This is a genomic window from Xanthomonas nasturtii, from assembly GCF_023337365.3.
Lineage (GTDB): Bacteria > Pseudomonadota > Gammaproteobacteria > Xanthomonadales > Xanthomonadaceae > Xanthomonas > Xanthomonas nasturtii.
The window spans coordinates 4,707,501-4,822,843 of record NZ_CP142084.2; the positions used below are offsets into that span (position 1 = coordinate 4,707,501).

93 protein-coding genes, 1 other RNA gene and 6 pseudogenes (2 of these 100 cut by a window edge) are annotated in these 115,343 nt (G+C 64.3%); 49 read left to right on the forward strand and 51 right to left on the reverse strand.

Annotation, left to right across the window (positions count from 1 at the left end):
* A protein-coding gene (locus M3O59_RS20615) for a benzoate/H(+) symporter BenE family transporter (protein WP_116907018.1) crosses the window boundary here: on the forward strand, nt 1-105 show its final stretch. 1,077 nt of this gene lie to the left of the window's left edge; only the last 105 of its 1,182 coding nucleotides appear in the window; its start codon lies off the left edge, out of view; it ends in the stop codon at nt 103-105.
* A 120-nt stretch (nt 106-225) separates the two neighbouring features.
* Here the strand turns inward: M3O59_RS20615 and bphP are convergent, their stop codons facing one another.
* The 6 genes from bphP to M3O59_RS20645 form a co-directional block, all read right to left on the reverse strand.
* Entirely contained in the window at nt 226-2,127 is a 1,902-nt protein-coding gene (bphP, locus tag M3O59_RS20620) for a bacteriophytochrome BphP (protein WP_116907017.1), read from the reverse strand.
* Entirely contained in the window at nt 2,124-2,717 is a 594-nt protein-coding gene (locus M3O59_RS20625) for a biliverdin-producing heme oxygenase (protein ID WP_064631568.1), read from the reverse strand. Before M3O59_RS20625 ends, bphP begins: the two co-directional genes overlap by 4 nt.
* Before the next feature lie 99 nt (nt 2,718-2,816).
* Nucleotides 2,817-4,082, reverse strand: a complete 1,266-nt coding sequence (locus M3O59_RS20630) for a TCR/Tet family MFS transporter (RefSeq protein ID WP_116906758.1) — start codon at nt 4,080-4,082, stop codon at nt 2,817-2,819.
* Nucleotides 4,083-5,025: 943 nt separating this feature from the next.
* Complete coding sequence (locus M3O59_RS20635; protein ID WP_116906759.1) at nt 5,026-7,188, reverse strand: lytic murein transglycosylase; 2,163 nt, start codon at nt 7,186-7,188, stop codon at nt 5,026-5,028.
* 181 nt (nt 7,189-7,369) lie between these two features.
* On the reverse strand, nt 7,370-7,576 hold the full coding sequence (locus tag M3O59_RS20640; protein ID WP_116906760.1) for a hypothetical protein: 207 nt from the start codon (nt 7,574-7,576) through the stop codon (nt 7,370-7,372).
* A gap of 219 nt (nt 7,577-7,795) precedes the next feature.
* A complete protein-coding gene (locus tag M3O59_RS20645; protein ID WP_064631560.1) occupies nt 7,796-8,185 on the reverse strand; it encodes a YchJ family metal-binding protein in 390 nt (129 codons plus the stop codon).
* A 313-nt stretch (nt 8,186-8,498) separates the two neighbouring features.
* Here M3O59_RS20645 and M3O59_RS20650 point away from each other — a divergent pair, with 313 nt between their 5' ends.
* On the forward strand, nt 8,499-9,278 hold the full coding sequence (locus M3O59_RS20650; protein ID WP_116906761.1) for a sulfite exporter TauE/SafE family protein: 780 nt from the start codon (nt 8,499-8,501) through the stop codon (nt 9,276-9,278).
* Nucleotides 9,279-9,297: 19 nt separating this feature from the next.
* Here the strand turns inward: M3O59_RS20650 and M3O59_RS20655 are convergent, their stop codons facing one another.
* From M3O59_RS20655 to folE, 5 genes are all read right to left on the reverse strand, one after another.
* A complete protein-coding gene (locus tag M3O59_RS20655; protein WP_249047134.1) occupies nt 9,298-10,491 on the reverse strand; it encodes a Wadjet anti-phage system protein JetD domain-containing protein in 1,194 nt (397 codons plus the stop codon).
* A gap of 4 nt (nt 10,492-10,495) precedes the next feature.
* Nucleotides 10,496-13,888, reverse strand: a complete 3,393-nt coding sequence (locus M3O59_RS20660; RefSeq protein ID WP_373419020.1) for an ATP-binding protein — start codon at nt 13,886-13,888, stop codon at nt 10,496-10,498.
* A gap of 64 nt (nt 13,889-13,952) precedes the next feature.
* On the reverse strand, nt 13,953-14,675 hold the full coding sequence (locus M3O59_RS20665) for a DUF4194 domain-containing protein (RefSeq protein WP_116906764.1): 723 nt from the start codon (nt 14,673-14,675) through the stop codon (nt 13,953-13,955).
* The gene (locus tag M3O59_RS20670; protein ID WP_116906765.1) at nt 14,662-16,131 is read right to left on the reverse strand and encodes a DUF3375 domain-containing protein; all 1,470 of its coding nucleotides are present in this window, start codon (nt 16,129-16,131) and stop codon (nt 14,662-14,664) included. The genes M3O59_RS20665 and M3O59_RS20670 overlap by 14 nt, the downstream gene beginning before the upstream one ends.
* A gap of 171 nt (nt 16,132-16,302) precedes the next feature.
* A complete protein-coding gene (gene folE, locus M3O59_RS20675) occupies nt 16,303-16,905 on the reverse strand; it encodes a GTP cyclohydrolase I FolE (RefSeq protein WP_064631548.1) in 603 nt (200 codons plus the stop codon).
* A gap of 130 nt (nt 16,906-17,035) precedes the next feature.
* On the opposite strand from folE, the gene M3O59_RS20680 reads away from it, so the two are divergent.
* The 6 genes from M3O59_RS20680 (at nt 17,036) to M3O59_RS20705 (ending at nt 23,381) form a co-directional block, all read left to right on the forward strand.
* Complete coding sequence (locus M3O59_RS20680; protein WP_116906766.1) at nt 17,036-17,491, forward strand: MarR family winged helix-turn-helix transcriptional regulator; 456 nt, start codon at nt 17,036-17,038, stop codon at nt 17,489-17,491.
* Nucleotides 17,492-17,591: 100 nt separating this feature from the next.
* Nucleotides 17,592-17,810 (forward strand): DUF1656 domain-containing protein, encoded by a 219-nt coding sequence (locus tag M3O59_RS20685; protein ID WP_116906767.1) that lies wholly within the window; start codon nt 17,592-17,594, stop codon nt 17,808-17,810.
* A complete protein-coding gene (locus M3O59_RS20690; RefSeq protein ID WP_181920660.1) occupies nt 17,807-18,730 on the forward strand; it encodes an efflux RND transporter periplasmic adaptor subunit in 924 nt (307 codons plus the stop codon). Before M3O59_RS20685 ends, M3O59_RS20690 begins: the two co-directional genes overlap by 4 nt.
* On the forward strand, nt 18,727-20,187 hold the full coding sequence (locus M3O59_RS20695; protein ID WP_116906769.1) for an efflux transporter outer membrane subunit: 1,461 nt from the start codon (nt 18,727-18,729) through the stop codon (nt 20,185-20,187). Before M3O59_RS20690 ends, M3O59_RS20695 begins: the two co-directional genes overlap by 4 nt.
* The gene (locus M3O59_RS20700) at nt 20,184-22,322 is read left to right on the forward strand and encodes an FUSC family protein (RefSeq protein ID WP_249054736.1); all 2,139 of its coding nucleotides are present in this window, start codon (nt 20,184-20,186) and stop codon (nt 22,320-22,322) included. Before M3O59_RS20695 ends, M3O59_RS20700 begins: the two co-directional genes overlap by 4 nt.
* Before the next feature lie 138 nt (nt 22,323-22,460).
* A complete protein-coding gene (locus M3O59_RS20705) occupies nt 22,461-23,381 on the forward strand; it encodes an IS110 family RNA-guided transposase (RefSeq protein ID WP_373418975.1) in 921 nt (306 codons plus the stop codon).
* A gap of 261 nt (nt 23,382-23,642) precedes the next feature.
* On the opposite strand, the gene M3O59_RS20710 is transcribed toward M3O59_RS20705, so the two are convergent.
* From M3O59_RS20710 to M3O59_RS20725, 4 genes and pseudogenes are all read right to left on the reverse strand, one after another.
* Nucleotides 23,643-25,004 (reverse strand): MFS transporter, encoded by a 1,362-nt coding sequence (locus M3O59_RS20710; RefSeq protein WP_064631536.1) that lies wholly within the window; start codon nt 25,002-25,004, stop codon nt 23,643-23,645.
* A gap of 118 nt (nt 25,005-25,122) precedes the next feature.
* A pseudogene (locus tag M3O59_RS20715) lies at nt 25,123-25,572 on the reverse strand (YdeI/OmpD-associated family protein); the annotation flags it as partial.
* Nucleotides 25,573-25,711: 139 nt separating this feature from the next.
* Complete coding sequence (locus M3O59_RS20720) at nt 25,712-27,058, reverse strand: hypothetical protein (RefSeq protein WP_249051972.1); 1,347 nt, start codon at nt 27,056-27,058, stop codon at nt 25,712-25,714.
* 43 nt (nt 27,059-27,101) lie between these two features.
* A complete protein-coding gene (locus M3O59_RS20725) occupies nt 27,102-28,163 on the reverse strand; it encodes an IS630 family transposase (RefSeq protein ID WP_330462187.1) in 1,062 nt (353 codons plus the stop codon).
* Nucleotides 28,164-28,898: 735 nt separating this feature from the next.
* Between M3O59_RS20725 and M3O59_RS20730 the strand changes: the two genes are divergently transcribed.
* On the forward strand, nt 28,899-30,164 hold the full coding sequence (locus M3O59_RS20730; protein ID WP_064631532.1) for a phospholipase D-like domain-containing protein: 1,266 nt from the start codon (nt 28,899-28,901) through the stop codon (nt 30,162-30,164).
* Between the two features lie 31 nt (nt 30,165-30,195).
* On the opposite strand, the gene M3O59_RS20735 is transcribed toward M3O59_RS20730, so the two are convergent.
* Nucleotides 30,196-30,702, reverse strand: coding sequence for a hypothetical protein (locus M3O59_RS20735; protein WP_064631531.1), 507 nt, complete (start codon nt 30,700-30,702; stop codon nt 30,196-30,198).
* A 275-nt stretch (nt 30,703-30,977) separates the two neighbouring features.
* Between M3O59_RS20735 and M3O59_RS20740 the strand changes: the two genes are divergently transcribed.
* From M3O59_RS20740 to M3O59_RS20750, 3 genes are read left to right on the forward strand one after another with little or no spacing between them, the layout of a single operon-like run.
* Entirely contained in the window at nt 30,978-31,184 is a 207-nt protein-coding gene (locus tag M3O59_RS20740) for a hypothetical protein (RefSeq protein ID WP_249054740.1), read from the forward strand.
* A complete protein-coding gene (locus M3O59_RS20745) occupies nt 31,171-32,283 on the forward strand; it encodes a type II toxin-antitoxin system RelE/ParE family toxin (RefSeq protein ID WP_064631526.1) in 1,113 nt (370 codons plus the stop codon). Before M3O59_RS20740 ends, M3O59_RS20745 begins: the two co-directional genes overlap by 14 nt.
* 58 nt (nt 32,284-32,341) lie before the next feature.
* Entirely contained in the window at nt 32,342-33,607 is a 1,266-nt protein-coding gene (locus M3O59_RS20750; RefSeq protein ID WP_147308576.1) for an ApeA N-terminal domain 1-containing protein, read from the forward strand.
* Between the two features lie 285 nt (nt 33,608-33,892).
* Here M3O59_RS20750 and M3O59_RS20755 read toward each other — a convergent pair whose 3' ends face one another.
* Nucleotides 33,893-35,185: a HipA domain-containing protein gene (locus M3O59_RS20755; protein ID WP_116906780.1), complete on the reverse strand. Its 1,293-nt coding sequence runs from the start codon at nt 35,183-35,185 to the stop codon at nt 33,893-33,895.
* A complete protein-coding gene (locus M3O59_RS20760; protein ID WP_116906781.1) occupies nt 35,182-35,433 on the reverse strand; it encodes a helix-turn-helix domain-containing protein in 252 nt (83 codons plus the stop codon). The genes M3O59_RS20755 and M3O59_RS20760 overlap by 4 nt, the downstream gene beginning before the upstream one ends.
* A gap of 324 nt (nt 35,434-35,757) precedes the next feature.
* Between M3O59_RS20760 and M3O59_RS20765 the strand changes: the two are divergent.
* Nucleotides 35,758-37,379 (forward strand): annotated as a pseudogene (locus M3O59_RS20765) (alpha/beta hydrolase).
* Between the two features lie 88 nt (nt 37,380-37,467).
* On the opposite strand, the gene M3O59_RS20770 reads toward M3O59_RS20765, so the two are convergent.
* Nucleotides 37,468-37,869: an antitoxin Xre/MbcA/ParS toxin-binding domain-containing protein gene (locus M3O59_RS20770; RefSeq protein WP_181920662.1), complete on the reverse strand. Its 402-nt coding sequence runs from the start codon at nt 37,867-37,869 to the stop codon at nt 37,468-37,470.
* Between the two features lie 311 nt (nt 37,870-38,180).
* Here M3O59_RS20770 and M3O59_RS20775 point away from each other — a divergent pair, with 311 nt between their 5' ends.
* The 3 genes from M3O59_RS20775 (at nt 38,181) to M3O59_RS20785 (ending at nt 40,954) form a co-directional block, all read left to right on the forward strand.
* The gene (locus M3O59_RS20775) at nt 38,181-38,636 is read left to right on the forward strand and encodes a hypothetical protein (RefSeq protein ID WP_074056314.1); all 456 of its coding nucleotides are present in this window, start codon (nt 38,181-38,183) and stop codon (nt 38,634-38,636) included.
* A gap of 205 nt (nt 38,637-38,841) precedes the next feature.
* Complete coding sequence (locus tag M3O59_RS20780) at nt 38,842-39,600, forward strand: hypothetical protein (protein WP_116906788.1); 759 nt, start codon at nt 38,842-38,844, stop codon at nt 39,598-39,600.
* A gap of 28 nt (nt 39,601-39,628) precedes the next feature.
* Complete coding sequence (locus M3O59_RS20785) at nt 39,629-40,954, forward strand: XVIPCD domain-containing protein (protein ID WP_116906782.1); 1,326 nt, start codon at nt 39,629-39,631, stop codon at nt 40,952-40,954.
* 47 nt (nt 40,955-41,001) lie between these two features.
* On the opposite strand, the gene M3O59_RS20790 is transcribed toward M3O59_RS20785, so the two are convergent.
* Nucleotides 41,002-41,298 carry a hypothetical protein gene (locus M3O59_RS20790; RefSeq protein ID WP_116906783.1) on the reverse strand — a complete coding sequence of 99 codons (297 nt, stop codon included), beginning with the start codon at nt 41,296-41,298 and terminating at the stop codon, nt 41,002-41,004.
* 111 nt (nt 41,299-41,409) lie between these two features.
* Between M3O59_RS20790 and M3O59_RS20795 the strand changes: the two genes are divergently transcribed.
* Complete coding sequence (locus tag M3O59_RS20795) at nt 41,410-41,655, forward strand: helix-turn-helix domain-containing protein (protein ID WP_014509625.1); 246 nt, start codon at nt 41,410-41,412, stop codon at nt 41,653-41,655.
* A gap of 26 nt (nt 41,656-41,681) precedes the next feature.
* Here the strand turns inward: M3O59_RS20795 and M3O59_RS20800 are convergent, their stop codons facing one another.
* Nucleotides 41,682-42,560: an RluA family pseudouridine synthase gene (locus M3O59_RS20800; protein WP_181920663.1), complete on the reverse strand. Its 879-nt coding sequence runs from the start codon at nt 42,558-42,560 to the stop codon at nt 41,682-41,684.
* 197 nt (nt 42,561-42,757) lie between these two features.
* Here M3O59_RS20800 and M3O59_RS20805 point away from each other — a divergent pair, with 197 nt between their 5' ends.
* The 3 genes from M3O59_RS20805 to M3O59_RS20815 all read left to right on the forward strand — a co-directional run bounded on the left by M3O59_RS20805 (nt 42,758) and on the right by M3O59_RS20815 (nt 46,441).
* Entirely contained in the window at nt 42,758-44,152 is a 1,395-nt protein-coding gene (locus tag M3O59_RS20805; RefSeq protein ID WP_116906789.1) for an alpha/beta fold hydrolase, read from the forward strand.
* A gap of 242 nt (nt 44,153-44,394) precedes the next feature.
* The gene (locus tag M3O59_RS20810) at nt 44,395-45,231 is read left to right on the forward strand and encodes a restriction endonuclease (RefSeq protein ID WP_116906785.1); all 837 of its coding nucleotides are present in this window, start codon (nt 44,395-44,397) and stop codon (nt 45,229-45,231) included.
* Nucleotides 45,232-45,361: 130 nt separating this feature from the next.
* Nucleotides 45,362-46,441, forward strand: a complete 1,080-nt coding sequence (locus M3O59_RS20815; protein WP_116906786.1) for a DUF262 domain-containing protein — start codon at nt 45,362-45,364, stop codon at nt 46,439-46,441.
* 235 nt (nt 46,442-46,676) lie between these two features.
* On the opposite strand, the gene M3O59_RS20820 is transcribed toward M3O59_RS20815, so the two are convergent.
* Complete coding sequence (locus M3O59_RS20820) at nt 46,677-47,660, reverse strand: IS5 family transposase (RefSeq protein WP_330462249.1); 984 nt, start codon at nt 47,658-47,660, stop codon at nt 46,677-46,679.
* Nucleotides 47,661-47,732: 72 nt separating this feature from the next.
* On the opposite strand from M3O59_RS20820, the gene M3O59_RS20825 reads away from it, so the two are divergent.
* Nucleotides 47,733-48,326, forward strand: coding sequence for an MAE_28990/MAE_18760 family HEPN-like nuclease (locus M3O59_RS20825; protein WP_330462835.1), 594 nt, complete (start codon nt 47,733-47,735; stop codon nt 48,324-48,326).
* Between the two features lie 298 nt (nt 48,327-48,624).
* On the opposite strand, the gene M3O59_RS20830 is transcribed toward M3O59_RS20825, so the two are convergent.
* Nucleotides 48,625-49,437: a peptidoglycan-binding domain-containing protein gene (locus M3O59_RS20830; RefSeq protein WP_307726346.1), complete on the reverse strand. Its 813-nt coding sequence runs from the start codon at nt 49,435-49,437 to the stop codon at nt 48,625-48,627.
* A 551-nt stretch (nt 49,438-49,988) separates the two neighbouring features.
* The gene (locus M3O59_RS20835) at nt 49,989-50,594 is read right to left on the reverse strand and encodes a hypothetical protein (RefSeq protein ID WP_249047193.1); all 606 of its coding nucleotides are present in this window, start codon (nt 50,592-50,594) and stop codon (nt 49,989-49,991) included.
* Between the two features lie 254 nt (nt 50,595-50,848).
* On the opposite strand from M3O59_RS20835, the gene M3O59_RS20840 reads away from it, so the two are divergent.
* A complete protein-coding gene (locus M3O59_RS20840; RefSeq protein WP_116906979.1) occupies nt 50,849-51,181 on the forward strand; it encodes a hypothetical protein in 333 nt (110 codons plus the stop codon).
* Between the two features lie 111 nt (nt 51,182-51,292).
* Here the strand turns inward: M3O59_RS20840 and M3O59_RS20845 are convergent, their stop codons facing one another.
* Entirely contained in the window at nt 51,293-52,447 is a 1,155-nt protein-coding gene (locus M3O59_RS20845) for an XVIPCD domain-containing protein (protein WP_249047194.1), read from the reverse strand.
* 36 nt (nt 52,448-52,483) lie between these two features.
* Entirely contained in the window at nt 52,484-52,891 is a 408-nt protein-coding gene (locus tag M3O59_RS20850) for a hypothetical protein (RefSeq protein ID WP_116906978.1), read from the reverse strand.
* A gap of 293 nt (nt 52,892-53,184) precedes the next feature.
* On the opposite strand from M3O59_RS20850, the gene M3O59_RS20855 reads away from it, so the two are divergent.
* Nucleotides 53,185-53,517 carry a hypothetical protein gene (locus tag M3O59_RS20855; RefSeq protein WP_104592031.1) on the forward strand — a complete coding sequence of 111 codons (333 nt, stop codon included), beginning with the start codon at nt 53,185-53,187 and terminating at the stop codon, nt 53,515-53,517.
* 25 nt (nt 53,518-53,542) lie between these two features.
* Nucleotides 53,543-53,863, forward strand: a complete 321-nt coding sequence (locus M3O59_RS20860; protein ID WP_181920686.1) for a hypothetical protein — start codon at nt 53,543-53,545, stop codon at nt 53,861-53,863.
* 68 nt (nt 53,864-53,931) lie between these two features.
* Here the strand turns inward: M3O59_RS20860 and M3O59_RS20865 are convergent, their stop codons facing one another.
* Nucleotides 53,932-54,942, reverse strand: coding sequence for an IS630 family transposase (locus M3O59_RS20865; protein ID WP_082925906.1), 1,011 nt, complete (start codon nt 54,940-54,942; stop codon nt 53,932-53,934).
* A 301-nt stretch (nt 54,943-55,243) separates the two neighbouring features.
* On the opposite strand from M3O59_RS20865, the gene M3O59_RS20870 reads away from it, so the two are divergent.
* A complete protein-coding gene (locus tag M3O59_RS20870; protein ID WP_249046978.1) occupies nt 55,244-55,453 on the forward strand; it encodes an antitoxin in 210 nt (69 codons plus the stop codon).
* The gene (locus M3O59_RS20875) at nt 55,453-55,758 is read left to right on the forward strand and encodes a type II toxin-antitoxin system RelE/ParE family toxin (protein ID WP_064631513.1); all 306 of its coding nucleotides are present in this window, start codon (nt 55,453-55,455) and stop codon (nt 55,756-55,758) included. Before M3O59_RS20870 ends, M3O59_RS20875 begins: the two co-directional genes overlap by 1 nt.
* 35 nt (nt 55,759-55,793) lie before the next feature.
* On the opposite strand, the gene M3O59_RS20880 is transcribed toward M3O59_RS20875, so the two are convergent.
* From M3O59_RS20880 to M3O59_RS20915, 9 genes and pseudogenes are all read right to left on the reverse strand, one after another.
* The gene (locus M3O59_RS20880) at nt 55,794-56,084 is read right to left on the reverse strand and encodes a HigA family addiction module antitoxin (protein ID WP_064507888.1); all 291 of its coding nucleotides are present in this window, start codon (nt 56,082-56,084) and stop codon (nt 55,794-55,796) included.
* A 17-nt stretch (nt 56,085-56,101) separates the two neighbouring features.
* Nucleotides 56,102-56,278, reverse strand: coding sequence for a type II toxin-antitoxin system RelE/ParE family toxin (locus tag M3O59_RS20885; RefSeq protein WP_249046987.1), 177 nt, complete (start codon nt 56,276-56,278; stop codon nt 56,102-56,104).
* Nucleotides 56,279-56,421: 143 nt separating this feature from the next.
* A pseudogene (locus M3O59_RS21170) lies at nt 56,422-56,539 on the reverse strand (ATP-binding domain-containing protein); the annotation flags it as partial.
* A gap of 33 nt (nt 56,540-56,572) precedes the next feature.
* Nucleotides 56,573-57,757 carry a M35 family metallo-endopeptidase gene (locus M3O59_RS20890; protein ID WP_249050100.1) on the reverse strand — a complete coding sequence of 395 codons (1,185 nt, stop codon included), beginning with the start codon at nt 57,755-57,757 and terminating at the stop codon, nt 56,573-56,575.
* A 277-nt stretch (nt 57,758-58,034) separates the two neighbouring features.
* A pseudogene (locus M3O59_RS20895) lies at nt 58,035-59,417 on the reverse strand (AAA family ATPase); the annotation flags it as partial.
* 227 nt (nt 59,418-59,644) lie between these two features.
* A pseudogene (locus M3O59_RS20900) lies at nt 59,645-60,452 on the reverse strand (AAA family ATPase); the annotation flags it as partial.
* A gap of 178 nt (nt 60,453-60,630) precedes the next feature.
* Nucleotides 60,631-64,572 (reverse strand): exodeoxyribonuclease V subunit beta, encoded by a 3,942-nt coding sequence (gene recB / locus M3O59_RS20905; protein WP_249046981.1) that lies wholly within the window; start codon nt 64,570-64,572, stop codon nt 60,631-60,633.
* Nucleotides 64,569-67,973 (reverse strand): exodeoxyribonuclease V subunit gamma, encoded by a 3,405-nt coding sequence (gene recC / locus M3O59_RS20910; RefSeq protein ID WP_249046982.1) that lies wholly within the window; start codon nt 67,971-67,973, stop codon nt 64,569-64,571. Before recC ends, recB begins: the two co-directional genes overlap by 4 nt.
* Before the next feature lie 152 nt (nt 67,974-68,125).
* Nucleotides 68,126-73,123 (reverse strand): putative Ig domain-containing protein, encoded by a 4,998-nt coding sequence (locus M3O59_RS20915; protein ID WP_373419021.1) that lies wholly within the window; start codon nt 73,121-73,123, stop codon nt 68,126-68,128.
* A 302-nt stretch (nt 73,124-73,425) separates the two neighbouring features.
* Between M3O59_RS20915 and M3O59_RS20920 the strand changes: the two genes are divergently transcribed.
* The 4 genes from M3O59_RS20920 to M3O59_RS20935 are packed head-to-tail and all read left to right on the forward strand — an operon-like array spanning nt 73,426 to nt 75,712.
* Entirely contained in the window at nt 73,426-73,971 is a 546-nt protein-coding gene (locus tag M3O59_RS20920; RefSeq protein ID WP_064631501.1) for a phage tail protein, read from the forward strand.
* A 59-nt stretch (nt 73,972-74,030) separates the two neighbouring features.
* Nucleotides 74,031-74,558 carry a phage tail protein gene (locus M3O59_RS20925; protein ID WP_064631499.1) on the forward strand — a complete coding sequence of 176 codons (528 nt, stop codon included), beginning with the start codon at nt 74,031-74,033 and terminating at the stop codon, nt 74,556-74,558.
* A gap of 58 nt (nt 74,559-74,616) precedes the next feature.
* Complete coding sequence (locus tag M3O59_RS20930) at nt 74,617-75,153, forward strand: phage tail protein (protein WP_064631572.1); 537 nt, start codon at nt 74,617-74,619, stop codon at nt 75,151-75,153.
* Between the two features lie 4 nt (nt 75,154-75,157).
* Nucleotides 75,158-75,712 (forward strand): GNAT family N-acetyltransferase, encoded by a 555-nt coding sequence (locus M3O59_RS20935; RefSeq protein ID WP_064631497.1) that lies wholly within the window; start codon nt 75,158-75,160, stop codon nt 75,710-75,712.
* Nucleotides 75,713-75,718: 6 nt separating this feature from the next.
* On the opposite strand, the gene M3O59_RS20940 is transcribed toward M3O59_RS20935, so the two are convergent.
* Nucleotides 75,719-76,006 carry a DUF6916 family protein gene (locus M3O59_RS20940; protein WP_116905993.1) on the reverse strand — a complete coding sequence of 96 codons (288 nt, stop codon included), beginning with the start codon at nt 76,004-76,006 and terminating at the stop codon, nt 75,719-75,721.
* A 397-nt stretch (nt 76,007-76,403) separates the two neighbouring features.
* Here M3O59_RS20940 and M3O59_RS20945 point away from each other — a divergent pair, with 397 nt between their 5' ends.
* The 6 genes from M3O59_RS20945 to M3O59_RS20970 are packed head-to-tail and all read left to right on the forward strand — an operon-like array spanning nt 76,404 to nt 80,503.
* Complete coding sequence (locus M3O59_RS20945; RefSeq protein WP_064631493.1) at nt 76,404-77,198, forward strand: ABC transporter ATP-binding protein; 795 nt, start codon at nt 76,404-76,406, stop codon at nt 77,196-77,198.
* Nucleotides 77,198-77,947: an MlaE family lipid ABC transporter permease subunit gene (locus tag M3O59_RS20950; RefSeq protein ID WP_039441429.1), complete on the forward strand. Its 750-nt coding sequence runs from the start codon at nt 77,198-77,200 to the stop codon at nt 77,945-77,947. The genes M3O59_RS20945 and M3O59_RS20950 overlap by 1 nt, the downstream gene beginning before the upstream one ends.
* A gap of 8 nt (nt 77,948-77,955) precedes the next feature.
* A complete protein-coding gene (mlaD, locus tag M3O59_RS20955) occupies nt 77,956-78,501 on the forward strand; it encodes an outer membrane lipid asymmetry maintenance protein MlaD (protein ID WP_064631491.1) in 546 nt (181 codons plus the stop codon).
* Nucleotides 78,498-79,160 carry an MlaC/ttg2D family ABC transporter substrate-binding protein gene (locus M3O59_RS20960; RefSeq protein ID WP_064631489.1) on the forward strand — a complete coding sequence of 221 codons (663 nt, stop codon included), beginning with the start codon at nt 78,498-78,500 and terminating at the stop codon, nt 79,158-79,160. The genes mlaD and M3O59_RS20960 overlap by 4 nt, the downstream gene beginning before the upstream one ends.
* A complete protein-coding gene (locus tag M3O59_RS20965) occupies nt 79,150-79,440 on the forward strand; it encodes an STAS domain-containing protein (protein WP_064631487.1) in 291 nt (96 codons plus the stop codon). The genes M3O59_RS20960 and M3O59_RS20965 overlap by 11 nt, the downstream gene beginning before the upstream one ends.
* Before the next feature lie 10 nt (nt 79,441-79,450).
* A complete protein-coding gene (locus M3O59_RS20970) occupies nt 79,451-80,503 on the forward strand; it encodes an MlaA family lipoprotein (protein WP_064631485.1) in 1,053 nt (350 codons plus the stop codon).
* Between the two features lie 161 nt (nt 80,504-80,664).
* On the opposite strand, the gene M3O59_RS20975 is transcribed toward M3O59_RS20970, so the two are convergent.
* Together M3O59_RS20975 and M3O59_RS20980 are read right to left on the reverse strand one after the other, a co-directional pair.
* Nucleotides 80,665-81,138, reverse strand: a complete 474-nt coding sequence (locus tag M3O59_RS20975; RefSeq protein ID WP_161945027.1) for a lysozyme inhibitor LprI family protein — start codon at nt 81,136-81,138, stop codon at nt 80,665-80,667.
* Entirely contained in the window at nt 81,135-81,683 is a 549-nt protein-coding gene (locus M3O59_RS20980) for a glutathione peroxidase (protein WP_116905995.1), read from the reverse strand. Before M3O59_RS20980 ends, M3O59_RS20975 begins: the two co-directional genes overlap by 4 nt.
* A gap of 277 nt (nt 81,684-81,960) precedes the next feature.
* Between M3O59_RS20980 and M3O59_RS20985 the strand changes: the two genes are divergently transcribed.
* Nucleotides 81,961-82,371, forward strand: a complete 411-nt coding sequence (locus M3O59_RS20985; protein WP_116905996.1) for an MATE family efflux transporter — start codon at nt 81,961-81,963, stop codon at nt 82,369-82,371.
* A 64-nt stretch (nt 82,372-82,435) separates the two neighbouring features.
* Here the strand turns inward: M3O59_RS20985 and M3O59_RS20990 are convergent, their stop codons facing one another.
* From M3O59_RS20990 to M3O59_RS21000, 3 genes are all read right to left on the reverse strand, one after another.
* Nucleotides 82,436-82,816 (reverse strand): hypothetical protein, encoded by a 381-nt coding sequence (locus tag M3O59_RS20990; RefSeq protein ID WP_116905997.1) that lies wholly within the window; start codon nt 82,814-82,816, stop codon nt 82,436-82,438.
* Nucleotides 82,817-83,041: 225 nt separating this feature from the next.
* Nucleotides 83,042-84,574 (reverse strand): DNA recombination protein RmuC, encoded by a 1,533-nt coding sequence (gene rmuC / locus M3O59_RS20995; protein ID WP_181920573.1) that lies wholly within the window; start codon nt 84,572-84,574, stop codon nt 83,042-83,044.
* A gap of 184 nt (nt 84,575-84,758) precedes the next feature.
* Complete coding sequence (locus M3O59_RS21000) at nt 84,759-85,766, reverse strand: zinc-binding alcohol dehydrogenase family protein (protein ID WP_116905999.1); 1,008 nt, start codon at nt 85,764-85,766, stop codon at nt 84,759-84,761.
* Between the two features lie 97 nt (nt 85,767-85,863).
* Between M3O59_RS21000 and M3O59_RS21005 the strand changes: the two genes are divergently transcribed.
* The 4 genes and pseudogenes from M3O59_RS21005 (at nt 85,864) to M3O59_RS21020 (ending at nt 89,734) form a co-directional block, all read left to right on the forward strand.
* Complete coding sequence (locus tag M3O59_RS21005; protein WP_116906016.1) at nt 85,864-86,772, forward strand: LysR family transcriptional regulator; 909 nt, start codon at nt 85,864-85,866, stop codon at nt 86,770-86,772.
* Nucleotides 86,773-86,981: 209 nt separating this feature from the next.
* Nucleotides 86,982-87,601: pseudogene (locus tag M3O59_RS21010) on the forward strand (glutathione S-transferase family protein).
* A 110-nt stretch (nt 87,602-87,711) separates the two neighbouring features.
* Nucleotides 87,712-88,092: a hypothetical protein gene (locus M3O59_RS21015; RefSeq protein WP_064631471.1), complete on the forward strand. Its 381-nt coding sequence runs from the start codon at nt 87,712-87,714 to the stop codon at nt 88,090-88,092.
* Between the two features lie 229 nt (nt 88,093-88,321).
* Nucleotides 88,322-89,734, forward strand: a complete 1,413-nt coding sequence (locus M3O59_RS21020) for an amino acid permease (RefSeq protein ID WP_116906000.1) — start codon at nt 88,322-88,324, stop codon at nt 89,732-89,734.
* Between the two features lie 230 nt (nt 89,735-89,964).
* Here M3O59_RS21020 and M3O59_RS21025 read toward each other — a convergent pair whose 3' ends face one another.
* From M3O59_RS21025 to M3O59_RS21040, 4 genes are all read right to left on the reverse strand, one after another.
* On the reverse strand, nt 89,965-92,442 hold the full coding sequence (locus M3O59_RS21025; protein WP_116906001.1) for a GH92 family glycosyl hydrolase: 2,478 nt from the start codon (nt 92,440-92,442) through the stop codon (nt 89,965-89,967).
* Nucleotides 92,443-92,939: 497 nt separating this feature from the next.
* Nucleotides 92,940-93,329: a DUF2628 domain-containing protein gene (locus tag M3O59_RS21030; protein ID WP_064629602.1), complete on the reverse strand. Its 390-nt coding sequence runs from the start codon at nt 93,327-93,329 to the stop codon at nt 92,940-92,942.
* Nucleotides 93,330-93,462: 133 nt separating this feature from the next.
* Nucleotides 93,463-95,211, reverse strand: a complete 1,749-nt coding sequence (locus M3O59_RS21035; RefSeq protein WP_116906002.1) for a sensor domain-containing diguanylate cyclase — start codon at nt 95,209-95,211, stop codon at nt 93,463-93,465.
* 165 nt (nt 95,212-95,376) lie between these two features.
* The gene (locus M3O59_RS21040) at nt 95,377-96,552 is read right to left on the reverse strand and encodes a glycerate kinase (RefSeq protein WP_064629598.1); all 1,176 of its coding nucleotides are present in this window, start codon (nt 96,550-96,552) and stop codon (nt 95,377-95,379) included.
* 329 nt (nt 96,553-96,881) lie between these two features.
* On the opposite strand from M3O59_RS21040, the gene M3O59_RS21045 reads away from it, so the two are divergent.
* Nucleotides 96,882-97,310: a hypothetical protein gene (locus tag M3O59_RS21045; protein WP_147308503.1), complete on the forward strand. Its 429-nt coding sequence runs from the start codon at nt 96,882-96,884 to the stop codon at nt 97,308-97,310.
* Complete coding sequence (locus M3O59_RS21050; protein ID WP_309544542.1) at nt 97,310-99,778, forward strand: XVIPCD domain-containing protein; 2,469 nt, start codon at nt 97,310-97,312, stop codon at nt 99,776-99,778. The genes M3O59_RS21045 and M3O59_RS21050 overlap by 1 nt, the downstream gene beginning before the upstream one ends.
* Before the next feature lie 295 nt (nt 99,779-100,073).
* Here the strand turns inward: M3O59_RS21050 and M3O59_RS21055 are convergent, their stop codons facing one another.
* The gene (locus tag M3O59_RS21055; protein ID WP_116906004.1) at nt 100,074-101,339 is read right to left on the reverse strand and encodes a dipeptidase; all 1,266 of its coding nucleotides are present in this window, start codon (nt 101,337-101,339) and stop codon (nt 100,074-100,076) included.
* A gap of 293 nt (nt 101,340-101,632) precedes the next feature.
* Between M3O59_RS21055 and M3O59_RS21060 the strand changes: the two genes are divergently transcribed.
* Complete coding sequence (locus M3O59_RS21060) at nt 101,633-103,516, forward strand: Svx/AvrXca family virulence/avirulence protein (protein WP_116906005.1); 1,884 nt, start codon at nt 101,633-101,635, stop codon at nt 103,514-103,516.
* A gap of 63 nt (nt 103,517-103,579) precedes the next feature.
* On the opposite strand, the gene M3O59_RS21065 is transcribed toward M3O59_RS21060, so the two are convergent.
* Both M3O59_RS21065 and M3O59_RS21070 read right to left on the reverse strand, forming a co-directional pair.
* Nucleotides 103,580-103,900 (reverse strand): hypothetical protein, encoded by a 321-nt coding sequence (locus M3O59_RS21065; protein ID WP_064629588.1) that lies wholly within the window; start codon nt 103,898-103,900, stop codon nt 103,580-103,582.
* A 118-nt stretch (nt 103,901-104,018) separates the two neighbouring features.
* Nucleotides 104,019-105,185: a class I SAM-dependent rRNA methyltransferase gene (locus tag M3O59_RS21070; RefSeq protein WP_116906006.1), complete on the reverse strand. Its 1,167-nt coding sequence runs from the start codon at nt 105,183-105,185 to the stop codon at nt 104,019-104,021.
* Between the two features lie 268 nt (nt 105,186-105,453).
* On the opposite strand from M3O59_RS21070, the gene M3O59_RS21075 reads away from it, so the two are divergent.
* A complete protein-coding gene (locus tag M3O59_RS21075; RefSeq protein ID WP_064629585.1) occupies nt 105,454-106,410 on the forward strand; it encodes a TerC family protein in 957 nt (318 codons plus the stop codon).
* Between the two features lie 331 nt (nt 106,411-106,741).
* On the forward strand, nt 106,742-107,527 hold the full coding sequence (locus tag M3O59_RS21080) for a rhomboid family intramembrane serine protease (protein ID WP_116906007.1): 786 nt from the start codon (nt 106,742-106,744) through the stop codon (nt 107,525-107,527).
* An 88-nt stretch (nt 107,528-107,615) separates the two neighbouring features.
* On the opposite strand, the gene M3O59_RS21085 is transcribed toward M3O59_RS21080, so the two are convergent.
* Nucleotides 107,616-108,716: a glycerophosphodiester phosphodiesterase gene (locus M3O59_RS21085; protein ID WP_064629581.1), complete on the reverse strand. Its 1,101-nt coding sequence runs from the start codon at nt 108,714-108,716 to the stop codon at nt 107,616-107,618.
* A 77-nt stretch (nt 108,717-108,793) separates the two neighbouring features.
* Here M3O59_RS21085 and M3O59_RS21090 point away from each other — a divergent pair.
* A non-coding RNA gene (locus M3O59_RS21090) (sX9 sRNA) lies at nt 108,794-108,869 on the forward strand.
* Between the two features lie 97 nt (nt 108,870-108,966).
* On the opposite strand, the gene M3O59_RS21095 is transcribed toward M3O59_RS21090, so the two are convergent.
* The gene (locus tag M3O59_RS21095; protein ID WP_116906018.1) at nt 108,967-111,282 is read right to left on the reverse strand and encodes a TonB-dependent receptor; all 2,316 of its coding nucleotides are present in this window, start codon (nt 111,280-111,282) and stop codon (nt 108,967-108,969) included.
* 195 nt (nt 111,283-111,477) lie between these two features.
* Here M3O59_RS21095 and M3O59_RS21100 point away from each other — a divergent pair, with 195 nt between their 5' ends.
* Together M3O59_RS21100 and M3O59_RS21105 are read left to right on the forward strand one after the other, a co-directional pair.
* Nucleotides 111,478-112,338 carry an acid phosphatase gene (locus tag M3O59_RS21100; protein WP_116906008.1) on the forward strand — a complete coding sequence of 287 codons (861 nt, stop codon included), beginning with the start codon at nt 111,478-111,480 and terminating at the stop codon, nt 112,336-112,338.
* Nucleotides 112,339-113,108: 770 nt separating this feature from the next.
* A protein-coding gene (locus M3O59_RS21105; protein WP_116906009.1) for a TonB-dependent receptor crosses the window boundary here: on the forward strand, nt 113,109-115,343 show its 5' portion. Its footprint extends 810 nt past the window's final position; 2,235 of the gene's 3,045 nt are visible here — the first part of the coding sequence; its start codon is at nt 113,109-113,111; its stop codon lies off the right edge, out of view.

Here is a 115,343-nt window from a genome sequence, read left to right on the forward strand (position 1 = left end):
GTAACCGCCTCCGGACTGACGCTGGGTGGGATCGGCGCTTCGTTCTGGGGGCTGGTGGCCGGAACGATCACGTTGTTGGTGTTGCGGCCGAAAACGGTGGCATAGCGCATAGCCGCTGTGCGTTGAGTAAGGGGTGGCAGGCGCCTGCGGCTGGGCTGCGATGCCGCGCGGCAACAAAGGAAGGCAGGCAGTCCGCCACGGCCGTGACGATGAATGCGACGGTACTTATTCCGGGTCGCGCAATTGCAGCAGCCAGTGCGCAGTCACGCCGCTGGGGCTGGGCAAGGGTTCGAGATGAAACTGGCGATAGACCGGCAAGCCGTCCTGGGTGCGCAGCGGCAAGGTGACGTAGGCCGCGCGGCCTTGGCGTAGCGCTTCCTGCAGGACGTCCACCTTGGCGGCGGCCGCGTCGTTGGCCAGCAAGGTGACGATGTCGCAGCCGATCAGGTCGGCAACTTCGGACTGGCTGAGCTCGGCGAACGCCGGGTTGACGAACATCAGCCGGTGCGCAGCGGTGGCGCCGCGTTCGATGATGGCCACGCCGTCGCGCAGCCGCGACAGCGAGGCTTCCAGCAAGGTGAAGTCCTGCTGGAAGCGCTTGCGCTCCATCAGTTCGATCAGCACGCGCAGGCTGCGGGCCGACTCCAGATGCAGCGGCGACCAACGCCGCGCGCGGCCGCGCACGGTCTGCTGCCACAGGTCGAAGCTCTTGCGCGGCGACAGGCGCGAATTGGGAATGTCCTGCAACTTCGCCAGCTGCGGGTTGCCGGCCCATTTGACCTGCTGCACCTGTTCGCGACGTGTCCACAGCAGGGCGCTGCGCGATTGCGGCATCAGCGGGACGAAGATGAAACCGGCCGCCAATGGCGCGAGGTCGGCCAGCTCCGGAAACATCTCGCCGATGGCATCCACATGCAGGGCGCCGACCGCATCCTCGCGCAGCGCGTCGTGGTGCTTGGATTCGAGATGGTCGCGGATGCGCCGCAGCGCTGCGACATCGGGCGTGCTGCCGTGGCGGCTGATCTCTTCGCCATGGAACACCGCCACGCCGTCGGCGTCGACCACGTCCATCAGGTCCGGCGCCATGTCGGCGAGCATGTCCACGGTGAGGTGTTCGGCGTCGTTGAAATCGGTGATCAGTTTTTCGCGGATGGTGAGCAGCACCGATTCCAGCCGCGCACGCGTCACCGCCTGCAGCGCACCGATGCGCCCGGCCAGCGCGCGCGTGACCGCATCGGTGGCATCGCGCATGGCATGGCTGGTGAAATGCGGGCTGTAGTGGTGACAGGAAATCAGCCCCCACAACGCGTCGTTGACCACGATCGACGACACCAGGGTGGCGCTGACACCCATGTTGGCCAGGTATTCCAGATGCACCGGCGAGACGCTGCGCAGGCTGACATCGCTCAGGTCCACCGGCGTGCCCAGGCGCGGGTGCAGGGTGGGTTCGATCGGCGAGGGCTGATACCGCACATCGGCGATCTGGCGCACGCGGTTGCGCAGGTACAGCGCGCGCGCCTGCGCGGGGATATCGCTGGCCGGGTAATGTAGGCCGAGATAGGCCTCCAGCTCGGGCTGGCGCGCTTCGGCGATGACATCGCCGTTCCACTCTTCGTCGAAGCGGTAAATCATCACCCGATCAAAGCCGATCATGCTGCGCAGGCCCTTGGCCGCGCGCACCGCCGCTTCTTCGATGCCCGAATCGCGCTCGATGCTGCGCACCAGCGGCAGCGCTTCGCGCAGGGTGACATCCATCAGGCGCGCATCGCGCGGTTCGATTTCGATCAGCCACTGCTCCGGATACAGATGCCAGGCGGCGACCCAGGGGTGCGCGGTGGGCGCACTGCGCTGCGGGAAGCGCACCTCCACGTGCAGCAGGTGCTGCGGTTGATCGTCCACCGCGCAGGGTTGTGCATCGGGCACCTCCAGCACCTGGGTGTAGGGCATGCCCAGCAAGGCGTGCATCGGCACGCCGAGCAGCTCGGCGGCGGTGCTGCTGGCCTGCACGATGCGGCCGTCGGCCGGTTCGATCACCAGCAACACGCCGTAGGGCTGGATCAGGCCGGGGATGTGGATCGGCTCACGCGCGCAGACATCCATATCCAGGGGTTCGGTGGGCTGGTTCACGGGTGCGGCTCCGCTGCAAGGCAGGTGTGGAAGTGGGCGAACATGGCCAGCGCGCCGTCGATGGCGGCGCCGCGCGCGGATGCGGTGTCGAGACGTCGATCCAGCACCGCCTGAAAGCGGCGCCAGCCGGCCGGGTCGTCGTCGGCCAGTTCGAAATAACCCAAAGCGCCGGCCAGATCGGGCTGCTGCTTGCGCAGGCTGCGCGCGATGACCCGCCCGCCCAGTTGCGCGCCTTCGATGACATACAACATGCCCCAGCGCGCGGCATCGTCGGCGATCGCAGGCAGCGCGGCAGGCAGGTCCGGTTGCTGGCCGAGCGCGCGCAAATCCTCGCGCAGGGCAGGCACGCGGCGGCGGTAGTGCCAGCCGTTGCCGACCAGGGTGGTGAGCCAGTCGCTGAGGTGCTCTTCGAAGCCGGTCAGCAAGGCGTGGTGGCGACGCAGAATCTGCGCATAGGCAGCCGAACCAATCTGCCCCTGCGCCAGCGCCTGCATCAGCGGGACCGCCTCGACCAGGCGATGGGCGTCCTGGGTGGCATGGCGCAGCGCGAGCGCGGCCGATGGCGGAACTGCCAGCGCGTCAGAAGACATAAGGGCTCAAGGCAGTGCCGCGGCACGAAGGACACCAGCCTAGCAGCGCCCGCGCAAATCAGAAAAAGCGGACGCGAGCGCAAGCTGAATAGGTTGGCATCATGCCTGCGCTGCGGGCGTGGTGCCGGCGCCCCGCCCTGCCCGTTTCCAGGCCATGCCCCAGCCTGCGGCAAGCAGCAAACCAGCTAGCAACCACGGCGCGCCGGGAAGGTGCAGCGGCGCACCGCTGCCGATAAACCAGGCGAACACGTTGGCGAACAGCAACGGGCCGGCGATGCCGGCAAGGCTGACCAGACTGGTGAGCGCGCCCTGCACGCGGCCTTGCGCGTCGGCGCCGACGTCGCGGGTGATCAACGCCTGCGCAGCCGGGGCGGCGATGGCCCACAACGCACTGATCGGCACACCGATCAGGAACGTGGTGCCGCTGTCGGCCAGCCCGTAGATGACAAAGCCGATCACCCCGCAGCCCAGCCCCAGCAACAAGGCGTAGCGTTCGCCCAGCCAGCGCACCAGGCGGCCGACCAGTAATGCATTGACGATGATGCTGCACACGCCAACCCCGGCCAGCACCCAGCTCACTTCGCGCGGGCCCCAGTGATATTGGTAGCCGGCGAACAGCACGAAGATGCTGGGATAGACGTAGTGCGCCAGGTTGGCCAGGAACACCACCGAGGCCAGGCCGAACACCTGCGGGTAGCGGCGCAGCAGCTTGAGCGCGCCGAGCGGATTGGCGTGCGTCCACTCCAGCCGCGCGGTGCGACGTTCGGCAGGCAACGATTCGGGCAACACGAACCAGCCGTACAGCACGTTCAACAAGGCCAGCCCGGCGGCGAACCAGAACGGCCAACGCAGCCCGATGCTGCCCAGCCAGCCGCCGATCAATGGGCCGGCGACAAAGCCAATGCCGAACGCGGCGCCGAGCATGCCGAACGCGCCGGCGCGTTTCTCGGCAGGGGTGACGTCGGCGATGTAGGCGTTGGCAGTGGAAAAGCTGGCCGAGCACATGCCGGAGATCACCCGCGCCAGCAGCAGCATCGGCAGGCTGTGGGCGATGGCCATCAGGATGAAATCCAGCCCCAGCCCCAGGCACGACAGCAGGATCACCGGTCGGCGGCCGAAGCGATCGGACAAGGCACCCTGCAGCGGCGAACAGACGAACTGGATGGCGGCGAACAGGAAGCCGAACCAGCCGATCCAGCCGGCGGCCACCACGTAGTCGCCGCCGGTGAAATGCCGCACCAGATCCGGGAGCACCGGAATGATCACGCCGAACGACAGCACGTCGATCAGCACGGTGATGAAGATGAAGATCAGCGCGGCGCGGCGGCACAACGGGGCGTGAGCGGAATCGGCGGGGAGAGACATCGCGCGGCCCAGGGTGGCGAGGTGGGGAGTTTAGCTGCGGATTGGATCGGATCTGTGTGGGTGACGGCGTGGGAGTGTGATGCGCAGGAGTAGTGTGGTCGGTGCGCTGGGCTGGACTGAACTAGGCCGCAGCAGATGTGCGCGTGATCGATCTGCGGAGATCGCTTGGGCCTGATGGAGCTGTGCGGATCGGGTTTGAGCGATTTGATACGTGGAGTGAGATTGCAGCCGATTTTTTATCTGGAAGTCGTGCTGGAGGTGCAGGTGCTTTGGGCGGGAGTCGTTGCTGAAACCGTACCCTCATCCGCCCTTCGGGCACCTTCTCCCGGTGGGAGAAGGGAGTGGTTGTGCAATGCGCTTTGCGTGCCCCTTCGCCTGCCCGCCTGCCGGTAACCCGGTTCCTGCCGTCGATCCCGCCCACAGACACATTGAAGACGCTGGTGCGTTCGGCTGGAGTTATTGCTGAAACCGTACCCTCGTCCGCCCTTCGGGCACCTTCTCCCGGTGGGAGAAGGGAGTGGTTGTGCAGTCGGGCACCTTCTCTTTCGGGAAAAGGGAGTGGGTGGCGAGATGCGTTTGCATGCCCCTCTCCCGTCGGGAGAGGGGGTGGGGTGAGGGTACGGGGGCTGCGTGTGGTGATGCTGAGCGCCCATCCCTATGGTTAGGCTGCGCTGCTCATCTAAACCTTCGCCCGTCTGAGTTGCTCATCCAAACCTTGGCCGGTCTGAGGTCTGCTGACTTTCGCCCGCCGCATTCTTCGAGCAGGTTGCAGTCCAAGACATGCGCGGCGCTCAGAAAGAGCGCGCTTGATCGCGACGCCTGCGCCGAATCGAATGGAGAGCGCATCACTACGCAGCATCCATTGACCAGCCGCAGCCCGTAAACGCTCTGCGCGCCGGGCTGGGTGGGCCTGCGCCTCGCCAGCCGTAGCAGCGACCCCGGATTATTCGACGCTGATGGTCTGGGTCAGGGTGTGGCTGGCGCCGGGGGCGAGTTCGATCACGTCCGGGCCGGCGTTGGCCGCTTCCAGGCAGACGTAGTCGCGCCAGCCCTCGCCCACGTCGGCCATCTTCTTGCCGGCCTCTTCGCCCGGGTTCCAGGCCACCAACGAACGGCTGCCTTCGGTGGCGATGACGATGCGGCGGCCGAGTACCGGGTCGGTGAGGGTGTAGCGGCCACCTGCATTGGTGTAGATGCGGTCGCTGCGGCCGGGGTCGCGTGGGTCGCGCAGGCTCCAGTCGCCTTGCTGGCGGTGGGCGGTGGCGTAGTTTTCGTATTTATCGAGGTAATCCAGCCCGTCCAGGCCCTGCACGCTGACCTTGAGCGCATCGCCAACGCGGAAATAGTTGTGCAGCGCCTGGGTGAACCGCACCGCGGCGGCGCTGGTGTTTTCGGTAATCAGGCGTTGCTCCAGCGTGCGGCCGATGCGCAGCGTCATGCGCAGGCGCAGCGCCAGGTCGTCGAAGCGCGGCGGGGTGAGCGTCAGCACCACGGTGCCGTCGTCTTCGCGGCGGCTTTCGGTGAGTTGCCACGCCACCGTGCGCACGAAGCCGTGGGCGGGCACATCGCCGGTCTGGTCCTGGCGGCCGAAATACGGCCAGCACACCGGCGCGCCGCCGCGGATCGGGGTGGGCGGTTGCTGGGCGGTGGGCGACAGCCACATCACGTCCTGCCCGCCCTTGGGCACGAATGACAGCAGCTGGCCGCCGAACAGGCTGATGGCGGCGGTGGAGAACGGGGTGTCGATCAGCAGCGACGGAAAGCCGTGGAAATCGCCTGTGGTCAGGCCGGTGGTGTCGGACATGGGGGATGCCTTGTGGACGATGGGGGATTGAGCGAAGGCGGGGTACGCGGCCGGCAGCCTGAACGCGGTGGCGCGCACTGCAGCGGCGCCGGTGAGCGCTGGGGCGGCACGCAGCGCGGTGAGGATGCGCTGGCCGGGCCGGCCGTCGGCCGGTTGCAGGCCCAGGCGGGTCTGTTCGACCTGGATGGCGCGGCGGGTGGCGCTGCCGACCATGCCGTCGGCTTCGCCGATCTGATGACCGCGGGCGAGCAGCAACTGCTGCAGCTCGCGCCGTTCCGGGCGGCCCAGGCCGAGGTCGTCGGTGGGCCAGGCAGCGACCAGGCCGGGGCCGCCGCGCAGGCGGTCGGCCAGCAGGGCGATCGACAGCGCGTAACTTTCCGCGGCGTTGTAGGCGTAGATCGCATCGTAGTTGCGGAACACCAGGAAGGCCGGGCCGGTGGCGCCGGCCGGCAGCAGCAAGGCGGCGGGGGTCTCGGCCGGCAGCCCGCTGGGGGCGAGCGGTTTGCCATCGGTGCCGAGCAGGCCGGCGTTTTGCCAGGCCTGCAGTGGCTGGCGGCGGGTGCGGCCGGCCTTGCTGGCGTCGAAGCCGCGCGGTAGCGTGACTTCCATTCCCCACGGGCGGGCACGCTCCCAGCCGGCCTTGACCAGATAGTTGGCGGTGGAGGCCAGTGCGTCGGGAATGCTGGCAACCAGATCGCGGCGGCCGTCACCATCGCCATCCACCGCGATGCGGGCATAGGTTGACGGCATGAACTGGGTCTGCCCGAACGCGCCGGCCCAGGAGCCAGTGAGCCCATCGGCGGACAGATCGCCTTGCTGCAGCAGGCCGAGCAAGGCGAGCAATTCGCCACGGAAGAACGGCTGGCGGCGGCCTTCGCACGACAGCGTGGCCAGCGACACCAGTAACGGGCGCTTGCCGGTGACGCGGCCGTAGTCGCTCTCCACGCCCCATACCGCCACGATGGTGGCCGGGTCCACGCCGGTCTGTTCGGACAGGCGGGTCAGCAGCGCGCGGTGGGTGACCAGCATGGCCTGGCCGTCGGTGACGCGCTGGCTGTCGACCAGGCTGGCCAGGTAATCCCAGATCGGTGTGGTGAATTCGGGCTGGGCATCCAGCAGCGGCAGCACGCTGGGATCGGGCGCAAGGCCAGTGGTGAAGCGCTGGAAGCTGGCGGCATCCACGCCCTTGGCGGCAGCCTGGGTCTGCAGGCCGGCCAGGCAGCGATCGAAGGCCGGATCGGCACAGGCAGCCAGCGGCAGCAGTCCGATAAATAACGGCAGTGCGCGCCGGGGCAGCGTCATGGCGCGGTGGCCGGCGGATGGGCGGACGTCATGCGATGGAGCGCTCCTGCGCAACTGGTCGAGCTGCCGAGCATAGCCAACCTGGCTGGTTGCAGGCGTGCAGGTGGTCGCGAGGAGGATGCGTCGCGAGGTGGAGCCCGCTGCAGTCGGTGCCGCTGGTAGTGCGGTTGGCCCGACGGGCCTAGCTGCCGTCGCCGGTGATCCCGGTCAGCAGCGACAGGGCCGGCGTCGATGCGGCGCCATCGGCCATCCGGCGCGTGCGGGCACGGCGCGGGGCATCGTGGCGCGGGCCGAAGCGAATCAGCGCAGTGGCCACGCAGGCAGGTAGCACAACCGCGAACACGACTGCCGCCAGGAGCACCCATTGCCAGAGATTGAAGCTTGCCATGATCCGAGTCCCACCCCGCGGCGGAGTTCGCCGGCGCGGCAAGCTTCCGGGATCGGCTGCGAACGTGGCGTCGACAAACGGCGGGGCTGGGTGCCGTTTGTCGGGCTGAACCGGCTTTCTGGGCTGCGCATTGGAGTGCGGACGGGTCGGTTGCCTGCGCGCGGGTGCAGACGCGGTTGGGGTTGCTTGGGCTGCGGTAGCAACTGGGCCGGGTCGTGCTCAGCGCGCGTCGAGGTAGTACCAGTGGCGGGCTTCGCGCACGAAACGGCTGTGTTCGGTCATGCGCACCGCGCTGCCGCCACCGATGCGATAGCGCGCCAGAAAGATCACTTCGGCGGTGTCGGGGCCGGTCGCGAGGACGCGCTGCACGGTCAGGCCAAGCCAGGTGGTGCGCCCGCCTTCGTCCAGCGACAGCTCCGGTGGGCGCGTGGACGGATGCCAGCTGGCCAGCAGGTAGGCGGTATCGCGGCGCACATAGGCGCTGTAGCGGGCGCGCATCAGGGTCTCGGCGTCGGGCGCGGCGCCGCCGGCGTGGTAAGGGCCGCAGCACTGCGTGTAGTTGGCGGGGCGGCCGCAGGGACAGGGATCGGTGGGTGTAGGGGTTGGCATGCGGGGATTGTGCGGGATGGGATTGGGGATTGGGGCGTTGTCAACAGCCTTTTATCGAACAACACGAGGGCTTGGCCCCGTACCCTCACCCCAACCCCTCTCCCGCGGGAGAGGGGCTTTGGATGCCGTGATCTGATGCTGCACCGTCTCCGTTGGCGTGTGCGTGGGTGACACGGGGCAGGCATCGGCTCGCTACTGCTGATGCTGATACTGCAACTCCCGGCGCGGCTACACCTGCCGCGATTGCGTTAGCTTTTACTGCGGCGCGCGACCTCGGTGCACTGGCTATGCTGTCGCCCCCGTTGCGTGGAGCGTGGCCTTGCTGGAATTGATTCCCACCGAATTGCCCTGGCTTCTGTGCATCGCATTCGTTGCCGGGCTGGTGGATGCGGCGGTGGGTGGCGGTGGGTTGATCCAGTTGCCGGGCCTGTTTGCGACGCTGCCGCAGCAGGCGCCGTCGCTGATTCTGGGCACCAACAAGTTCAGCGCGATGTTCGGCACCGGTGCGTCGGCGTGGCGGTATGCGCGCAACGTGCGCTTTCCGTGGCGGCCGGTGCTGTATGCAACGGTGGCGGCGTTCACGTTTTCATTTCTGGGCGCGACCGCCGTCAGCCTGATGCCCAAGCAGGCGGTGCGGCCGCTGATCCTGATGCTGCTGATCGCGATGTTGATCTACACGCTGATCAAGAAGGACTTCGGCGCGCTGCATCGGCCACGCCAGATCGGCCGGCGCGAACTGGCCACCGCAGTGGCGATGGGCGCGGCCATCGGGTTCTACGACGGGTTCTTCGGCCCGGGCACGGGCAGCTTTCTGATCTTCCTGTTCATCCGCTTTTTCGGGCTGGACTTCCTGCGCGCTTCGGCGGCGGCCAAGGTGGTGAACCTGGCCACCAATCTGGCAGCGCTGTCGTTCTTTTTGCCCAGCGGGCAGGTGATGCTGGCGATCGGTATCCCGATGGCGGTGGCGAACGTGGCCGGCGCGGTGGCCGGCACGCGGATGGCGTTGCGCGGTGGCACGCCGTTGATCCGCAAATTATTCCTGGTGCTGGTGATCGTGCTGATCGGCAAGATGGGCGGGGATCTGCTGCGCTGAGGGACCGACGCGTCTGCGGCTACCGCAGGGTTGGCGCAGTCAGCGCAGCCTGCATGCGCGGCCAGGCGTAGCTCCAGTCGATACGTTCCTGCTCCAGCCTGGGTGCGGCGCCGAAACGGCCATCGCGCAGGCCGGTATAGAGCGCCTGCTCATCGGCCGTCAGCGCGGCCAGGCGTTGCGCACGGTGCGGCCGTGGTTCGTGGCCCCACAGCGCGCGAGGGGTGGCGTGCAAGGTGGCTTCATCCATCAACACGGCACGGGTCTGCGGGGCATGCATGCGGAGCCGATGCAGGATCGCCAGGCCATGGGTGTCGATGTCACCCCAATAGAACAGTGGCATTTCGCGCAGCCAGCCGACGCTGCGCACATAATCGAGCGCGTAACCTCGGGCCATCAGCACTGCGGTCCCTGGCAAGAATTCGCAGGCCAGGCCGGTCTCGAGATTTTCGACGATCAGCATGCGCGTGATCGGCAAGCGCAGCGCGGCCAGTTGGTCGATCGGCACGGTCAGATCGTTCAAGCCGCCGAGCTGGACGCATAACGCCGGGTCGAGCAGGCGCAGGCGCACGCGGTCGGGCGCCTTGCGCAAGCCGGACAGGCTGTCGAAGCTGCGCGGTTCGGTCAGTCCGCGCAGCCCGGCCAGCCAGTCGGCGATGATGCCGCGATGGGCATGCACCCATTTGCTGTCGATGCCGGCGATCGGCAGCTGACGCAGGAACAGGCCGCTGTCGCGGTGACGGTGCAGCCAGTCGACGACATCGGCCATCCGCTCGATCTCGGTCTGCGCGCCGTCGGCCAGCAGATCGAACTGGCGACGCAGACGCGCGGCCAGGCCGACGGCGTCCGGCCAACGCCGCAGCAGGCTGGCGCAACGTGCGCTGGCACGCTGCCAGCGCTCATGTTCCTGCAGCGCGGCGGCGGCCTCGGCCGGGGTAGCGCACACCCAGGTCTGCGGCAGCTGTTGCGGCCCCAATTGCGGCCAGGACACGTGCCGCATCTCCACGCGCCCCGGCAGCCCGGCGCGCTGCCAGGCCCGCAACCACGCGCCGAAGGCGTCGAACCGTGCACTGGCCTGGGCCTGGGTGGGGGGATGCAGTGCGATCGGCCGCGGCGCGGCAGCGCCGATCAGCCAGTCGCCACGGTGGCGTTGCCATTGCCCGCGCAGGGCCTGCAGCGCGGCAGGCGGCAGCAGCATGCAGTGAGCGCGGGCCATCGGCTCACCCCTGCCCGGCAACCGCATCGGTGGCATCGGCGCCGCTGCGGGTGCGCTCGGGCAACCTGAGCCGGCGCGACTGCTCGTCGTATTCGATCAGCAGCACCCCCGAATCGTGACGGCCGCTGATCTCTACGAAACAGGCGCCGCCGATGAACGGCTCCAACGTCATCACCGATTTCAAGGGCGTGGCCACCACCATCTGAAAGCCGAAATTTTCGAAGATGTTCATCGCCAGCGCAGTGAATTCGTTATCGGCCTTGTCGAAGGCTTCGTCCAGCACCACGGCTGCATAGCGCGGCAGTTCTCCGTCTTCGCCGCCGAGCTGGTAACGCAGCGCGGCGGCCAGGCAGGTCGTTGCCAGCTTCTGGCGCTGACCGCCGGACTTGCCGGCGCCGCTGCGGTAGATTTCCACCTGTTGCCGCGTGGCCGCGTCCAGTTCGACGCCGACGAATTCGACATGCAGGCGGACGTCCAGCACCAGCTCGCGCCAACGCTTGTCTTCGCCCTCCTGCGAGCCGAGTTTGCCCACCAGCTGGCGCAGCACGGAAAATTGCTGTTCGGCCACCTCGCGCTGTTCGGTCTGGTGGTGGCCGAGCACATCGCGCAGGCGTTGATGGAATTCGATCACCTCCGGCAGGCGGCGGTCGCTCAATTCGATGGTCAGCAAGGTGCCGTGATTGAACGGCACCTGTTCCAGGCTGGCATTGACCTCGTCCAGGCGCTGGGCGATCGATTTGCGCGCCTCGGCGGTATGCCGTTGCAAGGCGAGCAGGTTGTTCTTGCTCTGGCTTTGCAGCAGATCGAAGAAACGTGCCTCGTGCTGCGGCAGGCCATCGCGTTCCAGGCGCTGCAGGCGGGCGAGGAAATCGTCGGCGCCTTCCAGGGTCGGGCTCAGATCGCCGCTGTCTTCGGGCCATTGCTGGCAATAGCGGCGGAAGCAGCCGAGCAGCAGTTGCTCGAGGCGGGTGAGTTCGTCCTTGCTGAGCGCCAGCTGCGCATCCAGGCCGCGTTCGAGATGACGGAAGCGCTCCTGCAACGTGTCCAGGCTCACCTCGCCGAGCGTCTGCAGGCGCTCGGCCAGACCCTGCTGCTGTAACGGCGTCACTACGCGTGCGTTTGCATCTGCGCATTCCAGATGCTGTTTTTCCAGGCGGGTGCGCTCGGCGCCCAGCGTGATCCGCTCGGTGCGCACGCCCTCGAAGGTACGCGTGGCCTGCACGATGTCGGTGCGGGTGCGATCGATCGCCTCGCCCAGCGCGCGCAGGTTGGCATCGCCTTCGCGCAGTTGCTGCAGCGTGTCGGCGATCTGGCTCAACCGCTGCAGCGAGGCGGCCACATCGATTTCTTCCCAGCTCAGATTGACCAGGGTGTTGTAGGCCAGGCGGCGCGTCCCGTCGCGCTCGCGCTGTGCGCGCAGATCGGCCACCTCGGCATCGCAGTTGGCGATGCGCTGCGCCAGCTCCTGACCTTCGCGTTCGAACAGCGCCAGCTTGTCGCGGTTGTCGAAACCCAGCAACCAGCGGCGGCGGTCGCCGACGGCATGACGATCGTCTTTTTCGTAGCGCTCGCCCGGATGCTTGACCTGGCCCTCGCGCGTCATGGCGCGCTCGGCGTGGCGCAAGGCCTTGGCGTTGTCCACGCAGTCGTAATCGAAGCGTTTGCCCAGCTCGCGGCGCAGCCAGCCGGCGAAGGCATGCTCGCGCAGCTGCAACTTGTGCAGCAACGAGGCGGCGCCGGGTTCGCGCCCGCTCAGCGCCGGCTCGTTGCCACGCACGCGGTAATACACCAGCCGCGTGCCCAGGTGGGTGCGGTTGACCCAGTCGGCGACCTCGGCGTAATGCCGCTCGTCCACCAACAACGATTGCGCAAACCCATGCAGTACGCGTTCGATGGCGCCGCGCCAGGCCGACGCGTCGTCGCGCACCTGGGTCAGCTCGCCGACGAACGGCAGCGCCGCCTCGGGCACGCCGGTGTCGGCGCTCAGGCGCGCGCGCAGGCTCTGCATCGGGGCGGGGATATTGGAAGGATTGCGGGTCAGCGCCTCGATTTCCGCACGCACTTCGGCAAAGCGTTTGCTGTCCTCGTGCTTGCCGGCCAGGCGTTCGCTGATGGCTTCATCGAGCGCGGCGGCGGCACGTTGGCCGTCTTCCAGCGCCACGCGTGCCTGGGCGGTCTGTTCGGCAAAGCCATGCGCGCTGCCGGCCAGTGCCTGTTGCAGTGCGCGGCAGGCCTGCTCGGCCTGCGCACGCTTGGCGGCGCGGCGGTCGCGCTCGGCCTGCAGCTGGGTCTGTTCGCGCTCCAGCGCATCGATGCGTTCGCCGCCCTGGGCGCGGCGCTGCGCCTCCAGGTCGTCCAGATGGCGGGTGTGGTTGTCCAGGGCCGCCCGGCGTTGGCCCTCTTCGCCGGCCAGCCCACGGTCCTGCACGTCCAGTTCCTGCAGCCGTGCATCCAGCAGTGCGAGCCGGCGCTGTTCGCGATAGGCATCGATGCCGAGTTTGAGTTCTTCCAGTTCGCTGCGCTGGCGGCGCAGCTGCAGCAGCTCGGCATGGTGGGCGCGGGCAGGCAGCAGGGTTTCCACCTGGCGACGCGCGGTCACCACCGCATGGTGGGCGCCATCGAGTTCGGCGAAGTCACCGACCAGGCGTTCGGCCGCATCGAAGGTCTTGGGTTCTTCCAACATGAAACCGCGCAGGAAGGCATTGAGATCGCCCAGATTCTTCGCCGATTGGGTCTTGTGCAGCAGGCGCAGCGCCATCTCGTTGTGGATGCCCAGCTGGTGGCGGAAGCGTTCGGCGTAGCCGGCGAAACTGTCGAAGTGGTGCACGTCCTGCAGCCGCTGCTTGAGCTTGCGCAGATCCAGATCGAAGCCGGCCAGATCCTGCGCCACATCGAAGGCGCGCTCGGCCACCATGTAGTGCTTGCGGACATCACCGGTGGCCGCGCTGCTGCCGGCGATCCAGAACAGCCGCACCAGGCTGACCACGCGGTCTTCGCCGTTGCGGTATTCCAGCACCAGTGCGGTCCAGGTGGCGCCCTTGCGCAGATATTGCGTGGCGATTTCGCCGGAGGCGCTGTCCTGCTGGTCGGCCCAGGCGCCGCGCACGTACGACACCAGGTTGCGGTCGCGGCCGCTGCGCTCGGCCTCGCGCGCGGCGGCGTTGAAGTCGACGATGCTGGGCGGGGTGAGCAGTGCCGACATCGCGTCCAGCAAGGTGGATTTACCCGAGCCGGAGCGGCCGACGAACAGAAAGCCGCGTTCGGCGATCGGCACTTCGGTCAGGCCGGAAAACGTGCCCCAGTTGTAGACCTGCAGACGCCGCATGCGAAATTGCTGCAGACGCGGGTCGGGCAGGTCGTTGCCGAACAGGCTGGAAGAGGCGGCGGAAGTCATCAGTTACTGTCCAGAATGTGCAGAAAAAAGCGCAGGCGGGTGCTGTAGCGACTCGGCACCCGCAGCGCTAGGTGCGCGCGGTCGGCGCGTCGGTGTCGGTGTCTGCCGGGCCTTCGCGCAGTTGGCGATAGACCTGCCCCAGCGCCGCGACATCTTCGGCCGAGAACAGCAGCTTGAGTGCGGGCGACACTTCATAGCGCGCCTCGTCGCCGCGCAACCGGGTGAGCACGTGGTTGTCCTTCATCTTCTGCACCGCCGTGGCCACCCGGCGCAGGAAGCCGGCGCGGTCGGTGGAGAGATTCTTTTCGTACACGGCCAATGCATCGCTCAGCTCTGCGTCTTCCACCACCGCACGCACGCCGCGCGCGTCGGCGTCGGCCAGTTGCTGACGCAGATGCAGCAGCAGCACCGAGTCGATGAAGGTCAGCGGCGAGGAACGCAGCAGCACCGGGGCGTCCAGCTCGCCGGTGTCCGCCTGGCGGGTGAAGGCGATGCCGGCCTCGCGATCGAGCACCAGCTCAAGGAACAGCTCGGCCAGGGCGCTGCGGATTACCGCCTCGCTCCGCAGCAAGGCCGGCCACAGGCGGCCATGCCGCTGTGCGTCCACGCTGGGGCCGCTGAGCAACTGGCACAGCGCCCGCCGCGCCTCGATCGACAGCTGCCCGGTGTCGCCCGGAAACAGGCCGTTGGCCGGCGTCGGTGACGGATCGGCCAGCGCGGTAGCGGTGGCGTCGGCGTCGATCTCGTCCGGATCATGTCCGTGGTCATGGTCGTGCTCAGGCCAGTTCATGGCGTTTCTCCCGGGTAAACCAGATCAACGGAATGCGCGCGCGACGCCATTGGCCGTCGCTGCCGCGCCAGTGCGCCAGTTCGAACTGGTCGGCGTCGACCACGCCGTGACGCGTGCCTAGCGACAGATAGCCGATGACGCTGCCCAGCCCCTGCGTGGCCTGGCGCTGCTCCAGTGCCTGGGCGATGGAAACCTGCGGCCGGGCGTCAAGCAGCTCGAACAGATCGCGGCGCAGGCTGCGGAAGTCGATCTCCGACTGCGCGACCAGATCGCCCACGCTGTCCAGCGAGATGGCCGCTGCCTCGTTACGCTGGATGTTGCCGTCGACCTGCTGCTGGCGCGGGTCGTGCAGGCGCCATTGCGCCAGCGAGCGCAGCCGGCTGGTGGTCAGCATCAGATCGCGGCCGATCAGGCGCTGCGCCGGTACGTGCTCGCGCAGGCTGAGCGCATCGGCCTGCGCCTGCTTGAGCAGGCGGTTGAGCCGGCGCTGTTCCAGGTAACCGCGGCTCTGCACGAAGCCGCGCAGGCTGCGCGCGAAATGCTGCATGACATCGTGCACCTGCCCGCCGCGCTCGAGCATGGTGCCGGTGAGCCCGCGCAGAAAGCTGCGTTCGCGCCGGTCCAGCTTGCGCGCGAAGGCACGCCCCAGCACGGTCTCCAGGGCCGCGTCCAGCTGCGCGCTCTGTTCAGCGTCGTTGAGCAGCGCCCAGAATGCCTGAAAGCTGCGTCCTGCGTCGCTGTCACCGATCACGTCCACGCCTTCGAACAGCCGGGTCAGCACGTCGCCGCGCTCGCCCTCGTCGTCGATGATGCGTTCGCGAAACTGCCGGTTGAGCTGCTCGAAATCGTCGCGCACGCGGCGGAAGTCTTCGGTCAGTTCATCGGCCAGCGCAATCACCTGGCGGGTGCGTTCCAGTGCGCGCTTGCCGTCCAGCGAGGCAACTTTGCCGGCGGCCACCCGCGCGATCTCCGCATCGATGCGGTCGCGCTCGTCGCGCAGCGCCGACAGGCGTGCATCCGGGTTGGTCTCGGTCAGGGCGGCCAACTGGGCCAGCTGCTGCATCACCAACGCCAGCCGACTCTCGGTCGCCGCGCCACGGCTGTGCTCCAGCCCATCGACGAAGCGGATCGCCTGCGCGGCCTGGGTGGACAGCTCGAATTGCTCTTGCTGCGCGCCCTCGGGCAGATGACGCTCCAGCCAGCCCTGTGCCAGCCAATGCGCCACATAGGCCTGCGCGGTGCGCGGCAGGTCGCGTGCAAGCTGTTCGGCGTTGAGTTCGTCGAGCATGCGCTGCAGGCGTTCGTGCAGGACCGCCGCCGGGAGCAGGCGCTCACCGTCCAGCAGCAGCGACTGCAGCAGGCCGATCACTTCCGGCGCGTGGTCGGCGGCCAGCAGCTTCCACAACGGGCTCTCACGCAGGGTGCGATAGCGGACGATCCGGACGAGATGTTTCATGCCGCTATGCTGACGCTCACGTCGAGCCACAGCAAATACCGCCCATCAACGCCCGGCAGCGGTGATGCGCGAAGGGCGTGCCGGCGTCCGCGGGCCAACATCAGCGGTGCTCCCGACCATGCTCCGAACGCCCGTGGCCAGACGTTGCACCGCGACCGCGCAACGGCTGCCTCAACGCTTGCCGCCCACTTCGAGGAACTGCAGGAATTCGGCGCGGGTGCGCGCGTCTTCGCGGAAGCTGCCCAGCATCTTGGAAGTGACCATGCTGACGCCGCGCTTGTGGATGCCGCGGGTGGTCATGCACTCGTGTGCGCCTTCCACCACCACGCCCACGCCGCGCGGTTGCAGCACGTCCTGGATGCACTGGGCGATCTGCGCGGTCATCTTTTCCTGCACCTGGAAGCGCCGCGCGTAGCTTTCCACCACGCGGGCGAGCTTGCTGATGCCCACGACCTTGCCGCGCGGCAGATAACCCACATGCACCTTGCCGATGATCGGCGCCATGTGGTGCTCGCAATGGCTTTCGTAGGAGATGTCGCGCAGCACGATCAGCTCGTCGTAGCCGGCCACTTCCTCGAAGGTGCGTTCCAGGTATTCGCGCGGTTCTTCGCGGTAGCCGCTGAACCAGTCGCCATAGGCTTCGGCCACCCGGCGCGGGGTGTCCAGCAGGCCTTCGCGCGTGGGATCTTCGCCGGCCCAGCGCAGCAGGGTGCGCACGGCCTCTTCGGCCTGGGTCTGGGTCACGGAGGAATCGGGCTGGTCGGACTGGCTCATGCGCAGGTGCACCCAAAGGGGGCGAGCATGGTACCTGAGGACTGCCCGGCCGCCCCAGTGGCGGTTGCGTCGGCTTGCGCGGGTTCAGTGACTATTGATTCATTTGTGAATTGCTAGCATCCTATCTATCATGTCGAACAACACGCTCTCCCCACGCGCTCAGCTCAGTTCCGGCCTGCTGGTGGCCGCCCGCCAATGGCAGCGCTTGGCCGACCAGGCGTTTGCCGAGTTCGGGCTGTCCAGCGCCTGCACCGGGCCGTTGCTGATGATCGGCCGCTCCGACGGCGGCATCCGCCAGGTGGCGCTGGCCCAGCAATTGGGCATGGAAGGCCCCTCACTGGTGCGGCTACTGGACAAGCTGGCCGCACAGGCGCTGGTGCGCCGCGAAGCCGACAGCAGCGACCGCCGTGCCAACCAGCTGTGGCTCACCGATGCAGGCCAGGCGCTGGCCGGGCGGATCGAAATCCGCCTGGATGCGTTGCGCGCCGAGGTGTTCGGCACGCTCGGCGATGCCGACGTGCAGGTGGTGCTGACCCTGTGGGAGCAGATCGCGCAGGCGCATGCGCGGCTGAGCCAGCCCGACTGAGTCGGGTGTCAGGCGTCGCCCTGCAGCGCCGCTTGTGAGTTGCGGACGGCATGGCGCGCACTGCGCGCTGCCCGGACGCAGGTGTTTCCCATTGCCCAGGATGTGCCCGATGTACGGCGAATTCAGTCTTTACGGGGTGTTCGTGCCCACCTTGCTGGCGTTGATGACGCTGGCCTACCTGCTCAATAGCGCGATCGCCGCGCTGCTGACCCGCGCCGGCGCGTATCGCTACATCTGGCACCCGGCGCTGTTCAACCTGGCGCTGTACATCGCGCTGCTGGGCGGCCTGTTTTTCCTTACCCGTTGGATGCACTCGTGAAAAAGTTGATCAAGACCGCGGGGCCGGCGCTGCTGACCCTGGCAATGGTGGTGGTGGCCGCGTTGGTGTTGCAGCACCTGTGGCGCTATTACATGGAGGCGCCGTGGACACGCGATGCGCACGTGGGCGCCGATGTGGTGCAGGTGGCGCCGGATGTCTCCGGGTTGGTGGAGTCGGTGGCGGTGGCCGACAACCAGGCCGTCAAGCGCGGGCAGTTGCTGTTCGTGGTGGACCGCGCGCGCTATGCGATTGCGCTGGAACAGGCGCGTGCCGCGCTGGCCGAGCGCCAGGCCACGCTGCGCCAGTTGCGCCGCGAGAGTGCGCGCGACCGCAGCCTGCAGGACTTGGTCGCCGCCGAAGATGCCGAAGTGCGCCGTTCGAACGTGCAAAAGGCGCAGGCCGCGGTGGCCACGGCGCAATCGGCGGTGGATCTGGCCAAGCTCAATCTGGACCGTACCGAGGTACGCAGCCCCGCCGATGGCCATGTCAGCGACCGCACCGTGCGCGTGGGCAACTACGTCAGCGCCGGGCGGCCGGTAGTGGCGGTGCTGGACACCGGCTCGTTCCGTGTCGATGGCTATTTCGAAGAGACCCGCCTGCACGGCGTGCACCCCGGCCAGCGCGTGGACGTGCAGCTGATGGGCGAGCCGGGCACCTTGCACGGGCACGTGCAGAGCATCGCCGCCGGGATCGAAGACCGCTACCGCAGCGGCAGCGCCGGCGCGCTACCCAATGTCACCCCGGCGTTCGACTGGGTGCGGCTGGCGCAGCGCATCCCGGTGCGCATCGTGCTGGACCGCGTGCCTGCGCAGGTGCAGTTGATCGCCGGGCGCACCGCCACGGTGAGCATCTTGCCTGACACCGCTCACGCGGCCCCGGCCGCTGCGCCTGCCCGTGTGCAGGCCAAGGCGGCGCCATGAAACGCGCCGTGTTTCGTCCACTGGGATTGGCTGCACTGCTGACCACGCTAAGTGCATGCAGCACGGTCGGCCCCAACTACGCGCTGCCGGACGATGCGGCCTACCAGCGGCCAGCCGCCAATGCCGCGTTTCTGGACACCGGCAACGACCAGGTGCAGCCCGGCGCCGCGCTGCCGGCGCGTTGGTGGGCGCTGTACCAGGACCCGATGCTCGATGCCCTGGTCGAACAGGCCTTGCGCGACAACGTCGAGCTGAAGGTGGCCGGTGCCAACCTGCGCCGCGCCGCTGCGGTGTACGAACAGGCCATGGATGCCGGCGGTTTCGATTACGAGGTGGACGCCGGCGTCAGCCGCGCGCAGGTCTCGGCCGAGGCGTTCCTGCAGGAAGAAAAGCTGCCGGTGTTCAACCTGGCCGACGGCAAGTTCGGGGTGTCGTATCAGTTCGATCTGTTCGGCAAGCTGCAGCGCGGCGCCGAAGCCGCGCACGCCGATACCCGGGTGGCCCAGGCGGCGATCGATCTGGCCCGCGTCAACGTGGCCGCGCAGGTGGCCGGCAGTTACGTGGAGATCTGCCACGCCAACCACGCGCTGCAGGTGGCCGAGCATTCGCTGCAGTTGCAGCAGCGCAGCCGCCAGATCACCCAGCGGCTGATCGCCGCCGGCCGCGGCACACCGCCGGACCTGGCGCGTGCCACCGCCCAGGTGGCGATGCTGGAAGCTTCGCTGCCGCCATTGCGCGCGCGCCGCCAGGCGGCCGGTTACCAATTGGCCGCCCTGCTCGGCAAGACACCAGGCGAAGTACCGGCCGGTGTGGACAGTTGCGCGCACGCCCCTGCGTTGCAGCAGCCGATTCCGATCGGCGACGGGCGTGCGTTGCTGGCGCGTCGCCCGGATGTGCGCCAGGCCGAGCGCCGGCTCGCCGCCGCCACCGCGCGCATCGGCGTGGCCACTGCCGCGTTGTATCCGGACATCCGCCTGGGCGGTTCGATCGGTGCCACCGGCCTGCTGGCGGATTTCGGCGAGCCGGCCACGCATGCGTGGTCGTTCGGCCCGCTGATCTCCTGGACGCTGCCGTCCAGTGGTGCGCGTGCCCGCGTGCGCGCCACCGAAGCCGGCGCCGACGCGGCACTGGCGCAATTCGACAACACCGTGCTGCAGGCCTTGCGCGAAGTGCAGACCACGCTGTCGCGCTATGCGCAGGATCTGGACCGCCTGCACCTGCTGGAACAGGCGCAGCAACAGGCCGAACTCGCCTCGGCGCAGAACCGGCGGCTGTATCAGGGCGGGCGCACGCCATATCTGTCCAGCCTGGATGCCGAGCGCACGCTGGCCACCGCCGACATGACGCTGGCCAATGCGCAGGCGCAGGTGTCGCAGGACCAACTGCAGCTGTTTCTGGCACTCGGCGGCGGCTGGGATGCCGCTGCCGGGCGCAGCGACACTACGGCTGCGCGATGATCCCCTTGTTGCGCGATCGCCAGGCCTGGCTGTTTTCGGCCAAGACCTTCGCCGCCTCGATCGCGGCGCTGTACGTGGGGCTGGCCGGCAATCTGTCGCGGCCGTACTGGGCGATGGCCACCGTCTACATCGTCTCGCAACCGCTGCTCGGGCCCACCCGCGCCAAGGGCGTGTACCGCGTGCTCGGCACCTTGCTGGCCGGCGTAGCGACGTTGGTGATGCTGCCGAATCTGGTGGAAACGCCCTTGCTGCTGAGCGCGGCGATGGCGTTGTGGCTCTCGGCCTGCCTGTTCCTGGCGCTGCTCAATCGCGGCCCGCGCGCTTATGCATTTTTGCTGGCCGGCTACACCACCGCCTTCATCGGCTTTCCTGCGGTGACCGCGCCCGAAGGCATCTTCGACACCGTGGTGGCGCGCAGCGAAGAGATCGTCCTGGGCACGGTGATGGCGGTGTTGTTCGCCGCGCTGGTGTTCCCGGCCTCGGTCAAGCCGATGCTCACCGCACGCATCGGCAACTGGATGCAGGACGCGGCGCAGTGGTGCAGCCAGGTGCTGCAGCGCGGCCCGTCGCAGGCGCCGCGCAATCGGCTGGCCGCCGATCTGGTGCAGTTCGAGGCCTTGATCGCCTTCGTCCGTCACGACGACCCACGTCATGCCGGCGCCGCTCCCACGCTGGAACAGCTGCGTGCACGCATGCTGATGCTGCTGCCGGTGCTGTCGTCGATTGCCGACCGCATCGATGCGTTGCAGCGCGATGGCGCGGCGCACGCGTCGGCGCTTGCGGCGTTGCTGGACGATGTTGCTGCGTGGGTGGATCACGTGGACCACACTCGCATTGGCGATGCTGATGCCAAGGCTGATGCACTGCGTGCACGCATCGAGGCACTGCGCCCGGTGGTGGATCAGGACATCGACCACTTGTTACTGGCCAGCTTGCTGCTGCGCCTGCAGGAACTGCTCGACCTGTGGCAGGACTGCCGTGCATTGCAGCAGGCGCTGGTGCACGGCACGGCAATGCCGCTGCCGCATGCGGTGCAGGTTGCGTCTATAGAGCCGGCACCTGCCAGCACCACGCGGCACATCGATTTCGGCATGGCCGCGTTTTCCGCACTGAGCGCCGGGTTCGCGTTGATGGCGTATTGCGTGCTGTGGATCGGCATCGGTTGGGAAGGCGGCGGCAACGGGGCGATGATGGCGGCGGTGACTGCCGCGTTCTTCGCCGCCCAGGACGACCCTGCGCCAAGCATGCTGTCGTTCCTGACCTGGGCAGTGGTGGCCAGCGTGGTGGCCGGCATCTATCTGTTCGGCATCTTTCCGGCCATCCACGATTTCCCGATGCTGGTGTTGGTGCTGGCGGCGGTGTTCCTGCCGATCGGCGCGCTGCTGCATCGCCCCAAAAGCATGTTGATCGCACTGCCGCTGGTGGTGAACCTCACCGCGTTGCTGAGCCTGCAGAACACCTACAACGCCAACATCCAGAGCTTCGTCAACGCCGCAGTGGCGATGGTGCTGGGCATTGGATTTGCAGTGGTGCTGACGCGGGTGTTCCGCTCGGTCGGCGCCGAATGGAGCGCGCGTCGGTTGCTGCGCCAGGGCTGGCGCACGCTGGCCGACGCGGCCGAAGGACATGGCGCGCAGGATCGCCAACGGTTCGCGGCGCGCATGCTGGACCTGCTTGGTTTGCTCGCACCGCGGCTGGCCTTGACGCCGGAAGGCAGCGACCTGGCCTCGGTGGATATGCTCAACGAAGTGCGCGTGGGCTTGAACATCCTGCAACTGCGCAGCGCGCGGCAGGGGTTGCCGCAGACCAGCAAGGAGGCGGTGGATGCGATTTTGGCAGAGGTTGCCAAGCATTACCGTCAGCAGGTTGCGCACAAGCGTCCGTTGCCGGGCCCACATGCGCTGCGTGAGCGTCTGGATGTGTCGCTGGCGCGTGTGGGCAAGGTGCCAGCGGGCGCGCATCGCGATGACGCGCTACTGGGGTTGATCGGGCTGCGTTACAGCCTGTTTGCACAGACAGTGCAGCGGCGCGAAAACATCAAGCACGAGCCATCTGCGTTAGCCCCTTATCTCTTGGCGATCTGCCAGATTAGGTGTCGAGAGCCGGCGTGGTCGACCGATAACCCACAGGTCTAAACAGCCGCGGGAGAGCGAGGTCGCCACGCCGGGATCTCCTGGCAAACGCCCGAACAGTTGCTGGAGTTGGCACTCGTAACGATCAGGCTGGGCAGCCCAGGAGAGCTCTCGACCCTTCGAGCATAGCGGAGTTTTTCCATGGCATACGGCGTAGGTATCGATGTCAGCAAGCAGTGGTTGGATGTGCATGTGCATGGCTGCAAAGGCGAACGGCGCTTCCCCAACACGGCGGCAGGTCTGCGCCAGCTGCGCAGCTGGCTGGGACACATGGAGCTGCACCAGGTGGTGCTGGAGGCCACGGGCGGCTACGAACTGGCAGCGTTGGATGCGCTGCATGCGGCCGGCCTGCCGGTGGCGCGTGTGAACCCTCGCCAAGCGCGTGACTTTGCCAAGGCCATCGGCCAACTGGCCAAGACCGACACCTTGGATGCGCGTGTGCTGGCGCAGATGGCGATGGTGGTATCACTCACGCCCTACCAGCCGCTGGAAGGCTGGCGCCATCAGCTGCGCGAGTACCAGCAGCGCCGCACGCAGGTGTTGGCGATGGTGCAGCAAGAGCGCCAGCGGCTGTCTCAACTGACCGATGCGTGGCTGCGCAAGCGGGCGCAAGCCGGCGTGCGGCAATGGCAAAAAGAGCTGGCGGAGCTAGATGCGCGCATCGCCCAACAGGTGGCTGCACGAGCCGAGCTGGAGGTGCTGGTCCAGGTCAAGGGCGTCGGCCCGGTGCTGGTCGCGACCTTGGCGGCGCAGCTGCCCGAGCTGGGCCGTCTCACCGGCAAGGCGATCGCCAAACTGGTCGGGGTGGCGCCGCTGGCACGCGACAGCGGCACGTTGCGCGGTGCCCGCAGCATCTGGGGAGGACGCGCCTGCGTGCGGCAAGTGCTGTACATGGCGGCGCTGGTGGCGGTGCGCTTCAACCCGGCCCTGCGCGAGTTTTACCAGCGGCTACGCACGCAGGGCAAAGCGGGCAAGGTCGCCCTCGTGGCGGCGATGCGCAAATTATTGGTCATCCTCAACGCCAAGATGCGAGATCAACTGACGGCTAGCGCCGCCAGTTGATCAAGACAGTTGCTCTCCCCTCGGGGCGATAAGGCACTGCTTGCGCGCCACTGGCGCGCGTGCCTTGGAGCGCCCGCGCCGCAAGCGCGGGCCGGGGCGCGGAGCGGGGGTTGGGGTGAGGGTACGGGGCGAAGCCACTCGCGGTAGATGACACGAGGCTTCGCACGTACCCTCGTCCGCCCCTACGGGGCACCTTCTCCCCCCATAAAGGAGGACAATGTCCCGCAGGGAGAAGGAAACGGTACAGCCCGCGCGCGCTCATCACCGATTGCGCTGAAGCATCACCGCTTCGTCGTCCAGCCAATTGCTGCCCTTGTTGGTCAGGAAGACCATGTAGACCACCAACGACACCGCGATCACTGCGGTCGCATAGATCACGAACTCGGTCACATGCCCGGTCTTCAACGAGGCTTGATACAGCAACGGCGCCGTGCCGCCGAAGGCCGAATTCGCCAGCGCATACCCCAGGCCGACGCCCAGCGCGCGCACATGGGTGGGGAACAATTCCGCCTTCACCACCGCATTGATCGAGGTGTAGCCGGTCAGGATCACAAAGCCCACGGTGAGGATCGCAAAGGCGGTCAGCCAGTCGGTCTGCTTGGGCAATTCCATCACCAGGAACCAGGTGTACAGCACACCGCCGATGCCGAAGAACACCAGCAGGGTCTTGCGCCCGACGATGTCCGACAACCAGCCGCCCACCGGCTGCATCAACATCAGCACCGTCAACGCCACCAGGTTGATGATGGTGCCGGCCATGACGTCGCCCCCGGCGAACGCGGTCTGGATCATCTTCGGCCCGGTCACCGAATAGGTGTAGAACGCGATCGTGCCGCCGGCAGTGATCAGGAAGCACAACAGCAGCGGACGCCACTGATTGACGAACAACTCGCGCATCGAGCCGGAGGCCTTGGCCTTGCCGGTGCGCGAATCGGCGATGGATTCGGAGCTCAGTGATTCGTCCATCGTGCGGCGCAACCAGAACACCACCAACGCGCCGATGCCGCCCAGACCGAAGGCCACACGCCAGCCCCATTCGGAAATCTGCGGAACCTCGAAAAAGTGCAGCATGATCAACAAGGTGGTCTGCGCCAGCACATGCCCGCCCACCAGCGTCACGTAGTGGAACGAGGACAAGAACCCGCGCCGGCCCGGAATCGCCGCTTCGGACATGTACGTGGCGCTGGTGCCGTATTCGCCACCGGTGGCAAAGCCCTGCAGCAGGCGCGCCAGCAGCAAAATGATCGGCGCAGCAATGCCGATCGTCGTCACGGTGGGCGTGATCGCAATGACGAACGAGCACAGCGCCATCATCGATACCGAAATGGTCAGCGCCAGCCGGCGACCGTAGCGGTCGGCAAAGCGGCCGAAATACCACGCCCCGATCGGGCGCATCAAGAACGTCATCGCAAAGATCGCCCACACGAACATCGTGGCGTTCTTGTCTTCCTTGGAAAAGAACTGCGACTCGAAATAGACCGCAAACACCGAGTAGACGTAGACGTCGTACCACTCGACCAGATTGCCGGCCGAGCCCTTGAGCGTGTTGGACACCGAGCGGCGAAGGCTACCGGGAGCTGCGCCAGAACCGGCGGCGATCGGAGGCGATGGGGGTGCGCTCATGCAGTCAGAACCTCATGGATGGGGCAGCCCCAAAGTATAGGTGCGCGCTTGTGTGACGCATGTAAGCATTTCGGCGCATATACAGACAGCCCGCAGATCCGGCTGCCACGGGCCAGCTTCAGCCCGCTTTGGGCGTTGGCGCCGCAAGCGATTCATGGCACATCCCCGACCGGTCGAAACAGCACGCACGCCGCTTGCCGGAGGCGAGCATGTCGCAGGCAGTGGCAATACGCTTGACCCGTGTGTCGGCCTTCTTGCCCGAGATGACCCAAAAGATCCCGTCGCGCTGCGCCACTGCGGTGAAGGTGTCCCAGGTGGCCCGCGCGTTTGGGTGCGCGGCCAACGCGGCATGCAGATCGTCCGGCAGCACCGGCTCGGGTTCTTCGGCAACCAGCACGATGTCCAGCACCGCCATCTCGCCAGCGACAACCCCGGCCGCACACTGCAGCGCACGATCCACCTTGAGCCAATGCCCATCCTGCCCGTCCGGCTGCAAGGTCGCCCGTAATGGATTACCTACGAAGGCACCTGCCACGGTGAGCATGTTGCGAGTAGGCAATGTGTCGCTGCACCGAAAAAACGCCGTCACCCTCGCGGTTGGTCATGGACTGATCGGCATTCCTCTCGACTTGCAACGACCGCTCACGACAGTTGGAAGAATCAGCCAATTGCACGGGCAGCAACCCACCGGGTCAGACGCTCTTGTGCTAACCGCGCAGCCATTTCATGAACCGACTGGGCGATGGCTTATGAAGCGGCCGCGCCTGTCGCACAAGTCGTTCCTTGTGCGACGCAATTTCTACGGCCTTTTCGTATGCCGCCTGAGTTTTCTCCAGGAAATGATCTGACGTTGGCGATGTTGGCCCTTCGGCGAACTCAAAATGCTCCAGATCTGGTGACGACAGATTTGACCTGTTTTGAAAATAATCCTGCGGTGGTTTTGGCGAGCCTGGAGACGACTTCCAATCTAGCGCAGCGGACGTTGACTCCTCTTGGGACTTCCTAGTTAACTCATGTAACTGCGCTTGAGAGTTCCTAATGAAATTTTCTAACTCCTCGGAAATTTCCAGCGTCTTGGGAGGCTTACGGAGATCGTTGGTTTGATGATGCTCCAACAAGTAAGCTTCCATCTCCTCCATGAGTTCCAGTTTCTTGTGAAGGTTGCTCTTTCCGGAGCTGCTACCAATCGTGTGATTTTTACGATCTTGACTGACTACCGGGCTATCACCAGAATTTTCTGCGGCACGGATTTTTTCATAAATCTCAACACCATTTAGCTCATCATTCTCTGAGAATAAATTAAAGATCTCCTGCTTATGGTATTCATCGATTTTCTGCCAGAAAAGGTTTTTTGGATTGGCGTCTTTGGCCCAGGGTATCAAGATCTCACCATTTGGCTTGATGCTGTCGCCCTGTTCTGCCTCGCGCAATTCTTCGTTACTTTCTTCCTCGATGGTCGCAAGTCTTTCTGGCGCAACCGTATTTTCTCTCGGTTCGTCGATCTCTTCGATTTCGCTACGTGTGCTATTGCCGCCAACACCTCGGATATGTGCTTGAACAGATGAAGCAGGCGTGTGTATGCCACCGCTAAAAACAACGAGTGGCGCATCAGCTTCGTGCATTTCTTTTGTTTCTTCGAAAAGCTCTTTCAGCGTTTTTCTTTTTCTCGGCACCTCCGCACCGCTCGCAGGGCGTTGGCCAAGCGTTGCCTGCCTGGTTGGCGCTTGAGCATGCTTTTCGCCGGCCAGGTGAGAGGCATCGACACCAGCTCTGGGGCTGGCTTCAGGCGGCATCCTGTCACCAGACGCGCGGCTACTTGTCCGTGATGTGCTTGCGCCAGCAGAGAAGCAAAATTTCTGAAGTAAGTCCTTCTTGGGCTTTGCATTTGGTCTGTTGGATTTTTTCCGATCAGGCGGCCTGCGCCCAAGCGGACTGTCAGGGTCGGGGGAATGATCGTCCCGCTGCCGCTGCGCATCCACTTTCGCGTCGCATCGGTCTTTGACAGCGGCATGGGGCTGCTGTCTATGGACACTGGGGGTAAATAGTGATTTCAAGGGAGTACCTCATCCGGGTAGGCAACCTGAGTAGCTTCGGTGCCTAGTGCACTGAATCCGAGGAATCGGATGTGATGCGTCGAGTTGGATCAGCGAAGGTCCATTTCAGCGGTTTTGGGTTTTTGTTGTACTGGCGGATGTAGCGCATGAGCTTCTTATCGAGGTCTTTGACTGAGGAGAAAACCCCGCGTGTGATGACATCACGCTGGATGCGGGCGAACCAGTTCTCGACCTGGTTCAGCCATGACGAGTAGGTGGGGGTGTAGTGCATATGAACGCGGGGGTACTCGGCCAGGAACGCATGCACGAGCGGCGTCTTGTGGCTGCTGACGTTATCGCAGATGACATGGATGTCCCGGCCGTTGGACTGACTGGCGACAACCTCTTCGAGGAAGGTCACGAACTGCTCGCTGGTGTGACGAGCTGCCGTTTTGCCCAGCACTTCGCCAGTGCCCGTATTGAGCGCGGCGAACAGGCTCAGTGTGCCATTACGCTTGTATTCGAATCCGTGGCTTTGCGCGCGTCCGGGTGCCAATGCAAGCATCCGGTCCTTGCGGTCCAGCGCCTGGATCGCGGTCTTTTCGTCCACGCAGAAGACCACCGCGTGCGCAGGCGGGTCCAGGTACAGGCCGATCACGTCTGCGGCCTTGGTCTCAAACTCCGGGTCGTTGGAGACCATGTGGGTGTCCAACCGATGCGGACGCACGCCGTGTTTGCGCCAAATGCGCTGGACGGCCGAGAACGACACATTGCCCAGCTCGGCAGCCAGCTTGCGACTGCTCCAGTGCGTCGAACCGTCTTTGGGCTTGTGCTTGAGCGTGCGGTTGAGCACACGCGCTTCCAGCTTGGCCGTCGGTATCTTCGGCGCACGCCCAGGATGCACCGACACCAGCCCGGCCAGTCCTTGCGCCTCAAACGCCGCCGTCCACTTCGAGACGAATGCGTCGTTGCAGGCAAGCTTAGTGCGTATGTGGACTCGACGTTCTCCATCGCTCCAAAGCACAACACACCGCGCGCGGCGCACCAAAGCGGCGTTGCCGTGACGCTTGCGCATCACCGCCTCCAATTCAGCACGCTGTTGGATCGTCAGCTTCGTTCTTTGCATGACACACTACCTGGGGATCATGCATCCGATTTCAATGATTCAGTGGACTAGCGAATTCACAAAAGCTGCGAGTGGTTGCTCACGGCAAACGTCTTGAGTGGTTTCATTATTCGTTGGTCTACACGCGAACCGCGTCGTGGTACCTGCGAATGGCGTTTCTGGAAGAATTTTTGGTTTTCATGGCGTCACTTAGCTTGACGGGCTTGTTATTGTTTGCATCCTCTCACGGACCACACCACCCGTTCACGACGAAAGGCGAAACACCAGAGCCTTGCGCGAATAGTTCAGCTGGTACATGCCAACGCGTTAACTCAACCATTATGATTGGTTTATTTTTCGGATCGGGTTTTTGCCTGCATGCAGGCGCACCTGATGCATTGAAGTGTGTCGCACTGCCAGCATCCCGACAGATGCTTCCGCCGTCCCCAGACGTCTCCGGGCACGTCTGGGGTACAGCACGCCTGCTGTCCTCGGCGATTTCTGGATGTCGAAGATTTGGTCATCAAGAATTCCCTCTCATGATGGAATGGCAGTACGCCTCTGCGCCAACGCAGCATGACGTTGAGCAGGGGAACCAGGTCCGATGGACAAATCTGGGCAATAACCGCCTGTCATGCCGAATGCCGACATTGCAGCCAGCCCGAATCACGCTCCTTCACACCCCCCATGCCGCGCGCCTTGCCAGAATGCCGGCCGTTTGTGGCCGTTGATGGCAGGGGAACAGGAGCTGGATGCATGCTATGGATCATCGTGGCCACGGTCGTCATCGCCTTGCTGGTGGGGCTGCTGTTGCTGAACTTCGCCACGCCTGAGAAGAAGCTCGCGCACATCCCGAGCCATTGCTACGACGTCTCCGACCCGCAGTTCAAGCGCGAGATGTCGGTGTTGCTGGGCCCGACCATCCTGCCCGGCAACAAGATCGAGGTGCTGCAGAACGGGCGCGAGATCTTCCCGGCGATGCTGGCGGCCATCCGTGGCGCGCAGCGCACCATCACCTTCGAGACCTATATTTATTGGTCCGGCGAGATTGGCCGCGAGTTCAGTGAGGCGCTGTCCGAGCGTGCGCGTGCGGGCATCAAGGTGCGCGTCACCATCGACTGGGGCGGCAGCCTGAAGATGGACCCGGCGCTGGTCGAGGCCATGACCGAGGCCGGCGTGGAGGTGCATCGCTACCGTCCGCTGACCTGGTACAACCTGCACCGCGTCAACAACCGCACCCACCGCAAGCTGCTGGTGATCGATGGCCGCATCGGGTTCACCGGCGGCGTGGGCGTGGCCGACCAGTGGATGGGCGATGCGCAGGACCCGGAGCATTGGCGCGATTCGCATTACCGCATCGAAGGCCCGGTGGTGGCGCAGGTGCAGGCCGCCTTCAACGACAACTGGATCAAGACCACCGGCCGCGTGCTCAACGGCGCCGAGTACTACCCGGAACTGGCCCCGGCCGGCGACAGCGACGCACAGCTGTTCGTGGCCTCGCCCTCGGGCGGCAGCGAAAGCATGCACCTGATGTATCTGATCGCCATTGCCGCCGCGCGGACCTCCATCGACCTGGCGGCTGCGTATTTCGTGCCCGATGCGCTGATCACCCGTTCGCTGCTGGAGGCGCGCAGCCGCGGCGTACGCATCCGCGTGCTGCTACCCGGCAAGCACATCGATGCGATCTCGGTGCGGCTGGCCTCCAAGGCCAGCTGGGAGCCGCTGTTGCAGGCCGGTATCGACATCCACGAATACACGCCCACCATGTTGCATACCAAGCTGCTGATCATCGATGGCCTGCTGGTGTCGGTGGGCTCCACCAACTTCGACATCCGCTCGTTCCGGCTCAACGACGAAGCCAGTTTGAATGTCTACGACAGCGCGCTGGCCGCACAGATGACCGAGGTGTTCGAGCGCGATCTGCAACGCGCCGAACTGTATACGCTGGAACGCTGGCGCAAGCGGCCGCTGCGGCAGAAGCTGGGCGAGAAACTGGTGCTTCCATTCCGGTCGCAGGTATAGAGCGCTAACACATCGGCGTGCGCTGCGCGTGTCATGCCTGCAGCCGCAGCTGGCGCAGGCGCCACCACAGGCCGCCCACGTGCACCAGCGAATACAGCACCAGTGCCGCCGCGATGCCCAGGGTCAGCGGGCTGGCCTGCGACCCGGCAGCCGCCGCGCCCGCATTGGACGCGCCATCGGCCCAGCGCCAGGCCAGACGCCCCAGTAGCACCAGCATCAATCCGCCACCGATCCACGGATTGGGCGTATACCAGCCGCGCCCTTCCACCCATTCGGCATGCGTATAGCGCAGCGACACTGCGCCCAGCCCGACGCCGACCAGCGTGCCCACGGCAATACCCTCCCGCACCTGCGGCAAGCCGTACACCGCATACGCCAGCGCCGCTGCCGCGATGACCAGCACCACGCTGCGCAACGCCGTGCTCGCCGGCTTCCACTGCTGGCGGCCGAAGCTGCGCCGGATGCGCCGGTAGTAGAGGTAGCCGATGGCGGCCATCGAGAGGTACGGCGTCAGTGGTGCGATGGCAGCTGCGGGCATGGCGGTTCCTTTGCGGGGTGAGCTGAAGCGACCGACGCAGAATGAAACCAGCCACCGACGCGAACAAGGTGCCAAGTGTCACTTTCTGCAGGCGGCAGCGTGGCGGTCGGTCCCCGCAACCGACCATCCGGCAAAGCACTACGCAACCGAGACCACCACCGCGCAGGCGCTTGCCGCCCCGGCCGGTGAACGCCGCGAACGCGCACCAGCCGCTGCCACACGCGAACCAGAGCAGCACAGGTAGACTTGTCGGCAGAGTTCCCCACCGCCGTGCCATGTCCGCCATCAAGCAAGACGCCCATACGCTGATCGACACGCTGCCCGATGCGGCCGGATGGGACGACGTGATCCGCGTCTTGGCCGCTGCCAGCTTCCAGGCCGCGGTGCAGGACGGCATTGCCGCTGCAGAGCAGGGCGCGTTTACCGCTCCGGCACAGGTGAGCGCACTGTTCGCCAGATGGGGCGTTGATGTTACGGCGTGACTGGACCGTCCCGGCCGTCACGCAGCTTGCCCACGCCCAGGATCACTACCACGCGCTCAACCCGACCGCCGCCGCAGCGATGGCGCGGCAGGTGCTGGAAGCCACCCGCACGCTGGCCGAGCAGCCCGGACGCGGGCGCGCCGGCCGCGTCGCCGGCACCCGCGAGTGGGTGGTCAAGCAAACCCCGTACGTGCTGGTCTACCGCGTGCGCGACGACGCGCTGCAGGTGCTGCATGTCCATCTCGATGCCAGCGACTGGCTACCACGGACCGAACCGCTGATCGAACGCATCGAACCGTGGATTGCCGCGCTGATCAGCGCGCTGTTGCACGTGCTGATGCTGCTGATCCTGCTGTCGGCCTCCACCCCCACCATGACCCCGCCGCAAGGCTCGGCCAGCGGTGGCCGCACCAAGGTGGATTTTGTCGGCGACACCTCCCAACCCGATCAGCCCACGCCCTCCCCGACGCCGACCCCTCCGTCGCAAAAACCCGCGCCCGTGCAGCCGCCGCCGGCCGCCTCGCCGGTGCAATCGACGCTGGTCAAGACCGCCAAGAACCCGATCCCCCCCGCAGGCAACACCCGCCGCGGCGGCCTGGTCGAGCAGCGCCAGACCCAACCGGTGCAGCGCCCCACCCCACCGCAACCGCCGGCCGAACCGTCGTCGCCGCCGCAGCGCCGCCCCGAAACCTGGACCGGCCGCCCGCCGGGCATGCTCGAAGAGCAAGCCGACGCCGCCGAAGACGGTATGTCCAACACGCCCACCATCAGCGAAGGCCGCCGCCGCGATCGCAACAACGCCCAACCCAGCCTGGATATCGGCGGCTACCAGGTCTATTACGAAGTACGCAGCGAAACCCAGCTACGCAACTGGCGCGACCAGGGCATGAAGGAAGTGGCCATCATCCTGCCTGGCACCCAATACCGCATGGTCTGCCCACTGGAAGTGGCCCTCAAGCGCGGCTCCAGCAAATGCCGCCTGCTGCCGCCGGATTCCCCGGAGCTGAAAGACATCGGCGATGCCCGCGAGGTCATCAACATGATGGAGGTCTACAAGCAGGGCGAGCCGGTGTGGCGCGGGCCGGGGCCGTATCGGTGAGGGGATTAAATGATTGGACTAACTCAGGTTCCCCGATTTCTATCTAGAGGTTATGACCATGAGCGACTCAGAAAATACTTTCCTAGGCCGCTTTTGGCTTCCCCATAAAGAGGAGCAAAGTGCAGTTGAAGGTGTGCTTGTTCTGAACAGAGATGGTGCTTCGCTCCAGTTACGTGATCTTTTGGATGAAAAAAATCTAGATGATTCGGTCATCTTTGCTCGCTTACAAGGTCGTTACTCTCAGGCCACATTATTCAATTGTTACAGCTCCTGGAGCCGAGATAGCACTGGCTCCGCTCTTCTATCTCGCGCCAGCTCAACTATGGTCGCAATGGGCTGTATCAATAAAAATTTAGCAGGAGAAGCGATAGGCTTCCGACTTCCAGGAAGTGAGAAGTGGCTAGATGAACAGTGCTTCAAGACAAGTTTCGGCGATGAAGAAAGAAATAGCTCTATTAGCTTTAATCATTGGGAAATACACAAAACATTGCTAAGTAATGAGCTTTTTATGGAGCGCGCCTATAGCGCTTCATTTTCTAATGAAACACATGGTGTAGAGAGCTACACGATTATTCGATTAATGCAATATAGAATTATCTCAAGCCGCCATTTACCACTTGATGACTATTGGGGCCTAATTTTCGGACTTAAGCGATTTTTCGAGTTTATTATGCAAACTCGCTTGACCTATGAAAAAATTGAACTATACGACGAAGCACCTATTTCCTCCTACAAGCCAGACATCTGGATTCATCACGTTGAAAGTTCACTTGAGCGCCGTACCGAAATCAATAGGAATGAATTTTTAGTTCAATCTCGAGATTTAAATGGAAAGGTCGATGATATAATCCAAAAGTGGATGGAATTTATTAGTGACCAGCCGGCCCCCCTTTTACACTACTTCCACTCCTTTGACCGTCAGCGCAAAGACCGGGTTCTTCATTTTGTCTGGAATGTGGCAGCGCTAGAAGAACTACACAAAATACGTTTCGGAAGAAAAGGAAAAAATATTACTCTTACTGGCCGAATTAGATCTATGTGCACTCGGTGGAAACAGGTTTTCACAGTAATTCCGAACGATATTACTCTTGAAAATATTACGGTCAGCAGGCACTACCATGCTCATGCTGCTGGGGACCTAAGAGAGAAGGCCGCAAAAGGATGGCATCTATTCCGGTATGGCGATTTTTTGATGGCTTTGTCGAACTTAGAAATTCTTTCTAATCTGGGTTTATCTCAAAGTGAAGTCATAGATCTAACTAAGCACAATCGATGGATGAGCGAGGCGCTCCATTTAAGGACATACCCAGGTGGAGACGAATAAAAATAACTAATTCTTTCGTTTCTAATTTTTACTTAAAGATTATTTATCTGCTTTAACATTTATTTTCCAGGGAAATTGAGCAAATGGAAATTTATCACATAGCCCCCTTGGACATGCAAAGACCATAAAGCAGCCCCCTCAGGCCAGGAGCCTACATAGACTCAATTTACCAACTTCCAACGGGCAGAAGCATTTGTACAGGAGGCATCAGGCGTAGTGGATCAACCAAACCATACGCGCTTGGAATGCGATAAGAAGCACTCGGGCGGTTCAATCGTATGAAAATCATGACACGCGGCTTCGACTCAACATTGCCACCGCTTCCGACGCATCCACCACAGGCCCAAACACAATCTGCCGCAACAAGCGCGCTTCGCCAGGATCGACCGCATGCGTGGCGCCTTGTTCGTAGCTCTGCAGCACCACGTGCGATTCCCGTCTGATCGCGATGGCTAGTTCATCCAGGTGCCGCAATGTGAGTTTTGGCGGTACGCCGATGGATTGGCCGAACGCGGCGACATCATCGCGGCCGATGTGTGCATAACGGCGGGTAGTGCCCATCGGAAAAACCAATTCGTCCAAGCCCCAATCGGAGGCCTTGTAGACGCTGGTGCTGAGCAGGTCGTAATGCGGGGCGAGTTCCCAGCCATTTGCGCCGCGCAGGAAGCTCAGGTTCTTCAGGTGGGCATCGCTGTTGCCGATGAAGAAATTGAACAGTTGCCAGCGCAGCAACGCGATGCGGGTGGCCGCGGGCATACGGCTGATGCGTTCGAGCGCGCGCAAGCTGTCGCTGGTGGCTTGCTGGTACTTGTAAACACGATCCAGCGACAGCAGTTGGCAACCGTCCAGCGCATAATGGCGCTGTGCCTGCAGGCCATCGCCGATGCGGTCGAAACGGCGGACCAGATACACCGGTTCCGGCACGCGGCGCACGGCCACCTGTGGCACCGGCAGTCCGCAGGCAGCGGCCAGCTGCATGCAGAACCATTCATTGACCACGCTGTGCGGGTAGTCGTCCACATGTTCGTGGTCGGGTTTGAGGATATGGGTGGACGCAGCCGTGCCCACCGGCTCCCACAACTGCCCCTCCTCCAGCACCACCGCCAGCTTGTGCTGGGCGCCCGCCAGCGACATGCGCTTGGGTGCGCCATGGGTCAGCGGTTGCCGAGGCAAGGCGCGAATACGCTCAGAAAGCGCGACATCGCTCAGCGGCTGCAGCGCTGGCGACGGCAGTTGCTGGCCTGGCCTCAGCAAGGTCAGCGCGCCGGCCGACTCCGGGCCGAAACGCTGCAACAGGCCGAAAGCATCTGCCGCGTCGATGCCGGCATCGCTGGCGATCAGCCGGCGTCCGCCCTCTTCGGGCAGCAGGTTGTCGAAGAACCACTGCACCGGGCGCTGGCTGCCGCCATCAACGATCTCGCCCGCGCGACATGGCAATGCGGGAGACAGATCGAAGCCGTCCATTCGCCACGCTGGGTCGTACGCAAGCGCCCACAGGTTGCCCTGCTCCCGCAACTCACCGATGCGGCGCTCTTCCAGCCACAGCTCCAGGCTGCGTGGCGCATCGGCGGTGTTCATTCGGCGTGCTTGGCTACCGGCGCCGGCAGTTCCACCGGCAGATCCAGCTGGACCTGGATGCCTAATTGCCGCAGCAGTTCGAACACCCGGCCCAGTTGCACGGTGTCCTTGCCGCGCTCGACATTGCCCAGCACCACATGGCTGGTACCGGCTAGCGCAGCCAGGTCGTCCTGACGTAGCCCCTGTGCCTTGCGCACTGCGCGGACATAGGCGCCGATGTCGGAGACTTGATCAATTGGGACACGCATAACGAATGACCGAATCTAAAGCGAACTTTAGATTACCTTTGCAATTTGACGACAACAAGTAAAAACTAAAGCAAGGGTTAGATTGGGCATTTGTCCGCTGCACGCTGGGCCAAAACTAACGCTTGCTTTAGTTTCATAACTTAAGCAGTCGCTGCTGTGAAGCGAAAAGCAGCCCACGCGCTGCCCGTCGGAGCGCCAACGGCACATAGCTCGGCTACGGTAACCAGATCTCGCACCTTGCAGCAAGCGGCCCACCGGAACTGGCTACAGTCTGCGCAGGGCCATCTGCGCCCACTCCCTCCACCTGCGTTTCAAAGGATCTGCATTTCCCTACATCGTCTTGCTCCGCGCGTGGGCCTGGCCGTTGGCCTGCTGTGCGCCTGCACCGTGCATGCCGCCACGCCGGCGCCGGCCCATCGCTTGCTGCGTGTCACCCTGGGCGGCGCTACCGACCAGCCCACCTCCGGCCGGTTGCTGGTGTTCGCCACCTTGGCCAAGGATGCCGAAGCCGAGGCCAAGCAAGGCGGCAAGGACGGCAAGGTGGAGGCGTTGGATACCAACCCGTTCCGGCCCAGCGCCACCGCGGTGGCGGCGCAGGAGGTCAGTGGCCTCAAGCCGGGTGACAGCGTGCAGATCGATCTGGACAACATCGCCTTTCCTAGCGGATTTTCCGCACTGCCGGCTGGCGAGTATCTGTTCCAGGCCGTGCTGGATCCGAACCATAGCTACGGCTACATGGACTGCGATGGCGGCGACCTGCTGAGCGCCGTCACGCCGGTCACCTTGGGCGGCAAAACCGCAGCGCTGCCCGCGCTGACGCTGAGCACGCAGGTGCCGGCCTCGGACGACCCGTGGCAGCTCTCGCCGCGCGCGCCGCAGGCCGTGCGCGATGCCGTGCCCGAGGCCAAGCTGCATAGCGCCGATGCGTCGCTGGTCAGCCCCGCGCTGAGCGCGTTCTGGGGCCGGCCTGTTTCCCTGCGCGCCCGCGTGCTGACCCCGCCCGGCTACGACCCCAAGGCCCGCACCCGCTACCCCACCGTGTATGTCACCCACGGCTTCGGCGGAGGCTACGACAGCCTTGGAGGCAGCATCGCCCTGGCTTGGAGCGCGCTGACGGCCAAGCAGATGCCGCCGATGATCTGGGTGTTCCTGGACCAGTCCACGCCCACCGGCACCCGCGAGTTCGCCGACTCGGTCAACAACGGCCCCTGGGGCACCGCACTGACCGAAGAACTGATCCCCGCGCTGGAACGCCGGTACAAGATGGACGGCAAGGCCAAGGGCCGGTTCTTGAACGGGCATTCGTCCGGTGGCTGGGCCACGCTATGGCTGCAGACGCGCTACCCCAAACTGTTCGGCGGCACCTGGTCCACCTCGCCCGATTCGAGCGATTTCCACGACTTCACCGGGCCGGATCTGTACGCGCCCAACGCCAATGTCTACCGGCGCGCCGACGGCAGCCAGTTACCGCTGATCCGCGACCAGGACAAGGTGGCGGCCGATCTGGAAACCTTTGCCAAGCTCGAACGCGTGCTGGGCCAATACGGCGGCCAGTTCACTTCGTTCGACTGAGTGTTCTCCCCGCGCGGGCCAGACGGCCGGCCGCTGCCGATGTTCGACCGCGACACCGGCACCGTCGACCCGGCCGTGGTGGCTTACTGGCGCACCCACTACGACATCGCCGCGCGCTTGGCGGCGCAATGCCCACGCTCAAGCCGGATCTGGACGGCAAGATCCATTTGATCGTCGGCACCGCCGACACGTTCTACCTGGATGGCGCGGCGCGCAAGTTCCAGGCGGTGCTGGACGGCCTGGGCGCCAAGAGCGACTTCCGCTACCTGGAAGGCCGCACCCACTTCGACCTAAACAAGGAGGGCGACGACAGCAACGCCCTGATGAAGAAGATCGCCTGGGAGATGTACGCGGTGGCGCGACCGAAGCAGTAAGCGCACTCACGCACGGCCGGCGCTGTCGATCGGCGCGCCCGCCGTGCGCACGCCACCCGCGGGCGGTGCGCGACGACACTCCCGAGGCTTAGGCCGACCGCTTGGGCATCTCCCACTCCAGCTGCTGCCTGAGCACCAGCAGCAGCACCTGCAGGTGGCCGCTGCGGACCAGGGCGGCGGGCGTCTGCCCGTCCAGCGCGTTCATGGGCTTGCGGAACCAGCCGATCAGCGCGGCGTTGTTACCGCCGTTCAAGGCCCAGGCGTGGCAGACGATCTCGCCCAGGGCCTCGATGCCGGCGCTGCCCAGCAGCTTGAGGTGCTCGGGCGTGAAGGCGAACAACGACAGCACCAGCTCGGCGTCGGCGGCCTTGCCGTATTCGCCCTGCATCTGCTCGCTGTGTGCGGTGCTGTAGCTGGCCCCGTGCGCACGGAAGGCCTCGGCGCGCTGCATGCCGGTGAGCAGTGAGGCAATGAGGTCGGCGCGTTCCATGGGGCAGCTCAGCAGTGTGATAGCGCGCACGCTATCTGCCCCGCCCTCGCCGCTCAATCGGGAGTCTCCTGACAGGCGATGTGGGCGTCAGCCGCCGTTGCATTCCGCACCCGCCGGCCTGTGCGGGGTTGGTCACCCGGCGGCAGCGTCTTTCGGCGGGCAGGTTGTTGCTTGAACACCCTCACCGATAAGCGGCACCAACCATTCGCCGTGCTTAACGTCCGCATTGCTAGCATCCGGGCGCGTCACTGGCAGCAGCCCGCGCTTGCAGGGCTGCAGTATTGGAGTGTCACCTCATGAGGAGTTGTCAGATGCCCTGGAAATCCGCTCTCACCGTGCTTGCCCTGTCCACCGCCGCCCTGCCGGCCTTGGCCCAACCCGACCGCCAAGTGGTCGAAGACATGCTCACCCGCTCGGCCAATGTCTGCCCAGGCCACAGCACCGACCGCACCTCGCCCACCGTCAAGGCCGTGCCCGTGGGCGCGCTGCGGGTGATGCTGGAACGCGGCCTGGTCATGTGCCCCGACCGCCGCCTGGATGCCGCCGCGCCAGCGGTGTTCTACGGCCGCCTGGGCGTGTTCGCCTGGAACCCGGAAGTGCCCGCCGCCAAGACGGTGATCGTCCAGCAGATCGGCAACATGACCCGCAACGAGGACTACCCCGTCGAGACGCTGGTGTGGGACGCCAAGGGCACCGCACTCAAGCAGCAGACCGTGCCGATGTTCGAGCCACGGCCGGGCGCGGCGGTGTTGTACAAGGTGCGTTGAGGCTGACGCGCGATAGCGGTACCGATTCGCCCGGCTGCACGCAATGTAGTTGCGTCGCTTGCAGTCCGGGCTCTGCCTATACTCAACTCCAGCATGCTGCGCAGGAGGATGCATGAGACACCCACTGGCCTTGGCCGGGCTTGCATGCATGGCACTGGGCTTCTCCGTTCCGGGCTGCAGCGCAACGCAAACAGGCGCCAACACCATGACCAACGAACAAGGATGCGTCCGGCAACGTGGCGGCCCGCAAGACCCCGGCACCAGCCCGCCACCGGTCATGGAGGCGTGCCTGGGCCCGTACAAGTTGCAGATTCCCGCCAACTATTTCGACGACCAGATGGGGCCAAACTTCGATGGCAGCTTCGGGCTGTATCTGGAATACCCGGAGTTGAACGCGTTTGCTCCTGGCGAGCGTGCCCACCTGAAGTTGGACGTGGCTACCCGCACCGTCAATATCGGCTACCGCTACCTTGACCGCGTGGACCCCGATGCATTTCTTCGGCGGCAGTACACGCCGGACGGCGCAACACAGGACACTCCCGAAGCGGACATCAACACGCGCATCAAGGGCGAAGAAAAAGACGGGCTCACGCCGTACTACGCCAACATCGCTGCGTACCGCGAGCACTACCTGGCGCAAGGGCTGAAACCGTCCAATTCCATCATGGAGGCAAGCTACTACAAGGATTGGTATGTCCGCCGCGACGCACAAGGGAACATCGACACCATCATCAAGTGCACGTCCCGCGAGGTCGAACCGTCCGGCGTGGAGTTCCGTGAGGGCAAGCTTGTCCGCAGCAAGGAGCGGGAACTTCCCACCTGCGAGCACGTGTTCGTCATTCCGGAAATGAAGGTCGCAGTGGAGATCAATTATGTGCGCGTTGCATTGAAGGACTGGAAAAAGATCCAGGACCGCGCGCGCAGTGCACTGAAAGACTTCATGCCGGCCGCCACCGGCACCTGACCGTTTGCTAGCGACAAGGAGGTGATGCATGCCAGGACTGACGCAAGACGATCTTCGGATTCTTTCTGCCTATGCACGGGAAGAGAATCGCGAGTTGTATTGGAACTACCTCGCCCACAAGGACGGCAACGACGGCTACGGGCTGCTTGCCTTAGGTGTGGTGCGCAACGACAACGCGCCCGGAGCGACCGCAAACATCTTCGCCGACAACCGCGCACGCGAGGGCGGCATCAGGATGAGCGAGCGCGAATGGAACCAGTTTGGCGTCGACCTCATGCGGCACGATCTGGACGAACGCCGTGGCCAAATGAACGCCGGGCGCCCGGATCTTGCACTCAATCTCCCGGTCCGGGATGTGCAGGACGTGCATGACCGCAGCTTTCAAGCGCACCAGATCGATCCCAACGCCTGGACGCCACGCGAGTTTCTGCAAGCCGCACGGCGCCATGGCGGCGAAGGCGAAGCCGAACAGGCCTGGACGATGATGCTGGACAACACGGCCCTTGGCTTGTCGCGCATGCGCACGACCAGCTGGGACACCATGCACACCTACAACGACCAGGAGCTGGATGCGACGGCGTACATGGGGCACATGGCTGGGGCAAGAACATTGGCGACCCAGGCGCTGCCCAATACGAATCCAGACCGGATTGGTGCAGTCAGTTCCTATGCGCTATACGACGCGCGCTCCAAACAATGGACCCAGGTGATCTCAACAGGGGAAATGCCCACATCCCAACCGATTCGAGATGCTGACCAACTGCGCGAACTCAATGACACGCGCCAACTCAGGTTGGAGCGGCAGGAGCTGAGGCGCGAGTTCCATCCCGATGACCCGTATCGCAACCTGCCGATCGTCCGCAGCCCTTACCTGTTGTCCGACAACACGCCGTCCAATGCGCAGGAACAGGCAACGCAGGTAGCGGCCGCCGTCTCCGTTGCCACGCCCGATCAACCCGGTCACCCACGGTTCGCGTTGCATCAGCAATGCAGCGCAGGCGTCGATGCACTGGACCGCCAACTCGGGCGCCAACCCGATCAAAGCAGCGCATGCATGACCGCCAGCCTGACCACACTGGCGGCAGCCAATGGGCTTGACCGTGTGGACCACGTGTTTCTAAACAAAGATGGCAGCGATGCGCAGGCAGGCCAATACGTGTTCGTAGTGCAAGGCGATCCAAAGAACCCAGCGCATCTGCGCGCACACATGCCAACCGACCAAGCGGTTACGACGCCAGTGGAAACCTCGTTCCGCGAACTGGCGCAGATCGATCAGCGCCAACAGTTGCAGCAGCAGACGCTGGCGCAACAGCAAGAGGCACCAACGCACGGTGCGCGCACACTGGGCGTTTGATGCTGTTTGTTGGAGCCGCTACCCGCGCGACTTCCTGCCGCGCCAAGTCAGCCAGTTGGGTCTGCGCCACCACCAGCGTGTAGCCGCTGCGCATCGATCTCATCGACAATGCCACGCACCGCGCGGGCGGCATTGAAGATGCTCTCGCCCAGAACCGACAGACTGGTGGCGTCCAGCGGCTTGCCGCTGCACACCGCCACCATGTCGCTTTGCGCGGTGATCGTGCGCAACAGCATGTGGAACCGGTCGATCTGCTCGACGGTGACGCCGAAGGTGAAGTGTTCCTCCTGCGTTTGCGCCCTGCCCTCTGGCGCAGTTGTCTTGCGGGTTTTCGTGGTCGTCATGGCATCCGTCCTCGACGTAAGCGGACGATGTATCCGCCACTCGAATTTATCCCTTTTTCGGATATTTGAAAAGGGGATATAGCGTCGCGGCAGACTTTCACGTTTGCAGCCATGCCCACCAAGTCGATCCACAAGAAGGATTACGCGATTCTGCTGCGGCAGCTGCGCGAGCTGCGCCTCGCCGCCGGGCTGACGCAGGTCGAATTGAGTACCGCCTTGGGCCGTCCCCAGTCTTATGTCAGTGATGTCGAGCGGGGGGAACGGCGGATGGATCTTCTCCAACTACGCGACTTCTGCAACGCGTGCGGCGCATCGGTCAGCACGTTCGTGGCCGACTTCGAGCAAGAGCTGAAGTAGCACCCAAGAAACGTGGCGCGGTTGCTTTATGCCTGCTCCATTGGCCTAACAGTTGCGATGAAGTGTCTCGGCTCGCCGGTGATCGGGTCATCGAACGCCAACGTATGCGCGAACAACTGCAGCGGCCGTTCCGGATCATCGGGCCGCTGATCTTCCAGATCGGGATAGAAACGGTCGTGCAGGATCGGCGCGCCCAGCGCGGCCATGTGGACGCGCAACTGGTGCTTGCGCCCGGTGACCGGCTCCAGTCGATATGTCCATGCGTGCTCGCCACGCGCGACCACATCGATCACCGTTTCGCTATTCGCCTCGCCCACGCCCTCGCGCATGCGGAAGAACGGCTCGCCCGGCTCCAGCCGGCTGCGATGCACATACGGAAACGTCAGCCCCGGCAGCGGCGGTGCCACCGCCAGATAGTGCTTGCGGATGCGTCGCTCGCGAAACAACGCCTGGTAGATGCCGCGCGTGGCCGGGTTGGCCGAGAACAACACCAACCCTGCAGTATCGCGATCGATGCGGTGCAACGGCACCAACGCAGGGTTATACAAGCGCCGCACCAACCGCGTCAGCAGCGTCTCGCGCACATACGCGCCCGCGGGCACCACCGGCAGAAAGTGCGGCTTGCACGCCACCACCATGTGCGCATCGGCATGCACCACGGTCTCGGCAAACGGAATGAGCGGCTCGTCCACCACCTCGCGGAAGTACAAAATCTCCGCGCCCAGGCAATACGGTGCGGAGGCGTCGAGCGCGTTGCCTTCGGCATCCAGCACACGCCCGCGCGCGAAGCGGTCCTGCCAGGTGGCAGCATCCACACCCGCAAAGCACGCGCACAGCGCTTCCAACACCGTGAACCAGGGGCCGGGCGGCAACTGGAACTGGCTGGCGGGGATGCCATCGAGCATCGGGCGTGCCGGAAGCATGGCCACAACAAGGCGCGCTCATACGAACAGGGCTGGCATCGTACCCTGCCCGCGTTTGCCTGCTCCGTCCTCGTGGCATAACGGACGCAAGCGGGTGAGCGGGCAAGAGCGACTTTCGGGCGATACGCTCGACGCTGCGTTGGGCAATGCTGCGGCTCTTTGCCAAGAGATGGAACTCGATGCGTCGTCCTGCGATCTATGCGGCCCTGGCCTGCCTTGCTGCGCTGCTTGCGCCGTTTGCCACCGCAGCGCAGGCGCCACCGCCATCATTCTACGCGTGTGCCGACGCTGCGGCGCAGGCATCGTTGGCCGGTAGCGAATGCCTGCTCGCCCAGGTGCCGCTGCGGCATGAAGCGCCGGATGCCGGCACCATCAACCTGTTCGTCCGCCGTTTGCCCACGCCGGACCAGAGCCAGCGCCGCGGCGAAGTCTGGCTGATCGCGGGCGGGCCGGGCGAAGCCGGCGCCTCGCTCTATCCGATGATCAACACCTACCGACGCGCCTTTCCCGGCTACGACCTGATCATTCCCGACCATCGCGGCACCGGGCGTTCAACCCGCCTGTGCCCTGAGCAAGAAGCACCGCACAGCGCAGACGGGGTTGGTTTGGCCGGCACCGAATGGGGCCCGTGCATCGGCGCACTGTACGCAGATGTGCAGCGCACCAAGGCCTTCACCATCACCGAAGCTGCGCAGGATCTTGCACTGCTCATCCGCCAACAGCGACGCAAGGGCGAGGTGCTGTTGTACGGCGTGTCCTACGGCACGCAGTTGGCGCTACGCACCCTGCAAGTGGCGCCGGTGCCGTTGGATGGGCTGGTGCTGGATGGACTGGTGCCGCCGGAAACGGCCGCGCAATGGGACCTGAGCCACCGTACTGCCGTGGTCGACGCCGTTGGGCGCGCGCTGCTGGGTGACGCACGCATCGCCACCTATCGCAGCGTGCTCGATCGCAGCGACAGCGCCGCATGGCATGCGCACATCCCCGGCAAGGATCTCAAGCGCTTGCTGGGGATGTTGCTCAACTTCCCCAGCCTACGCGACCGCATTCCCGCCATCATCGATGGCCTGGCTCGCGACGATGCCACGTTACTCACCGCCTCCATCGCTGATCTACAGACCGCACTGGCCGCAATGGGGCAAAGCGGCGACAACCAGCCCGCATTGCCGCTGGTCATGCTGATCGCCGCATCCGAAAACAATGCACGCCCAACCCTCACCCGCGAAACAGTGGCAGCCGAAGCCAAGGACGCGTTGTTCGTCAGCCCCATTCCCGGCCTGCTGGTCGACGCGGGCATGCCGACCTATCCACGCGATGCCTGGTTCGGCCGCAGCCCCACCACGCTGCCACGCACGCTGGTCATCCACGGCACGCTGGATCCCAACACCCCGTATGCCGGCGCGCAGGCGCATGCCGCATTGCTGCAAGCGGCAGGCCCGGTGACCTTCAACACCGTTGAGCGTGGTGCGCATCTGCTGGCGTTTGCGGCGCCTGCGTGTTTTGCGAGTGCGGTTGCGGCATTTGTGGAGCAACGGAACGTCGCTGCGTCTCGCAGTGAGCCGGGAAAACAATGAAGGGTGGCAGATACGACAATCACGTTGGCCGCTGTTCCACATCGCTTGGCGCTTCGCCCATCTCTACAAGCCAAGTTGAAACCGTCGCAAGCGGACTCAAGCTTCTGCGCTGGATGCGGGCCCGTTACATCGCAGAGCATCATTTCTTGTATTTGATGGAAACCAGATCGCAGTAGCGTGGCTGGCATGCTGACAAACCCTGTTTCAGCGGCTATGGTCGAAGCTGGTACGGGGATTCTTGCATGGGACGCAGAAAGAAACAGGGTGGATTCGACGCGTTGGCCGCATTGCCGTGGCCGGTTGGCTTCGTTATGGGAATCGCTGCGTATCTGCTGGTGCGCTACGGCATCGGCTGGTGGTTTTCTCACCAGGGCGGAATGCTGTCGCAAGGCTTCACTCAGCAATCGACTGGAATGTTCGCGCCATTGGCCTGGACACTGCTCGGCGTCTGCTGGCTTGCCGCGCTGTTCTCCTATCTGGGCACACGCAGCCGGCGACGCTTTCTGGCAACACGCACAAGCCTGGAGAGCCTGGCCGCTGGCGGCTGGCGCCAGTTCGAACAATTGGTGGGCGAAGCCTTTCGCCGCCAGGGTTACAGCGTCGAAGAAACCGGCCTGGGCGGCGCCGACGGCGGCATCGACCTGATCCTGCGCAAGGACGGCCGCCGCACGCTGGTGCAATGCAAGCAATGGAAGCGGCAGCAGGTCGGCGTCAGTGTCGTGCGAGAAATGTTTGGCCTGCTCGCTCATCATCAGGCCCATGCGGTAAAGATCGCCTGCATCGGCACCTATACGAAAGACGCAGAGCGTTTCGCCGAAGGCAAGCCGATTGAGCTAATTGGCGGCGAACAGCTACTGGAAATGATTCTAGCGGTGCAACTACACGCCGCAGAGCAACCGACACCACAAGCAGCGCGCATCGAACCCGTCTTTGCTTCCACAGCGACCACTGACTCTGCAACGATCGCCACCCCAAGCTGCCCGCTCTGCGGCAGCGCGCTTGTGCAGAGAAGGAACCGGCGTTCAAGCGAGAACTTCCTAGGTTGTACCCAGTTTCCTAAGTGCAGAGGAACTTCGTAAGTTAACCTGAACCTGTTTTTTTAACGAAGTGCAGCGGAACTACGTAAGTGACTCAGACTCTGCTCTTCCTGATCTTTCCATCGCGAATTATTTTCAGTAAAAATGATGACTCGCACTAAAATGGTGAATTGTGACTACTATCCTTGAAGAAGAAATAGACTCGAAGATTGGTGAAGTAAGGACCGACTCGGTTGATTTCAGTGTTGGTGAAATAGCTTCTTTGCACTCAGAGAGAGAGCTTATTATTCAACCAGAGTATCAGCGACTTTTCCGCTGGTCGTTGGAGCAGAAATCTAGACTTATAGAGTCTCTACTCCTTGAGCTGCCTATCCCGCAGATTTTCGTTATAGAAAATCAAGATGGTGTTTTTGAATTAATTGATGGACTTCAGCGGGTAAGTTCGGTATTGCAATTTATGCAGCCAAAATCGTTGGGACTTGAGCCTTTCAAGTTATCTGGATGCGACGTTATTAAATCGCTTAATGGAAGCTCTTACACTGACCTTCCAATGAGTCTTCGTTTACGACTTAAGCGATCAGCACTAAAAACGGTCGTCATTAAGAGACAGAGCAAGTCATTTCTTCGATATGAAATGTTCAAACGCCTTAATACAGGCGGCTCAGAACTCGCTCCTCAGGAAATTAGAAATTGTTCGGTAAGAATGCTTGGCGAAAATGGCGTTCAATTTTATACGATGCTAATGGACCTTGCAGCTGATAATAATTTCTCTGCAACCATCTCAACGTTATCGTCTGCGGATTTAGAACAAAAAGCAAACGAGGAACTTGTACTAAGATTTTTTGCAGCTAAAAATTATCGCAAGATGTTTAGAGGAAGCGTGAGAGACTGGCTTGATGACTATATGGAATCCATTCTTCTTGGATTTGAGGATTTCAATACCGAAGAGCAGTCCAAAGAATTTATTGCAACATTTAAGATCATTCGGGAAATATTTGGCGAGACAGCTTTCGTTAAATTTAGAGGCGGCACGCCTATCGGCGGCCTCGCACCAGCTTACTTTGAAGCAATTGCAATCGGCACTTATGAGGCTTATTCGAATAACTTAATTGATATGAAAATAAAATATAAAGATAAAATTGTTGAAACTGTGCAATCCAAGGAATTTAGAGAAGTTACTGGGCCTGGCGCTAACTCTAAGTCGAAATTGGAGACACGAATTCGCTTGATAAATGAGTGCTACAAAAAATGATTTCATCATGGGCTGACGAAATCGAAGAAGACTTGAAGTGGAGGGAGGCCGAACTTGCAGCTCTCAAAAAAATTTGCACTTCGACTACACCAAATTCTGAAGCGCGCACCGCAATGCTTAGGGATGGTCTGATCAACGACGTCGGAGGATGATCTAAACCGCATCAGCCAGTCTGATAACGCTCAGACCCTCGATTTTTTGCCGTTTCCGCCGCGTTTGCGGGGTGTTGCCCGGGTTACAGGCACACCTTCCCCACGACAGGCATCAACTGCTTTCGCTTCAGCCACAGGTTCGACAGCGCAAACAGCGTCAGCACCTGCGCGGTGTTCTTCGCCAAACCGCGATAGCGCACCTTGACGTCACCGAACTGGCGTTTGATCACCCGAAACGGGTGTTCCACCTTCGCGCGCAAGCTGGCCTTGGTGTGCTCCCAACGCTTGGCCCGCTTCAATTCGCGTTGGTTCTTGATCTGCTTCAGCTTGGAGGGCTTGGCTGCGATCAGGTAGCGCAACGTGCGCTTGCTCGCCATTTCCTCGCGCTTCTCCAGCCCGGTATATCCGCCATCTCCGCTGAGCGTGTCTTCCTTGCCATGCAGTAGCTTGTGCGCCTGCGTGACATCGGCGACGTTGGCTGCCGTGCATTCTACGTGGTGCACCAACCCGGACACATCGTCCACGCCGATATGCGCTTTCATTCCGAAGTAATACTGATTGCCCTTCTTGGTCTGGTGCATCTGCGGATCACGCTTGCCGTCCTGGTTCTTGGTCGAACTTGGCGCTGAAATGATCGTGGCGTCTACGATCGTCCCGCTGCGCAGGCTCTGTCCCTTGCGCGACAGGTGCGCGTTGACCCGGTTGAACAGCTTGCGCGCCACATCGTGTTGCTCCAGCAAGTGGCGGAAGTTGAGTATCGTCGTCTCGTCCGGCACCTCATCCAGGCCGCCGATCTTTGCAAAACGCCGCATCGACACCGTGTCGTACAGGGCTTCTTCCGCCGATGGATCGCTCAATGCGTACCACTGCTGCAAAAAGTGGATGCGCAGCATCGTCTCCAGCCGATACGGCTGTCGCCCCGGCTGCCCCGACTTTGGATAATGCGGCTCGATCAACGCCAGCAGGTTTTTCCACGGCACCACCTGATCCATCTCGGCCAGAAATACCTCGCGCCGCGTCTGCTTGCGCTTGCCGTTGTACTCCGCATCGCCGAAGCTCAGCTGCATCGAAATCGTCCGCTCGGTTCGTTGATCGATTGTCGCAGATCATGCTGCTTTGTTCAGAGTTTCCTTAGAGCTTTGTGGGCTCTTTTATATGCTCATTACGAAGGTTTTTATAAGTTTTGCTGGGACTTTTTATTGGAAAATATTGAAAACCAAAAGGTGCCCCGAAAGAACTTGAAGAAAAAGTTTTTAATTATTTCTATGTCAAATGTACTAGGAAAACTACGGTCAGATATTAGTGACGAAGGACTTCTTCGCATTGAACCAACAGTTCGCGAAGCGATCAGAAAATTCTGTACATTTCCATCAAAACTAGAAACAAAATCCAACCTTTGGCCAAATGTCGCACGAGACAATAACTTAAAGGTCAATTTTAACTCGAAGGAAATCGACAACCATGCGACTCGCCTCAAACTTATCGTATCAAGGAGAAATGATATCGCGCACGGAAAACGCTTGATCATCAAGGATCTCGGCGATTATCAACCTTATGAAGATTCTGCATTAATTGTTATGCATGAAATAGCAGTTAGCGTAATTGAATGCTTAGATGAAAAGAGCTATATGAATGTCAGCTTTAAACCAATTAGAACGCAAAAATTTCGCTCAATAATTAAAAAAAGGCGGCATAATATCATATCTTCCGTACGCTCGCATCCAGTGATTTAGGATCAGTGCAAGGTAATGGGCTTAGGTTGACTTTCCAATCCAGCATCAAATAACGACGTTAGATTGAGTTTCCGCCTGATTTGGCTGCATGCGTACACGGATGTCAATTTCGAGGGGGCTTTGATCGGCCATCGGGCCCCAACCCGCCATCTTTATCTAGGCCCGGGGGAGAAAGCACACGATGATGAGATTGATGGGAACAGGGCTGGCCGCTGCATCGCTGTGACCGGTGCGCCAAGGTGGGGAGCGAGAAGTTCCTCGACCACTGAGTCAAACTGCCACACAACATTTCAGCTGGTCAAACCATTCGATGTTGAGGCGCACCCAGTTGTTGTTGATCCTGCTGCTGGCTTTGTTGTTGGGCTTGCTGCTGCCGCTGTGTTTCGCTCAGTACCTGCAGCTGCGCAAGAGACTGATCGACAGGCTGTGCGATCGCGTCGCTCGTCTTCATGTGCGCCATTAGATGAGCGGGGTTATCCAATGCGCCCTGGACCACGAACACGTTTTCGCCCCGTCCGACGGACGCTGTTTGATTACTCAACACGACATGGTCGATCTGCGTTAGTCCGTTCGCCTTGGCCAAGTGGGCGCTACTGGCCGCCAGCCTTGCACTGTTGTCGTCATAGTCGCGGCCAAAGCTCTGCTCCAGACGGCGCACGGCCTCTTCGGCCTGACGATGCAGCGGGTCTTGCGAGGGCACGGCGCCCTGAATGTTTCGGTAGGTTGGCGCAGCATTGTGATCTTCCTGATTCAGCTCGGGCGGGAAGGTACGTGGAGCAATCTGCTGCAGTGTCGCAGGGTCGATGTCTCCCGTTTGAGAGAGACCGTGCGCCTGCTGGTAGTTGATCACTGCTGCCTGCATCGAGAGGCGGTAGACACCATCCTCCTGCAGTGGCTGATTGTCTGCGCCGCGATACCCTTCAGCATTCAATGTTTGCTGCACCTTCCGAACCATCTCCGACGATTCACCGATGCGAATTGTTCCGTCATCCACGAACGGCCTGGGTTCAATTCCGCGATCCCGGCGTTCTGCATCAATCGAGAGGCGCCCGCTGACCAGATCGCCTACGTAATTCTCGTAGTGCTGGTAGTAGCGAGTGTCAACCTCCATGTGTACATGGATTGCCTGTGTTGACTGCTTGCTTTGAACGCCCAATGCCTGCCCATACTCGATTCGATCGCCGGCCTGCACGTGGAGCGGGGACATGTGCCGGACGCGCAGGATGACATCACCGCCCTCCCGATCCAGCACATCGACCAACCCCTGCCGCGCATCGACAGTGCCCACCACACCAGCAACGGGCGATGGGACATCCAGTGCTCTTGAAGCAGGCCCTGGGGGGAGCCTGGAGTCTTCAAGCAAGAAATCCTTCTTCAGCAGAACCTGGTCAGGACGAAGGCCATGCGATTGTCCATGCTCGGCAACCTCGATTTCTTGAAATTCACCGCCAACCAAGCCGAGCGTTCGACCTCTTTGACCACCAATAGCGCTACCGTTCTCCAGCTTGGCGCCACGATTGGCATAGGGGTGATGAGTCACGAGGTCGTCGAAGTTGTCGACGACCTCGTTGTGATACTCCTTTTTCTTGTCCCATTCGAGCTGCATCAGCCGATAGGGAATCTGGGGCGTCGCTTCCTGTCCAGACATGTGCCAACTCCTTGTCAGTCTCTTAAATTGATCGCACGCGTTAGGCGCCAACAGCCCTTGCTGCGCTTGAATAGATACGAATCTATTTCATACTCCATCCCGAAAGAGACGGTGTGATCACCCCCTGTCCCGGCCTCGATAGTAAATGGAAATCCTGCATCGCCTTCCGGCTTCGGATTTTCCTCCCCAGGATCGACGTGATCGAAGACTTTGGCATTCCTAAAATAACGGTAGGAGAATAGTTCAAAGCGGGAAGGCCCTTTTATTTTTGAGATGTGCGTAAGAGGGGACGAATCAGTCATGTCCTCCACCGTGTACGTTGGCACCTCGTATTCAAGCGGATCATCCGTAAAGCTGCGACGCACGCTGTCATCTGCAGAATCTGCGTAGCGCTGAAGGAACGTTTCGAAATCCTTGGCAGGACAATCAACAGCGGCAGATTGCTCTTTGTGCTGAGTCGGGTGTTCTCTCTGCTGCGACGTAACTGCTTGTGCGGACGAATTACATCCCGCCATGGAAACGCAAAGCACCGCAGCAAAGGCGATATAGGGATTCAAGTGACAGGCACCCATGCGCATCATTCTTCCTTTATTCATTGCGGTGGCATCTAAAAGGCCCATGCTGACGGCTACTTCAAGACCACTCAGCTTACCTATAGCTCAGGCCGAACGGCACAGGGCTGGCGACAGCATCACCAGCTTCCGCTCGTCCCTGAGTGGTTGGCAAGTCATTTGACACGTCATCAAACGTGGCAGAGCGCGTCGTTCCCCAATTATGCATCCGAGGCGGCGGCAGTTTTTGTCCCTGGGAGCATTCCTGCCCCTTGACCTCCCCACCCGCCATCCTCGCTGCAGACTCAACTGGGGAACACACGATGATGAAGTGGATGGGTACCGCGCTGGTCGCGGCACTGTTGGTGAGCGGTTGCGCCAAGGTGGAGGGCGAGCAGTTCGTTGGGCACTGGGTGAACGTGCAGACGCAGGAAGAGACGATGGACATCGAGCGCAATGGCGAGACTTTCATGGTCCGCAGCACCACGCCGAAGTTCTTCAGCCGCAAACCCAAGACCGAGAGCTACCCGGCGGTCTTCAAGGACGGGGCGCTGCAGGTCAGCAACGATGGCGAGACGGTGAACTTTGCCATCGATGAGGCCAACGGCCAGCTCAACACCGGCGGCGAGCAGTACCAGCGCGTGCCAGCCAAGTAAGGCCGCCGCTGTCGCCAGCGCCCGCGTGCAGACCTTGCCGGTCGCACGCGGGTTTGCGTTTGTGGCCCAGCCAGTTTGTCAAGATCCTTGCAAGCACGTCCGCGAACGCTCTCAACGCGTCATCGTTGGCCCAGGCGGAGTGACTGTCTGCTGCGATTGCTCTAGCGCTTGCTGCTGCTCTCGCACTTGCGATTGAGCTTGATTGATCGATTGCACGCGTTCGAACGATTGGTTTTCAGGTGTTTGCACCGCCTGCATCGTGGCCATGTCGGCACGGAGGTGCGCCGGGTCGCTCTGGATGCCCTGCACCAGAAACACCTTTTCTCCTGCCGCGAGCTTGTCTGTTGGGCTATTGATCAGCACATGGTCTACCCGCGAAAGACCTTCTTCCTTTGCGAGCACGAGCAAACTTGCCGTCATGCGCTCACTCGATGCATCCCACTCCCGGCGATGCTGCGCATCGAGCTTTTCTACGCCACCTTTGATTTGTTGATATAGCGCGTGATCTGCGTGATCCTGCTGCGTTGGCAGAGATGGCTTTGCCGACAATGGCGCTTGTGAATCACGGCTCGGCACGTCCTGTTTCACATCGTTGACGAGGCTATCGGTACCAGACCCTGGCTCCGGCCTACCGTGTTTGCGCTGCAGTGGTGCAACGTGCTTGTCGTAATAGTCGCCGTAATACTGCTCGTACGTCTTACTCGGCCCAACGGAAGGCTGCTCAGTCTTGAATACCTGGGCAATCTGATTCAACGCTGCATCGCGCGTGATTTGGCCTGCCATCTGCTGATTAGCAATTGCTTCGTACTGCTTTGGTCTCGTACCGCTACCAGCGATACCGATATCGGGACCTTGATGGTTCAGAATCTCACGCCGGACCAACGCATTACTGAGTGTTGCGGCAGCTTCGCCGCGCAGCATGTTGGCGACGTATGCATGCTTGGAGGAATAATCGGGTTCCTCGGTAAATCGATGATGTCCGATCTCATGTGAGAGTGATCCAGCAAGTCTTTCACCCTTGCCAATCGCGTCCTGGTCAATAACGATTTGCTTGTCAGGAATTATGTAGGTGCCCCCGCCTGCATTGCCCCACACAACACCTATGCCATCACGCTTGAGCTGAGACAAGCCTGATTGAAGCGTGGGCGACTGACTGACAAGCGGCGTGAGCGCGGGGTCCGTCAGCGGAGAGGCAGGACGTACACCGGCAGAAGATGCAGCCGCTTGTTGCGGCTGTGGAAATCTTGATTCTTCATTGGCTTCCATCATGCACTCCTTTGCTCGAGTAACTACACTCTCAGCTTATAGCTTGTTAATCGAGATATAGCTCAAGTGCGACTGGTCTTGCGTCAGACCGAAAGTGACTTTTGCACCATCAACCTTCATCACCCAATAGGCTCTCGAATCGGGGGCGTCTGGCCGAGGCGGGTAAGGAACAGCGTCCACCCAATGTGCATCTGCGAAGGCCGGCCCAGGCGGAAAGAAATCGATCACTAATTTCCCTTGTGATGGATTGCCTGTTGTATTACTCAACTCAATACGCTGCAATTTTTCACCGGCCAGTGTCCCGCTCTCGCTGACTTGCAGTTCTCTTTCCCCGTCTGACTGGGTCGGTCGGAGTTGAGTGTGAAGCTGAGCACTAATGGCCGCGATGTCCCGGAAGTCAGTGCCGATCAAACGATCCACATCTTGCTTGAGGCGCTCCGTCACGTCTTTGCTCCTGGTTTCAGTGGGGGCCTTGGCAGCTGCTACAGCTGAGTGACTGCGTGGAGTGCTAGAAGCACATCCCGAATGGAGGGTGCATGCCAGCAGCCCAAGCGGCAACAAGATTGCTCGCGGGAAGGCGGCATGTCCCCAGCCAAATGGCAGACCATGTGATCCTCGAATGCGAAGGGCCATCTCTCTATCCCGCGCTAGAACTGTCGTGGAAACCTAGCACGGCGATACCCTCCTGGAACAATCTACTCGCCATCCTCGCCGCAGACTCAACTGGAGAACACACGATGATGAAGTGGATGGGCACCGCGCTGGCCGCGGCACTGCTGGTGAGCGGTTGCGCCAAGGTGGAGGGCGAGAAGTTCGTCGGCCACTGGGTCAACGTGCAGACGCAGGAAGAGACGATGGACATCGAGCGCAATGGCGAGACCTTCATGGTCCGCAGCACCACGCCGAAGTTCTTCAGCCGCAAGCCCAAGACCGAGAGCTACCCGGCGGTCTACAAGGACGGGGCGCTGCAGGTCAGCAACGATGGCGAGACGGTGAACTTCGCCATCGACGCGGCCAACGGCCACCTCAACACCGGCGGCGAGCAGTACCAGCGCGTGCCGGCCAAGTAGGGCCGCCGCTGTCGCCAGCGCCCGCGTGCTGACCATCACCGTCGCACGCGGGCGTTTTGCGTTTGTGGCTCTGCCGGCGGCGCCGATCGGCCGGCGCCTGCCCCTTGAGGAAACGCCAAGCCTGGCGCACCGCCCGTCGTTCCGCCCGCTCTCCCCTGCCATCCAGCGCGCGCAAGCCTTACAGTGCGCAGGCACGCCAGGGTCATGGCGCTGCCCGACCGATCAATCCAGCAACTACGAGGGTGTCATGAGCAAGGGGATGGACCAGAAGAAGAGCCAGAAGAAAGAGCCGACCAAGACGCTGAAAGAAAAGCGCGCGGCCAAGCAGGAAAAGAAGGGCAAGTAAGCCGCCCGACCTGTTAGACGGCGAACGAGGTCAGGCGGATGCCTGGCCTCGCGGTTTTTTTTGGATCACTAGTGCACTGAATCCGAGGAATCGGATGTGATGCGTCGAGTTGGATCAGCGAAGGTCCATTTCAGCGGTTTTGGGTTTTTGTTGTACTGGCGGATGTAGCGCATGAGCTTCTTATCGAGGTCTTTGACTGAGGAGAAAACCCCGCGTGTGATGACATCACGCTGGATGCGGGCGAACCAGTTCTCGACCTGGTTCAGCCATGACGAGTAGGTGGGGGTGTAGTGCATATGAACGCGGGGGTACTCGGCCAGGAACGCATGCACGAGCGGCGTCTTGTGGCTGCTGACGTTATCGCAGATGACATGGATGTCCCGGCCGTTGGACTGACTGGCGACAACCTCTTCGAGGAAGGTCACGAACTGCTCGCTGGTGTGACGAGCTGCCGTTTTGCCCAGCACTTCGCCAGTGCCCGTATTGAGCGCGGCGAACAGGCTCAGTGTGCCATTACGCTTGTATTCGAATCCGTGGCTTTGCGCGCGTCCGGGTGCCAATGCAAGCATCCGGTCCTTGCGGTCCAGCGCCTGGATCGCGGTCTTTTCGTCCACGCAGAAGACCACCGCGTGCGCAGGCGGGTCCAGGTACAGGCCGATCACGTCTGCGGCCTTGGTCTCAAACTCCGGGTCGTTGGAGACCATGTGGGTGTCCAACCGATGCGGACGCACGCCGTGTTTGCGCCAAATGCGCTGGACGGCCGAGAACGACACATTGCCCAGCTCGGCAGCCAGCTTGCGACTGCTCCAGTGCGTCGAACCGTCCTTGGGCTTGTGCTTGAGCGTGCGGTTGAGCACACGCGCTTCCAGCTTGGCCGTCGGTATCTTCGGCGCACGCCCAGGATGCACCGACACCAGCCCGGCCAGTCCTTGCGCCTCAAACGCCGCCGTCCACTTCGAGACGAATGCGTCGTTGCAGGCAAGCTTAGTGCGTATGTGGACTCGACGTTCTCCATCGCTCCAAAGCACAACACACCGCGCGCGGCGCACCAAAGCGGCGTTGCCGTGACGCTTGCGCATCACCGCCTCCAATTCAGCACGCTGTTGGATCGTCAACTTCGTTCTTTGCATGACACACTACCTGGGGATCATGCATCCGATTTCAATGATTCAGTGGACTAGGCGCTAAGCGTTGGCTTGCGAACTCGGCCCGTCAGATTTCTCAATCGCTGCTGACATGGCGTGCGGCAGTACCCTCAACGCTGCTATAGACCGATCAACGGGCCGACCAAATTTGCTGTGCTAATGTGAGTTTGTGCGGATTTCGGAGCTTGTCATGAGCCGTTTGACCATCGATCTGAGCGACTAGCAGCACCAGAGTTTGAAGGCGCTGGCGGCTCTGCAGGGCAAGACGATCAAGCAGTACGCGCTTGAACGCCTGTTCCCTGGCGACGTGAACGCCGATCAGGCGTGGCAGGAGTTGAAAACCCTGCTTGGGGAACGCGTCGCCGAAGGCCTAGCCGGCAAGGTGTCTAGCAAGAGCATCAACACCATTCTGGATGAGGAATTGGCCGAGGGCCGCCGCGGTTGATGCACGGCTACGTCCTCACCGACGCAGCCGAAGCCGATCTGCGCGGGATCATCCGCTACACCTCGGCACGCTGGGGCCAGGCGCAGGTTCGCCGATACATCGCAGACCCGGAACAGGGCATTGCCCATCTCGCAGCAGGGGAATGCACTTTCAAGGATCTGAGCACGCTGTACCCTGCGTTGCGGATGTCGCATTGCATGCACCATTACATCTTCTGCCTGTCGCGTGAGCACGCTCCATCGCTGATCGTGGCGATCCTGCATGAGCGCATGGATCTGATGATGCGTTTGGCCGGCAGGTTATAGCTCACGATCCACGTAGCGATGGTGTGGCTCTCAATTCAAGCGGCCAGCCGCTTGATCCGTGACGGCAGGTCGCCCAGCGCGCGATGCGCTTGTTCCAGTTCGTAATCGGCTTGCAGGCCCAGCCAGAAGCGCTCGGTCGTGCCCAGTGCTGCAGCCAGGCGCACGGCGGTGTCTGCGGTGATGCCGCGCTTGCCCAGGACGATCTCGTTGATGCGGCGCGGCGGCACGCCGGTGGCGCGCGCCAGCGCGTTCTGGCTGATGCCCATCGGCTCGAGGAACTCTTCAAGCAGGATTTCGCCAGGGTGGATGTTGGGTAGGACTGTCATGGACAGATGCCTCATGCTCAGTGGTAATCGACGATTTCGACCTCGGAAACATCGCCCTCCATCCATCGGAAGCAGATGCGCCACTGGTCGTTGATCCGGATGCTGTACTGCCCGCGTCGCTCGCCCTTCAAGGCTTCTAACCGGTTGGCAGGCGGAATGCGCAGATCATCGAGGTGCGCGGCAGCGTTGAGCATGCGCAACTTGCGGCGCGCGACCAACTGGATGTCGGCCGGCAAGCGGCGGGAGAGTTCTCTCAACCGGACGTGCCACCATGGCTTGCGAACGACTACGATCCGGCAGCGACGCATTGTCAGCGGACACCTTGGCCGACGCATCAACGGCGGCGCTGGTGGTGCCGGTAGAGCAATTCACGACAGAGCACACGATAGCGAATGGGCAGCTGCAGCCAGACGGTGTCGAATTCACTGTCTCGGCCTGTGCACGATCATCGCGAAGGTGCACTTTTGATCGCCAATACGGCACCTAGTTTACTGATCGCCTTCCAAATTGGAGCTGTAATACTCGACGTTGTAGGCGTTATCGGCGGCAAGATCTCTTGCTGCTCCTGCCATGAACTTTGCCTCCTCTACAGGATTGTTTGGATCACCTAGATCGCTTGTCCCTGCCGTGTATCCATCATTGAAGTGAGAGACTTCATGCAGAATTGTTCCTGCCTTGGAATCGGAGTTTTGAGCATTACCAATGGCTGGAAGCGTGAAAAATAGCGGGCATATGTTGATAACGTAGGGCTCAGCCGCATTTACCCAGGCGATGGTCGTGGCGGGGTCCACCTTCCCCTGCTTATCACAGCTGCAGGTAGCGGAAACCACGGGGGCATTGGGCAACTGCCCCTGAACTTTACCGAGGCGTATTGCATTGACATGCAGCCTCCATGCAATTTCCCCGTTGATCATGCCGTTTGGACTGGACATGTCGTTAGGATCACCATACGCCCCGTACCATTTGGTATAGCGAGGCGTCTGATTGAAGACAAAGATCGCGTTGGCATCATATTGAAGCAGCGACTGCGTATAGGTAACAGTTTGAAGAGCCAAAGCACCCGCATTGAGGACCGCCTCCTGCACCGCACTTTGCTGCGAGCTATTGCATACCTGCGCTGCTTGCACATCCAAGGCATTTGAGAAAGATTGTGAATTGGTTGCTTGAGGTGTGATCTCGATGGTGTTGGATGTGGCGGCCCTCAGAGACTTCATACCAGCTGAATTGGTTTTACTTTTTGGTTCTGACAGCTCTCGATAACGTACAAACGGCTGGACAGTGACGGAGTACTTCCGCCCAGGCATGATTTCGTAACTCAGTGACAGATCGATCGTCTTGACGGTTAACTGTCCCGGCGCCAAAACAACCTTGCTCGTGGAACCCCGGGCGTTATGCACATAGATGCCGCGGTAGTCAACAGCGCTGCCATCTTCTTGCGTAATCTTGAAAATATTGGCCTGTAACACCCCGCCTTTACCTAAGTCTGGAACATAAGACGCAGGTATCTCGATTGACTGATCACCCGTATTGGACATTGTGACTGTGACTGAGGCTCCAGCTGTAGCTACTTTCGCTGTATTTATATTCTGGAGTTTGATATCTAGCCTCCCAGCCGCATTGGCGGCGGAGCAGGCTGCTAGCGCGAAAATTCCAAAAACCCATGTGGCTTTCATCATTCACCTTCTAGTCAATTTTGAACCTTGGCATGTAATTCCCGGAACGCAAAATTTTCTTTTAGTTCCATGAAGCATTACTCGAATTCGTCGTTATAGGCGGCATGCCGCATCGCTTCTTCCACTGACCTCCGTTATGAGAACTATGCATATAGATCGAGCCGCCTTCTTTCTTAACCCAGATACGCGTTTGCGCATCTCGCTGCGACGAAAGATAAGTCTCGATGCGGGTGCTTCACTATCATCGTTGCACATGCCATCCCCAGGCCCGCATCCATTAGAACAACGACCCCTGCACGGGTAAGGCAGTAGATGGTTCTGTTGCTTGCGTGGCGGGTGCCGCCTGCTGCTGTGCACCTAACCGCCACGCCAGGCCCGAGATGCGTGCGGCGTGCCTTGTCAGCGCGGCGCGGATGACCGCTTCGCTGCCGGACAGGTGCAGGGCGCGGCGGGCGCGGGTGATGCCGGTGTAGAGCAGTTCGCGGCTGAGCACGCGGACGTCGCGGGTGGGCAGTTGCAGCCAGACGTCGTCGAATTCGCTGCCTTGCGCCTTGTGCACGGTCATGGCGAAGGCGCTTTCGTGCGCGGGCAATGCGGCGGGGTGGAAGCCGCGCACCTGGCCGTCGCCGTCGCCTTCGAACCAGGCGACCAACGGGCCTTGGGCATGGTTGTCTGTGGCGGGGGTATCGCGCGGTGAGGTGCTGCCAGCGTGGCCCGGCCTTGAAGGCGGTGCATCGTTGCCGCGCGCTGGAAAGGCGCTTGCGTCGCTTGGCCCGGAGGAGGCACTTGCGTCGCTTCGTCCAGAAAAAGAACCCGCATCGCTTCGCAGGCAGATGCCGACGTCGCCGTTGAACAGGCCGTGGCGGTAGCTGTTTTCGGTAATCAGCAGCAGGCGGCCCTGGAACCAGGGCGAGGCAGCACCGAGGCGGCGGGCGCCGGAGCCGGTGTCGGCCAGCAGTTGTTCGATGCGGGCGTTGAGGCCACGCGCGCCTTGCGGGCCGGCGCGTACGGCAGTGAGCAGGCGCAGGCGGCCGGCCGCGCGCAGTGCCGCGGCGGGGTCTTGGGCGTCGGCCAGCGCGCGCCAGTGGGCGAGCAGTGCGTCGCGGCCGTCGTTGAGCGGGTCTTCGCCGTCTTCGTGGAAGTGCACGCCGGCCAGCTCGCCGCTGCGCAGCAGGGCCAGGGCGGTGTCGGCGTCGCCGGCGCGGATGGCGTCGGCCAGCGGAGCGAGTGCAAAGTTGTCTTCTTGGCGGTAACCGCGTAGCAGGTGGACGCGGTGGCCGGCCAGGCCGCCGGTATGGGTATTGGCTGCGGTGCCGGCGGGTGGGCCGCCAGCGGGCGCGCTGCCGAGCAGCGGTTGTAGCGCCTGGGCGTCGTCGGGCTGCAGGGCATCGCCGGGGCCGGCGGCCTGCAGGATGGCGGCGAGCACGTCGCCGGCTTCCACCGAAGGCAGCTGGTCGGCGTCGCCGAGCAGGATCAGCTGGGTGCCGTCGGCGACGGCGTCGACCAGCTTGCACATCAGTGGGAGGTCGACCATGGAGGCTTCGTCGACCACGATCAGGTCGAACGGCAGCGGGTTGTCGACGGTGTGGCGGAAGTGCGGCGACTCCGGGATGACGCCGAGCAGGCGATGCAGGGTGCTGGCGCCGGTGGGGAGGAGCGATTCCCAGGGCGGCGGCTCGCGCTCGGCGGCGGCGGCCTGCGACGGTGGCGCGGTGTGTTGCGCGTGGGTTCCGCCATTTGGATCGGCAGCTTCCTTTTGCAGATTGAGCTCTGCTTCGGTGGACGGGACAAGGGATGACGCCGCAGCGGACCAGCGCGCGGAGGTGTCGAGGTCTGTGCGCGTCGGCAGCGTGGTGTCTGCGGTTGGCGCAGGCAACTGGACACCATCGGCGATGGCGCGGGCGACGGCCAGACGCAGGCTTTCGGCCATGCGCTCGGCGGCGCGGCCGGTGGGCGCGGCCAGCGCGATGCGCGGGGCCGGGTGGCCGGCGGCCTGGGCCTGGGCCTGGGCGATGCGCAGCAGTAGCAGGCGGGCGATGGTGGTGGTTTTGCCGGTGCCGGGGCCGCCGGTGACCAGCAGCAGGGTGCGGCGCAGGGCCAGGGCTGCGGCCTGGGCTTGGCGGTCTGGGGAGTGGGATGGCTCGGGCAGGCCCGTACCCTCACCCGCCCTTCGGGCACCCTCTCCCGGGGGGAGAGGGGTTGGGTCCACGGGGTGAGGGGTTGGGGTCGCGTTCGGGAATAGTTGGGCGAACAGCGGGGCCAGGGCGGCGGGGTCGAAGGCCGGCATGGGCTGGGCGGCGATGCGTTGCAGGCCCAGCGCCAGGCGGCGTTCGTACTCGCGGTAGCGGCGCAGGTAGAGCAGGCCGTGTTCGAGGACCAGCGGGCAGTCGGCGGCGGCGGGGTCTTCCGGGGCCGGTTGGTCGACCCAGCGCGAGGCAGCCAGGGTGCCTTGCCAGTCGGTGGGGTCCGGAAGGGCCGGCAGTGGGCCGTCGCGCGCGTCCAGCAGCATGGCGGCGCGGGCCGGGTCCAGCCCGGCGTGGCCGCTGGTGACGGCAAGCGACGCGAGCGCGGCACCGGCCAGGACCTGTGGGTCGGTGTCCGGGGCCAGGCGTTGCAGGCTTTGGGCGAAGGCCAGGTCCAGGGTGCGTAACGCTTCGGCTTTGATCAGCGCGCTGAAAGGGTTCGGCTGGTTCATGGGGTGGTGCCTGCCATGGCGGACGTGCCTTTCTCCGGGCGCTTGTGCCGCAGCTCGATGCGTGCGAAGTGGCGTTGGCATGGCCAGGCAGGCGCGGCATGGGGTGCGCGCGGTGTCTGCTTGCCCGGAGGGAGGAGCGCTTTGTGCACGGCGCTGATTGCCAGTGGGGTTTGTTGGGTCATGGGTCGGGCGCTTCTGTGGCGGACGTACCCTCACCCCAACCCCTCTCTCCTTGTAGGGGACCGAGGTCCCGGGGGGGGAGGGGCTTTGAGCCATCGGGGACCAGTTGCGTTGGTGCGCTGCTGGACATCGGCTCCGGGGCGTTGCCGGCGAACAAGGCGTCCAGGGCTTCCACCAGGGCGGGGTCGAAGCGCCAGGCGTGGATGCCGGGGGCCGGGGTGCCGGGGTCGGTGGAGGTGGCCGCGTCCAGGCCGCGGCAGAACAGATAGCGCACGCCGCCGAAGTCGCGGGTGTAGTCGTAGCCACCGCCCTCGGCGGCATCGCCCAGGCGGAAGCGCAGCCAGCGGTGCAGCGCCACGGTGTAGATCAGCGCCTGCAGCGCGTACTCGCTGTGCGCCATGGCGCGGACCAGGGCGTCGGCGTCGTAGCTGGGCAGGCGGTTGGATTTGTAGTCCAGCACGTACCAGCGGCCGTCCACGGTGTAGGTGAGGTCGATCAGGCCGGTCATCAGGCCTTCCAGCCGCTGGCGCATGCCGAAGGCCTTGCGGTCGCCGACCACGCCAAACCGGTGCAGCAAGGCCAGCAGCGCATCCACGCGGGTGGGCCGCATGGCGAAGTGGAATTCCATTTCATTGCGACGCTGCGGCGCGGGCACGTCGGCCAGGCGGGTGCCTTCGGGCAACGCGACAGTGAGGGTGTGGCCGATCAGCGCGGTGAGCATGCTCAGGCCGTCGTCGAGTTCGTCCTGGGCATAGCCGCCGCGTTGCAGGGCCTCGACGATGGGCGCCGCCTGGCCGTCGGGCGCGGGTTGGCCGGGCCACCACGCCTGCCAGGCAGCAAAATCGCAGCGCTCGAACACGTCGTGCATCACCACGCCGAAGCGGTTGCCGGCGAACCGTGGATCGAAGGGTTCGGCCTCGGCAGCCACCGCAATTGCTTCGCTGCCGGACGGTTCGTCGCTACCGCCACTGCCGACCACGGTGGCGCTGGCCATCGGGTCGCTGGCGGCGCCGGCATCGGCGTTGGCCAGCTGGGTGAAGCTGTAAACCCACCACTCCGGCGCGATGTGGCGTTGCGGGCTGCGCGCGGGCGGCACTTGCGCCTCGTCCGGCGGCGGCAGGCGTGGCAGGTGGGCCGGCGGCGTGCTGGTGTCGACCACCACTGCGCCCTCGCCGGCCGCGCCCTGCAACACATCCAGCGCGCGCAGCATGCCGGCCAGCGCAGTGCGCTCGTGCTGGTGGAACGGGCCGCTGGCGATCCACAGCGCGTGCTCGGCGCGGGTCAGGCCGACGTAGAGCAGGCGCGCGTCTTCGGCGCGTTGTTCCTGCTTCCAGGCGGTTTCGGCGGCACTCCAGGTCGGCTCGTCTTTATCACGGCTCCATTTGGACACGTTCCAGTGCAATTGCCGGCCAGCGTCCGGCGCATGCACCACGCAGTGGCGGCCGGCGCCCTTGTCGCTGCGGCCGATGCCGATGTACGGCAAAAATACCAGCGGATATTCCAGGCCCTTGCTCTTGTGCAGGGTGACGATCTGCACGCGGCGCGCGTCCGATTCCAGCCGCAGCTGCTGGGCTTCGTCGTTGTCGTCGGCATTGGCGATGCGGCGCGACAGCCAGTCCACCAGGCCATGCGGGCCGAGCGCGCGGGCGTCGGCTTCCTGCAGCAGTTCGGCCAGTTGCAGGTAGTTGGTAAGGCGGCGTTCGCCATCGACCAGGGCCAGCAGGCGTTGCCCGTGCGCGGCGCCCAGCTCGCCGATCAAGGCCAGCGGGCCGCCGCGTTGCCAACGCTCGCGCCAGTCCAGTGCGTGCTGCTGCCAGCGGCGGTGACGCTCGCCGTCGTGTGCGAGCGCAGCGATGGCGGCGGCGTCTTCGCCGATCAACACGGTGGCCAGGGCGGCGCGCAGGCGGCTGTCGTCGCCCGGGTCGAGCAAGGCCTGCAGCAGGGCGAGCAGTTCCAGCGCTTCGTCGGTGGCGAACAGGCTTTGCTTGCCGGCGGCCACGGCGGGGATGCCCACTGCACCCAGCGCCTGCTGGATGCGGGTGGCCTCGCCATGGCTGCGCACCAGCACGGCGATGTCGCCGGCCTGCACCGGGCGGCCGTTGATGGTGGCGCTGCCGTCGCGACCACCGGCCAGCCAGCCGCGGATGGCTGCAACGCAGGCGGCGGTGGCCAGCTCGCGGGCGTGGCCGGCGCTCCAGGGTTTGGGCTTGCCCTTCATTACCGGCGGTGGCTCGGGCGCGCGCCACAGCGTGAGTGCCGGCGCGGTGACGCCGTTGCATTGCAGGTCGGTGTCCAGCCGCTTGGTGCCGGCCTGCACCGGGTGGAAGGCGATGCCGTCGGTGAGGAAGGCGTCGGTGTAGCCGGCCTGTGCGTACAGCGCGTCGATGGCCGCCAGCACGCCGGGGCGCGAGCGAAAATTGTGGCTCAGCGGTGGGGCCAGTTCGGCAGTGACTGCGGCAGCCAGATAGGTGCGCACATCGCCGCCGCGGAAGCCGTAGATGGCCTGCTTGGGGTCGCCGATCAGAAACAGTGCCGGCTCCAGGCCGGCGGCGCGCGCGAGCGGGCCTTCGCCGAACACGTTGGAAAAGATCGCCCACTGGCGGTCGTCGGTGTCCTGGAACTCGTCCACCAGCGCGATGGCGTATTGCGCACGCAGGCGTGTGACCAGGGCGTCGGCCTGCGCGCCTCCCAGCGCATGCGCGACGCCATCGACCAGGTCGTCGTAGGTCTGCACGCGGCGCTGGCGCTTGAGCAGCGCCAGCCGTGCGATGGCATCCTCGCGCAGGGCGGGCAGCAGGGCGATACGGCGACGGCTGCGCCATGCTTCGACAGCGTCCAGCGCGGTGAGATAGCCATCGATCTCATGGCTCATCGGCGAAGCCGGCGTGCGGTCGACGAACTTCTTGTTGGTGCCCGAGGCCAGTTCGTCAGCGGTCAACTTGAGCAGCTTGGGATGTGGGGCGTGCTCGTGCGATGGCGCGGCGGCGAAGCTGTCGAACCAATGCCACAGCGCGGTGAGCCACTCCGGTTTGTAACTGACCTTGCTCAAGATGCCGCCATCGATGGCGGACATGATGGAGTCGAAAAACGCGGTGCCGTGCGCCTGGAAGGCGGCAGCCAATGCGCTACTGGCGTCTTGCACGGCCTGCAGCAATGCCGCCGCATCGTCGGTGCTCGTGGCCACCGCCGGCAGCAACTGCGAATGACGCACCAGCGCGCGCAGATCGCTGGCCAATGCCTCCGGGCCACCCGACCACAGCGCGATCAGGTCTTCGGCCATCACCGCATCGGCGGCGCGTTGGCGCCACAGATCGGCCGCGACTTCGCCCAGCAATTCGCGGTCGTTGGCGAGCAGTTCCGGTGCGGCGAAGGCCTGGCCGCTTTCCAGCGCGTGTTCGCGCAGCACGCGCGCGCAGAAGCCGTGGATGGTGAACACGGCGGCCAGGTCGATTTCTTCGACGGCCTGTTGCAGGCGGCGGCGCAAGGCGGCGGGGGTTTCGGTGCCGGTGGCCAGGTGCGCTTCGAGAATGACGCGGGTGAGCAGGGCGTCCGGCGCTTCGTGCAGGAGCGGGCTTGGCCGCGACGGGTCGTTGGCGACGTCGGTCGCGGCCAAGGCCGCTCCTACAAAAGCCGATGCGTCATGGGCCACCAGCGTTGTAGATGGTTCGGTCGCGCCCTGGCCCGCTGCTTCGGTGGCATCGGGCACCAGCGTTGCGGCCAGCACCAGGCGCTCGCGGATGCGGCGGCGCAGTTCCTGGGTGGCGGCCTCGGTGAAGGTCACCGCCAGGATCTGGCCGATACGCAGCCCGCGCTCGACCACCAGCCGGGTGAACAGCGTGGCCAAGGTGAAGGTCTTGCCGGTGCCGGCGCTGGCCTCGATCAGGCGCACGCCGTGCAACGGCAAATGCAGGTACGGGTCGGTGACGGGGCTGGCGCTCATTCGGCCTCTTCCTGCGCGCCGTGCCAGTGGCGCCAGCTCTCGATCAGACGCTCCGGATCCAGCGTGGCGTCGGCGTTGCCACGTTCGAGCAGGTCGTACACACGATGGCTGGTGATGGCGAACTCGGCGAAGCGCTGCGCATCGGCGAACGGGTCGCGGCCGCGGTTGACCAGGCGCAGTTCCGGGCTGTGCGATTCGCTCCAGCCGAAGCTGGATTGCCACTGCCCGGCGGCGTCCTTGATGGCCTTGTCCAGGTCGTCGCCGCGCGCGGCCTGGTGATATTTCCAGCTGCTGTAGGGCGCGAACGCCAGCGGCGCCTGCAGGCCGTGCCGATACAGCTGCAGCAGTGCGGCCAACGCGGTGTGCGCCTGCATCTGCGACAGCGGTTCGGGGTCGATGGGATGCGGGCCCAGGCCGTCGTCGTGTTCGAAGAAGCGCACGTACGGCGCGTGCTCGCCGGCGGCGCGCAGCAGCAGCCATTCCAGGCCGTGACGGATCGCGCTGCGGCCGCTGAGCGCGCCGACCTGCACCCGCCCTACGCCGCTCGCATACCAACCTGGCACGCGGCCATGCACCTCGACATCGCCGATCTGCACCTGCAGGCGGCGCGACTCGGCCGGCGCCTCGCCACGCCACTGCCGAAATGCCTCGGCATACGGGCGCAGTTGCATCACGCGCTCATCGAGTTGGCGCCGCCCCAGCGGGCCGGACGGCAGCAGCGCGCGTGCGCGCAGACGCTCGTAAAGCCGGTCGGTGTCGCCGGCCAGCGCGGCGTCGAACACATGCTGCTGCAGGCCGTATTGGTCCAGCCCGCGCGTGGGGGCGAGCAACGGTTCGAGGTCGCTGTCTTCGCCGACCGGATCGGGCAGACGCATGCCCAACCGATGGCGCAGAAACTGCCCGGCCGGGTCGGCGAACAGGCGGCGCAGCTCGTCGATCGAGACGCTGGTCGGCACTGCGATGTCATCGGCCGGCAACGCAGCGGCTACCCACGGCGCGAGCGGCTGCCGCTGGCCGACCAGGCTACCTACCGCGGGCCGCCATTGGCGGCGATAACTGAAGCGACGCGGGTCGGCGCCGTCTTCGCCCAGCGCACCGAACGCGGCGGCGGCGAATGGCTGCAACGGGTGATGCACGACCAGCGTATCGATGGCCTTGGGGTCGGCGTGATATTGGGCAGCGCTGGCCAGCAATTCGCTGACCAGCACCGACGGTTCGCGCGCGCTGCCATCGCGCGCATCGGCGCCGAGGTAACTCAGATAAAACACTTCCTGCGCGGAGGCGAACAACTGCAGAAACAGAAAGCGGTCGTCCTCGCGCGTTGAACGATCGCCATGCCGGCGACGCTCGGTGCCCAACTCTGCAGTGAGGCTATTGAGCCCGGCAGCCGGATCGCGGCGCGGGAAATCGCCATCGTTCATGCCGAGCAGGCAGATCGCGCGGAACGGCAGCAAGCGCATCGGCACCATGCGGCCGAAACTGATGCCGCCGGTGAGCAGCGGCGCGCGCGTGTCCGACTCGCCCAGCACTGCGGCGAAGTGCGCACGCACCACCTCGGCGGGCACGGTGCCGGCGTATTCGGCGCGCACCGCATCGCGGGCGAATTGGTCGATCAACGTGCGCAAGCGATCCAGCGCGCGCTGTGCACGCGGTGCCGAGGGTGCTTTTGGAATCAGCGCCTCCAGCAGGCCGAGCAGACGCTCGCGCCATTCGACCGGCGTCATCGCTTCGGCCAATACGGATTGGTGGCGTTCGAGCACGCGCAACAGCTTCAACAAGGTATCGAGTGCGGCCAGCGCGCTGCCTTCCAGCTGCGGCCATGGCGCCACGCCCTCGATATCGTCGTCGGCGCCGCTGGCATGGCCGAGCAGCAGCCGGTCCAGCGCGAAGCGCCAGGTGTAGGCGTCGTCGCTCGGTGCCTGGTGCTGACGCCGATGCGCCGCATCCAGCCCCCAGCGCGCGCCGGCGGCATGCAGCCAGCCGCGCAAGCGTTCCAGTCCCGCTTCGTCCAGGCCGGCGGCCTCGGCGATCGGTGCACTGGCCAGCAGGTCGAGAATCTCGTGCAGGCCGAAGCGTGCAATCGGCAGGCCGAGCAAGGTGAGGAACACCTCGGCCAGCGGCTCGCTCGCCAACGGGCTGGCATCGGCCAGCGCGTACGGCAGCGCGTCGTCGTTGCCGTGACTGCCGAACACCGCGTCCAGATACGGCACGTATGGGTCGATGTCCGGCGACAGCACTGCGATCTCGCGCGGCTGCAGCGGCGGGTCGAAGCGCGCATCGTCGAGCAAGGCGCGCAGTTGGTCGTGCAGCACCTGCAGCTCGCGCAGCCGCGTATGGCAGGCATGCACCTGCAGGCTGGGGTCGTGCAGATTCACCGTCGGCAACGCGGCATGCACGCTTGGTGCGCGGCGATGGAACAAGTCGCTCTGCATACGCCGCAGCAGGCTGTCGCCCAGGCCGCCATCGGCCAGTGCGCGGCGGCCGGACTCCAGCGGATCGGCGTAGGCGGCGATCTCGGCCAGCGGATGCACCACCTCGTAGTCGCCCACCAGCGCCATGAAATCGCGCCCGGCCGCGCCCCAGGCCTGCAGCAGCGGGTTTTCCTGCACCTGCTCGGCAAACAGCTGCACCGCGCCGTCTTCGCGACGGCGTTGCCACAACGTCTGCAGATCGCCCCAATAGCCTTGCGTGGGCGTAGGCAGATAGAAATGCAGCGTGCCCACGCGCGCCTGCGTGGCCAGCACGCGCAGCACGTCGGGCGAGATGTTGAGGATGGCGAAGGCAAACAGGCGCTTCGGCAAGCCCTGCGGCAGCGGACCATCGGGCCGCGCAAACCGATCCAGATACTGGCCGATGCGGCGCGCACGGTATTGCCGGCCGGACGCGATGCTGCGCCACAAGCGCGCCTGCGGGTCATCGGGGTCGGCGCCGCCTTCCCAGCGCAGCAACCAGTCGCGTCGCCAGGCCTGGTACTTCTCGAACACATTGCCCAGCTCGCCAGCCAGCGCCCAGGGCTTGAGCGCATCGCCATCGGACAGATAACCGGCCAATGGCGCCAATGCCGCATCGCTGCCCAGGTCGGCCTGCAACGCGGCGTACAACCGCCACTGCGTGGTGGCCATGTCCAGATCGTCGTCGGCCGGGCCGAGATTGCACTCCAGCGCGCGCGCGACGAACTCGCCGGGGGTGAGGAATTCCAGATTCGCCGCCACACCGTGCTCGGCCGCCAGCGTGGACTGCAACCAGCGCCGCATCGCCACCTGCGGAATCAGCACCACCTCCGGCTGCAGCAGCGGTTGTTCGGGCACCGGCCGGCGCAGCTCCTGTGCGAGCAAGGCGGCCAGCGTATCCAGCGCGTTTGACGGATAGAGGCGAAAATCTGGCGCGGAAGTGGCGTGCATGCGTGCGTGCATTGTGCCGGATGCCGGCGGACAGCGTTGTTTGCGCATGCGCCGACGACCGCACGATGGCGATCGATGCGGCACGCAAACGCGATGGGCCGAGCGTTTCCGCCCGGCCCATCGCGTTGTTTAGTGCGTAACGCGCGACGCGCTCAGTATTTCTTTTCCAGATTGAGCATCCAGGTCTGATCGTTGTTGCTGTCGCCATCGGTGATGCCGCGGTATTCCAGACGCGTCGACAGCCCTTGCTCGGTCAGCAACGCCGCGCCGATACCGACCATCAACCGGTTGCGGTCGAACGCACTTTGCGCCGTGCGGTAGAACGGGCCGCCGCTGAGATCGGCATAGCTCAGCGTGGCATCGCCACGGCCCTGGAAGTCGCGTTGATATTCCACGCGCAACTGCGGGGTCAGCCGTCCCCAGGCGACTTCGCGGCGCCATTCCAGACGCAGACCGAGATTGCCGGTGGTGGTGGCCACATCCATGTCGGCATAGCGCAGTGCGAACGGCGCCACGCCGTCTTCCGCATAGCCATCCAGCGTGGCACGTGCCACATCCACGCGCGCATACGGGGTGATCTGCAGATCGCCACGTTGCAGGTCGGCGCCGGTGGACACCGAGGCGATCCACTGCTTGCCGTCGCGGTTGCCTTCGGCCAGCGAGCTGTCGTCGGTGACGAAGCGGCGCAGGTCGTAGGACAACATCTGGTAACCCACCAGGGTGTCGAAGAAGAACGCCTTGCCCGGGTGGAAGCTGGCGTACAGCGCCATGGTGTACGCGGTGCCCTTGCTGCGGCTGCCGCGCGTGCCCACATCGCTGTCGTCGCGGCCCCAGCCCAGGCCCGCACCGATCGCCAGCGACTGCGCAACCCTGTAGTCGGCGCCGACGCTTAGGCCGTCGGTCTGGAAATCCACGCCGTTGCTGTTAGTCTGCCGGTTCAAGCTGCCCGAGCGGATCGCACCGCCGATCCACAGACCCAGGTCACCCTGGCCCTGCACACCCTCGCTGTTGCCCGCCGCCGCTGCCGGCGCATCGCGGAAGTCGTTGTCGGCATCCTGGGTGTCCGGGCTGCACGGCTGCGCAGTGATGCCGCGCTCGGCCTGGCGGCAATGCGAAGTCGGCTGGAAGCTCACCGCGTTGGTGAAGCTGCCGCCACCGCGATGGGTGGCCTCCAGACGGCGCTGGAAGTTGTCGATCTGCGCACGCGCAAACCGCCGCGTGGACTCGGACTGCGCATCGATCAGGCCACGCACTTCCGCATCCTGGCTTGGGTCGCGGCGCGGCGCGATGTTGAACACCACATTGGCCGGCACCGAGGTCGCAAAGGCGTTGGACAAGGTGAACTGCACCGTGGCCTGGCCGACGAACGCCGGGTTGGGGGTAAAGGTCAGCATGAAGGTGGGCGTTTCGGCCATTGCCGTCGCGGCTGGCGACGGGCCGGAGGCACGCGCCGCCGCTGCGGTGGCGGTACCGCCAACCCGGGTGATGGTGGCGGTACCGGCCGAGGCCGGCAGCACCGCGACCACCGCAGCGGCCACGAACGGCCCACCGGTCGCGTTGCGGGTGATGTCCACCTGCTGCGCTTCGCCCGGCACTGCGGCAGCGGTGACCGACACCGCCACCGGCCGCGCGTTCACCGTGATGGTCAGCGTGGCCGCCGCCGAGCTGCCGCCCGCACCGGTGGCGGTATAGCTCAGCACATCGCTGCCGACGAAGCCTGCGTTCGGCGTGTAGACCAGTTCCAGGCCGTTGACCACGGCGGTGCCGTTGGTCGGCGCGGTGGCAATCGCAATCGCCGTGATGTTGCCGGTGTCGTTGGCGGTTACCGCCGCGGTGACCGCGGTGTCGGTCATGGTGGCTGCCACATCCGCCACCGCCACCGGCGCCGCATCGCTCACCGTGAAGGTGTAGGCCTGGGTGGCGCTGGCATTGCCGGCGTCGGCCACTGCGATGGTGAAGGACGAGCTGCCCTGCGTCGTTGGCGTTCCCGACAGCGTGCCGTCGCTGGCCAGGCTCAGGCCGGCCGGCAAGGTGCCGCTGGCGACGCTGTAGCGGTACGGCGCAATGCCACCGCTGGCGGTGAGCACCTGGTCGTACGCGCTGCCGCGCACCGCCGGTGGCAGGGTCGGCTGCGCCAGCACCAGCGTTGCCGCGGCAATGGTGACCGCATAGCTCTGGCTGGCCTGTGCCGCCGGGCTGGGCGTGCTGTCGGTTGCGGTCAGGGTGAAGTTGAACGTGCCCGACAAGGTCGGCGTACCGCTCAGCCCGCCGGTCGCAGTGTCGAGGACAACCCCATTGGGCAACGCGCCCGCTGTCAGTGCATAGCTGTAGGGCGCGGTGCCGCCGGTGGCGGGCGTGATCGCCGCCGCATACACCTGCCCGGCCGTGCCTGCCGGCAAGGTGGACGCCGGCAACACCAGGTTCGGGCCGGCCACGGTCAGGCTGTAGGCCTGATTGCCGGTGAAACTGCCCGCATCGGTCGCGGTGACGGTGAAGTTGAAGCTGCCTTCCACCGTCGCGGTGCCGGACAGCGTGCCGTTGCTGGCCAACGTAAGGCCGGCCGGCAGGGTGCCCGCGCTGACTGCATACGTATAGGGCGCGGTGCCGCCGCTGGCGCTCAAGGCCTGGCTATACGCCGTGCCGCGGGTGGCAGCCGGCAGCGCGGTAGGCGCAACCACGATGACAGGTGCCGCGATGGTCAGCGCATAGCTGCGGCTGGCCTGCGCCGCCGGGCTGGGCGTGCTGTCGGACACGGTCAGGGTGAAGTTGAACGTCCCTGCCACGGTCGGGGTGCCGCTGAGGGTGCCAGTCGCCACGTCCACGACCACACCCGTCGGCAGGACGCCGCCGGTCAGTGCGTAGCTGTAGGGCGCGGTGCCGCCGGTGGCGGGCGTGATTGCCGCGGAGTACGCCTGCCCGGCGGTACCTGCCGGCAAGGTGCTCGCCGGCAACACCAGGTTCGGGCCGGCCACGGTCAGGCTGTAGGCCTGATTGCCGGTGAAACTGCCCGCATCGGTCGCGGTGACGGTGAAGTTGAAGCTGCCTTCCACCGTTGCGGTGCCGGACAACGTGCCGTTGCTGGCCAGGGTGATACCGGCCGGCAGCGTGCCGCTAGCGAGCGTGTAGGTGTACGGCGCAGTGCCGCCACTGGCGCTCAGCAGCTGGCTGTAGGCCGTACCACGCGTGGCGCTCGGCAGTGTGGACGGCGCCACCACGATCGACGGCGCGGCAATATTCAAGGCATAGCTACGGGTGCCTTGCGAGGGCGTATTCGAGGTGCTGTCGGTGGCGGTCACGGTGAAGGCGAAGGTGCCCACGGTGCTGGGAGTCCCGGTCAGGGCCCCGCTGCTGCCATTGAGCGTGATGCCCGCCGGCAAGCTACCGGCGGTAACGGCGTAGGTGTAGGGCGCAATACCGCCCGTTGCCGGATTGAGCGCACCCGCATAGGCCTGGCCTGCCGTGCCGGCCGGCAAGCTGGTCGCCGGCAAGGTCACCGTCGCGCCGGCCACGGTCAGCGTATAGGCGCGGCTGCCGCTGGTGGGGCTACCGCCGCTATCGGTGGCGGTCACGGTGAAGTTGAAGCTACCGCTGGCAGTGGGAGTACCGGACAGCACGCCGGTGCCGCTCAGGGTCAGCCCGACCGGCAAGGTACCGGCGCTGAGCGCGAACGTGTAGGGCGCGGTGCCGCCACTGGCGGTGAGGTTCTGGCTGTAGGCGCTGCCTGCAGTGGCCCCCGGCAGCGATGCCGGGCCGACCGTCACCACCACATCGTCGTTGAGGATGGTGCCGGTGCCGGTGGCGCGCGCGATGCTTGCGTTGCTGGCGCCAGACAGACCGACGCTGAAGGTCTCGTTGGGTTCGACCGCGGTGTCGCCGTTGACGGTAACCGCCACGCCCTGCGCGGTGGTGCCTGGCGCAAAGGTCAGAGTGCCCGAGCGGGCGCTATAGTCGCTGCCCGCGTTGGCGGTACCGTCGGCGGTGGCGTAATTGACCGTAACGGTCTGGCCATTGGCCGCGCTCAGGCTCACCGTGAAGGTGGCCGTGGTGGTGCCACTGTTGCCTTCGTTCACGCTGATATCGTCGATCGACAGCGACGGTGCCGCATCGTCGTTGACGATGGTGCCCAGGCCCTGGCCGTCGCCAACGCTGGCGCCACTGACGTTGCTGACGTTGACGAAGAAGGTTTCGTTGGGTTCGCTGAGCGTGTCGCCGTTGACCAGCACGGTGAAGGTGGCGCTGCTGCTGCCGGCGGGAATGCTCTGCCCGCTCAGGCTGGCAACGACATAGTCCACGCCCGCGGTGGCAGTGCCGTCAGCGGTGGCGATATCGAAGCTGACGCCGCCAGTGCCGGCCGGCTGGCTCAGCGAGACAGTGAAGGTGGTATTGGTGGTGCCGGCATTGCCTTCGTTCACGGATACGTCGTTGATCGACAGCGCCGGCAGCGTATCGTCGTTGACGATGATGGCACTGGCGCTGACCGGGCTGCCGGGGGCATAGCCGGTGCCAGTACCGACGGTGTAGACGATCGTCTCATTCGCTTCCACCATCGCGTCGGGGGTCGGCGTGATGGTGAAGCTGGCCGAGCTGGCGTTGGCCGGAATCACGATGTTGCTGCGCGCGCCGGAATAGTCGCTGGCGCTGTCGGCGGTCCCACTGCCGGCCAGGTTCACCGTGGTGGGCACGCTGTTGGTCTGACTCAGCGTCACCGTGTAGACGAACGCAGTGCCGCTGTCTTCGTTGGCGCTGGCCGGCGAGACCGCGATGCTGGCAGACCGCGACGGCACAATGGTGATGTTGAAGGTAAGGACATTTTCTTCCTCGTCGCGCAGGTAGAACGCGTCGGACGTGGCGCTATTGTTTCCATGCGTGTAGGTAACGGTCTGCGTACCAGGTCCGCTGAGCTCACTGAGTGAGATGGTCCCGTTGGGCGTGCTGCCGTTGCCTCCGCCGTTGCCGAAGGGGGTCAGCGGATTTCTGGGGTCATCGCCCATGCCGATGTTGGAGGGGCCATCGCAGTTGCTGACATCGAACGTCACCGATCCGCTCTGATTGATCGTGGCGTTCCGGGTGGAACAATAGGCCGACGCCCCCTGTGCCCAGACCTGTGCGGGTAGCAGGAGCGCCAGGGCGCAGATCATCACGGCCACCATCCAGCGCACCGGCGCACCGGTGCCCGTCCCACGCCACTGCGGCTTGTTCACGTTCTACCCCTATGAAGCGCCACCCCGGCGCCGGCACGGTCCTCATGCCTGAAGGCAATACCGCCCTAGAGAAGTGATCCCCTGGCATTGCGAGCGAATTGAAACAGGAACTGACTTTCAGTTAAAGAACAAAAAATTAATACTTCATTCCAGTTCTGAATTTTCCTGGCTTGTGAGACACCGGTGCGACGGGTATCTGTACGGCGACCCCCCGACACATGTCGGCGACGCACCTACGCAGGGAGAGCTGCATGAGCGAGTTTTTCATCGGCCAGGTCATGCTGACCGGTTTCGCGTTCGCGCCGAAATATTTCGCGCAATGCAATGGCCAGCTGCTGCCGGTCAATCAGAACCAGGCATTGTTCAGTCTGCTAGGTCCGCGTTTTGGCGGTGATGGCCGGACCACGTTTGCCCTGCCTGATCTGCGCGGTCGCACACCGATCGGGTATGCGCCTTCGGTCGATGCGAATTGGCAGCCGCCGGTTACTCCGATCGGTCAGGCGGGCGGCGCGGAAGCGGTGACCCTGGTGCCCGCCGACCTGCCCGCGCACAGCCACCTGGTGGAATGCAGCAGCACCGGTGGCAACAACCGCACACCGACCGGCCGCGTGTTTGCCGCCAACGTGGCCACATCCGGTGCCGCCACGCCGCTGTATGCCGCTTCGGGAACGACCGTTCCACTGGCGCCGCCAACGGTCTCGCCCGCTGGCGGTAACCAACCGCATCCGAATGTGCAGCCCTACACCACGATCAACTTCTGCATCGCGCTGTCGGGCATTTTCCCCTCGCGTGGCTAAACGCAACCCCATTCGGGTGCGCCTGCATGCGCGGCGCCTCATCGACCAGGAAGGATCACATGGGCACTCCATTCATCGGCGAAATCCGCATGTTCGGCTTCGGCCGCACGCCTCAGGGCTGGCAGGCGTGCGACGGCTCGCTGCTGCAGATCTCAGAATACGAGCCGTTGTACGTCCTACTCGGCATCGCCTATGGCGGCGATGGGCAAAATACCTTCGGGGTGCCGGATCTGCGCGGTCGCCTGCCGATTCACCAGGGCCAGGGCCCTGGCCTGAGCAACTACGTGTTCGCCCAGAAGAGCGGTACCGAAACGGTGACCTTGACCGAACCGCAGATGCCGGCGCACACCCATGTTGCGCAGGTCACGACGGTAGCGGCAACCAGCCCCTCACCGGCCGGACTCCTGCCAGCGGCGGTCGGTGCCACGCTGTTCTATGTCAGCGACGTGACCGGGGCCACCGCGCTGGCGATGTCCACGCAGAGCACCTCGTTCACAGGTGGCAGCCAGCCGCACGACAACACCATGCCGACGCTGACCGTGCAGTACTGCATCGCCACCACGGGCATCTTTCCGCAGCAGCCCTGATCCACCGCGCCGCGCCGAGTCGGTCGCGGCCTGCATCGCTCCACTGGAGGAAATGCGCATGACCGAACCCTATTTCGGCGAAATCCAATTGTTTCCCTTCGATTACAGCCCTTACGGTTGGGCGCTGTGCAACGGGGCAACCCTGCCGGCTATGCAGAATAGCGCGCTGTTCTCGTTGCTGGGCATGGCCTATGGCGGCAATGGCAGCACCACATTTCAGTTGCCGAACTTCTCCGCGCGCGCCGGCTGCCAGCAGGGGACAGGGCCGGGTCTGACTCCACATGCGCTGGGCAGTACGTTCGGCTCCGCCTCGGTGAGCCTGTTGAGCACGCAGATGCCCAATCACGCGCATGGCTTCAATGCGTTTTCGCAGGCGGATCCGAGCAAGAAAAGCGGCACCCCCAGCAGCGGAGCAGCGCTGTCGAACTTGAACAGCAACAGCGACCGGCCGTTCAGTGCAGTCGCACCCGACCAGCAGTTTTCCCCGACCATGGTGCTGCCCACCGGCAACGGCCAGGCGCACGAGAACCGGCAGCCCTATCTGGCCATGAATTTCTGCATCGCGTTGTCCGGCAGCTATCCCATGTTTGATTGACGCCATGCAGGACGATGCAGATGCATCCGCAAGCGTGCACGCCGGCGTCGTGCCACCGCATGCGCTGAGCGCCCACGGCATCTCGTTGCGCCCCGAGCAGGGCGACGATCTGGCCTGGTTGCGTGATCTCTATGCCAGCACGCGTCACGACGAAATGACGCAGGTGCCCTGGCCAGACACGACCAAGCGTGCGTTTCTGGAGCAGCAATTCGACTTGCAGCGCACGCATTACCGACACCATTTTGCCGATGCCGCCTTTCTGATCGTCCAGGTCAGGGAGTTACGTATCGGTCGCCTGTATCTGCACCGCACCGCAACGCAACACACGCTGGTCGATATCAGCTTGCTGCCGGACCGGCGCGGCAAGGGCATTGGCTCGCACCTGATTGCCTACGCGCAGGCGTCGGCACGCGCTGCGCCGTGCGCCTTGTGCCTGCATGTACTGCATGCCAACCGCGCAGCGCAGCGGCTATATGTTCGGCACGGCTTCGTTGCGGGCCACAGCACCCAGACACATCTGCAGATGCACTGGAATCCGCACGCTCAACTGCTCAGTTGAGCGCGCTCAATTGAACACGGCCTGATACAGAAACCCGTCGCGTTCGCGCGCCACCGGCACCAGAAAAACGCCGATCTCGCCCAGGCGCGCGTGACGCATCTGATAGGTCTGTTGCGGAAACAAAAAGGCCGAGCCATTGCGAAACAACAGCGAGAACGGCGCACGTTGCGCGTTGCGTGTGTCCTGCAATGGCCTGGCTTCCACCAGCACGAACGGTACCTCGCCCTCATTCAAGGAGGCAGCGAAGGTGTCGTTGACGCTGCCGGCGAAGTGTTCAAGCGTCAGCAACTCCATGGATGATTCCTTAGCGACGGTGTGCGCAGATCGTCGCGTCTTTTGCGCAGGCACCACAAGGCAGCGATGCCGACAACGCGACGCACTCGACAGATCGGGAGGACGGGCAGGAACCCTCAGACGAAATACCTGACCGCGAGAAACGACACGACGGTGCGGGGATTGCGAAATGTACCGAGTGATAGCGCGCCAATCCTCCCTACTGCAGCGTACGTTGAACAGCGATGCAATCCTGCGCGACGGTGCCTGCGCTGCGGGACACGCTGTTACGCAGGATGGCGACATGCGCAGCCACATTGCTTGCCGCATGAATGCGACAATACTGCACGCGTCAGTCTGGTTATGTTCAGCGGTGTGACGGCTACTCTATCGCGTTGGAATTCTGTTAAAGGTCTCGATGACGGCGTCCGCTCCCCCTGTCGTGCAATTGTCTGATGTCCGCATCGATCGCGGCGGACGCACGATCCTGCGCGATGTCTCGCTGGATGTGCCCCGCGGCAGCATCACGGCCGTGCTCGGTCCATCCGGTAGCGGCAAGTCCACGCTGCTGGCCGCGTTGACCGGCGAGCTGCGCCCGGTGGCCGGCACGGTCACGCTGTTCGGCAACACGATTCCGACCGGTAGCCGTGCGCTGCTGGAGATGCGCCGCAATGTCGGCGTGCTGCTGCAGGGCAATGGGCTGCTGACCGACCTGAGCGTGGCCGACAACGTGGCGCTGCCGCTGCGCACGCATACGCGCCTGCCGGCGCCGGTGCTGCAGCGCCTGGTACAGATGAAGCTGCATGCGGTGGGCCTGCTGGCCGCGGCCGATGCCTGGCCGCGCGAGTTGTCCGGCGGCATGGCGCGCCGCGTGGCGTTGGCGCGCGCGTTGGCGCTGGACCCGCCGCTGATGATCTACGACGAGCCGCTGACCGGGCTGGACCCGATCGCCTCGGGCGTGATCATGAGCCTGATCCAGCGCCTCAACGACAGCCTTGGCCTGACCAGCATCATCGTCAGCCACCACGTGCACGAGACCCTGCCGATCAGCGACCAGGCCGTGGTCATCGCCAATGACGGCATCGTGTTCGCCGGGACACCGGCGCAACTGCAGGACAGCACCGATCCGCTGGTGCAGCAGTTCCTGCACGGCCAGCCGGACGGCCCGATCGCCTTCGATGCCGCCCCGCGCCGCGACCGGAGTGCTGCCTGATGGCCTTTGCCGACTCGATCCGCGCCTTTGGCCGTGCCGGGCTGTTCTCGCTCACGGTATTGCGCGGTTCGCTGCCCACCCGCGACTTCATCGCCGAGCTGGTGCGCGAGATCTACAAGGTCGGCGCGCGCTCGTTGCCGATCATCGCCGTGGGCGGTGCCTTCGTCGGGCTGGTGCTGACCCTGCAGGGCTATCGCACGCTGACCACCTACGGTGCCTCGGATGCGTTGTCGACGCTACTCGGCCTGTCGCTGTATCGCGAACTGGCGCCGGTGCTGACCGCGCTGTTGTTCATCGGCCGCGCCGGTAGCTCGATTGCGGCCGAGCTCGGCTTGATGCGCGCCACCGACCAGATCAAGGCGCTGGAGCTGATGGCCATCGACCCGGTCGCCAAGGCGGTGGCCCCGCGCTTCTGGGCCGCGGTGCTCACGGTACCGTTGCTGACCGGCGTGTTCTGTTCGCTGGCGATCACCGGCGGCTATTTCGAAGCCGTGCACGTGCTGGGCATCGACAACGGCACCTTCTGGTCGGGCCTGAGCAACAGCGTGGACTTCTGGGACGACTTCGGCGTGGCGATGCTCAAGTCGGCGATCTTCGGCGGCACCGCTGCGCTGGTCGCCGCCTACGTGGGCTTCCATGCCGAACCGACCATCGAAGGCACCTCCATCGCCACCACCCGCGCGGTGGTGAATGCCTCGTTGCTGGTGCTGATGTTCAACTTCGTCCTTTCTGCAATGTTGTTTAGGTGAGATAGCCCATGGCCATGCGTGGACCACGACTCGAATTCGCCGTTGGCGCCTTTTTGCTGCTGACCCTGGCCTCGCTGCTGGTGCTGGCGGTGGCCTCGACCAACCAGCGCTGGGGCTTCGGCTCCAGCCAGTACACGCTGACCGCGCGCTTCAGCCAGATCGGCCAGCTGCGCGCGCAGGCGCCGGTGAAGATCGGTGGCGTGACCATCGGCAAGGTGGCCGACATCAGCCTGGACCCGACCAAGTTCGATTCGGTGGTGACGCTGTCGCTGGACACCAAATACAAGGATCTGCCCGCCGACACCTCGGCCGGCATCTTCACCAGCGGCCTGCTCGGTGAGAGTTATATCGGGTTGCAGCCGGGCGGCGACCCGGAAACGCTCAAGCCGGGCGAAGAGATCGGCTTCACCCAGCCGGCAGTGGATCTGCTGCAGCTGGTCGGCAAATACATGTTCAGTGGTGGCGGTGGCGGCAGCAATGCCCCGGCCGCCACCGACGGCCAGGCGCCCGCGCCTGCCCAGACCGCTTCTCCCTCTACGGAACCACACCAATGAAGACCACCCTGCTTTCCGCCATCCTGGCCTCGACCCTGCTGGTGTGCGCACCGGCCACCGTCCTGGCCCAGCCAGCTGCTGCCAGCGCGCCTGCGCAGGGCGCGGCGACCAAGACCGTCATCGACAGCAGCACCCGTATCCTGAGCACGCTGGATCAGCGCCGCGCCGAGTTCCGCAGCAACCCGGCGGCGCTGCGCCAGTTCATCGATGGCGAATTGAACAAGGCCTTCGACCGCGATTACTCGGCCCGCCTGGTGCTGGGCGTGAACGGCCGCGGCGCCTCCGATGCGGACGTCAAGCTGTTTGCCGATGCGCTGGCCGACAACCTGATGCAGCGTTACGGCACCGCGTTGTTGAACTTCGAAGGCAAGCCGACCTTCCGCGCCAAGTCCGAAAGCGCGCTGCCGGGCAACCGCGGCGTCAAGGTGTCCACCGACCTGCTGCGCGCCGGCAACGACCCGACCCCGGTCGATTACATGATGCGTAACGTCGGTGGCCAGTGGAAAATCTTCGACGTGATGATCGAAGGCATTTCCTACGTGCAGACCTTCAAGACCCAGTTCGACGGCCCGCTGCGCGAGAAGGGCATTGCCAAGGTTGCCGCCGAGCTGCGTAGCGGCAACCTGCAGGTCGGTGCGGCACCGGCCAATGGCAAGTAATACCGTGCAACGCACCGGCGACACGCTGGCAGTGACCGGCGTGATCGACCGTGCGGCAGTCACTACGGCCTGGCCGCAGGCGATTGCACAGCTGGACGGCGTGCGCACGTTGGACCTGGCGGGTGTACAACGTCTGGACAGCGCCGGCGTGGCGATGTTGGCCGAGCTGGCAGCGCGGTTGCGCCACGCCGGCAGCGGCGCGGTGGTGGGCGAGGCGCCCGGTCTGGACGAATTGCGCGCCGCCTATCGGTTGTCCCCTACCCTCGATTTTCAGGCCTGAGCGCCACCCCATGACCCAGTTCCGCTTTCTTCCGTTGTTGGCCTGCCTGTTGCTTGGTGCGTGCGCCAGCCAGGCACCGAAATCCGCACCGCCTTCGGGCGGGACCGCCATCGCGCCTGCCGCCGATGCCCCCGTACGCGACGATGCCGGGGTGACGGCGCAGCCAGCCGCCGCCGGTCTTGCCGCACCGGATGCCTTGCCTGCCAGCGCTGCGGCACCCGCCGATCAGGCCACTGCAGACACCGGCACCGCCGCTGCGGGCGCGCCGACCGATGCCGAAGCCGACTTCGACGCGTTGTACGGCCCGACCACCCCGCAGGCAGGGGCCAATGGGGCCCCGGCACAGCCGGGCGCTGCCCCGGCGTACGACCCGTGGGAGCGCTACAACCGCGGCATGCACCGCTTCAACATGGCGGTGGACCGTGGCGTGGCGCGTCCGTTGGCGACGGCCTACACCAAGGTGGTGCCGAGCCCGGCCCGTCTGGGTGTGACCAACTTCTTCGACAACCTCGGCACGCCGCTGACCATGGTCAACCAGCTGCTGCAGGGCCACCCGGTCTATGCGGCGCAGTCGCTGGGTCGCTTCGTGATGAACACCACGCTGGGTGTGGCCGGTCTGTTCGACCCGGCTTCTGCGGCCGGCATCCCACGGCGCAGCGAAGACTTCGGGCAGACGCTGGGTACATGGGGCTGGCGCAACTCGCGCTACTTCGAGTTGCCGCTGTTCGGGCCGCGCACCGTGCGCGACACCTTCGGCCTGGCGGGCGATATTCCGCTGTCGTGGGTGCGTCAGGTGGACGACGGTGGTGCGCGCTTCGCACTGCAGGGCCTGCAGCTGGTGGACACGCGCGCGCAGCTGATGTCGCTGGATTCGCTACGCGACCAGGCGCCGGACGAATACGCCCTGACCCGCGATGCCTGGATGCAGCGCCGCAATTACCAGATCACCCGCGACCTGCGCAGCCACCGCGAAGAGAACAACGAGCTGCCGGATTATCTGCGCGAAGACAAGGACAACACGGTGCCGGTGGACGCAATGCCGATTCCGCAGTGGATTCGTTGATCGTCTGAGTTTTGGCGTGGTGTCACAATGCAAAAGCCCGGGAGCGATCCCGGGCTTTTTTGTTGGGCAATGGCTCAGTGCGCGTTGTCGCGTTGTCGCGTTGGCAGCTGACGCGATGCCTGTGACACAGCAGTTGCGCTTGCAACGCGATCATTGTCGCCTCATCGCTTGCCAGCGTGTTGCGGGGGTTCGGGTTTGATCGATGGAGTGCGATCTACGTAAGTGAGATAGGCCTTCCAAAGATCGTGCGCGCGTTGATCGTTGAGGTCGACCATGCAGCTGGCTGCCTTTGCTGCTGCGACACTTGCAGTGCCCCAGCGCTGACGCACGTTGCCGCATTGCAGCGCCGCGTAATTGGCCCAGGCGGTCTGCGCATTGTCGAATGCATCGGCTGCAACACCTAACGTGGTTACTGCTCTTTCGCGCGCAACGCCCAAGTAATCGTCCAAGCGCGCCTGCGCGATGGCGACCTCTTTGACCCAGCACGCGTTGCTCTCAGCGGTTGTTTGCAAGTCAACGCACAGGTCTGCGGCATGCAAGGTCCCGCAGCTGGGAAACAACGCGGTCGCTCCAAGGCACGCGCGCCAGTGGCGCGCAAGCCGTGCCTTATCGCTTCGAGAGGAGAGCAGCTTCACTTGGATGCCAGCGCCGCATCCACCGCTGCACGCAGGCGTGCATCGTCGGCGGGGACATCGGGGGCGAAGCGCTCGACGATCTGGCCGTCGCGGCCGATCAGGAATTTTTCGAAGTTCCACAACACGCCAGGTGCGGGGTTGGGCGTAATGCCGTAACCGGCCAGTTTTTCGCGCATCGGGCCGTCGCCGGTGGCCTGCGGGTGTGCGCTGGTCAACTGTTGATACAGCGGATGCGTGTCCGTGCCGGTGACGGCGATCTTGGCAAACATCGGAAAGGTGACGTCATAGGTGAGCTGGCAGAACTGCGCAATCTCCGCCTCGCTCCCCGGCTCCTGGCCGTTGAAGTCGTTGGCCGGAAACGCCAGCACTTCCAGACCCTGCGCCTGCTTGTCGCGATACAGCGCTTCCAGGCCTTCGTACTGCGGGGTCAGGCCGCACTTGGAGGCCACGTTGACCACCAGCAGCACCTTGCCGCGGTAGTCGGCCAATGTGGCCGGCTCGCCTTCGATGCGGGTCACGGGAATGTCGTACAGCGTCTGGCTCATCGGGGCTGTCCTGATCTGCGGGGTAGCCAGCATAAACCGCCGCGCGCGCATGGGTGACCTGCGCTGCACCATGCCCCAACACTTGTAGATGCAAGTATCTTGGCGACACCCGCCGCATGGCCACACCCCGCACGCCGACCGGCTGTACCAATTTCCGCCTGCGCCGCGTGTCGCGGATGGTGTCGCGTCCATTACGCGACATAGCTGAGTGCGAGCGGTCTGAAGGCGACCGGGCAAACGCGAGCGCGCACTGCGCGCGACCTGGATCGGTGCGGCCATGGCGTTTGCCATCACCGAAACCATCGGCGTTGCGGCGGCGCTGTTCCCGCGCGGCTGGCTGTCCTTGTACGGCAGCGATGCGACCATGCTGCAGACCGGCACGCTGTACCTGCAGACCGTGGGGCCGTTCTACCGCTTCCTGGGCATGGGTCTGGCGATGTACTTCGCCTGGCAGGGCGCAGGAAGGCTGCGATGGCCGATCGGTGCGGCCGTGCTGCGCCTGGTGATCGCGGCCGGCATCGGCATCGTGGCGATCCGGCTGGGCGGCGGCCTGCACCAGGTCTACCTGGCACAGAGCGCGGCGCTGCTGGTGTCTGGGGTGGGAATTACGCTGGCCATTGCCGCTGGGTCGTTGTTCGGCCGGCCTGGCTGGCCGCGTCGCACCGCGGACGCGGTGGTGGACGCGTAGGCGCTGGCGCCGGTGCATGCGTTGGGGCATCTCGACGCGACGCGCCTGATGCCCTACCCGCGCATCAGTCGATGCACAGCGCGGCCTGGCCCTTGCCGCCGATGACTTCCTGGCGGCAGCCGAAGCGGTCGCTGTCGCGCTGGCAGGTGCCGTTGGTGGCGGCACCGGTCGGCACGATGCTGGTGGCCAGGCAATCGCCGCTGCAGTCGCTGTTGTCGCTGCAGGTCTTGCCGGCGTCGGCATACGGCACGATGCAGCGCACTGTCTGCATGCGGCCGACCGGACGCAGTTGGCCGCCCTTTGCGGTGCATGCTGCGGCATCGGCAGAGGCTGCGCGCGGTGGCTGCGCATCGGCTGCGGTGGTGCCCGAACGAGATGCCGGTGTCGCGCTGCAGGCGCCCAGCAGCAGCACGCACATCGTTGCGTAGATCCATCGCGTCGCCATGGGATGCTCTTCTTGAATAGGGTGCGTGCAAGCATCGCGGTGGCGATGTCTGCGCGGTGTGCTCGACATCCGGCGCAGGAGCAGGACGACACAGACCTGCTGTGTAGGAGCGCCCTCGGGCGCGATGAGGCGTTCTCGGCAACGCCTCATCGCGCCCGAGGGCGCTCCTACGGGTGGGTCGGTTTCGGGCGCTGTGCGGCCGGTCAGGGCTGCTGCGCTTGCTGGCTACTCCTGCTCGTCGCTGCTGTCGTCGTGTGAGACCCCGGCGCCTTCGTCGCTGCCATCGTCCAGCAGCGCCTGCGATTGCTCGCCGGACAACGTCTCCACGCCGCGCAGGCGGCGTTCGATGGTGCGGGTCTTGCGGCTGGCTTCGCCCAGGCTCTTGCCGACCGTGCTGATCTGCCGCTCGGCCTTTTCAAGAATGCCGGCGAACTTGCCGAACTCGCTTTTCACCGCGCCCAGCACCTGCCAGACCTCGCTGGAGCGCTTCTCGATCGCCAGCGTGCGGAAGCCCATCTGCAGGCTGTTGAGCAGCGCGGTGAACGTGGTCGGGCCGGCCAGCACCACGCGATGCTCGCGCTGCAGCAGATCGACCAGGCCGGCGCGCCGAATCACTTCGGCATACAGGCCCTCGGTGGGCAGGAACATCACCGCAAAATCCGTCGTATGCGGTGGGCAGACATACTTGTCGCTGATGGATTTGGCCTGCACGCGGATGGCGCGTTCCAGCTGTGCGGTCGACGTCTTGATTGCCTCCAGATCGCCTTTTTCCTGCGCGTCGATCAGGCGTTCGTAGTCTTCGCGCGGGAACTTGGCATCGACCGGCAGCCACACCACCGTGTCGTCGCCGCGCCCCGGCAGGCGGATGGCGAAATCCACCGCTTCGGCGCTATCGGGCCTGACCCGCACGCTGCGCGCGTACTGCTCCATCGTCAAGGTCTGCTCGAGGATGTTGTCCAGCTGCACTTCGCCCCAACCGCCGCGGTCCTTGACGTTGGTCAGCACGCGCTTGAGGTCGCCCACGCCGGTGGCCAGCTGCTGCATTTCGCCCAGGCCGCGCTGCACCTGTTCCAGCCGTTCGGACACCAGCTTGAACGAGGCATCCAGACGCGTGTTGAGGGTGGTCTGCAGTTTTTCGTCGACGGTGGCGCGCATCAGTTCAAGCTTGCTGGCGTTGTCGTTTTGCAGGTTGGCCAGCTGCTGTTCCAGCGTGGCGCGCATTTCGCCGATGCGCAGTTCGTTGCGTTGGGTGAGCTCGGTCAGGCGCTGGCCCAGCGCTTCGGTGAAGCGCTGTTGCGATTCGCCGGCTTCCTGGCGGCCCTTGCGCGAATCTTCGGCCAGCGCTTCGCGCAAGGCGGCCATGTGCGTGTCGGTACGCGCAATCAGCTCGGTCAGTTGCTGGCCGAACATATGGATGCGGGTTTCCTGCTGCTGGCCGAAGCCTTCCAGCTGGGTACGCAGTTCGGTGAGCCGCAGGGTCAGCAGTTCGCCGGTGCGTTGCTGGGCCAGGGCGCTTTCTTCGCGCGCCTTGCGGGCATCTTCGCCGAGGGCGTCGCGCAGCAGGTCCAGGCGCTGATCGGTGCGCGTGGACAGTTCGATGAGATTGCGCGCAAAGGTTTCCAGGCGGCCGTCCTGCTGCCGCGCCAGGCCTTCGAGTTGCTCGCGCAGTTCGCCGCGGCCGTCGCGTTGTTCGGCGCGCAGCGCGTGCTCCAGCGCGGTGGTGGAGGGACGTCGCAGCAGCGCGAGCAGCTGCAACACCAGGACTACGACAAGCAGCCCGAGAAGGATCAGGGATTCGGATGACATGCGCGCAGTGTAACGGTGCCTGTCGCAACAGCTGCGTCGCTGAGTTCGGCCAGCGGCAATTGCGCGCAAGCGCTGCAGGATGCGCCAGCGAGACAGCGGCCATGCCAGGCCGCTGACGCGCGTGAGGCGTCTGCGCTCAGAAGCCTTCCAGCACCAGCTTGCCGCGGGTGCGGTGTGATTCCAGCGCGGCGTGGGCGCGGCGCAGGTTGTCGACGGTGATGCGGCCGTAGTGCTCGCCCAGGGTCGTGCGCAGCACGCCGCTGTCGACCAGGTCGGCGACGCGATTGAGCAGGTGGTGCTGGGCGATCATGTCGTCGGTTTCGAACAGCGAGCGGGTGAACATCAGCTCCCAGTGCAGCGACAGGCTCTTGCGCTTGAGCGGCAGCGCATCCAGCGTGGCCGGGTCGTCGATCAGCGCCAGCTGGCCCTGCGGTGCGAGCACCTCCACCAGCTGCGCGAAGTGCTGGTCGGTGTGGGTGAGGCTGGCCACGTGCTGCACCTGCGGGATGCCGATCCGCTGCAGGCCTTCGCTCAATGGCTGGGTGTGGTCGATGACGTGATGCGCGCCGAGTGCGTAGACCCAATCCTGGGTCTGCGGGCGCGAGGCGGTGCCGATCACGGTCAGCTTGGTCAGCGTGCGCGCCAGCTGCACCAGGATCGAGCCGACGCCGCCGGCCGCGCCGACCACCAGCAATGCCTGGCCTTGGCCGCCGCCTTCGGCAATGCGCAGCCGGTCGAACAGCAGTTCCCAGGCGGTGATGGCGGTCAGCGGTAACGCGGCCGCCGCAGCGTCGTCGAGCGTGCTTGGCTTGCGCCCGACCAGGCGCTCGTCCACCAGATGGAATTCGGCATTGGTGCCCGGGCGGGTCAGCGCGCCGGCGTAGTACACCGCATCGCCGGGGCGAAACAGGCTGACCTCGCTGCCGACCGCATCGACCACGCCGCTGGCGTCCCAGCCGAGCACACGCGGCGACTCCACCGGCGCGTTGGCGCGCACCTTGGTGTCCACCGGATTGACCGAAATGGCATGGATGCGCACGCGCAGATCGCGCGGGCCGGGCTCGGGCAGCGGCAGCTCGAGTTCGACCAGCGCGCGCGCGTCGTCGATGGGCAGGCCGTGTTGCGGGTAGGCGATGGCTTTCATGGCGGGCGTCATGCAGGGAGGGGACATGCAGGGTCGGCTGCCGGGATTAGGAGAAAAACCGGCAAACTGCACAAGCACTTTCACGATTGGAGTGAAGATGGTCCGCTTCGAGGACCTGGCGCTGTTCGTGCGCACGGCGGCGCTGGGCAGTTTTTCCAATGCCGCGCGCGAGGCCGACCTGCTGCCGGGGCAGGTCAGCGCGGCAGTGGCCCGGCTGGAGCGGGCACTGGATCTGCGCCTGTTCGCCCGGTCCACCCGCAGCCTGCGGCTGACCGCCGAGGGCGAACAGTACCTGCCGTATGCGCGCCAGGTGCTGGAGCTGCTGCGCGACGGGCGCGAGCAGGTGCGTGGGCACGACACCGAACTGCAGGGCCTGCTGCAGGTCACCGCGCCGTCGGATCTGGGCCGCAACGTGCTGCTGCCGTGGCTGACCGAGTTCCGCGCTGCGCATCCGAAGCTGACCTTGCGCCTGCATCTGTCCGACCAGGTGGCCGACCTGTATCGCGCGCCGGTGGATGTGGCATTCCGGCTCGGCCGCATCGACGGTGCGGACCACGTGGCATTGCCGCTGGCGCCGGACAATCGCCGCGTGCTGGTGGCCGCGCCCGCCTACCTGCAGCGCAACGGGCGGCCGGCCACGCTGGAGGCGCTGCGCGAGCATGCCTGCCTGCTGTATGTGCTGGCCGGGCGCGCCTACGACCGCTGGCAGTTCGAACAGGAGGGCCGCCGCCAGGTGGTGCCGGTGCGCGGCGCGATGCTGTGCGACGACGCCGATGTGGTGCGGCGCTGGGCAGTGGCCGGCGAAGGCATCGCCTACAAGTCGTGGCTGGATGTCTGCGACGACGTGCAGGCCGGGCGGCTGGAGGTGCTGTTGCCGGACTGTGGCGACCGCTTGCCGCTGCATCTGGTGTGCCCGCACCGCAAGCAGTTTTCACCGGCAATCCGGCAATTGCATGCGTTGTTTGCACGACGCTGCCAGGCGCTGACGGCGTTGTACCCGGTGTAGGCGGATGGGGTTGTTGTGGAGTGATGGGGTGGATGAAAGGCAACGCGTTGAGCGGTGCGTCTTGTGAGAATGCACTGCGCAAGCTGCAGCTGCCTGGCAGAGTGCGTGGATACATGCGCCTGCGCTGGGTGTAGCGCGCGCGCGTCCTTGCAGGCAGCGCGCGCCGCCATCGCGCATTGCTGGCACACAGGCGTAGCACGGAGCAATACATGCTGGAACTCTACGGAAAGCCGACGTCGATCAATGTGCGCAAGGTGCTGTGGCTGTGCGATGAGCTGGCGCTGGAGTACACGTTGCATCCCTATGGCAGCGGCTTTGCATCGGTGCAGACGCCGGCGTTTCGCGCGCTCAATCCCAATGCGCTGGTGCCGGTGCTCCGCGATGGCGCGCTGGTGCTATGGGAGTCGAATACGATTTGCCGGCACCTGGCCGCGCGCAGCCAACGCCACGATCTGCTGCCGGCCGCACCGGCCGCACGCGCAGTGGTCGAGCAATGGATGGATTGGCAGGCCACCGAACTCAACACCGCCTGGCGCTACGCGTTCATGGCCAGCGTGCGTGGCAGTGCGGCGCATACCGGTCCGCGGGCGATTGCCGACAGCGTGGCGCAATGGAACCGGCACATGGCGATCCTCGATGCGCAGCTGCAGCGCGGCGGTCCGACGTCCTGGGCGCAGACTTCACCCTGGCCGATATTGTGCTGGGCCTGTCGAGGCAACGTTGGATCGCCAGCCCGATCGCGCATGCGGCATTGCCTGCGGTGTCGGCGTATTACGCATGCTTGAAAACACGCGCCGGTTTTCAGCGCCACGGTTGCACGGCCCCGTAACGCGGCGCACACCGCCGGCGCGAAGCGAGCCAGACAACGCAACGACTGCATTGACCTCAACGTGACCTGCGCATGGGTAGGGTGAGATTCTGTTTTTGCGAGGCTTGCCGATGACCACTGCCACCAACCAAACCCGTCTGCTGGCCCTGGGCCTGTTTGCTTTTCTGGCCACCTTCGCGGCGATCGTGTGGTCTTTGATGCGGCCTTACGGCACGGCGTATTTTTTCCCGGTGCATTTTTTGATCGGCGCAGCGTTGCCGTTTCTGATCTATGCGATCGGTGGAACCCGGCTGTGGTTCTGGATCGGCATGGGCGTCACTGCGCTGGTGCTGCTGTGGTTCAACCTGTGGGGTCATGAAGCCAATGGCGCAGCGCCGCAGTTGCTGGATTGGAGCCACTTCGCTGCCGGTGTGGTCGGGCTTGCCGGTGCCTGGGCGGTGCAGCTGATTTATCGCAATGCGCGCCCGCCGCATCGTCCGTCGGTTGAGTGAGCGATTGCGCGGGGATTGGCGCGTTGGAATCTGGGATTTGTAGAAGCGCTGGGCTGCAGACGTCGGTCGGGTTGGCGAAGATCTGGCAAGGTCAAGCGCGCGCCACGCGCGATACAGGTGCGCTCGTCCACCCTGCCCGACCTGCGCCGCCACATGACCTTGGACCGATAGCATTGCTGCGCTGCGTTGGGCGACACTCGCGCATTCTTTTGATTCCCGCGAGGTCCGCATGTCGTCTTGGCTCAGGCGCAAATCCATCGATCAGGTCACCGTGCACGAGGCCGGCCGGCAACTGGTCCGCAGCCTGAGTTGGCCGCATCTGATTGCGCTGGGGATCGGCGCGATCGTCGGCACCGGTATCTACACGCTGATTGGTGTGGGCGCCGACAAGGCCGGCCCGGCGGTGCTGCTGTCGTTCGTGGCGGCCGGCATCGTGTGCGCCTGCGCGGCGCTGGCGTATGCGGAAATGGCCACGATGATGCCGGCCGCCGGCAGTGCCTACACCTACAGCTATACCGCGCTGGGCGAGAGCATCGCCTGGGTGGTGGGCTGGAGCCTGGTGCTGGAATATTCGCTGGTGGTCAGCACGGTGGCGGTGGGCTGGTCGGGCTACTTCGTCGGTTTCCTGCAATGGCTGGGGGTGGAGCTGCCGCAGACGCTGATTGCCGGGCCGCATGCCGGCGGCATCGTGAACCTGCCGGCGGTGGTGATCACCTTCCTAGTGGCCGGCATGCTGATGGCCGGCACCAAGGAAAGCGCCACGCTCAATGCGGTGCTGGTGGTGCTGAAGATCATCGCGCTGGGCGTGTTCGTGGCGATCGCGTTGCCAACCTTCAACAGCGCCAACCTGCAACCGTTCATGCCGTATGGCTTCTCCAAGGCGATGGGCCCGGACGGCGTGGAGCGCGGGGTGATGGCGGCGGCGGCGATCATCTTCTTTGCGTTCTATGGCTTCGATGCGATTTCCACCGCGGCCGAAGAGACCAAGAACCCGGGGCGCGATCTGTCGATCGGCATCGTGGGCTCGATGATCGGCTGCACGCTGATCTATGTGCTGGTGGCGCTGGCGGCGGTGGGTGCGATGAGCTTCACCGTGTTCGGCAAGAGCCCCGAGCCGCTGGCGCTGATCCTGCGCGAACTCGGCCACGGCAAGGCCGCGTTGGTGATCGGTGCGGTGGCGATCATTGCGTTGCCGACCGTGCTGCTGGCGTTTTTGTACGGGCAGAGCCGGATTTTTTTCGTGATGTCGCGCGACGGGCTGTTGCCGCGCGGCTTGTCCAAGGTCAACGCACGCACCGGCACACCGGTGGCGATCACGCTGTTCACCGCGGTGCTGGTGGCGGCGTTGGCGGGCGTGGCGCGGCTGGATGAGATCGCCGCATTGGCCAATGCCGGCACGTTGGCGGCATTCACCGCGGTGGCTGCGTGTTTGCTGGTGCTGCGCGTGCGCGAGCCCGGCCGTGCGCGCGCCTTCCGCACGCCACTGGCGTGGGTGGTGGGCCCGGTGGCAATCCTGGGCTGCCTGTACCTGTTCTGGAGCCTGCCGAGCAAGACGCAGCTGTGGTTTCTGGTCTGGAACGTGCTGGGTGTGGTGGTGTACCTGGCGTACGGGCGGCGCAATAGCCGATTGCACGTGGGGTGAGTCGCCCTTCTCCCGTCGGGACATTGTCCTCCTTTATGGGGGAGAAGGTGCCCCGCAGGGGCGGATGAGGGTGTGGGCGAAGCCTCGTGTTATCCAATTCGTCAGGGGCTTCGCCCCCGTACCCTCACCCCAACCCCTCTCCCGAGGGGAAAGGGGCTTTCGAGCTGCGGGCCGCTGGTCAGTGCTTGCGGCGTCTGGGCTTGCAGTGACTGGGTGGCTGCAGCAGGTTGCTATTGCGCTGCTGCTGGCGTGGCGCAGAACGAGGTCGGCAACGCATCCGCTTGCGTGCCCCACCCTTGGGTCGGGGCGCGGTTGGTCAGCGCGAACGACAGCGTGCCGCCCTGCTGCAACTGCGCCCAGTCCAGGAATACCTGCGGCTGCGGCTTGCCATTCAATCGCACGCCATCCACGTATTGCAGCGTGCGGCCGTCGGCGCCAGGCGCGTCGATGCGCAGGCGCTTGCCGTTGCCCAGGGTGAGCGTTGCCCGCTTGAAGCGCGGCGCATGCAGCAGGAATTGTCCGCTGCCCGGTACCGCCGGATACAGGCCCAGTGCACTGAAAAGGTACCAGGCCGACATGGTGCCCAGATCGTCGTTGCCGGTCACACCGTTGGGTGCGTTGGTGAACAACTGCTGCGCGGCGCGCACCACGGTGGCGGTCTTCCACGGTTGGCCGATCAACGTGTACATCCACGGTGCGTGCAGGTCCGGTTCGTTGTTGGGGTTGTAGCGGTACTGGTTGTAGTAGCTGTAGGGGCCGACCACCCAGTGCGTGCGGGCGCCATTGCGCGGGTCCTTGAGCAGGTCGTCGTAGGCGAAGAAGGCGTCCAGCCGCTTGCCGGCCTGTTCGCTGCCGTGCATGGCCTGCAGCATGCCGGGAATGTCCTGCTGCACCAGCCATTGATACTGCCAGGCGGTGCCTTCGTGGAAGCCGTGTTGCGAGCGTGGGCTGTACTGATCGTTGGACGGCGCGTACCAGCTGCCGTCTTCCAGCCGCGGGCGCGGAAATCCGGCAAACCCGGTCTCGGCATCGCGCACGTCTGCGTCCCAGACGTTGTACCAGTTGCCACCGCGCGCACGCAGCTGCGCGCTGTCGTCGGCGTGCCCCAGGGCCTGCGCCATCTGCGCAAGTGCGCAATCGGCCAGCGCATATTCCAGCGTAGCCGAGCCGCCGTGGTGCGGGTCCACGTCCATGCCCTTGGACGGAAACGCGCGGTCGTAGTGCACGAAGCCCTTGGACAAATAATTGGCGTTGCCCGAGCGCCCGGCGTGGCGCGAGTTGGTCGGCGGTTGGCCGAAGGCGTTTTGCCGTAACGCTGCATACGCTTGGGCTTCATTGCCCTGCAGTGCGCCGAAGCGCCACAGATCGACCAAAAACGGCGTCACCGGATCGCCGGTCATGATGTTGGTATCGAAATTGGCGTAACCCCAGCGCGGCAGCCAGCCGCCTTGCTGATGGATCGCCAGCAACGAGCGGCCGATGTCGCGTGCGCGTGCCGGTTGCAGCAGCGCCAGCAACTGGTTTTGCGAACGGTAGGTGTCCCACAGCGAAAAATATTCGTAATAGGTCCAGCCATCGGCGCGGTGGATCGCATCGTCGTAGCCGCGGTAGCGGCCATCGGCATCGCTGCCAGTGAGCGGCTGCAGCAAGGCGTGATACAGCGCGGTGTAAGCCACGCTGCGGTCGTCGGGGCTGGCGCCGTCCAGCTGCAGGCTGGCCAGTTCGCGGCGCCAGGTTTGCTGTGCGCGCTGGCGCATCTGTTCCAGGCGCAGCAGCTTGCCACCCTGCATGCCGTCGGCGCGCAGGTTGTTGCGTGCACCGTCGGCATCCACATGCGAAATGGCGCTGACCACGGTCACCGCGCGCGCGTCTTTGCCCTTGCCCAGCGGGAAGCTGAGCCAGGCGCCGTTGGGCTTGAGCTCGCCGCCCATGCCGTGACGCGCGCCGGGCACGCCGCCGTCTTCGCCCCACACCCCGTGCGCGGTGAACGGGCGGTCGAATTCCAGCCGGAACCAGGTGGTGTATTCGTGGCCGCCGCAAAAGCTTTGCGTGACCAGTTTGCCTTCCACCGCGCGGTCGCCCACCACTTGCACCTGGCTGCCGATCACCACATGGCGGTCGTTGGCCTGGGCCACGTTGATCAGCAGGTGGCCGGTGTCGGCCCCCGGCGCGAAGGTGTAGCGCTCGGTGGCGGCGCGGGTGAGCGCGCTGGCTTCGGCGTCGATGCCGCCGTAATCGGTGAGCCGCACCTTGTAGTACCCGGCCTGGCCCACTTCGCCGTCATGCGTGTAACGCGCGGCATAGCGCTTCTGGTCGAAGGCCTTGGCATCGGTGGTATCGAAGTCACCACCCGGGCCGATGCGCCCGGTGACCGGCAGGATCGACACCTGTCCGCCCTGCTCCCAGCAGCCGGCACCGGACAGGAACGAATGCCCGAAGCCGCGGATGCTGGGGTCGTCGTAGCGCCAGCCGGCGTAATGGGCGCCGATCGGGCTGACCTGGATCAGGCCGAATGGCGCGGAGGCACCCGGATAGGTATTGCCGTCGTCCTTGCTGCCGATGAAGGTATTGACCTGCGTGGGGTCCTGCGCGGCCAGCGGCGGTGCGACCAGCATGCCGAGCAGACACAGGCCGGCGGCAGCGCGGCGCCACAGCGGCGTTGATGAAAGGCGCGACGAAGAGCGATCAGATGCAACGGCAGAGAGCATGCAAGACACCTCGGGGGAGCGGGCGGCCGAGGCCGCAGGTGGAATGACGCGCGCCGACCACTGCACAGGCGGCAATCGGCATGACAACCGAACTCGAACCAAGACCAGCAATGCCGGGTAAAGGAGCGCAATCCTCGTCGGTTGGGTGGACGGTGCGGAACAGGACGAGTGTACGAGTGACCATGCCGATTCCGAACACCGGCGTTGCCCGTCTGGCGTTGACCACAGTGGAGCGATTGGTTGCTGCAAACCGCACTGCGCTCATCCGCAGAAGCTGCGAGGGAGGCTCCGGCGTGGCAGGCGCGTGTGTACAGGTCCACTTGCGGCACAGCGCGCGCAGCCGGTGCCAACGGCAGCGTCGCAACGCTGTGGTGTTCGCCTTCGAGCGTCAAACATGCGCGACGCCTTATCGATGCAGCGCCACAAAAAAGCCCGGTCGTCGGACCGGGCTTGGCGGCAAGGCGTCGGTGGGAGGGACCGCGCCTGAGTACCGTGACTTACCAGCGCATGCCTTCGAACGGGTTGAAGCTGGTGCTGCCCTTCACCTTGTCCAGGTAGTAGGCGTAGTTGGCGCTCATGCCGGCCAGCAGGGCCAGCGGAACGCTCAGCGCATTGCCCAGCGATCCGGGCAGGAACGAGGCGATGATGCCGACCACCAGGCCGATGCCGATCAGGCCCAGCGCCTTGCGCCACAGGCCCAGGATGAAGAAATAGATGAAGCCGAAGAACAATGCGTAGAAGTTCATGCCCACCTTGAGCTTCTCGCCGAACGGCAATGTCTTGACGGCCTGCTTGTAGGCAGGATCCTTGGGGCCGCCGTGACGGTCGAAGAAGGCGAAGCGGAACTGCCACTTGGGGCTGAGCTGGGTGCGATCGAAGGTATCCATTCCAATCCATGTAGTTGTAAACGGTTACATGATAGGCGATCGCGTATTCATCGGCACGTTCTTCTGCGTCGGTCACATGGGCTCGGTGGGCTGGATGAGCGCAGCTACGTCGGTCGCCGAGCCGGCGCGATAGTCAGCGCCGGTCGCTGATGCCGGTGCCGCGGCGGGCGCGGCGCAACGAATACAGCGAGTGGTCTGCGCGATCGACCACTGCCGCCAGCGCTTCGCCGTCCTGGCGCAATGCGGTGCCCAGGGTGAAGCGGATCGGTGCATCGTCGATGGCCGCCGTGTAGTCGCGCGCCAACGCCTCCAGCTGCGCCTGGGTGGGCTGGTGCAGCAGCACCAGGAATTCGTCGCCGCCCAGGCGCACCAGGCGGTCCTGGGTGCGCAGCGGCTGGTTGAGGAACCAGGCCATCTGCACCAGCACTTCGTCGCCACGCTGGTGGCCATGGGTGTCGTTGACCAGTTTGAACTTGTCCAGATCCACCACGATGCAGCCCCAGCGCACGCTGGGGTCGCGCTTGTCCAGCTCGTCCAGGAAGCGGCGGTTGTAGCAGTTGGTGAGCGGGTCGGTGAACGACCATTCCAGCAGCTGCTTTTCCTGCTGGTACTGGTTGGTGATGTCCTGGGCGTGCGCCAGCACCACGGTGGCGTCGGACTCCACGTCCAGCACGTTGCGGTACTGCCAATGGCGCAGGCTGCCATCGCCGGCCACCAGTTCGATCACTCCGGAATCCTGGCCATCGAGCACCATGCGCGAGAGATACCCCTGCAGCGCGGCGTGGCGCTCGGGGCGCACGAATTCCAGCAGCGAGCGGCCTTCCATCTGCTCCACGCTGCGGCCCAGCGAGCGTGCCGCAGCCGGGTTGATGCTGACCAGGCGGCCGTCCATGTCGTGGGTGCAGATCAAGCCCAGGCTGTACTGGAACATCTTGCGGAACTTGCGCTCGCTGGCGGCCAGCGCATCCACCGCGCGATGCCGGTCGGTGACGTCCTGGATCGCGCCGATCAGGCGCACGCGCCCATCCACATGTTCCACCGAGCCGGTGCTGTGCACCCACAGCCGCCGCCCGGTGGCGCTGGTCAGCGGCAGCTCCAGGTCCCAGGGCGTGCCGTCCCGCACGCAGGCGTCGAACGCTTTGGTGATGACCGCGCGCGCTTCCAGCGGATAGAAGCCGATCGCCTCGCTCAGGGTGGGCCGGTAGCCGGGCGGAACATCGTGCAGGCGGCAGGTCTGGTCGGACCAGATCAGCGTGCCGCTGGTCACGTCCACTTCCCAGCCGCCGACCCCGGCGACCCGGCCGGTACGTTCCAGAAACGCTTCGCTCTCGCGCAGGCGCTGCTGCAGGCGCTGGTTGGCGGCCTCGCGCTCGAGCATCACGCGGCGTTGCTCCAGGCCTTCGGCGGCAACCTTGGCCAGCTGCTGCAAGGCCTGCAATTGCGCCGGCTCCAGCGCGCGCGGGCGCTGGTCGATCACGCACACGGTACCCATGCGCAGGCCGTCCGGCAGCACGATCGGCGCGCCGGCGTAATAGCGGAGGCCCGGCGCGTCGGTCACCAGGATGTTGTCGTGGAAACGCGGGTCGGCCGGTGCATCGCGCACCTCCATCACCGTATCGCCCTGGATGGTGTGGGCGCAGAACGCCAGTTCGCGCGGGGTTTCGGACACGCCCGGCAGGCCGATGTTGGCCTTCCACCACTGGCGGCGCTCGTCCACCAGCGACACCAGCGCGATGGGGGTGCCGCCGATCGCCTGCGCGGCGGCGGCCAGCGCGTCGAAGAACGGCTCGGCCTCGGTGTCGACCACTTGCAACAACGCCAGACGCGCCAGGCGCTGGGCCTCGCTGGAGGTGGGTGACACGGCGGTATCGCGGTGGTTCAACGGAACGCTCGTGCCCTGGCAATCGCTCCAGTTTAGCGGACTGCGCATCCGGGCCAAGGCGAGGTTCCGTGCGCCACTGCGCAGGATGCGTTGCGGGCGCCATCGCGACGGAACGCGCCGGGCACATCGGTCGCCCTGCCTGCCGGCTGCCGCGTGGTCCGCGCGCTAGTGCAAGTCCGCGCGCGCAGCGGCAGAGCGCTGCAGCATGCTGCCGCCCACCTGCAGCGCTGCCGCCACGTTGCGTGCAGCAGCGCGCACATTGGTGGCGGCATCGGCCAATGCCTGCTCCACGCTGCAGGCACCAGGCACCACGGCAAACATCGCCGCAATGCCATGCGCACTCAGCTGCGCGGCGCCATTGCCCAGCGAGCCGGCGATGGCAATGACCGGGATGCCATGCCGTTGCGCCAGGCGTGCCACCCCGACCGGCGTCTTGCCGCGCAGGCTCTGGCTGTCGATGCGGCCCTCGCCGGTGATGACCAGATCGGCCTGCGCGATCAACGCATCCAGCCCCAGCGCCTGGGCGACCAGCTCCACCCCCGGGCGCAACTGCGCACCGGCAAAAGCCACCAGCGCAGCACCCAAGCCACCGGCCGCGCCGCCACCGGGCAGCGCGTGCAGGCGCATGCCCAGGTCGCGCTGCAGCACATCGGCGTAATGCTGCAGGTTGGCGTCGAGCTGGCTCACCATCGCCGCGGTGGCGCCTTTTTGCGGGCCGAACACTGCCGAGGCGCCGCTCGGGCCGATCAGCGGGTTGTCGACATCGCAGGCCACCTCGATGCGGCACTGCCGCAGCCGCGCATCCAGGCCATCGGTGGCGACATGCGCCAACGCCGCCAGCGCGCCGCCGCCGGCGCCGATCGCTGCGCCCTGCGTATCCAGCAGCCGCGCACCCAGCACCTGCGCCATGCCGGCGCCGCCGTCGTTGGTGGCGCTGCCGCCGAGACCGATGATGAGGTGACGCGCACCGGCATCCAGTGCCGCCAGGATCAACTCGCCCACGCCGGCAGTGCTGGTGTGCAGGGGCGCGCGCTGGGCCGGCGGCACCAACGCCAGCCCGCTGGCGGCGGCCATTTCGATCACCGCTGTGCCACCGTCGCCAGTCAGCCCGAACGACGCCTGCACCGGCGTGCCGAGCGGGCCGCGGACCGTGCACGCCATCACCCGCCCGCCGGTGGCCGCGATCAATGCGTCGACGGTGCCTTCGCCACCATCGGCCATCGGCAGCTTGGTGTAATGCCATTGCGGAAACACCGCGCGGAACCCGGCTTCGATCTGCGTGGCCACCTCCAGCGCGGACAGGCTTTCCTTGTAGGTATCGGGCGCGATGAGGATCTTCATGGGGACACCGATGTCCCCCGGCCCTGCGCAGGGCCGGGGTGTAGCGTCCGGCGCTGGCTTTTAGGCAACTGTGCGGTGTTGAGCAAGATCAGCCTGATGCAGGGCGCGCTGACGTTCACGCTCCTGTTTGCCATTGCGGTGTCATGGGACCTCATTCGCATACGTATATCCGTGCAATCGTACGAGCAGTATTAGCCGAAGCACCTCGGCAGGATAACGCCTCCAGCAAGTAAAGAGCTTAGGCATGGAATCGATGTAGCATAACGATCATTACCTATCGCCCAGTTCGATAAGCCATACCACCTGGATCCAACAAGAAAGGAATTGAGATGCCATCGACATTTGAATGGATGGATTTCCCCGAGGGTCGGGCACGTTTTTCTGGAGGCATCCGTGGCGCTGACGAGCTTCGTCACGACACTTTCGCCATTGAAATCGATGGCAAAGAATATTTTGGAGAGATAAATCGCGACTGGCATATAGATGACACGCATTATGACTTAGCGATAGTCTCCTTTGGATTTTCGCTGAAACTACAAGTTGGCATGCCGGTTACCGCATCGTCTGCCCGAGCTTTCACCGATGATGAGATTGAATTATTAAAGAATCTCGTCGTCCATTTAATTGAAACTGGAGTTAAGCTTGAGGATAAGCCGTCGGTCATCAGTGACAGCTCTGGATCCATCTTCACAGGGAAGATAGCGTTCACCAAGGGCTGGGCGCTAATCAAATTAGCTGAACGAGCTGGAGATCACTGATGAGCGACCAAGCCACTTCGATCTCACTTGTAAAAAACGCAAAATCACTAGATGAAATTTCTACAATCGCTAAGTCTTTTTCAGCGAGAGCCGGTGATCAAGGTGGAGTTTTATACAGCCGTTGGGTTGGGGACGTTCCCTCAGAAATCATGGCTGTTGAGATTTCTGATAATACAGGCCTTCCTATCATTAACGACACACCACGCGCACAGTTCTTGAAGGAAGCTGAGGATGCCATAACAAAAAAAGCACGAGATATCTTTAGTGAGCAGGGACTACCTCCGAAGTTGGCTGATGAGTCTGCCGCGTCCTTCTTGTACGGTGACCCAAAGGCACCACCGCAGAGCCCCACATCCTTATCAAAATGCCTCTGGGGCGAAGCCTCCCACGAATTCGCAAGTTCGCTGCGCGGCGATATCAGAGTCGTTGCTTCTGCAGCCAACCTAGAGCGCGTCTTCGGCCAGGTCGAAGTACCTGCGGTGCTGAACAATCCCAACGTCACTTCGTTGGGTGGACAACCGATTTCCAAGTTGCAGGCGCTGTATGCACAGGGTGGCGCGGGCGCTGTGCTGCCGGAAGTGCAGACACGCTTTATCCAGGCTGCGCCCAAAGGCATCTTTGTTACGCCCGAGAGCATCGGCACACAGATCAACAATGTTACGTTCTCTCGGGAATTCGCAGAAAGTCTTGAATTAAAGCAAACGCCCTTCAAACCCTCCGCAGAACTCACTGCGTCGGGCATGGTTCACGCGCCAACGGGGCTCGATGTGCCAGCCGCAAGTGTCGGGGAAACGGCGCTCAGCGCTGAGGCAACGGCATCACGCAGGCTCGCCTCAGGCGCGGTCCGTGGGCTGGGTGTCGTAGGAGCGGCGGCGGCGGTGTACGACCTGGGCGCTACGGCAAGAAACACCGCGCGACTGGATGCCCAGGGCAACAGCACCGCTGCCGATGCAGAAGTCACTCGCTACGCCACGCGCAATGTTGGCGCTGTTGGCGGAGCTGTGCTCGGCACAAGCATGGGCGCCGTCTTGGGTGTGGAGTCTGGCCCGGGCTTGCTTGTCACTGGCGCGATTGGCGGCATTGTTGGTGCCGTGGGCGGCGACAAACTTGCCGATGCCATCAACGACCACCGGATGTCCCATCAACAAGACGCGCAAGGCAATACCTGGCGCCTCGAAAATCATCCGTCCGGGGCGCGGTGGGCGCGAGACGTCGGCACCGGCGAAGTCGATCCAGCTGCCATCGCCTTCGGCGAAGCCGGTGTACCGTTGCAAAAGACGCGAACAGAGGTTGCGACGCCGGAAGTGTCAGACCTGTTGACGTACAAAGCGTCAGGTACGTCCATCGAGTTGGCTTTGGGCTCGCCGCCACCAAACAAGGACCCGTATACCCAACCGGCTAACGCGCACGACACCCGAAGCCTGCGCGAGGCGCCATGGGTACACAACCCGGACACTCAGCAATGGACGCGCCAGGTGGCCGACGGGCTGATCGATCGCACAATGAGCACGCGCACCGAAACGGCCAGCCCTCAGCGTGCGGCGCAACTTGATGAGGTTTCGCAGCAGATCATCAAGCAGAACGCGATGCAGACGCCAGCAGCGATGGCCGCGCACTACAAAGACAGCTACGCGCAGAATGGTTGGGAGCGTCATGGCTACATGCCCGCCGCAGTGCATGATGCGCTGAAACATCCTGGCCGGATCGTCGGCTCAGACGGCGAGCTCTACGAACGTGGGAAAGACGGTCAATGGACGCATGACGGCATGCTCTGGGACAGCCAGGCCAAGGGAAACTTGAAGCCGGAGCTCGATGGAACCTATGCGGCCCAGACCTTGGCGGCACAGCGCACAGCTGCACAGCCTGGACCACCGGCTTCTGCCGTACCGATCACAACGCTGGAAACGCTCCATGTCACTGCGCCGCGTATGCAAAACCACGACAGCGCGGACCCTTCCTCGGAAAAAGCGCAGGAAGACATAGCAACACGCAGCCATAGCGCACCCGCACGGCCGCAAGCGTCGGGCCCACAAGATCCGCAACATCCCGATCACGCCATGTTGAAGCAGATCCGCGGAGGCGTTGCCAAGATCGATGAGAGCGTGGGCAAACCCTATGACGCCATGAGCGAGCGCGTCAGCCGCTGCCTGCTGGCGGCGTGTAAGGACAATCGTGAGCGCTATCCAAACGCTGGCAATACCTCGCTCGCAGCCAATGCACTGCAACGCGTGGACCACGTGTTGATGGGCAAAAACGGCAACCTCGTCGCGATCGAAGGACGCATCGACGATCCAACCCATAAGCGCGTAGCGGTCTCTATCGACCAGGCGATTCATATGCCCCTGGAACAGTCGGACGCAAAGCTACAGGCCGCCAACCAGGCCATTGCGCAGGAACGGACGCAGGCACAGCAGCAAGAGCTGGCACGCGGAATGCATGAATCGCATCAGGCTGCGCCCACAAGATAGCGTGTGAGTATCGCTGCTAGGGCGCGAAGCATCACCACGCCTTTGGTGGAGCATAGCAGTCAATCCTTGGCGGCTGCCTCGACACTTGCCTGCGCATAATTTCCAGACGAAACATCGACAGCGGCCAGATCCGGGCTGCGACACTGCCCGGATGATCCAGAGCAACCAGCATCGATCGCATGCAGATCACACCAAGGATGCACACGCACACCGCACTGGCATCCCCACGGTCGGAGCCGGCGATGTCGCATGGCTGCATCGCGCTGGCCGCCGTTGTCGACTCCCACTCCCGGCCCTAGCGCTTGACCCCATCGCCCGAGCCGGACGTGCGATTGCGCGCGGCATAGTCCTGCGCCTGGCCCATCACCCGCAGCAGATTGCCGCCCCAGATGCCGGCGATCTGCTGCTCGGTGTAGCCCTTGCGCAGCAGCCAGGCGGTGATGCGCGGCAGGTCGGAGACATCTTCCAGGCCGACCACGCCACCGCCGCCATCCCAATCCATGCCGATGCCCACGTGCTCGGGCCCGACCACGTTGAGCACATGCTCCAGATGGGCGAAGAAATCTTCTTCGGTCGCGCGCTTGATCGGGTGGCGCGCATCCAGCTGCTTGAGCGCGGCGCTCAGGCGCGTGCCGTCGGCGATCTTGACGTGCTCCCAGCCGCCGTACTGGTCGGTGAGCGCCTTTTCGGCGGCCTTGCGCTCGGGGCTGGCGCCGCTGTCGACCAGATAGCCGCCGTAGGAATTGACCTGGATCACCCCGCCATGTGCGGCCAGCACGTTCAGGCGTGCATCGTCGATGTTGCGCGGGTGGTTGTAGACCGCGCGCGCGCCGCTATGCGAGAGCACGATCGGCACCGGCGACAATGCAATCAACTGGTCGAACACCGCATCGGAGGCATGCGATTGGTCGATCACGATGCCCAGCGCCTGCGCCTGTTGCACCAGCTGTTTGCCGGCCGGGCTCAAGCCCTTCCACTCGGCGCCCTTGGGGTCGGTGGCCGAGTCGGCGAACTCGTTGTTGAGAAAGTGCACCGTGCTCATCAAGCGCAGCCCCTGCGCGTAGTACAAGCGCAACAACGTGGGGTCGGCCACCAACGGGCTGGCGTTTTCCATGCTGATGTACACCACGCGCTTGCCGGCGGCCTTGATGCGCGCGGCATCGGCCGGCACCGTGGCCAGTGCAAAGCGCTGCGGTTGCGCAGCCACCAGGGTGTGGATCTTCAACAAGCGCTGTAGGCCGGCATCGCGGTCGTCCAGGTGCGCGGCCGCGCTGCGATTGCTCTGCCCGGTGTAGACCGCCCAGAAACCGCCATCCAGCGCGCCTTCGACCATGCGTGGGTAATCCACCTGCGACAGCCGGTTGCCGGCATGTGCCTGCAGCACATCGAAGTCGGCGCGCTCCAGATTGGCCGGCGTGTCCAGATGCGAGTCCAAGGTGACCAGACGTTGTTGCAGGGCGGTGGCGCGTGCCAGTTCGGCCTTGGAAAACTCCAGCGCGTGCGCGGGCAGCGCGGCCGCCAGCAACAACGCAGCAGACAACGAAAGCGAGCGCAGGTGCATGCGATCTCACAGGCAGTGGGGGTTGGCCGATCATAGCGGCCTGCCGTACGCGCGCTGCGGCGCTGCGTAGGGCACTGCGCGTGCTGCAACTCCAACCCGCGCCACAGCACGAGCGATGCGCGCGTTGCAGTTCTGAAAAATACACCTGCAAAGCAATTGCGCACGCTGCGCGGCTGCGCACACTTGCGCGGCCACCGCAGCCGGCGGCCTTCCCCCAAGTTCTTTCGACACTGCGCAGCCCTGCGTGTGTGCGGCTGCGTGTGCGCACCCCATTCCTTCTGCGAGAACCACCCATGTCCACCGCATCGCGCGCCCTGCCCTGGCGGCGCCCCACTCCTCGCCTGGCCACAGGCCTGCTGAGCGCCGGCCTGATCGCCGCCGGCCTGTGCAGCGCATCCACCGCCAGTGCCGCCGGCTGCACCGCCGGCAGCTGGGTCGCCCGCACTACCGAAGCCGGCATGCCGGCGGTGCGCTACGAAACCGCGCACTTCGCCTTCCGCTGGAACGGCAACGGCGTGTCCGACGCCGACCTGCGCGCGGCCGGCGAGCATCTGGAAATGGTCTGGGACACCTTCATCAACCGCCTGCAGTTTCCCGAGCCGTTCTGCAGCAGCGCCACCAAATACAAGGCCAACCTGCATCTGGACCCGAGCTTCGGCCTGAGCGGCGGTGCCACCGGCAGCGGCGGCATGGGCATGTGGATGGCACCGGCCGCACTACGCGACCACTGGGGCCTGGCGCACGAGCTCATCCATGCCCTGCAATACCAGGCCGGCGGGTTGCAGGAGTCCGACTACACCGGCTGGATCTGGGAATCGCACGCCAACTGGCTCACCCACCAGCTGCCGGAATTCCACAACAGCGACGTGCATTGCTCGAGCATGCTGGTGAACTACCCGCACCTGTATCTGGGCTCCACGCGCAACCGCTATTGCAACTGGCAGTTCATGGAGTACCTGAAGAACCGCCACGGCTATTCCATCATCAACGAGCTATGGAGCAAGTCGCCGCGCATCGACGACCCGGCACGCCGCAGCGCCGATCCGTTTTCGGTGATCAAGGCCAACATGGGCTGGACGCAGGCGCAAATGAACGATGTATTCGGCGACTGGGCCCTGCGTAACGTCAATTGGGACTACACCAACCCCGATGGCAGCGATGCGGGCGCGCTGTACCGCGCGCGTTACGGCAGCAACCTGTCCTTCGACCCGCAGCGCACCCAGGATTGGGACAACCGCGACCGCGCGCTGCGCATGACCGCGCTCGACCCGGTCGAGGGCCAGGCCAACCGCTACCGCGTACCGTTCGAATGGGCCCCGCAGCGCTGGGGTTATAACCTGGTGCAACTGGTCCCGGCCAGCGGCGCCCCCAGCATCAAGGTCGCCTTCGAAGGCCAGGTGCAAAGCGCGCCGGCGGTGGCCAGCCTGCCCGGCCTGGCCACCGACCCGGCCAGCATCCCCAACCCGGATTCGGACTGGCGCTGGGGCGTGGTGGCCATCGACAGTGCCGGCAAGGCGCGTTACAGCACCCTGCAACGCGGCGCCAAGGCCAGCGTCACGGTGGCCTTGAAGAGCGGCGACCGCGCGGTGTATCTGATGGTGATGGGCGCGCCCAGCAGCATGCAGCAGATCAAGTGGGACCAGTCCTACTACGCGATCTACCGCTATCCGTGGAGCGTGACGCTGACCAACGCCGCACCGGCCGGCAGCCAGCCCAACGCGCCCACGCCCACCCCGGTGGGGCGTCGCCATGCCAACGGCGGCGGCTGGGTCGCCAATACCGCCAATGTCGCCTCCACCGCCTATGTGGGCCCGCGTGCGCGGGTACTGGCCGGCAGCGTGCTGGGCAACGCCCGCATCGAAGGCCGCGCCACCGTCATGGGCGGCACCGTGCAGGGCAATGCAGTGTTGGGTGGCATCACCGTGTGGCATCCGGGCGCCACCATCGGTGGCAACGCACACGCCAACACCAGCTTCATGGGGCCGGGCGCCTTCGGCACGGTGAACATTGCCGGCACCACCCAGGTGCGTGGCGATATCGAACTGCGCGAAGGCACCACACCCACGCAAGGCGTGTTTTACGGCTATGCCGACGGCGAGACGATGCGCAACCCCGAATTCGGTGCCGACCTGCGCCAGGCGGTGCCGGAGATCACCGCACGCCCGGCGGGTTGGTGAGTCGGCAATGAGGCGATGAGCTTGCAACCTGCAGCACGCGTGCACGCCCACGCGTGCTGCAGCTCAATCCCCAAGCTCGGCCAGGCGCGCGCGTACGCTTTCCACATCGACATGCTCGCGCACGTGCGGCCACTGCCGCGCCCACACCGAGCGGAACACGATCCACGCACCGAACACGCCCAGACAGGTCGAGCCCAGCGCCAGCACCAGCGGGTGCAGCGGCGAGCCGTCGCCGGTCTGGAACAGGTACATGAAGGCCCCGGAAAACAGCAGCCACACGCCGAACACCGGCCAGTTGCTGGCCAGCAGGCTGGCATTGGGCCGCTCGATCTCGCGCAGCAAGCGGCGCAGGGCCTTGCGTTCGTCTTGGTCGCTGGACGTCATCGGCTGCCTGTTCCTGGTCGGATGTCTACCTTGAATCCTTACTTGCCGGCGATCGCATCGCGCGGCTGAAGACGCTTCCTGCAAGGCGGCAAACCGCGTCCTCAGCCGCGAAGCGCGCTTACACCACGCGGCAGAAAACCGCCTTCAAATAGCGCGATTCCTGCACATGCGCCATGAACGGGTGATCGGGACCAGCGCCGGCCACTTTCAGGATCTGGATGGTGCGCCCGGAGAAATACGACGCGCGCCGCAGCATGTCCAGAAACTCCTGCTCGGCCACCAGGCCGGTGCACGAGAAGGTGGCGAACAGACCGCCGGGTTTGACCACGCCCAGCGCCAGCTTGTTCATGTCCAGGTATTTCTTCAGCGCCGGGATCACCTGCTCGCGGTCGCGGGTCATCTTGGCCGGATCCAGGATCACCACATCGAACTGGTCGCCGCGATTGGACGCATCGCGCAGCCATGGAAAGATGTCGGCCTGCACAAACTTCGGGCGCACGTTGTTGAGCTTGGCGTTGCCCTTGGCAATGGCGATCACGTCTTCGTCGATGTCCACGCCCAGCACCTCGGCCGCACCGCGCGCGGCGGCATACACCGCAAAGCCGCCGGTGTTGCAGCACAGGTCCAGCACGCTCTTGCCTTCCACCTGCTCGCTCAGCCACTGGCGGTTGTCGCGCTGGTCGGCAAAAAAGCCGGTCTTGTGCGCGCCGGCCGGGTCGGCACGGAACTTGATGCCGTGCTCGGTGATCACCGCAGCTTCGGTGGTGGTGTTGCTGTGGAAATCGAAGCTCTCCTGCTTTTGCACATGTTCGTCGGCAAAGCTGTGGAAGCGGCAGCCCGGGAACTGCTCGCGCAGCGCGGCGTAAATCCATTCGCGGTGACGGAACATGCCGGCAGCGAAGAACTCCACCACCACCAGGTCGCCGTAGCGGTCCACCACCAGACCGGACAGACCGTCGCCTTCGCTGTGCACCACGCGCCAGGCGTCGGACACGGCGTCAAGCTTGAGCCAGTCGCGGCGCAGGCTCACTGCCGCGGCGATCTTGCGCGAGAACCAGCCGGCATCCACCGGCACCGACTGGTCGGTTTCCAGGATGCGCACGGCAATGCGCGAATGGCCGTTGTAGAAGCCGCGGCCGATCCACTCGCCATCCACGCCGACCACCTCGACAATCGTGCCGGGCTTGGGCTTGGCGGCGGGCTTTTCCACCAGCTTCTGGAAGATCCACGGGTGGCTGGAGCGCCAGGCATTCTTGAGACGGACGGTAGGGACTGGAGTATTCATCGGCCCATTGTATCCGGCTGGATTGACGTGCCTGCGCCGGGCCCGCAGAATCGGGCGCAGAAGGGGAGTAGCTCCCAACGTTGTCGCCGTCATTACGAGCCCGCCATGTGCAGTGCTCCGGTGCAACGGCAACCGGTCCGCACCGGTTGCGAGCGAGACCTTCGCCGCGCAGGCGAAGGTTCGTCACCCGGAATCCACGATTTCCGTGTCACAAGGCCTCAGCCCAACCGGCTGTCCAGGTCGTTTTTTCACTTTTCGGGATTCTTTTATGCAAACCATTGGCAATGTCTGGTTATGGGGCGGGTTCGGAGTGGTGGTGATCGCCGCGCTGCTGATCGATCTGGTGCTGATGCGCCACGGTGGCGCGCACAAGGTCACTTTCAAGGAAGCCACCTGGTGGAGCATCGGCTGGGTGCTGCTGGCGCTGGCCTTCAATGCCGGGCTGTGGTGGTACCTGCAGGGCAGCATGGGCGATGCGCAGGCCGATCAGATCGGGCTGCAGTTCCTCACTGGCTACCTGGTCGAAAAATCGCTGGCGGTCGACAACATCTTCGTGTTCCTGATGGTGATGACCTACTTCGGCGTGCCCGAAGAACAGCGCCAGCGCGTGCTGATCATCGGTGTGCTGGGCGCGATTGTCCTGCGCGCGATCATGATCTTCGCCGGCTCGATGTTGCTGGCCAAGTTCCATTGGCTGCTGTACGTGTTTGGCGCGTTCCTGCTGCTGACCGGGATCAAGATGTGGTTCTCCGCCGGCAAGGAGCCTGATCTGGAGAGCAACCCGGTGCTGCGCTGGATGCGCAGCCACCTGCGCCTGAGCCCGCAGTACCACGGCAACCTGCTCAGCGTGATCAAGGACGGCAAGCGCTGGTTTACCCCGCTGTTTGTGGTGCTGATCCTGATTGCGGTGATCGATGTGATCTTCGCGGTGGACAGCATCCCGGCGATCTTTGCGATCACCACCGACCCGTTCATCGTGCTCACCTCCAACGTGTTCGCGGTGCTGGGCCTGCGCGCGATGTTCTTCCTGCTGGCCGGCATGGCCGACCGCTTCCACCTGCTGCCGTACGGGCTGGCGGTGATCCTGGTGTTCATCGGCACCAAGATGATGATCATCGATCTGTACAAGATCCCGGTGCTGGTCTCGCTGGGCGTAGTGGTGACGATCCTGATTGCCACCATCGTGCTGAGCCTGCTGCGCCCGCCCAAGCCTGCCGGGCACTGAGGGGCCGGGAATCGGGAATCGGGAATCGTGGCTCAGCCTGCACTGCTGGCAACTATGCGCACCGACCATCTCCACTGGTCCTTGCCCGCTCACCGCCGCGGGACCTTACGCGGCATGGATGCCGCGTAAGAGCTTACAAGGACGTACTTGCAGCGTGTCCCGCGATGGTGGGCGGGCAAGGGCCCTGCAGCCAAGCAACAGATCATCCGTGATGCGGCGCAGGCTGATACGCCAACGATCGGCGCCGGGATTGGATTATCCCGCCGCCGGGCCTGCTTATCCCGCGTTGGAGAGGCTTGTAAAAAATCCGCGCGACGCCATCCGTGAAGGTATGACACTGCCTCCTGTTGCCGCCGACACCACCTCGCAAGATCGACTGGATCGTTCCCGGGTCTTGCGTGCCTTCAACGTCAGTCTGGCCGCCGTGCTGCTACTGGTGGCGGTATTCACCGCGCAGGGCATGTTCGACTGGCGCGCATGGGCGGTGGCCCCGCTACAGGCCGACGGCCTGCTCGGCATCCTCACCGCGCCGCTGCTGCATGGCTCGCTCGCGCATCTGGGCGCCAATGCCGCCGCCTTGCTGATCCTGGGCACGCTGGCCGGCAGCGTCTATCCGCGTGCCACCGCCATGGCGCTGCCGCTATTGTGGCTGGGCTCGGGCCTGGGCGCATGGCTGCTGGGCGAGCCCGGCAGCCGCCACCTGGGCGCCAGCGGCGTGACCCACGGGTTGATGTTTCTGGTGTTCGTACTGGGCCTGCTGCGGCGCGACCGCCCGGCGATTGCCACCAGCATGATCGCCTTCCTGTTCTACGGCGGCATGCTGATGACCATCCTGCCGCACGAAGCCGGCGTGTCCTGGCAATCGCATCTGGGCGGTGCAGTGGCCGGCCTGATCGCCGCGCTGCTGTTGCGCCTGCGCGACCCACAACAGGCCAAACCACGTTACAGCTGGGACGACGAGGACGAAGACGCCGCCTGGGAAGTGAGCAACGCCGAACGCGACGTGCTGGAACCGCCGCCGCCGCGTCAGGTCCCCGTGCTCTGGCAGCGTCAGGACGATGACTCGGAAAACGTGGTGCTGCATTTCCCGCCGCGCGAGCGCCCGCCCGGGACGTAGGAGCGCGCTGGCGTGCGATGGGGCGTCATCGGGAAGGTGTCATCGCGCGCAAGCGCGCTCTTACAGACTGCATTTGTGCGTTTAGCGTTTAACGCACTGCATGCTCGCTCAACGCATGCCGCGCCAGACCCGGATCGTCTGCAAAGAATGCATCGATACCGGCATCCAGGTAGACCTTGAGTTCGGCCAATGCGCCAGCGTCATTGCGCTCGGTCACTGCGCCGCTGCTGCGGTTGTTGGCCGCCAGAAAATAATTCTCCGGGCGGAACGTATATGGCTGCACCTGCAAGCCTGCCGCGTGCGCGTCGCGTACCAGGCCGGTTGGCGTGCCCAGGCGTTGCTGCGCATCCAGTGGAATGATGGCGCGGATGTCCGGCCCGATCGCATCGGCATAACCGGCAACCTGCTTGAGCCCGGCAGGCGTCATCAGTTGCGCATAGGTGGCAGGCGCGTCGCCCTTGCCGGCATCGGGCAGCGCCATCTGTGCGCCACCCAGCAACTGCAGCAGACCGATATTGCGGGTGCGCCCGATCTTCCCGCGCAGATAGCGCAGGTTGCCGGTCTCAAACGACTGAATGATCACCGGTGCCGTGCGCGTATACGCATGCGCCTGCAACATCGCCAGCACCTTGTCTTCCATCGGCAGCCCCAGCGCAGTGAAATAACTCGGGTGCTTGATCTCCGGAATCAGCCCGATCGTGCGGCCGGTGGCAGCCGACTCGGCCGCGACAAAATCGATGATCTCCTCGAAAGTCACGATCTGGAACTGCCCATCCCAGCGCGTGCCGCGCAACTGCGGCAGACGCTCGCGCGCACGCAAGGTCTTCAACTCGCTCAAGGTGAAGTCTTCGGTGAACCAGCCTTCCATCGATTGACCGTCGATGGTCTTGCGGGCCTTGCGCGCAGCAAATTCCGGATGACTGGCCACGTCGGTGGTGCCACCAATCTCGTTCTCGTGCCGCGCCACCAGCACGCCATCCTTGGTGGACACCAGATCCGGCTCGACAAAATCGGCGCCATCGACAATCGCCTTAGCGTAAGAGGCCAGGGTGTGCTCCGGGCGCAACGCGCTGGCGCCACGGTGCGCAAAGATCTGCACTGTTTTCGCCAACGGCGCTTCGGCGATTGCCGGGCCGCTCATGCCAACCATCATCGCTGCCACCAACCAAAGACGACCGAACTGCATCATGCATCTCTCCAACGAAAAAGCAGCCATCAAAACCAAGGCATGATCGCCAGGCGAACGCGGCCGATTGGCGGTGCGGCATGTACGGCACATACACCCCGCTTTCTCCGCTTCGTCTGCATCCACCTGACAACCACGCGCTACGTCTTGTCGGCCACTCTAAAACTAACAGCGTCCATCAGCATCGGAAATCCGTAAGCAGCAGCAAGACCCGCCATTACGAATCCCCAATCCCGATTCCCCGATCCCTGGCTCAGAACTTCGCATCCAGCGTCAAGAACACCTGCCGCGGCGCGCTTGCATGGAACGCCAACTGCCGCCCGTTCGGGTCGCTGTTGGCAAACGCAGTGAGGTTGGAGGCGTAACGCTTGTCGGTGAGGTTGGTGACGTTGAGCGAGAGCTTGAGCCCCTGCAGCACGCCAGCCTGGCCGAAGTCGTAACCGGCGCCGGCATCGAAGGAGGTGTAGCCGCCGAAGCCCTGGTCGTTGGTGTAGGTGTAGAAGCGCTGCCCGGTGTACTTGCCGCGCAGGTTGACGTTCCAGTTCGCGTAATTGAAGGCAATTTCGCTGGCGAACATGCGCTTGGGCGTATCCACCGTGGTTTTTCCGGCGGTAGGAATGGTCACGCCGTTCTGCACATAGTTATCGTCGTAGGTCGAACGGTTGATCGAGGCCGAGTTGTACCACTGCAGGTAGCTGGTGGGCTTCCAGATCACGGTCAGTTCGCCGCCGCGGCTGCTCACCGAGCCCACGTTGAAGAAGCGCGTGGTGCAGGCCGGCGTGGTGCCCTGCTGGATGCTGGCGCAGGGGTTGAGCGAGAGCAGGCGGTTGTCGAAGGTGACGTCGTAACCCACCAGCGAGGCCTCGAAGCGGTCACGCACGAAGCGGTAGCCGGCTTCCAGCGTGCGCGACTTTTCCGGTTCCAGCGCGCCCACGCTGGCATCGAACGAGGCCTGTGTCACCAGCAACGGACCACCGGCACCACCGCCCTGGAAGGCGGCGATGTTTTCCGCATAGGAGGCAAAGAGTTCCTGGCCCTCGGCAACGCGATAGCCCAGCCCGATCTGCGGCAGCACCGACTCGCTGGCCTTGAGCGAGCCGGTCGCCACCGGTGCTTCCACTGCCACGCCCGGCGTTTCGCGCGCGGTCATTTCGGTGCTCGGGCTCTTGATGCCCAGGTCCAGGCTCAGGCGCTCGTCGAGAAACTTGAAGTTGCCCTGCACATAGAACTGCCGGGTGGTGATCACGTAGTTCTGCGAGAACAAGCGGCGGTTGGGGTTCTGAAGGAACTTGTCGTCGCTGACCGGGCCGGTGATCCAATAGAAATTGCGTTCCACATCGTGGTGATTGCGCTCGTACCACACGCCCGCTTCCAGATGATGCGGGCCCAGCTCCCAACCCAGCGAGGCGATGCCGCCGGTGCGGTTGATCCAGTAATTGGTGCTGCGGATGGAAATCGGTAATGCCTGCGGCGTGCCCGGATTCGATGCCTGGCCAGGCGACCACCAATGGCCCTGGCCCTTGTTTTCATGGTGATACACCTGCGTGTGCAGGCTGATCGCATCGTTGGGCTGGAAGTCGCCGGCCACATAGAACAGGTCGTCGTCGCGCAACGCACGGCTCTGGTAATACGCATCGTCGATGTTGTCGACGCCACCGCTGAAACCGCAACGCGCCGCATTGCGCGTGGCCGGCGCGCAATACGCTGCGGCCAGGGCGCGGTTCCAGTCCGGCGCGTACAGGTTCCAGTCCCAGCCCAGACCACGCGCCATGCCGCTCTTGGACAGGTACGCATAGTCCGCCTGCGAGGTCCGCGAGGTGTCCGCAAATGCGGTCAGCTTGCCACCATCGAACTGATACACACCCTTGGCATTGAACTGCCGCGTGGTGGTCGGCGATTCCGGGCGCGCCCACATGTCGGCCTCTGCGTTGATGCCCGACAGATACGCAGAAAACCCGTTGTAATCGCCGGTATCCACGCGCAGGAAGGTACGACGATTGGCATCGGACCCCACCGTCTGCGACACCTGCCCGCCAAACACGCTGGACGGATCGGCAGAGTAGTACTGAATGGTGCCGCCCAGGTTGCTGGTGGAGGCCGTGCCCAACGCACCGATGCCCGAGGCCAGCTCCACGCCGCCGAAGTTTTCTGCGATCAGCGCGCGGCTGATGTTGAGGCCGTTGTAGTTGCCGTAGGCGTTGTCGCCCAGCGGCAGGCCGTCGAGCGTGTAGCCCAGGCGCGTGCCATTGAAGCCGCGCAGGCTGATCGTCTGCGATTCTTCGTTGGCACCGAACGCATCGTTGGACTGCACGTTCACGCCCGGCATGCGGTTGAGCAACTTCTGGATGCTGGTGCCGGGCGGCAACACCGGGATGTCCTGCTGGGTGATGCGCTGCACCTGACGCGTTTCGCCCTGACCGATCACCGACACCGCATCGAGCTGCTGCACGGTGGCCGAGCTGGCGGAGGCATCGGCAGACACGTCGGCAGCTGCATCGGCGGCATGCGCAGCCGGCGACAGCGCGAGCGCGGTGAACACGGCAGCACTTAAGAGATGGGTCTTGGGCATGAGCGGCATGGGGGACGAGTCAAAAGATGACGGCAAGCGTGCGACAGCTGTCTTGCGCCGATGCGACGCACAGATGACAGTGCGGCGACAACCGCTACGCCTGCCGCGCCACCACTGCGTTGCGCTGGCATGCGGGTGTCATCTGTACCTCGTAATCTGCGGACTCTTCCGTTGTGTTGCGTCGAGGATCCGCCCATGTCCTACCGTCTTGCTCGCCCTTCTCACCGGACGCTGGCAGGCGTGGTTGCCGTCGCCCTACTGATCGGCAGCGGCAGCATGGCGAATGCGCGGCAACCGGCAAAGCCGGCGGATTCAGTGCTCGCCACCGACGTGCGGGGCTACCTCGATAAGGACCAGCTACCCGACAGTCTGCACTTGGTGCCACCACCGCCGCAGGACGGCAGCGCCGCACTCGCCAACGACGAGGCCATCGCCAAGGCCATGCTCGCGCTGCGCGGCACCCCGCGCTGGGAGCTGGCCGCGCAGGACGCGGTGCTGGGTTTCCCCGCCGCGGCGAGCCATTTCAGCTGCGCGCTCGGCGTACAGATCGACCCGGCCAGCACCCCGCATCTGCTGCGCCTGCTCGAGCGCAGCATGCGCGATGCCAGCACCAGCACCAGCGCCGCCAAGGCACGCTACCAACGCGCGCGCCCGTTCATGCGCAACGACCAACCGATGTGCACCCCGGCCGACGACGCAGCCCTGCGCAAGAACGGCTCCTACCCCTCCGGCCACACCGCCATCGGCTGGAGCTGGGGCCTGATCCTGTCGGAAATCGCCCCCCCCCACCGCGACGCCCTGCTCGCCCGCGGCCGCGCCTTCGGCGACAGCCGCCTGGTCTGCAATGTGCACTGGCAAAGCGATGTCATCCAGGGCCGCATGCTGGGCGCCGCCACTGTCGCCGCCTTGCATGGCAACCCAGCATTCGAAAAGGATTTGGCCGCCGCCCGCCGCGAGATCGAAAAGGCGCAGGCGAAGCAGGCCGCTGCAACCACGGTGGCCGCGTGCAAGGCGGAAAACCAAGCGCTGCAGACGGTGCTGCCTGGTGTGATGTAGACAGCGCCGCAACGTCGGCACGATGCCTGATGTCTTGCAGGGCGTGTGCGCGGCCTGGATGTAACGGCTTGTATGGTGCCGGTGCAGGCTGCGCATGCTGCGTCGAATAGAGCAATTTGCTTACTCATAGCGCTCGGACAGCTGCGCTGGGTGCGTCAGCAACTGGCGCGCCCGCGTTTGTCCGCGGCGCGCGTTCGAGTACCTACTGCCTCGTCGTTGGCGCATACCGATTTCCTCGAGCCATTCCGCTCGTGCCACGCGTCTGCAGCGGCCGCGCGCTCTTGGGCACAGCCGCCATCCAGTAGCTACTGATTGCGGCCAACAGCCAGTCCATCGGTACTGAGCCACAGTGGCCAACCGACGCTGGTACCTCAGATGACGTGCGGCATACGCCGCCGTACCGCGCTAGTTGTCCGTAGCCGCCGACGCTCGACGTCCGGCCGGAAACCCGCCCACGCGCCCGATTCGGGAACGAGCGACGGCTACTGCGATAGCCACGCCCCTGCCCACAGCGGGGGACGACTGGGTAAGTGTCGCCCTCGCGTACACGAATTCGCTCGGCGATACCCGACCCAGAAGCGCTGGCTCACAAAAAAGTTCCAAAATGATGACATTCCCGTAAATCCCGGGTTAATCTTCAGACAGCCTTCAGGAATATGACAGCCGTTCAGCTTGCTATCGCTTGAAGCGCACTTCCCCCTCAGCTGCTGCAGGGCAGCTGAGTCCCACGTTTCGAGGTCGTTGTGCGTAATTCATCAGGAGAGAGAGGAATGACGCGTCCAGGGGTTCGTAGTTCGTTGTCCAGGAACATCGCGCGCAGTGCCTTGAGCCTTGCAATGGGCATGTGTGTGGCAGGTGGCTTGCAGGCGCAGAGTGCGGTGGGCTCCATCTTCGGTAGCGGGCAGCCGGGCAGTACCGTTGCCATTCAGAGCCCGCAGACCGGTGTCACTCGTTCGGTCACCGCCGCGTCCGACGGCAGATTCAGCTTCAGCCAGCTACCGCCGGGCAAATACGTGGTCACCGCCGACGGGGTGACGCGCGAAGTCGAGGTCAAGGTCGGTAGCGGCTCGCAGGTCGTGTTCGGAAGCAATGCCACAACGCTGGACAGGGTCAACGTGATCGGCACCGGCGCGCTCAATCCCATCGATGTCTCGTCGGTTGAATCCACCACGGTCTTCACCGCCGAGCAGATGATTGCATTGCCGGTGGCCAGCGATGTGTCTTCGGTTGCACTGTTGGCGCCAGGTGCGGTGCGAGGCGATAGCGGCCTGGGCGCTGGCAACCTCGCATCGTTCGGCGGCTCGTCGGTGGCCGAGAACGGCTATTACATCAACGGCTTCGACGTGACCAACATGCGCACGTTCCTGTCGTTTGCCAATGTGCCGTTCCAGGGCATCGGGCAGTTGCAGGTCAAGACCGGTGGCTATGGCGCCGAGTATGGCCGCTCGCTGGGCGGCATCGTCAGCATTGTGACCAAGTCCGGCTCCAATGATTGGCATTACGGCGCCAGCGTGGAATGGGCGCCGGACTGGGGCGCGGCAGCAGGTAAGAACGTCCGCGAACGCGACCCCGACGCGTCAGACCCGCTGTACCAGTACCGCAGCGACGATCAGTTCGACAGCACCATTTACTCTGCGTATGCCAGCGGTCCCATCATCAAGGACAGGTTGTTCTTCTTCGCCATGGTGGAGGGACGTAGCGAGACTGAAGACAACTTCTACGCGTTGACAAGCCGTCAGGTTCGCGATGACACGCCGCAAGGTCTGGTCAAGCTCGATTGGTACATCAACGACAGCAATCTGGTCGAATTCACCGGCATCTACAACCAAGCCAAGACCAAGTACCGTACTTACGAATACAACCTCGATGCCAACGGCGATAACCGTTACAACGTCGGCAGGCACGAGTCACCGATCGAAAGCTATGAGATGGAAAACGGCGGCAAGGTCGGCATCCTCAAGTACACCGGCTACTTCACCGACAACTTCACCCTGTCGGCGCAGTACGGCTATCTGAGCAACCTGATCGACTCGCGCCTGCCTGCCAATCCGGCTGGCGGCGAGTGCCCTTGGGCTTATAGCTTCGGTTTGACCACCAACGTGACCGACCGATTTATCGGATGCAACCCTGGCACCATTTCCACCATCGCCGATCTGAATGCCGAGCCTGATGAAGACATCCGCAAGGCCTTCCGCGTCGATGGCGAATGGGTACTGGGCGATCACCGGTTGCGCTTCGGTGTCGATCAGGAAAACTACGAATCCAGCCATCGTGGCCAGACCTATGCTGGCGGCATCAACTGGGCGTATTACCTGGTTCCCAATAATGCGGTTGCCACCGGCGCATTTGCCGGACGTCCGGGCCGCACCGTGAACGGTCAGCTGGTGCCGCGCGGCTCACTGTATGCGCGCTCGCGCGTCTATCAGACCAGCAGCTCCAGCTACGAAAACACCAACAGCGCTTTCTATCTTGAAGACAATTGGCAGATCAGCGAGGACTTCCTCGCGGTGCTCGGATTGCGTGGCGAAAAATTCCAGAACAAGAATGGCGATGGTATCGCCTGGGTGGAGTCGGACTACAAGCTCGCCCCGCGACTTGGTTTTTCGTGGGACGTGCTGGGCGATTCCAGCCTGAAGCTGTTCGGCACCGCAGGCCGTTACTACATCCCCGTCGCAACCAACTCGAGTATTCGTGCGACGGGCGCGGAATCGACCGTGTCCAACTGGTACTTCGTCAACGGCTGGAGCGAAGCCGACGGCCGGCCGGTCGGCCAGGGTGCGCAGATCGGCGCTACCCAGACCAACGGCTCGCTGGTTGCGCCAAACCCGGCATCGGTTGCATCCACCAATCTCTCGCCGATGTATCAGGACGAAGTCATTCTCGGTGGGCAGTTGCAGTTGACCGAAAACTGGATGGCAGGCGTGCGCATGATTCGCCGCGAGGTGAAGTCGGGCATGGACGATACCTGCACCACCAATCCCTGGATCGATTGGGCCGCCGATAAC

What these genes read in the sequence shown, in the direction of transcription:
- M3O59_RS20730 (WP_064631532.1), top strand. Translation starts at nt 28,899, where the DNA reads ATGCTATGGATCATCGTGGCCACGGTCGTCATCGCCTTGCTGGTGGGG.
- M3O59_RS21045 (WP_147308503.1), top strand. Translation starts at nt 96,882, where the DNA reads ATGCCATCGACATTTGAATGGATGGATTTCCCCGAGGGTCGGGCACGT.
- M3O59_RS21030 (WP_064629602.1), bottom strand. Translation starts at nt 93,329, where the DNA reads ATGGATACCTTCGATCGCACCCAGCTCAGCCCCAAGTGGCAGTTCCGC.
- M3O59_RS20890 (WP_249050100.1), bottom strand. Translation starts at nt 57,757, where the DNA reads ATGAAAGCCACATGGGTTTTTGGAATTTTCGCGCTAGCAGCCTGCTCC.
- M3O59_RS20740 (WP_249054740.1), top strand. Translation starts at nt 30,978, where the DNA reads ATGTCCGCCATCAAGCAAGACGCCCATACGCTGATCGACACGCTGCCC.
- M3O59_RS21020 (WP_116906000.1), top strand. Translation starts at nt 88,322, where the DNA reads ATGTCGTCTTGGCTCAGGCGCAAATCCATCGATCAGGTCACCGTGCAC.
- M3O59_RS21005 (WP_116906016.1), top strand. Translation starts at nt 85,864, where the DNA reads ATGGTCCGCTTCGAGGACCTGGCGCTGTTCGTGCGCACGGCGGCGCTG.
- M3O59_RS21000 (WP_116905999.1), bottom strand. Translation starts at nt 85,766, where the DNA reads ATGAAAGCCATCGCCTACCCGCAACACGGCCTGCCCATCGACGACGCG.
- M3O59_RS20800 (WP_181920663.1), bottom strand. Translation starts at nt 42,560, where the DNA reads ATGCTCGATGGCATCCCCGCCAGCCAGTTCCAGTTGCCGCCCGGCCCC.
- M3O59_RS20795 (WP_014509625.1), top strand. Translation starts at nt 41,410, where the DNA reads ATGCCCACCAAGTCGATCCACAAGAAGGATTACGCGATTCTGCTGCGG.
- M3O59_RS20700 (WP_249054736.1), top strand. Translation starts at nt 20,184, where the DNA reads ATGATCCCCTTGTTGCGCGATCGCCAGGCCTGGCTGTTTTCGGCCAAG.
- M3O59_RS20930 (WP_064631572.1), top strand. Translation starts at nt 74,617, where the DNA reads ATGACCGAACCCTATTTCGGCGAAATCCAATTGTTTCCCTTCGATTAC.
- M3O59_RS20830 (WP_307726346.1), bottom strand. Translation starts at nt 49,437, where the DNA reads ATGGAGGTTGACACTCGCTACTACCAGCACTACGAGAATTACGTAGGC.
- M3O59_RS21015 (WP_064631471.1), top strand. Translation starts at nt 87,712, where the DNA reads ATGACCACTGCCACCAACCAAACCCGTCTGCTGGCCCTGGGCCTGTTT.
- M3O59_RS20970 (WP_064631485.1), top strand. Translation starts at nt 79,451, where the DNA reads ATGACCCAGTTCCGCTTTCTTCCGTTGTTGGCCTGCCTGTTGCTTGGT.
- M3O59_RS21040 (WP_064629598.1), bottom strand. Translation starts at nt 96,552, where the DNA reads ATGAAGATCCTCATCGCGCCCGATACCTACAAGGAAAGCCTGTCCGCG.
- M3O59_RS20960 (WP_064631489.1), top strand. Translation starts at nt 78,498, where the DNA reads ATGAAGACCACCCTGCTTTCCGCCATCCTGGCCTCGACCCTGCTGGTG.
- M3O59_RS20875 (WP_064631513.1), top strand. Translation starts at nt 55,453, where the DNA reads ATGCACGGCTACGTCCTCACCGACGCAGCCGAAGCCGATCTGCGCGGG.
- M3O59_RS20985 (WP_116905996.1), top strand. Translation starts at nt 81,961, where the DNA reads ATGGCGTTTGCCATCACCGAAACCATCGGCGTTGCGGCGGCGCTGTTC.
- M3O59_RS20755 (WP_116906780.1), bottom strand. Translation starts at nt 35,185, where the DNA reads ATGAACACCGCCGATGCGCCACGCAGCCTGGAGCTGTGGCTGGAAGAG.
- M3O59_RS20940 (WP_116905993.1), bottom strand. Translation starts at nt 76,006, where the DNA reads ATGGAGTTGCTGACGCTTGAACACTTCGCCGGCAGCGTCAACGACACC.
- M3O59_RS20710 (WP_064631536.1), bottom strand. Translation starts at nt 25,004, where the DNA reads ATGAGCGCACCCCCATCGCCTCCGATCGCCGCCGGTTCTGGCGCAGCT.
- M3O59_RS20640 (WP_116906760.1), bottom strand. Translation starts at nt 7,576, where the DNA reads ATGGCAAGCTTCAATCTCTGGCAATGGGTGCTCCTGGCGGCAGTCGTG.
- M3O59_RS20630 (WP_116906758.1), bottom strand. Translation starts at nt 4,082, where the DNA reads ATGTCTCTCCCCGCCGATTCCGCTCACGCCCCGTTGTGCCGCCGCGCC.
- mlaD (WP_064631491.1), top strand. Translation starts at nt 77,956, where the DNA reads ATGGCCATGCGTGGACCACGACTCGAATTCGCCGTTGGCGCCTTTTTG.
- M3O59_RS20695 (WP_116906769.1), top strand. Translation starts at nt 18,727, where the DNA reads ATGAAACGCGCCGTGTTTCGTCCACTGGGATTGGCTGCACTGCTGACC.
- M3O59_RS20990 (WP_116905997.1), bottom strand. Translation starts at nt 82,816, where the DNA reads ATGGCGACGCGATGGATCTACGCAACGATGTGCGTGCTGCTGCTGGGC.
- M3O59_RS20685 (WP_116906767.1), top strand. Translation starts at nt 17,592, where the DNA reads ATGTGCCCGATGTACGGCGAATTCAGTCTTTACGGGGTGTTCGTGCCC.
- M3O59_RS20915 (WP_373419021.1), bottom strand. Translation starts at nt 73,123, where the DNA reads ATGGTGGCCGTGATGATCTGCGCCCTGGCGCTCCTGCTACCCGCACAG.
- M3O59_RS20775 (WP_074056314.1), top strand. Translation starts at nt 38,181, where the DNA reads ATGCCCTGGAAATCCGCTCTCACCGTGCTTGCCCTGTCCACCGCCGCC.
- M3O59_RS20625 (WP_064631568.1), bottom strand. Translation starts at nt 2,717, where the DNA reads ATGTCTTCTGACGCGCTGGCAGTTCCGCCATCGGCCGCGCTCGCGCTG.
- M3O59_RS20670 (WP_116906765.1), bottom strand. Translation starts at nt 16,131, where the DNA reads ATGAAACATCTCGTCCGGATCGTCCGCTATCGCACCCTGCGTGAGAGC.
- M3O59_RS20780 (WP_116906788.1), top strand. Translation starts at nt 38,842, where the DNA reads ATGACCAACGAACAAGGATGCGTCCGGCAACGTGGCGGCCCGCAAGAC.
- M3O59_RS21070 (WP_116906006.1), bottom strand. Translation starts at nt 105,185, where the DNA reads ATGAATACTCCAGTCCCTACCGTCCGTCTCAAGAATGCCTGGCGCTCC.
- M3O59_RS20745 (WP_064631526.1), top strand. Translation starts at nt 31,171, where the DNA reads ATGTTACGGCGTGACTGGACCGTCCCGGCCGTCACGCAGCTTGCCCAC.
- M3O59_RS20725 (WP_330462187.1), bottom strand. Translation starts at nt 28,163, where the DNA reads ATGCAAAGAACGAAGCTGACGATCCAACAGCGTGCTGAATTGGAGGCG.
- M3O59_RS20920 (WP_064631501.1), top strand. Translation starts at nt 73,426, where the DNA reads ATGAGCGAGTTTTTCATCGGCCAGGTCATGCTGACCGGTTTCGCGTTC.
- recC (WP_249046982.1), bottom strand. Translation starts at nt 67,973, where the DNA reads ATGCACGCCACTTCCGCGCCAGATTTTCGCCTCTATCCGTCAAACGCG.
- M3O59_RS20735 (WP_064631531.1), bottom strand. Translation starts at nt 30,702, where the DNA reads ATGCCCGCAGCTGCCATCGCACCACTGACGCCGTACCTCTCGATGGCC.
- M3O59_RS20855 (WP_104592031.1), top strand. Translation starts at nt 53,185, where the DNA reads ATGATGAAGTGGATGGGCACCGCGCTGGCCGCGGCACTGCTGGTGAGC.
- M3O59_RS20965 (WP_064631487.1), top strand. Translation starts at nt 79,150, where the DNA reads ATGGCAAGTAATACCGTGCAACGCACCGGCGACACGCTGGCAGTGACC.
- M3O59_RS21080 (WP_116906007.1), top strand. Translation starts at nt 106,742, where the DNA reads ATGACACTGCCTCCTGTTGCCGCCGACACCACCTCGCAAGATCGACTG.
- M3O59_RS20680 (WP_116906766.1), top strand. Translation starts at nt 17,036, where the DNA reads ATGTCGAACAACACGCTCTCCCCACGCGCTCAGCTCAGTTCCGGCCTG.
- M3O59_RS20810 (WP_116906785.1), top strand. Translation starts at nt 44,395, where the DNA reads ATGGGACGCAGAAAGAAACAGGGTGGATTCGACGCGTTGGCCGCATTG.
- M3O59_RS20645 (WP_064631560.1), bottom strand. Translation starts at nt 8,185, where the DNA reads ATGCCAACCCCTACACCCACCGATCCCTGTCCCTGCGGCCGCCCCGCC.
- M3O59_RS20705 (WP_373418975.1), top strand. Translation starts at nt 22,461, where the DNA reads ATGGCATACGGCGTAGGTATCGATGTCAGCAAGCAGTGGTTGGATGTG.
- M3O59_RS20665 (WP_116906764.1), bottom strand. Translation starts at nt 14,675, where the DNA reads ATGAACTGGCCTGAGCACGACCATGACCACGGACATGATCCGGACGAG.
- M3O59_RS21085 (WP_064629581.1), bottom strand. Translation starts at nt 108,716, where the DNA reads ATGATGCAGTTCGGTCGTCTTTGGTTGGTGGCAGCGATGATGGTTGGC.
- M3O59_RS21075 (WP_064629585.1), top strand. Translation starts at nt 105,454, where the DNA reads ATGCAAACCATTGGCAATGTCTGGTTATGGGGCGGGTTCGGAGTGGTG.
- M3O59_RS20750 (WP_147308576.1), top strand. Translation starts at nt 32,342, where the DNA reads ATGAGCGACTCAGAAAATACTTTCCTAGGCCGCTTTTGGCTTCCCCAT.
- M3O59_RS21100 (WP_116906008.1), top strand. Translation starts at nt 111,478, where the DNA reads ATGTCCTACCGTCTTGCTCGCCCTTCTCACCGGACGCTGGCAGGCGTG.
- M3O59_RS20760 (WP_116906781.1), bottom strand. Translation starts at nt 35,433, where the DNA reads ATGCGTGTCCCAATTGATCAAGTCTCCGACATCGGCGCCTATGTCCGC.
- M3O59_RS20805 (WP_116906789.1), top strand. Translation starts at nt 42,758, where the DNA reads ATGCGTCGTCCTGCGATCTATGCGGCCCTGGCCTGCCTTGCTGCGCTG.
- M3O59_RS20950 (WP_039441429.1), top strand. Translation starts at nt 77,198, where the DNA reads ATGGCCTTTGCCGACTCGATCCGCGCCTTTGGCCGTGCCGGGCTGTTC.
- recB (WP_249046981.1), bottom strand. Translation starts at nt 64,572, where the DNA reads ATGAGCGCCAGCCCCGTCACCGACCCGTACCTGCATTTGCCGTTGCAC.
- M3O59_RS20935 (WP_064631497.1), top strand. Translation starts at nt 75,158, where the DNA reads ATGCAGGACGATGCAGATGCATCCGCAAGCGTGCACGCCGGCGTCGTG.
- M3O59_RS20790 (WP_116906783.1), bottom strand. Translation starts at nt 41,298, where the DNA reads ATGACGACCACGAAAACCCGCAAGACAACTGCGCCAGAGGGCAGGGCG.
- M3O59_RS21060 (WP_116906005.1), top strand. Translation starts at nt 101,633, where the DNA reads ATGTCCACCGCATCGCGCGCCCTGCCCTGGCGGCGCCCCACTCCTCGC.
- M3O59_RS20820 (WP_330462249.1), bottom strand. Translation starts at nt 47,660, where the DNA reads ATGCAGCTGAGCTTCGGCGATGCGGAGTACAACGGCAAGCGCAAGCAG.
- M3O59_RS20925 (WP_064631499.1), top strand. Translation starts at nt 74,031, where the DNA reads ATGGGCACTCCATTCATCGGCGAAATCCGCATGTTCGGCTTCGGCCGC.
- M3O59_RS20655 (WP_249047134.1), bottom strand. Translation starts at nt 10,491, where the DNA reads ATGGCCCGCGCTCACTGCATGCTGCTGCCGCCTGCCGCGCTGCAGGCC.
- M3O59_RS20845 (WP_249047194.1), bottom strand. Translation starts at nt 52,447, where the DNA reads ATGGAAGCCAATGAAGAATCAAGATTTCCACAGCCGCAACAAGCGGCT.
- M3O59_RS20770 (WP_181920662.1), bottom strand. Translation starts at nt 37,869, where the DNA reads ATGGAACGCGCCGACCTCATTGCCTCACTGCTCACCGGCATGCAGCGC.
- M3O59_RS20945 (WP_064631493.1), top strand. Translation starts at nt 76,404, where the DNA reads ATGACGGCGTCCGCTCCCCCTGTCGTGCAATTGTCTGATGTCCGCATC.
- M3O59_RS20880 (WP_064507888.1), bottom strand. Translation starts at nt 56,084, where the DNA reads ATGACAGTCCTACCCAACATCCACCCTGGCGAAATCCTGCTTGAAGAG.
- M3O59_RS21065 (WP_064629588.1), bottom strand. Translation starts at nt 103,900, where the DNA reads ATGACGTCCAGCGACCAAGACGAACGCAAGGCCCTGCGCCGCTTGCTG.
- M3O59_RS20865 (WP_082925906.1), bottom strand. Translation starts at nt 54,942, where the DNA reads ATGCGCAAGCGTCACGGCAACGCCGCTTTGGTGCGCCGCGCGCGGTGT.
- M3O59_RS20785 (WP_116906782.1), top strand. Translation starts at nt 39,629, where the DNA reads ATGCCAGGACTGACGCAAGACGATCTTCGGATTCTTTCTGCCTATGCA.
- M3O59_RS21025 (WP_116906001.1), bottom strand. Translation starts at nt 92,442, where the DNA reads ATGCTCTCTGCCGTTGCATCTGATCGCTCTTCGTCGCGCCTTTCATCA.
- M3O59_RS20840 (WP_116906979.1), top strand. Translation starts at nt 50,849, where the DNA reads ATGATGAAGTGGATGGGTACCGCGCTGGTCGCGGCACTGTTGGTGAGC.
- M3O59_RS21050 (WP_309544542.1), top strand. Translation starts at nt 97,310, where the DNA reads ATGAGCGACCAAGCCACTTCGATCTCACTTGTAAAAAACGCAAAATCA.
- M3O59_RS20635 (WP_116906759.1), bottom strand. Translation starts at nt 7,188, where the DNA reads ATGACGCTGCCCCGGCGCGCACTGCCGTTATTTATCGGACTGCTGCCG.
- M3O59_RS20980 (WP_116905995.1), bottom strand. Translation starts at nt 81,683, where the DNA reads ATGAGCCAGACGCTGTACGACATTCCCGTGACCCGCATCGAAGGCGAG.
- M3O59_RS20885 (WP_249046987.1), bottom strand. Translation starts at nt 56,278, where the DNA reads ATGCTCAACGCTGCCGCGCACCTCGATGATCTGCGCATTCCGCCTGCC.
- M3O59_RS21055 (WP_116906004.1), bottom strand. Translation starts at nt 101,339, where the DNA reads ATGCACCTGCGCTCGCTTTCGTTGTCTGCTGCGTTGTTGCTGGCGGCC.
- folE (WP_064631548.1), bottom strand. Translation starts at nt 16,905, where the DNA reads ATGAGCCAGTCCGACCAGCCCGATTCCTCCGTGACCCAGACCCAGGCC.
- M3O59_RS21095 (WP_116906018.1), bottom strand. Translation starts at nt 111,282, where the DNA reads ATGCCCAAGACCCATCTCTTAAGTGCTGCCGTGTTCACCGCGCTCGCG.
- M3O59_RS20835 (WP_249047193.1), bottom strand. Translation starts at nt 50,594, where the DNA reads ATGGGCCTTTTAGATGCCACCGCAATGAATAAAGGAAGAATGATGCGC.